This window comes from Streptomyces sp. 184 (assembly GCF_045781775.1).
Lineage (GTDB): Bacteria > Actinomycetota > Actinomycetes > Streptomycetales > Streptomycetaceae > Streptomyces.
Genome location: NZ_CP123230.1, coordinates 5,387,501 through 5,499,554, shown reverse-complemented (window position 1 = coordinate 5,499,554; position 112,054 = coordinate 5,387,501). Strand labels below are relative to the sequence as shown.

Below are 112,054 nucleotides of genomic sequence, written 5' to 3'. Positions count from 1 at the left end.
CCAGCAGCACGACGGCGAACTGGACGTCGTCCGCGGCGCGGACCTCGTCACGGTCTCCTGGAACGTCTTCGAGGAACACGCCAAGACGCTGATGATCGGCAACAGCGACGCGGCGGGCGGCACCGACCGCGGCCGGCTGCGGGTGACGCTGCACCACAACCTCTTCCGCGACGTGGGCGAACGGGCCCCGCGGGTGCGCTTCGGCCAGGTCGACACGTACAACAACCACTACGTGATCACCGAAGGGTCCTATTCGTACTCCTTCGGCATCGGCTTCGAGTCGAGGCTCGTGGCGGAGAAGAACTCCTTCCGGCTGCCGCCCGGGACCGGCCCGGACCGGATCCTGAAGAAGTGGAGCGAGGCCCCGCTGACGGCGGACCACAACACCGTCAACGGCACCGTGACCGACCTCGTCGCGGCCCACAACGCGGCGAACCCCGACACCCCCCTGCAACGCGACGCCGGCTGGACCCCGACGCTGCGCACCCGCGTCGACGACCCGCGGGCGGTACCGGGCGTCGTGGTCCCGCGCGCGGGCGCGGGCCGGCTGCGCTGACGATCCGTGGGTACGGCACGCATCTGTACGGCTCCGCCGCCGAGGCGTAACACAAGCTCAACCTGACCAGACGCCTCAGCAGGCACAATGCCACCTGCCGTGCCCACGGCAACCGTCCCCGTCGCCGCTCAGGAGCACCCCCGTGTCCGACCAGATTGCCGACAAGTCCCCTGCCCCCGCGCCGAGTTCGGCGCCGCCCCTGGAACGCTTCTTCCGGATCCGCGAACGCGGCTCGACCGTCGGCCGGGAGATACGCGGCGGACTCGCCACGTTCTTCACGATGGCGTACATCCTCGTCCTCAACCCCATCATCCTCAGCGGCGCCGAGGACAAATACGGCAACCAGCTCGACTTCGGTCAGCTCGTCACCGTCACCGCGCTCGTCGCCGCCGTGATGACCGTGCTCATGGGCATCACCGCCAACCTGCCGCTCGCGCTCGCCGCCGGCCTCGGCATCAACGCCGTCGTCGCGTACCAGATCGCCCCGCTGATGACCTGGGCCGACGCGATGGGGCTCATCGTGCTGGAGGGCATCATCGTCTGCCTGCTCGCCGCCACCGGCGTGCGCGAGGCCGTCATGAACGCCATCCCGCAGCCGCTGAAGGTGGCGATCAGCGTGGGCATCGGCATGTTCATCGCGCTCATCGGCTTCATCGACGCCGGCTTCGCCACCCGTATCCCGGACATCGCCGACACCACCGTCCCGCTCCAGCTCGGCAGCACCGGGACGCTGAGCGGCTGGCCCGTCGTCGTGTTCTGCGCCGGCGTGCTGCTCACCGTGTCGCTGCTCGCGCGGGGCGTGAAGGGCGCGATCCTCATCAGCATCCTGGCGATGACCGTGCTGGCCATCGTCATCAACTCGGTCGCGGACATCGCCGACGAGGCGTGGGGCCTGACCGTCCCGGACTGGCCCGGCGACGTGGTCGAGGCGCCGGACTTCGGACTGCTCGGGGAGTTCAGCTTCTTCGGGGCGTTCGACGAGGTCGGCGCGGTGACCGTGGTGCTGCTGGTCTTCACCCTCTTCCTCACCGACTTCTTCGACACCATGGGCACCGCCGTCGGCGTCACCAGCGAGGCCGGCCTCCTGGACGAACGCGGCCGCGTCCCGCGTCTGGGCCGCCTCCTGTTCGTCGACGGCCTCGCCACCGTCTTCGGCGGCGCCGCTTCCGGCTCCTCCAACACCAGCTACATCGAGTCCGCCGCCGGTGTCGGCGAAGGCGCCCGCACCGGCCTGGCCAACCTCGTCACCGGCGGACTCTTCGCCCTGGCCCTCCTCTTCACCCCGCTCGCCCTGGTCGTCCCCTCCCAGGCGGCGGCACCCGCGCTGATCGCGGTCGGCTTCCTGCTGATGACGCAGGTCCGCCACATCGACTGGACCAGCTACGAGATCGCCGTCCCGGCCTTCCTCACGATCGCCGTGATGCCCTTCACGTACTCCATCACCAACGGCCTGGGCGCGGGCTTCATCGCCTACGTGCTCCTCCAGGCGGTCATGGGCCGGGCCCGCAAGGTGCACCCGCTGATGTGGGCGGTGTCGGTGCTGTTCGTGATCTACTTCGCGATCGAGCCGATCGAGGACCTGCTCGGGGTGTGAGGGCCGTTGTCAGTGGCGCCCGCTAGCGTGCGGCGGCATGGACAGCGTCGGACTCAGCGATTTCGTCTCGGCCTTCGGGCCGGTCGTCGACCGGGTCGCAAAGACCGGGGAGCGAGTGCGGATCACGGACGGCGGCGAGCCGGCGCGCGTGCTGCTGGCGGCGGGAGAGCTGGCCGAGCTGGAGCACTTCGCGCAGCGGGCCCACGGCAGCAACGGCATACGGCCCCGGCCCACGGACGAGCGGTGGCGCACGCTCGGCCCCGAGGAGCAGGGCCCGTACACCCGGTTCATGCACGCCGACGGCGTGCGGATGACGTTCCTGCGGGACCGCGCGGTGGTGGCGGAGCTGAAGTCGGTGGCGGAGCTGGAGTGGATCGAGGGCACCGCGAGATTCGGCCGCCAGAGCCACATGCCGCCCGAGCAGGCGGCGGCGTTCGAGGAGTTCCTCGCCCGCCAGCCCCCGGTCGGCGACGGCATCGCGTGGATCGCGGACTCCTGGCTGGGGGACGAGCCCTTCCCCGTGCTCGACTTCGTCAAGGGCCGCAGGCCCGAGGACGTCGCCCTCGCCTACGGGGCCGACCCCCGGGACATCGCCGAAGGGCTGCTGCTGCACGAGGTGTGGGAGATGGACCGGCGCGACGGCACCGACGAGTTCATGCGTGTGATCGCGTTCGGGGAGGCGGGGGAGTGGACGTGGCTGGGGTACCTGTCCGACGACTACCGCGACCGGCTCTCCTCGACGCCCGCGGAGCAGATCAAGCTGGTCTCGTGCGCGGGCAGGGCCATGTACCACTTCGACTACGTCAGGGACGGGGAGCACCAGAACCCCTTCCCGACCGAGGACGGCATCGTGCCGCCGCGTGACGCGTACGAGATCAACTGGTACACGCCGGGTGAGATGCCCTTCGTCCCCGACGCGCCGCTCGGCTTCCTCAACGCGCACATCCGCCGCGCGGAAGAGGTGACCCTCTGGACCAACCGGTTCGAGCTGTTCTTCGCCGGACTGGAACGCGCCTTCGGCCTGGCGCTGCCCCGGGAGGGCATCACCGGGGGGCAGGTGCGCTGCGCCCGGCTCCGGTGTCCCGCCCGATGACGCGGTCGTCGTCATTCCCAGCCCCCGCATTCGTCCGGCCCGCCGCCTGAAGCACGGGCCATGTGTCGTGACGGGTGCCTCCCTCACGATATGCGCGCCTCCTCCAGCGGTCCTACCAGCCCTCCCGGCCTACAGCAAACAGCGTGCCGATGTTCGACACCTCTGGCGGCGTACGGAGCTTGCGTTCGAGTCTTGTCAACTGTCGTGACGCCTTCTATCGTCTCCACGACTGGGAGCGCTCCCAGTCACCCCCCACCTGAAGGAGCACCAAGGATGAGATCACGGAAGTCCCGTATACATACCCTCGGCGTGGCAGCGCTCGTCGCGATGGGATCCATGGCCGCCTTTCTGACGACCGCCGAGGCGTCCCCGGGCGCAGTGTCCTCGGCCCCCCAGGCGGAAATCTGCGAAAAGTACGGGACCACCACGATCCAGGACAAGTACGTGGTCCAGAACAACGCCTGGGGAACGGATCAGACTCAGTGCATCAGCACAACTGACAGCGGCTTCCGGATCACGCGCGCGGACGGCAGCGCCCCCACCAACGGCGCCCCGAAGTCGTATCCGTCGGTCTTCCTCGGCTGCCACTACACCAACTGCTCGCCGGGCACCAACCTGCCGCGGCAGATCGGGACGATCTCCAGCGCACCCAGCGAGATCTCGTACGCCTACGTCGACAATGCCGTCTACAACGCCTCGTTCGATATCTGGCTGGACCCGGAGCCGCAGACGGACGGGGTGAGTCAGACCGAGATCATGATCTGGCTCAACCGCGTCGGACCGATCCAGCCCATCGGCTCGCAGACCGGCACCGCCCAGGTCGCGGGCCGTACCTGGGAGGTGTGGACCGGCAGCAACGGTTCGAACGACGTGATCTCCTTCGTCGCTCCCTCCGCGCTGAACAGCCTCAGCTTCGACCTGACGGCCTTCATCGACCAGGCGATCGGCGCCGGGCTGGCCACGGACCAGTGGTACCTCACCAGCGTCCAAGCCGGCTTTGAGCCCTGGGAAGGCGGCACCGGACTCGGCGTGAACTCGTTCTCGGCGTCGGTGAACTGACAGCGCACGGCGATACGGCGCTGCGAAGTGCGTCGCGGCCGGCCCACGGCCAGGCGGGGCACCCGTACCGCTTGCCACACCGTGTCGAACACCGTGGAGTCGTTGACATTGCCCGGCGTCACGACAACGGCCAGAGGCAGGCCACGTCCGTCCGCCGCGAGGTGGACCTTGGTGGTCAGCCCACCGCGGGACCGGCCGAGCGCCTGGCCGGGCGCCTGATGTGGCGGATCTTCCAGTTCGTCCGCCGTCGGTGCCCCCTTTTACGGGCACCGGCGGCGTGCTGGTGGGCACGGTTGACGGTGGAGTCGACCGACACCGTCCACTCCACCGCGCCCACCGCGTCATCGCGGACCTGGACGTCCTCCAGCAGCCTCGCCCAGGTCCCATCCCGCTCCCAGCGGCCTGGGGCTCGTGCTCAACCTGGGGTGACGAAGCCCGACTCGTAGGCGGCGATCACCGCCTGGGTGCGGTCGCGGGCGCCCAGCTTGGCGAGCAGGGCGGCGACGTGCGACTTCACCGTCGCCGCGCCGATGTGCAGCCGGGCGGCGATCTCCGCGTTCGTCAGCCCCTCCGCCATCAGCCGCAGCACGTCCGCCTCGCGGTCGGTGAGCCGGGCGCGCAGCGCGGTGGTGCGGTGGGACCTGGCGTGCTCGGCGGCCAGGGCGCGGACCGCGGCGGGGTAGAGGAGGGAGTCGGTGCGGGCCACGAGGCGTACGGCCTGGACCAGGTCGGCGGCGGCCGAGCGCTTGAGCAGGAAGCCGGCGGCGCCGGCGCGGAGCGCGTCGTAGACGTACGAGTCGTTCTCGAAGGTCGTGACGACCAGGATGCGGGGCGGCGCGGGCATGGTGCGCAGCAGTTGCTCGGTGGCGCGGATGCCGTCGATGTCCGGCATCCGTACGTCCATCAGCACGACGTCCGGCTCCAGCCGGCGCACGACGGACACCGCCTCGGCGCCGTCGGCGGCCTCGCCGACGACGTCGAGGTCGTCCTCGGCGCCGAGGATGGCCCGCAGCGCGGTACGCACCATGCGCTCGTCGTCGGCGACGACGAGGCGGAGCGGCTGCGCCGGCCGCGGCAGGCCGGCGGGGTCGTGCGGCCCGCTCACAGCGGGAGCCTCGCCGTCAGCCGCCAGCCCTGCTCGTACGGGCCCGCCGCCGCGGAACCGCCGAGCAGCCGCGCCCGCTCCGCGACCCCGTGCAGCCCCCGGCCGCCGCCCGCACCTCGGTCCGTACCTCGGTCCGTGCCGCCGCCCGCACCGCCGTCCGTTCCGCGCGCCGTCTCCGCCACGTCGTTCTCCAGCACGATCCTCAACTCCCCGCTCTCGTCCGCCACCGTGATCCGCAGCCGCACCGGCACCGGTCCCGCGTGCCGCAGCACGTTCCCCAGCCCTTCCTGCACGATCCGGTACGCCTCCCGCGACACCGGCCCCGGCAGCGCCGCCGTGTCCGCCTCCACCCGTGCCCGCACCGCCGCCCCCGCCGCCCGGGTACGCGCCAGCAGCGCGTCCAGATCGCGGGCCAGGTCCGGCGCCGGCGCGTGGCCGGGGGCGTCGCCGTCCTCCTGCCGCAGCAGCCCCAGCACGGTGTCCAGTTCCGCGACCGCCGAGCGCGTCGTGCCCTCGATCGCCGCCAGCGCCTCCCGGACGAACTCCGGGTCCCGGTCGAAGACCCGCCGGGCCGCGCCCGCCTGGAGCGTGACCGCGCTCAGCGCGTGGCCGACCGAGTCGTGCAAATCCCGCGCCAGCCGGTTGCGGCGCGCCAGGTCGGCGGCGCGCTCCTCCGCGGCGGCAAGCCGGTCCGCCGGGGTGGGGCCGAGGAGCGCGGGGGCGGCACGGGCCAGCAGCAGGCCGGCCGCCGCCGCGGCGGCGGTGAGCGCGGCCAGCAGCGCGAGGCCGAGCGGCGGCGCGATCCACGCCGGCACCGCGAGCAGCCCCCGGTCCCGCTCGCGCAACGCGCTCCAGAACGGCGTCGCGAGCAGCACCACCGCCATCGGCGGCACCGCCAGCGTCGCACCGCTGACCAGCGCCCCCAGCCCCACGTGCAGCGTGAACCAACCGGCCGTCCGCCGCCGCGCCGGCCACGACCGGTCCCGCCCCGCGGGCGGCAGCCCGCCGGGCACCCGGCACAGCGCCTGCGCGGCCGACGTCTCCAGCGTCCGCACCATCGGGAACACCAGGGGCGTCACCGCCACCAGCGGCAGGGCCAGCAGGTACGCGGTCACCTGCCAGGCCGGGCTGCGGAACGTGTCGACGTCGTGGTCCACGACCTGGAGCGCCACGCTGACGAGGAGGAAGTACGGCATGAGCAGCGCCCCGCCGACCAGCAGATGGGCCCAGCGAAGCCGCACGACGGCCGCGGACATGCGGTTCAGCTCCGCCGGGGGGTGGGGGTCGCGAGTCGGCCGGGGGCTGCGAGTGGCGCGGGGGGCGCGGGCCGGGCAGGGGACGAGGGCCGGGTGGGGGACTGCGGCTGGGCAGGGGGCGCGGCCTGCGCCGGGTCAGCGGCCCGCGTCGCCCGTTCCGCGAGCAGGGTGGCGCCCACCGCGAGGACCAGCAGGCCGGTGATCATGCCGCCAGCGTAGGCGAGGTTCATCGGCTGCGTCGGCTGCCTGTCCCCGCGTACCGGGTTGTCCGTGACCAGCGAAGCGAGCAGCATCCAGCCGCTCCACGCCGCCAGCGCCGAGCCGCCGGTCCAGCCCAGCGCCACGGCGGTCGCCAGCCGGGTACGGGGGCGCGGGCGGTGGGCGAGCAGTACGACGCCCGCCGCGGCGGCGACGCCGAACGCCACCTGGATCGCCTCGTTGACGCGGAGGGTGGCGGAGCGCTGTGCGACGAGGTGGTCGGACAGGCCCGCCGTCGACCCCAGCGCCCAGCTCAGGTGCAGCGCCGCGACCGTCAGGGCGACGACCGCGGCCAGCACCGCGAGCAGGCGCTGCGCCGGTGCGGTGGGGGACGGGGGCAGGTCGCCGAGCCGGCCGCGCAGCAGGGGGCCCCAGCGGTCGCGTACGTACAGCGCGAAGAGCCCGCCGAGCGCCAGTGCCTGGATGCCGAAGCCGACGTACACGACGGTGAACACCCACTCGTGCAGGAACGGCTCGCTGTCGTCCGTCGCGGCACCGCCGCCGCCGAACAGCTTGATCACCACCTGCGTCGGGAAGCCGACCACGATCGGCGCGAGCAGCCCGGTGGCGGCCCACAGCGGCAGGACGACGAGCCAGGCCGGCATCCGGCGGCCCCACGGCCGGGTCAGCGCGAACGCCAGCACGACGGCGGCGGCGTCCATGAGGACCGTGAGGGAGTTGGCGGCGGCCATGGTGCCGCGCTGCTCCAGCAGTTCGCTGCCGGCCGGGATGCCGACGGTGCTGCCGGCGATCCAGGCGATCTTGAGCGACAGGTACGGGAGGCAGGCGACGGCGGCGACGAGGCGCAGCACGCGCGCGATCGGCGCGGGCCGTTCCGTGGCCGGCGACAGGTGCGCGGGGGGCATCGTGACGGTGAGGTCCATGCCTTCACGCTCCCGCCCGGGGCCCGTCCCGTACGTCGCCCCCGCCGACGATCCGCCTCCGCCGCACGGGGGAGACCGGCCCGCCTCAGGGCCGTACCCGCCGGGCGTGGCGGGACGCGGCGCCCGGCGGCGAGGTGATGTCCAACGCGGTAGTGGCGCCCGGCGGGGGCGCGGTGCTCAGAGGTGGCGCGTCGCCAGCGTCAGGCGGTCGCGGGCGTCGAGCAGCGCCTCCCGGATCCCCTGCTCGTGCGCCGGCGTCAGCCGCGCCACCGGCACCGAGCAACTGATCGCGTCCCGCGCCGGCGTCCGGTACGGGATCGCCACCCCCAGGCAGCGCAGCCCGAGCGTCGACTCCTCCCGGTCCAGCGCGTACCCGCGCTCGCGCACCCCGTGCAGCTCCTCGATCAGCCGCTCCCGGTCCGTGACCGTGTGCTCGGTCAGCGGCGCCAGCGACTCCGGCAGCAGCTTGCGGATCTCCTCGTCCGAGTACGTCGCGAGCAGCGCCTTGCCCAGGGCCGTCGCGTGCGCCGGGAGCCGGCGGCCGACGCGGGTGAACGGCCGCAGATAGTGCTGCGACTGGCGGGTGGCGAGGTAGACGATGTTCACGCCGTCCAGCCGCGCGAGGTGGATGGTCTCGGTGGTGTCGTCCGCGAGCCGGTCGAGGGTGGGGCGGGCGGCGGTGACGACCTCGTCGCCGTCGATGTACGACGTGCCGACGAGCAGCGCGCGGACCCCGATCCCGTACCGTGTGCCCGTCGCGTCGGTCTCCACCCAGCCCAGCTCCGTGAGCGTGCGCAGGAGCATGTAGAGGCTGGACTTGGGGTAGCCGACGGCCTGCTGGACGTCACCGAGACTGTGCATTCCGGGCCTGGCCGCGAAATACTCCAACAGTTCCACGGTGCGGACGGCAGACTTGACCTGACCACCCCCACCGGCGTCGGCGACCCCCATGACGCTTGACCCCTCTGCTGCCGCAGCGATAAAAGTGCAAGAAGATTCATGTATAGAGACGGCGTTCAGAATACCGAACCACGGGTATCGTCGGTCACCGTCAGCCGTCATTGCAAGAGGAACGGAGACATCTCAGTTGTCCGCACCAGTCTGGAGCGTCGATCCCCGCACCGGTAACCGCCGGGAGCAGGTCGCCACCGAGGCGACCGCCGCCGAGGTCGACGAGACCGTACGCGCCGCGCACGCCGCCGCCCCGGCGCTCGCCGAACGCGCGCAGCGCGCCCGGTTGTTGCGGGCCGCGGCCGACCTCTTCGACCAGCACGTCGACAAGGTCGTCGAGTGCGCCGACGCCGAGACCGCCCTCGGGCCCGGCCGGCTCAGCGGCGAACTCACCCGCACGACCTACCAGTTGCGCGCCTTCGCCGACATCGCCGAGGCCGGCGACTTCCTCGACGTGCGTATCGACCACGCCGACGCCTCCCTCGCCCCGCCGCGCCCCGACCTGCGCCGCTGGAAGGTGCCGCTCGGCGTCGTCGCCGTCTACTCCGCCTCGAACTTCCCGCTCGCCTTCTCCGTTCCCGGCGGCGACACCGCCAGCGCGCTCGCCGCCGGCTGCCCCGTCGTGGTCAAGGCCCACCCCGACCACCCGGGCACCTCCGAGCTGTCCGCGGCGCTGCTGCACCGGGCGGCCGAGGAGGCCGGGCTGCCGCAGGAGGTCGTCTCCGTCATCCACGGCTTCGACGCGGGCGTGGAGCTGGTCCGCCATCCGGTCGTCGCCGCCGCCGGGTTCACCGGCTCGGTCCGCGGCGGCCGGGCCCTGTTCGACGCCGCGGCGGCGCGGCCCCGGCCCATCCCGTTCCACGGCGAGCTGGGCAGCCTCAACCCCGTCGTCGTCAGCGCGGCGGCGGCCGGGGAGCGCGCCGAGGAGATCGGCGCGGGGCTCGCCGGGTCGATGACGCTGGGCGTCGGGCAGTTCTGCACGAAGCCGGGTCTGGTGCTGGTGCCGGCCGGCGAGGCCGGCGACCGGCTCGTCACGTCCCTCACGGCGGCCGTCAGCGACACGGAGCCGGGCGTGATGCTCGACCCGCGGATGCGCGAGGCGTTCATCGCGGGCGTACGGGAGCGGGCGGAGCTGGACGGCGTGGACAGCCCCGTGACGCCGGGCGCGAACGGCGAACACACCGTCAGCGGCGGCTTCCTCACCGTCGATGCCGACCGCCTCGCGGCCGGCGGGACGTACGACCTGCTGGTGGAGGAGTGCTTCGGGCCCGTGGCCGTCATCGTGCGGTACGAGGACGTGGAGCAGATCTCCGCGGTGCTGGCCCGCGTCCCGGGCAACCTCACGGCAACCGCGCACCTGGGCGCCGCGGAGGCGGCGGGCTCCGGGGACGCCGGGGACGCGGCGGACGGCGGCGCGGCGCGGCTGCTCGCCGAACTCACCCCGCTCGCCGGGCGGATCCTCGTCGACGGCTGGCCCACCGGCGTCGCCGTCGCCCCCGCCCAGCACCACGGCGGCCCGTACCCGGCGACGACGTCGACCTCGACGTCCGTCGGCGGCACGGCGATCGAGCGCTGGCTGCGCCCGGTGACGTACCAGAACGCGCCCCAGGCGCTGCTGCCCGCCGAGCTGCGCGAGGACAACCCCGCGGGCGTGCCCCGCACGGTGGACGGCACCCGGGAGAGCTGACGCGCGGGCGGGCGGCGGCGGTTCGAACGCCCCGCCCGCACTCGTCGCCCGTACGGGTGGCGGGACCCCGCGGACCCCGCCCGCTTCCCTCAGGATGGCTCCCCGGGAGAGCCGACGGTGCTCCCGGGGAGGAGCACCATGGTCCGGTCCAGGCGCGTGGCCGCGGCGTGCGCGATCGCCGCCGCGCTGGCGTTCGTCGCCGTGCCGAACGGCCGCACGGCGGGCACGCCGAGGGTCGACCTCGCCGTCCTCGTCATCGACGACGGCGGCGAGCCGGTCGCCGCGATCACCGAGCACCTGGCGGCGATCGGCACGCCCTTCACGGCCGTACGGCTGCGGGACGAGGGCCGGCGGCGGATCGACGACGGGTTCCTCGCCGGCAGGGACGACGGCCGGCCGCGAGCGCGGTACCAGGCGGTGGTCGTACCGGGGTCGGCGGCGGGGGAGCGCGCCGACTCCGGTGATGATGTCGGCGCCGACTCCGGCGGTGGCGCCGGTGCCGACTCCCGCGGCGCTGCTCGCGTACGCGCCGACGCCCCCGGCCTCGGCCCCGCCGAGACCGCCGCGCTCGCCGCGTACGAACGCCGCTTCGGCATCCGCCAGGTCGACGCCTACGCCGCCCCCGTCGCACCCGTCTGGTCCGGCAGCCTCGACGGCCGCACCGCCCGCGTCACCCCCGCCGGCCGGGCCGGGCCCTTCGGCTACCTCAGGGGCCCGGTCCCCTTCGCGGACCTCGATCCGCGGGCGGCCGAGACGCGCGGCCATCTCGTCCGGCCCGGCGGGGACTTCACCTCGTACGTGGACGCCGCCGTACCCGGAAGGCCGCGCGCACGCGGCGCGCTCGTCGGCGAGTACGCGGACGACGGACGGCGCCGGCTCGTCGTCACGTTCGGCCACCCCGGCGACCGGCTCGCGTACCGGCTGCTGGCACGCGGCATCGTCGACTGGGCCACCAAGGGCGTCCATCTGGGCGCCGCCCGCTACGGGTTCGCCGTCCAGGTCGACGGCGTCCTCGGCAGCGACGCCCGCTGGGACCGCGACGGCGACTGCACCTCCGGCGCCCCCGGCTGCGCCGAGCTGCCGCCGGTCCGGATGAGCCGCGCCGACGCCGCGTACGCCCGCGAGTGGTCCGCCGACCGGGACTTCACCCTCGACCTCGTCTACAGCGGCGGCGCGGCCGACCGCCACCGCCGCGAGCACGGCGGCGCCGACGCGACGGCCGACCGGCTGATCACGGACCGCGAGGCGTACCGCTGGATCAACGGCACGTACGACCGCGCCGCTCTCGGCTGCGTCGCTGATCCCGGCAGGGGCGGGGCCGGGGGCGGCGCGCCGCGCTGCGCGCCGGAGGAGCGCATCGCGCGGCAGATCGAGGACAACGTCGACTGGGGGCACGCCAGGAACCTGCCCGTGCACCGCGACGAGCTGGTCACCGCCGGCCACTCCGGGCTCGCCGCCCCGCCGCGGCAGCAGCTCGACAACCCGAACCTCGCCGCCGCGCTCGGCACCACCGGCGTCCGCTGGCTCGCCTCCGACCGGGCGCGGGATCCGTTGCAGCGGCGCGTCGGCACGGCGCTGACGGTTCCGAGGTACGCGCTGGGGCTGTTCGCGGGCGCCGGGCGGGAGGGGGAGCAGGCCGACGCGTACGAGCACCGGTACGGCGGGGGCGGCGGGGACCCTCAGGCCGGGGTCGGTGCTGCCGGGAGCCGCGACGGCGAGGACGGCCGCGCCGGTGGCGACCGCTGCGGTGACCGTCACGCCGGGTCCGGCTACCGCTCGTCCCTGGTGCCGCCCGCCGCCCGCACCGCCCTCGGCCACGTCCTCGCCCCCGACCCGAGCCCCCACTACCTCCACCAGTCGAACCTCGCCGAGGACCGCATCGCGTACCCCCTGCTGGACCGCGTGCTCGCCGACTACCGCCGCCTGTTCACCGCCGCCACCCCGCTCGACAACCCGCGCCCGCGCGCCATCGCCCGCGACCTGCGGCGCCGCGCGGTGTGGGCGAAGGCGGTACGGGACGGGGACGTCACCGCGTACCGCGTCGGCCGTACGGTGACGGTGCGGGCGCCGGCCCGCACCGAGGTGCCCGTCTCCGCGCCGGCCGGCACCCGGCAGCGGTTCGCCCGCGGCGGCGCGGAACCGGGGCGCCCGTACGCCGGCCGGGCCGTCGGCTGGACGTACGCCGACCCGGTCCGCGGGGCGGTGGTCCTCCGGCTGCCGTGACCGCCAGCGGTCCGGCTCCCGACCCGGCTCCCCGCCCGGGTCGATGCCCCGGCTACGGCAGCGCGCGGGCCAGCGCCTCGGCGAACCGGTCCGTCGTCCGCCGGTCCCGCACCGCGAGCCGCAGCCAGCCGGGGCCCAGGCCCGGGAAGGTGTCGCCGCGGCGGACGGCGAAGCCGAGGCGCCGCAGCCGTTCGCGTACGACGTCACCGACAGCGGGCCCTGCTGCGGTGCCGTCCGCCCCCGCGCCTCCCGCGACGTGCACCAGCACGAACGGCGCCTCCGCCGTCCCGGCCGTCGTGACCTCCGCGAACTCCCCGAGCCTGCCCAGCAGATACGCGCGGTCGGCGCCGACCGCCAGCGCCGCCGCCTCCGCCTCCGCGAGCGCCGGCGGCGCACACACCGCCTCGGCCGCCGCCAGCGCCGGCGTCGACACCGGCCACAGCGGCTGCGCCCGCGCCAGCGCGGCGACGGTCTCGGGGTCGCCGAGCACGTAGCCGACGCGCAGGCCCGCGAGGCCCCAGGTCTTGGTGAGGCTGCGCAGGACGACAAGACCGGCGACGTCCGTGCGCCCGGCCAGCGACTCGCGCTCGCCCGGCACCGCGTCCATGAACGCCTCGTCCACGACGAGGACGCGCCCCGGCCGTGCCAGCGCGGCGACGTCGGCGGCGGGGTGGAGGACGGACGTCGGGTTGGTGGGGTTGCCGACGACGACGAGGTCCGCGTCCTCCGGTACGGCCCCGGGCGGCAGCCGGAAGCCGTCCGCCGCGCGCAGCAGCACCCGCTCCACGTCGTACCCCGCGTCCCGCAGCGCCGCCTCCGGCTCCGTGAACTGCGGGTGGACGACGACCGCCCGGCGCACCGCCGGCCGCAGCGCCCTGGCCAGCAGCACGAACGCCTCGGCCGCACCGGCGGTGAGCAGCACCCGGTCGGCCGGCACGCCGTGGCGGGCGGCGACGGCGGCGCGGGCGGCGCGGTCGTCGGGGTAGGCGGCGAGCCGGTCGAGGGAGGCGGCGAGGCGGGCCTTCAGCCAGGCGGGGGGCGTGCCGGCGCGGACGTTGACGGCGAGGTCGGTGAGGCCGGGGGCGGCGTCGCGGAGTTCGGCGTCGCCGTGGTGGCGGAGGTCGTGCGGGGTGGGCGGGGCGGGTTCAGTGCGCATGGGCGTGGTCGCCGTGGTGGTGTCCCGGTCCGTGGCCGTGGCCGTTCCCGTGGCCGTGACCGTTCCCCTGGCCGCGGTCCGCGCCGTCTTCGCCGGGGTGGAAGTGGGGTTGCTGCGGGGCGCCGACCTTGTCCTCGAAGCCGGGGAGGGCGATGCGGTAGACGCAGGAGTCGCAGTTCATGCGCACGTCCCCGGCGACGGCCTCCTCGTACCGCTCCGTGACCAGCTCCACCAGCTCCTCGGCCGGGCCGATGACGTCCGCGGTGCGCACGCCGACCCCCGGGTGGGCCGCGGCCCACCGCCGTGCCTGCCGGGCGACGCGTTCGGGGAGCACGCCGGTGAAGAGGAAGTACGGCAGCACGACGACGTGTTCGGCGCCCAGCCGCCGGCACCGCTCCAGGCCGGCGGCCACGTCGGGCGCGGCGAGCGACACGAACGCCGTCTCCACGCCCGCGTAGCCGCGGCCCTCCCACAGCAGCCGGGCGGCCTTGTGCACCTCCGCGTTGGCGTCGGGATCGGTCGAGCCGCGGCCGACGAGCAGGACGGTGGTACGGGCCCGTGCGACGCCGCCCCGGGCCTCGTCCACGCGGCGCTCCAGCACGGAGAGCAGCTTCGGATGCGGGCCGAGGGGACGGCCGTAGGCGTACGTGAGGCCGGGGTGGCGCGCCTTCTCGCGCGCCAGGGCGGCGGGGATGTCGCCCTTGGCGTGCCCGGCGGAGACGAGCATGAGCGGTACGGCCGCGAAGTGGCGCGCGCCGCCCTCCACGAGCTGGGCGACGGCCTCGCCCAGCGGCGGCGGGGACAGCTCGATGAAACCCCCGGCTACGGGCAGCCCGGGGCTGCGGTCGGCGAGCACGCGCACGAACGCGCGGAACGCCTCGGCACCGGCGGCGTCGCGGGTGCCGTGACCGGCGATGAGCAGGGCGGGCTTGGTCACTTGCGTCTCCTCGGTGGTACGGGGCCCGGCGCGGCCGGGCGGTCGGGGCCGGAGGTGGCCGGGGGCGGGGCGGGATCCGGGTCCGGGGCCGGGTCCGGCGCGTAGAGGAGGGCGTTGAGGGCGGCGGCGGCCACCGCAGAACCGCCTTTCTCCGACACGTTGCTGACCGCCGGCAGCCCCGCGGCCCGTAGCGCCGCCTTGCTCTCCGCCGCCCCCACGAACCCCACGGGCAGCCCGATCACCAGCGCCGGCGCCGCGCTCAGCGCGATCAGCTCCTCCAGCGCGGTCGGCGCACAGCCGATCACCCACACGGCGCCGGTCCCCACCTCCTCGTACGCCATCCGCACCGCCGCCGCCGAGCGGGTCAGGCCCGGCGCGGCCACCGCGTCGCGCAGCCGGCAGACGGCCCTGCGGGCGGTGATCCCCGCGGCGACCATCTCGACGTCGGCGACGACCGGCGCGCCCGCGTGCAGCGCGCTGTGCGCGGCGCGCAGGGACGCCTCGTCGCACACGAGGTCGTCGGCGTAGGCGAGATCGGCGGATGAGTGGATGACGCGCTCGACGACGGCGCGGGTCAGCGGCGGCAGATGCGCGGTCTCGACCCGGGCGCGCAGCCGGCGGTACGACTCCTCCTCGATGGGGTGGACGGTCCTGGTCACGGGTGCTCCCCGGGGGCCTCGTCGATGGCGTCGGCCGGGCAGACCTCCACGCACTCCAGACAGCCGGTGCACAGGTCGGCGCGGACGAACAGGGCGCCGCCGCGGGGGCGGATGGCGTGTTCTGGGCAGGTGAGGAGGCAGGCGCCGCAGCCGGTGCAGCGCCCGTTGACGGCGGGGACGGCGGGCGGCGTGGCGGGCGCGGCGGGCGGCGCGGCGGGCGGGGCGGGCGGCGCGGCGGGCGGGGGGCCGGGCGTGGGGCGGCCGGCCGCGTCCGTACGCGCGCTCACGTCTGCCACCGGTAGCCACGTGGCGTGACCATCCGGCCCGCGATCTCGCGGGTCGCCGAGTTGCCGACCGTCACCACGGTCATCATGTCCACCGTCTCCGGGTCGAGTTCCGCGAGCGTCGTCAGCCGTACGTCCTCCTCCGGCCGGGACGCGGACCGTACGACCCCCACCGGCGTCGTCGGCGCGCGGTGCTTCGCCAGCAGCGCCAGCGCCTCCGGGAGCTGCCGGCGGCGGGCGCGGCTGCGCGGGTTGTAGAACGTGACCACGAGGTCCGACTCCGCCGCCGCCCGCACCCGGCGCTCGATGACCTCCCACGGGGTGTGCAGGTCGGACAGGCTGACGGCGACGTGGTCGTGCCCCAGCGGCGCACCCAGCAGCGCCGCCGCGGCCAGCGCCGCCGTCACGCCCGGCACGCCGGCGACGTCGATGTCCGCGCCCGCCTCCGCCAGCGCCGGGGAGGCCATCGCGTACACCCCGGCGTCGCCGCTGCCGACCAGCGCCACCGCGTGCCCCGCGCGGGCCTCGGCCACGGCGGTACGGGCCCGATCCTCCTCGGCGCCCAGGCCGGTTTCGAGGACCCGGGTGCCGGGGCGGAGCAGGTCGCGGATCTGCTCGACGTACTGGTCGAGGCCGACGACCACCGACGCCCGGCGCAGCTCCGCGCGGGCCCGCGGCGTCAGCAGGTCGCGGGCGCCGGGGCCGAGGCCGACGACCGCGAGCCGGCCGCGGGGGCGGCGGCGGGCGACGGCGCAGGTGGCCATGGCGGGCCGGTCGGCGGGGCCGTCGGCGGGCCGGTGGGCGGGGGCGGACTTCCGTTTCGGTACGAGGAGTTCGGCGCCGGGTCCCGCGGCGGTCAGCGCCGCCGCCTCCGCGACGCTGGGCGTACCGACCGCGGCCAGGGGCGCGGCGGACGGCGTGGGCACGTCCACGGCGGCCAACTCGGCGGCGGGGAACGTGCGCAGCGGAACCCCGAGGCGTTCGGCGGCGGCGAGCAGCCCCGGCTCGCCGGCCTTGGCGGCGACGGTGGCGAGCGCGGTCACGGACCGCGGGCTCAACTCCGCCTGTGCCAGGGCGTCCCCGACGAGTCCCAGCACCTCGTCCACCCCGACGCCGCGGCTGGCCCCCACCCCGACGACCAGGGACGGCGGGCGGAGCGCCGCTTCGCGGACGGCGAGCGGCAGGCGGCGGTCGGTGACGTAGAGGCGGACGTCCGTGGCCACGCCGCGGACCCCGACGTGCGGCGGCAGCGCGGGCAGCGGCCATGTCGCGTCGGCCCGCAGCGCCACGGGCGCGCCGTCCAGTACCGCCCGCGTCACGGCGGCGACCGCACCCTCGACGGGCCAGCCCACGGAGTCGAGGCCGGGGATGCCGACCGCGTCGGTGGCGGTGGTGACGACGGGGGTGCAGCCGTCGCCGAGCAGGTCGGCGACCTCGGCGGCCAGTTCGTTGGCGCCGCCGCCGTGGCCGCCGAGGAGCGCGACGGCGAAACGGCCCGCCTCGTCGACGCAGACGACGCCGGGATCGGCGGCCTTGTCGCGCAGCAGGGGGGCGAGGAGGCGGACGGTGGCGCCGGTGGCGAGAAAGCAGACGAGCTGGTCGCAGTCGGCGAAGGCGCGCGCGACGGCGGTACGGACCGGGCCTTCGTCGTAGCGGCGGGTCCGGTCCGGCCAGGCGTCGGCCAGCCGCCGCGCGGCGGCGGAGCCGGCGGCGGTGGCGGCGACGAGGCCGATCACGGGGCGGTCCGGCGGGGTGGGGCGGTCACGGTGTCCTCTCCGAGGGGGAGTTGTGGGGTGCGGGACGCGGGGTGCGCGGCGGTGGTGGGGCCGGGTAACCGCGCGGTCTGCTGCTGCCGTTCGGCGCCGGCGGAGGGCGCTGTCCCCGACTCCCGCAGGCCCCACAGGACGAACACCGGGTTCGTCGCCGCCAGCCGCGTGACCTCGCCGGGCAGCGGTGCCAGCCGGGAGGACTGGAGCAGCACGCCGTCCACCCCGAACCCGGCCGCCGCCAGCGCGGCCCGTACCGCCGGCACCCTTTCCACGGCGGCCAGCGTCACGACCACCGCCCGGCGCGCCCGCCGGGCGCATGCCGCGACGACCTCCGCCACGTCGGCGCCCCCGCCGCCGACGAACACCGCGTCGGGGCCGGGCAGTCCGGCCAGCGCGGTGGGGGCCGTGCCGTGCACCGCCTGTACGTCGACGCCGTGCGCCGCCGCGTTCGCCCGGATCCGCGCGACGCCCGCGGCGTCCCGCTCCACGGCCACGACGGCGGCCCCGAACCGCGCGCACTCCACCGCCACCGACCCGGACCCGGCACCCACGTCCCACACCAGGTCCCCGAGGCGCGGGCCGAGGCGGGCGAGGGCGAGGGCGCGGACCTCGTACTTGGTGACCATCCCGGCGCGGTGGTCGAAGTCCTCCTCGGGGAGCGCCCAGCCGTCGCCGGGGCGGCGCGTCAGGGGGTACGGGCCGGGGCCGGCGAGGGTGCGCTGCGCGGGCGCGACGCTGCGGCCGGGGCGTACGTCGAGGCAGAGCACGACGTTGACGGCGTCCGGCGGCCAGCGGCGTCCGGCGGCGTCGGCGGGGGAGAGGCGGACGACGTCCTCGTCGGCGGAGCCGAGGGCGGTGGCGACGAGGAGGATGCGGGGCAGTCCGGACGCGGCGAGTGCGGCGCCGAGTTCGGCGGGCCCGGCGCCGGGGCCGGTCAGGACGGCGGTCTTGGGGTGGGCGCGGCAGACGTTGACGGCGGTACGGAGGTCGCGGCCGTGGGCGCTGACGACGGCGGCGTCGTCCCAGGGGAGGCCGGCGCGGGCGAAGGCGACGGCGAGGGCGGGGGCGGCGGGGCGGACGTCGAGCCGGTCCGGCCCGAACCGGGCGGCGAGCACGCGGACCACCCCGAAGAACCCGGGGTCCCCGGAGGCCAGCACGACAACGCGACCGCGGACCCGCGGCCCGCCCCCCGCTCCTCCCCACCCCCCAGGGGCCCCGCCCCCGAACCCCTCGCGGGACTCCGCCCCGGACCCCCCGCCGGGTTCTGCCTCGGGTCCCTCATCGGGCTTGCCCTCGTGCCCCTCGCGGGACTCCGCCCCGGACCGCCCGCGGGGTTCTGCCTCGGGCCCCCCGCGGCTCTCCGCCCCGGGTCCCTCGCAGGGCTCCGCCCCGGTCTCCCTCTGCGGGGCCGCCGGGCGGGACTCGTGCGCCTCCGGTACCGCGTCCCCGTTCCCGTCCACGTACGCCGCGATTCGGTCCAGGGCCGGGCCCAGCGGCCCCAGCGTCACGCGCTCCGCGCGCTCCGGCAGCTCCGCTGCCGCCAGGTGCCGTGCCGCCCCCACCACCAGGTCCGCGTCCCCGATCCGCGCCGGAGGCGACCCCGTGCCGCAGCCTATGACCGTGATCACGACAGCAGCTCCCCGCCGCTCCGTGCCACCAGCACCCGCCCCGTGAAGTCCACCATCGCCGCCTCCGCCGCGACCCGGCGGTCCGTGAAGCGCTCCAGCACCTCCGCCACCCGGCCGCACAACTCCCCTCCCGCCGCCGCCAGCAGACCCGCCGCCTCCCACAGCTCGTACGCGTGCCGGCCCGTGTTCGCGACCGCCACCTCCGCCGCCAGGGCCTCCGTGCCGCCCGCCGCCCGGGTGATCTCCGCCAGCACCCCCGGGTCGACCTTCGAGCGCGTGTAGTGCGTCATCAGCACCCCCGCCGCCAGCTTCGTCAGCTTCCCGACCATGCCGACGAACACCACCCGCCGCACCCCCTGCGCCACCGCCCGCCGCAGCGCCGCCCCCGTGAAGTCCCCCACCTCCACGAAGCACACCGCCGGCAGCCCCGGCAGCAGCTCCATCGCCCCCCGCTCCGTCCGGCCGCCCGTGCACAGCACCACCGCCGTCTCGCCCTGCGCCGCCGCCACCGACACCGCCTGCTCGACGCTCGCCCGCCACGACGCCGTCGAGAACGGCCGCACGATGCCCGTCGTGCCGAGGATGGAGATGCCGCCCAGGATCCCGAGCCGCGCGTTCGTCGTCTTACGGGCCCGCCGCTCGCCGTCCGGCACGCTGATCGTGACGTCCAGGCCCCGCCGCCCCAGGTCCACGACCTCCGCCACCGCCTGCGTGATCATCTGCCGCGGTACGGGGTTGATGGCCGGCCCGCCCAGCTCCAGGCCCAGGCCCGGCTTCGTCACCACGCCCACCCCCACGCCGCCGTGCAGCTCCAGCCCCGGCGCGGCGCGCCAGCCGACGGTGGCCGTGAGGTGCGAGCCGTGCGTGACGTCCGGGTCGTCGCCCGCGTCCTTCACCACCACCGCCTCCGTACGTCCCGGCCGCAGCTCCACCGCCCGCTCCACCGCGAACGTCACCCGCCGCCCCGACGGCAGCGCCACCTCCACCCACCGCCGCGCCTCGCCGGTCGCCAGCAGCAGCGCCGCCGCGCGCGCGGCGGCCGAGGCGCAGGTGCCGGTGGTCCAGCCCGTACGCAGCGCCTTCTGCCGCACCTTCGCCGTACGCGGGAGGTCCGGCTCCCGCAGGTCCGGGCCCGCCGCGCTCTTCGCGCTCTCCGCGTCCTTCGCGCCCTCCGCGCCGTCCCCGCCTGTCGCGCCCTCCGCGTCGGCTCCCCGCTCGCCGGGCATCCGCTCTCCTCCTCCCGGTGGTCTCGGTCTCACGTCGTGCTGCGCCGGCCCGCCCGCTACGCCCCGCCGTCGCGCAGCGCCCGCCGCGCCCGCGGGTCCGCGCGGCGGAAGCCGTGGAAGTGCCCCGGGTGGTACAGATGCGACCGCGTGCCCGCCGCCGCCAGCGCCGGGCCGACGAGGAACAGCGTGTGCTTCCACAGCCGGTGCTCCTTGACCGCCGCCTCCAGCGTGCCGACGGTGCAGCGCACCACCAGTTCGTCCGGCCACGTCACCCGGTACGCCACGACCACCGGCGTCCCGGCCGCGTAGCCGCCCGCCAGCAGCTCCGCCGCCAGCCGGCCGGAGCGGGCGGCCGACAGGAACACCGCCATCGTGGTGCCGTGCCGCGCGAACTCCCGTACGTCCTCGCCGTCCGGCATCGGCGTCTTCCCGCCGCCCAGCCGCGTGAGGATCACCGACTGCGCCACCTCCGGGACCGTCAACTCCCGCCCCGCCGCTGCCGCCGCGGCCGAGAACGACGAGACGCCCGGCACGATCTCCACCTCCAGGCCCAGCTCCGCGCACCGCTCCACCTGCTCCTGCGTACCGCCCCACAGCGCCGGGTCGCCGGAGTGCACGCGCGCCACCCGCAGGCCCGCGCGGGCCGCCCGGGCGTAGACCGCGACGACCTCCTCCAGCGGCACCGCCGCCGAGTCGACGATCTCCGCGTCCGCGCGGGCGTGTTGCAGCACGTCCTCGTGGACGAGGCTCGCCGCCCAGATCACGACGTCCGCCTCCGCGATGGCGCGGGCGGCCCGGAACGTCAGCAGGTCCGCCGCCCCCGGCCCGGCCCCGACGATCGTGACCTTGCCGGTGGGCGCCGGTGCGGCGGCGGGTGGCCGCACCGCCTGGCCGGGCTCCGCCGCCGGCTGCCGTGCTGTCGCCGGCTGCCGTTCCGTGGACTGCTCCGGCACCCTGTTCCCCGTCACAGCTTCTCCCCCCGCCCCGTCCGCCGCGCCGGCGCGATCAGCGTCGACAGGTACGGCAACGGCTCCGCCCCCAGCTCCGCCGCCGGCCGCACCGACTCCTCCGCCAGACCCAGCGACGACCCCCACACCGCGCCCTCCAGCCGGCCCGTCTCCGCGAGCACCCCCGCCACCTCGCCCGCCAGCCGGCCGAACTTGTACGCCACCACCGTCCCCGGCCCGCGCAGCGCCTCCTTCAGCACCGCCGTCCCCGCCGTCACCGGCACCAGCGTCAGCGGCTCCGTACCCTCCGCGAGCACCGCGCCGCCGCGCGCCGCCAGGTCCTGCATCGCGGTGATGCCCGGCACGCTCTCCACCCGTACGTCCGGGAGCAGGGCGGTGACGGTCCCGGCGAGGTAGGTGAACGTCGAGTAGACGTTGGGGTCGCCGAGCGTGGCGAACGCCACCGAGCGGTGCTCGCGCAGCAGTTCCGCGACCCGGGCGCCCGCCGCGTCCCACGCCGCCTCGCGGCGCGCGGCGTCGCTGCGCTCGTTGAGCGCGAAGACGACGCGCACGACCTTCGCCCCGTCCACGTAGTGCAGGACCGTCGCCTCGGCGCGGCCCGTGCCGCCGCCCTCCATCACCGGGACGACGACCACCGCCGCCGCCCGCAGCGCGCCCGCGCCCTTGACCGTGACCAGCTCCGGGTCGCCGGGGCCCACCCCGACGCCGACGAGTCGCATGCTCATGCCGCTTCACACCCTTCGACGAGCCGGCGCGCCATGGCGGGGGCGGCGGCCCAGTGCACGTGCAGGTACGAGGCGTGGACTCCGCCCCGTACGAATCCTTCGACGCGCCGGGCCGGCCGCGTCATCCCCCATGCGGGCGTCTCGCCGGCCGGCGGGTCGAGCGCCGTGCGGTGGAACTCGTGGCCGCGTACGCGGGTGCCGGCGGCGGCGAGCGCGCTGTCGGCGACGGCCACGGCGTCGCGGTAGCCGAGGGTGAGCCGGCCGGTCATCCGGGCCCGGGCGTCCAGCACCCCGCACATGGGGGTGCCGTCGAGGTCGCGGGCGAGGTAGACCAGGCCCGCGCACTCGGCGGCCACCGGCGCGCCGGAGGCGGCGAGGCGGGCGACGTCGCGGCGCAGCGGCTCGTTGGCGGCCAGGTCGGCGCCGTACACCTCGGGGAAGCCGCCGCCGACGACGAGGGCCCGGGTGCCGGGCGGCAGGGCCTCGTCGTGCAGGGGGTCGAAGGGGACGACGTCGGCGCCCGCGGCGGCGAGGAGTTCGGCGTGCTCGGCGTACGAGAACGTGAACGCGGCCCCGCCGGCCACCGCCACGACGGGCCGCCGGGCCGGGCGGGAACCGTTCCCCGGTCCCGCCCCTTCCCCGAACCGGGGGCCGGCCCCCGCCGCCGGTCGAGCCCCGTGGACGTCCCGCGGACCGGTTTCTCCCGGCGTGCCCGCCACCGCCTCCGCCGCCGACCACGCCGCCGCCGTCAGCGGCGGCGCCGTACGGGCCAGCCGCAGCAACTCCGGTACGTCGCACGACTCCCGTACGCGCTCCGCCAGCGCCCGTACCGCCGCCAGCGCCGCGGGGCGGCGCTCCGCCGCCGGCACCAGCCCCAGGTGCCGCGACGGCGCCGCCAGCTCCGCGGTCCGGCGCAGCGCGCCCAGCACCGGCACGCCCGCGGCGTCCAGAGCCTCGCGCAGCAGGGACTCGTGGCGGTCGGAGGCGACCTTGTTGAGGACGACACCCCCGATCCGCACCTCCGGATCCCACGACGCGAACCCGTGCACCAGCGCCGCCGCCGACCGCGACTGCCCCGAGGCGTCGACCACCAGCACCACCGGCGCCCGCAGCAGCTTCGCCAGCTCCGCCGTCGAGCCCGACTCGCCGGCGCCGGAGGCGCCGTCGTACAGGCCCATCACGCCCTCCACGACGGCCACGTCCGCCCCCGCCGCGCCGTGCGCGAAGAGCGGGGCGACCAGGTCGGGGCCGCACATGTGCGCGTCCAGGTTCCGGCCCGGGCGCCCGCCGCCCGGGCCGTCCGCGACGGCGAGCGCGTGGTAGCCGGGGTCGATGTAGTCGGGGCCCGCCTTGTGCGGCGAGACGGTCAGGCCGGCGGCCGTGAACGCCGCCATCAGGCCGGTCGCGACCGTCGTCTTGCCGCTGCCGGAGGCCGGCGCGGCGATCACGAGCCGGGGGACGTCGCACACGGGGCTCACCATTCGATGCCCCGCTGGCCCTTCTGGCCCGCGTCCATGGGGTGCTTGACCTTGCCCATCTCCGTGACGAGGTCGGCGCACTCCAGCAGCGGCGCGGGTGCGTTGCGGCCGGTGATGACGACGTGCTGGCTGCCGGGCCGGTCCCGCAGCACCGCGACCACCTCGGCGGTGTCCACCCACCCCCAGTGCATCGGGTAGGCGAACTCGTCCAGCACGTACAGCCGGTACGTCTGCGCCGCCAGATCCCGCTTGACCTGCTCCCAGCCCTCCCGGGCCCGCGCCTCGTTGTCCGGTTCCGCGGCTGCGTCGCCGGCTGCGCCGGCGCGCGGCGGCCGCTGGATCCACGACCAGCCCTCGCCCATCTTGTGCCAGGCCACCGTGCCGCCCTCGCCGCTCGCGCCGAGGACCCGCAGCGCCCGCTCCTCGCCGACCCGCCACTTGGCGGACTTCACGAACTGGAACACCCCGATCGGCCACCCCTGGTTCCAGGCCCGCAGCGCAAGACCGAAGGCGGCCGTGGACTTCCCCTTGCCCGTGCCCGTGTGCACGACGACCAGCGGGCGGTTGCGGCGCTGCCGCGTCGTCAGGCCGTCGTCCGGTACGGCGGCGGGCTGTCCCTTCGGCATCAGGCGGCGCTCCTCGAACTCGTCGGCCCACGCCCGGTGCCGGGCCTCTCGCGTACGGCACGTGCGCGCCGGTCCTCGCGGACGTCCCGGACGAGCCCGCCGACCGCCTCCGCCCGCAGCTCGCCCAGCGACACCGCCGTGCCCCGCAGCTCGCGGGCCAGTTCGCCCGCGAGCCCCAGCCGCACCGGCCCCGACTCGCAGTCGACGACTACCGAAGCGACCCCCTCCGCCGCCAGCAGGCGCGCCGCGCGGGCCGCCCGGCCGACCGGCTCCCGGCCGCCCGTCGCCCGGCCGTCGGTGACGACGACCAGCAGCGGGCGGCGCGCCGGGTCCCGCAGCCCTTCGACGCGCAGCGTCTCGCGGGCCCGCAGCAGCCCCGCGGCCAGCGGGGTGCGGCCCCCGGTGGGCAGGCGCTCCAGGCGTGCCGCGGCGGTGTCCACCGACGAGGTCGGCGGCAGCGCCAACTCGGCGTCCCGGCCGCGGAAGGTGACCAGGCCGACCTTGTCGCGGCGCTGGTAGGCGTCCAGCAGCAGCGACAGCACCGCGCCCTTCACGGCGCCCATGCGCTGCCGCGCGCCCATCGAGCCGGAGGCGTCGACGGCGAAGAGCACGAGGTTCGACTCGCGGCCCTCGCGGACGGCCTCGCGCAGGTCGTCGCGGCGGACGACGAGACCGGGGCCGCGGCGTCCGCGCGAGCGCTGGTGCGGGGCGGCGGCCCGGACGGTGGCGGCGAGGTGCAGGGTGCCGAGGGCGCCGCGGGGGCGGCGGGCGCCGGTGGTGCGGCCGTGGGCGGTACGGGCGCGGGAGCGGCGGCCGGCGGCGCCCTCCCCGACGCCGGGTACGTCGAGGCGGCGGGTGCGGAACGGCTCGGCGGGGTCGGCGGGTTGCGCGTCGGGCGGGGGTGCGGCGGCCCCGGGCGGGCGGGGCTCGGCGCCGGGTTCCTCCGCCGGGGCGGGGGAGGCGGGGCCGGGGTCGGGGGGTGCGGGGGGTGCGGAGGGCTCGGCGGGGTCCGCAGGCGACGGCTCGCGCGGGGCGTCGCCGTTCCCGGGCTGATCCCGCGGCGACCCGCCCCCGCCGTCGCCGTCCCCGTCGCCGTCCGGCGGGCCGTCCGGGTCGGGGTCGGGCTCCGCCCCGCCGTCCGTACCGCCGCCGTCATCGTCGCCGTCGGGGCCCGCGTGTTCGCGCAGCGTGTCGTCCAGCTTCTCCTCGTCCAGCCCCGGCGCGTCGAACGGGTTGCGCCGCCGCCGGTGCGGCAGCGCCAGCAGCGCCGCCTGCCGTACGTCCTCCGCCGCCACCTCCGTACGCCCCGACCACGCCGCCAGCGCCGTCGCCGCACGGGCCATGACGATGTCCGCGCGCATCCCGTCCACCTCGAACGCCGCGCACGTCGCCGTGATCTGCCGCAGCGCCGCGTCCCCCAGTGCCACCGCCGGCAGCAGCGCCCGGGCCGCCGCGATCCGGGCCCGCAGCGCGTCCTCCTCCGCCGCCCAGCGCGCCGCGAAGCCGGCCGCGTCCGCGTCGTACGCCAGCCGCCGCCGCACCACCTCCGCCCGCTCGGCCGGCTCGCGGGACGCGGCGACCTCGACGGTCAGGCCGAACCGGTCGAGCAACTGCGGGCGCAGCTCGCCCTCCTCCGGATTCATGGTGCCCACCAGCAGGAAACGCGCCGCGTGCCGCACGGAGACGCCCTCGCGCTCCACGTAGTTGGCGCCCATCGCGGCGGCGTCCAGCAGCAGGTCGACGAGGTGGTCGTGAAGCAGGTTGACCTCGTCCACGTACAGGACGCCGCGGTGCGCCTGGGCCAGCAGCCCCGGCTCGAACGTCTTCCGGCCCTCGGCCAGCGCCCGTTCGATGTCCAGCGCGCCCGCAAGGCGGTCCTCCGACGCGCCCACGGGCAGCTCCACCATCCGCGCCGCCCGGCCGTCGGGCCCGTCGCCCCCGTCCGCCCCGTGCGGCCCGTCCGGGCAGCCGTCGTCCGGCGCGGCCGGGTCGCAGGAGAAGCGGCAGCCGGGGACGACGGCGACCTCGGGGAGCAGCGCGGCGAGGGCTCGTACGGCGGTCGATTTCGCCGTCCCCTTCTCGCCGCGCACGAGCACCCCTCCGACCGCCGGGGACACCGCGTTGAGCAGCAGCGCGAGCCGCAGCTCTGCCATGCCGACGACGGCGGTGAACGGATAGTGCGGCGCACCGGTGTTCATGCGCGGGCCCCTCCAACGGGTGATATGACGGTCAACTGCTGCGATACACGGAAGAAACGTGTCAGCGTGTACGTGCCGGACGTGGAGCGGACTTGCACGGTCCGCGTCCTGTGGGTCATTCCTCCCCCTCCAGATCGCCCTCGAGTTCGAGGTAGATCTCCCGGAGCCGGGCCAGGGTCCGCTGGTCCGGCTCCGCCCACAGACCACGCTCGGCTGCCTCCAGCAGCCGTTCGCCGATCCCGCGCAGCGCCCACGGGTTGGCGCGCCGCATGAACTCCTGGTTCTCCGCGTCGAAGACGTACTCGGCGGCGAGCTTCTCGTACATCCAGTCGTCCACGACGCCCGCGGTGGCGTCGTAGCCGAACAGGTAGTCGACGGTGGCGGCCATCTCGAACGCGCCCTTGTAGCCGTGCCGCCGCATCGCCGCCGTCCACCGCGGGTTCACCACCCGGGCGCGGAAGACGCGGTGCGTCTCCTCGCCGAGCGTGCGCGTCCTCACCTGCTCGGGCACGGCGCTGTCGCCGATGTACGCCTCCGGCGAACCGCCCGTCAGATGGCGGACCATGGCCACCATGCCGCCGTGGTACTGGAAGTAGTCGTCGGCGTCGGCGATGTCGTGCTCGCGCGTGTCGACGTTCTTCGCCGCCACCTGGATCCGCCGGAACGCCGCCTCCATGTCGCCGCGCGCCGCCCGCCCGTCGAGCCCGCGGCCGTAGGCGTAGCCGCCCCAGACCGCGTACACCTCCGCCAGGTCGGCGTCCGAGCGCCAGTTGCGCGCGTCGATCAGCGGCAGCAGGCCCGCGCCGTACGCGCCGGGTTTGGAGCCGAAGATACGGGCGGTGGCGCGGCGGCGGTCGCCGTGGGCGGCGGTGTCCTCGTCCGCGTGCGCCCGTACGAAGTTCTCCTCCGGCGGCTCGTCCAGCTCCGCGACCGCGCGCACCGCGTCGTCCAGCAGCCCGACGACGTGCGGGAAGGCGTCGCGGAAGAAGCCGGAGATGCGTACGGTCACGTCGATGCGCGGGCGGCCCAGATCCGCGAGCGGCACCACCTCGAAGCCCGTCACCCGCCTGGAGGCGTCGTCCCACACCGGGCGGCAGCCCAGCAGCGCCAGGATCTCCGCGATGTCGTCGCCCTGGGTGCGCATGCAGGAGGTGCCCCAGACCGTCAGCCCCACGGACTTCGGGTACGCGCCGTGGTCGGCGAGGTGGCGGGCGAGGAGGGAGTCGGCGAGGGCGCCGCCGACGTCCCAGGAGAGCCGGGAGGGGATGGCCTTGGGGTCGACGGAGTAGAAGTTGCGGCCCGTCGGCAGCACGTTGACGAGACCGCGGGTGGGGGAGCCGGACGGTCCCGCGGGGACGTAGCCGCCGTCGAGCGCGTGCAGGACGTTGCCGATCTCGTCGCCCGTACGGGCCAGCCGCGGCACGACCTCCGCGCAGGCGAACTCCAGCACCCGCACCACGTCCGCCGTGGCCGCGTCGTCGGCGGCCCCGGCGCCCAGCACCCCGGCCACGACCTCCGGCACCTCCGCGCGCGCCCACCCGCGCTCCTCCATCCCCTCCGCCAGCCGCCGCGCCAGCGACTCCAGCAGGTCGACCGCGTCCGACGCCGTACGCGCCGGCCCCGCCGCCCGCTCCGTGAGCGCCGCCGGCACCGCGATCCGCGCCCCCGGCTGTGCCAGCAGCTCCGCCTCGACCAGCCCGACCCGCGCCGCGAGCGCCGCCCGCAGCCCCGGCAGCGCCCCGCCGGCACCGCCCCACACCTGCGCGGAACGCAGCACCGCCAGCGCCAGGTTCACCCGCGCCTCGCCGACCGGACCGGCGCCGAGGACGTGCAGCCCGTCCCGTATCTGCACGTCCTTGATCTCGCACAGCCAGCCGTCCACGTGCAGCACGAACTCGTCGAAGTCGGCGTCCTGCGGCTGCTCCGCCACATGCAGGTCGTGGTGCAGCTCCGCGGCCCGCACCAGCGTCCAGATCTGGCTGCGCACCGCCGGCGCCTTCGCCGGGTCCAGGTCGGAGACGAGCGCGTACTCGTCGAGCAACTGCTCCAGCTTCGCCAGGTCGCCGTAGGAGTCGGCCCGGGCCATCGGCGGCACCAGGTGGTCGACCACCGTGGCGTGCCCGCGGCGCTTGGCCTGGGTGCCCTCGCCCGGGTCGTTGACGATGAACGGGTACACCAGCGGCAGGTCGCCCAGCACCGCGTCCGGCGCGCACCCCGCCGACAGGCCGAGCCCCTTGCCGGGCAGCCACTCCATCGTGCCGTGCTTGCCCATGTGCACGAGCGCGTCGGCGCCGAACGTGCGGTCCAGCCAGCGGTACGCGGCCAGGTAGTGGTGCGACGGCGGCATGTCCGGGTCGTGGTAGATGGCGATGGGGTTCTCGCCGAAGCCGCGCGGCGGCTGGATCATCACCACGGCGTTGCCGAAGCGCAGCGACGCCAGCACGATCGCGGGTCCGTCGCCGCCGTCGTCCACGTACAGCTCGCCGGGCGGCTCGCCCCAGTGCTCGACCACCGAGGCCCGCAGCTCCGGGTCGAGTTCGGCGAACCACCGCTCGTAGTCGGCCAGCGGCACCCGCGCGGGCGCCGTCGCCAACTGCTCCTCCGTCAGCCACTCCACGTCGTGCCCGCCGGCGGCGATCAGCCGGTGGATCAGCTCGTCGCCGTCGTCGGGGTGGCCCTCGACGCCGTACCCCGCGTCCCGTAGCGCGTCGAGCAGCCGCACCGCAGAGACGGGCGTGTCCAGGCCCACGGCGTTGCCGACGCGCGAGTGCTTGGTGGGGTACGCGGTGAAGACGAGCCCGATCCGCTTGCCGTGGTTCGGCGTGTGCCGCAGCCGCGCGTGCCGCACGGCGATCCCCGCGACGCGCCCCGCCCGCTCCTCGTCGGCCACGTAGACCGGCACCCCGCCGGGACCGTCCTCCTTGAACGAGAACGGCACCGTCACCAGCCGCCCGTCGAACTCCGGGATCGCCACCTGCATCGCCGCGTCCATCGGCGACAGCGCCGCGTCCGACGCCAGCCAGGCGGCGCGCCCCGACGTCAGGCAGAGCCCCTGGAGCACCGGCACGTCCAGCTCCGCGAGCGCCCCGACGTCCCACGTCTCGTCGTCCCCGCCGGCGGAGGCGTCGCTCGGCCGGGTGCCGCCGGCGGCGAGCACGGTGGTCACCAGGGCGTCGGCGCGGCCCAGCACCTCGAAGAGCCCCGGGTCCGCGCCGCGCAGCGAACCGCAGTACACGGGCAGGGCGTTGGCGCCCCGCGCCTCGACGGCGGCGCACAGGGTGTCCACGAAGGCGGTGTTCCCGGACAGCTCGTGGGCGCGGTAGAAGAGCACGCCCACCGTGGGGCGGTCGTCCTTCAGGACGTACGAACCGTGCACCCCGTACGCCGGCATCCGCCGCGGCGCGGCGAAGCCCTCGCCGGTCAGCAGCACCGTGTCGGAGAGGAACCGGGCCAGCTCGGCGAGGTTCGCGGGCCCGCCCTCGACCAGGTACCGCAACGCCTCGGCGACCACACCCGCCGGTACGGACGACTCGGCCATCAACTCGGCGTCCGGCACGGACTCGCCCCCGAGCAGCACGGTGGGCACCCCGGCCGTACGCAGGGCGTCGAGGCCGTCCTCCCAGGCCCGCTTGCCGCCGAGGAGCCGTACGACGACGACGCCGACGCCGTCGAGGAGCGCGGGCAGGTCGGCGGGGCCGGTGCGCGCGGGGTTGGCGATGCGGAAGTCCGCGCCGCAGGCGCGGGCGGCGAGGAGGTCGGTGTCGGCGGTGGACAGCAGGAGCACGGTCGTCATGCGGGACTCGCTTCGGTGGGGAGCAGGGCGGCGCCGGTCGTGGTGAGGAGAGCGAGCAGGCAGACGCGCCCGGAGAGCCGTACGGCCCGCTCGATGTCGCGTACCTCCGGGGGCCGTCCGGCCGGATTGAGCACGGCCCGGTGCTCGCTGCGCCCCCCGTACGACAACTCCCCGCCGAGCCGCAGCCCGAGCGCACCGGCGAACGCGGCTTCCACCGGGCCGGCGTTGGGGCTGGGGTGCCGGGGCCCGTCGGCGCGCCAGACGCGGCGGGCGGCGCGCGGGTCGGGCCCGGCGAACGTCGCGAGCGCGGCGGTGAGCCGGGCGCCGGGTCCGCCGACGAGATCGTCGAGCCGGGCGGCGGCCCAGCCGAAGCGCAGGTAGCGGGCGGACCTGTGCCCCACCATGGCGTCGAGGGTGTTGACGGCCCGGAACCCGACGAGCCCGGGAACCCCGCCGAGCGCCCCCCAGACCAGAGCGCCGACGACGGCGTCGGAGGTGTTCTCGGCGACGGACTCGACCACGGCCCGCGCGATGTCGGCCTCGCCGAGGGCCTGCGGATCGCGCCCGCAGAGCCGGGGGAGACGGCGGCGGGCGTCTTCGAGGTCGTGGCTGCGGAGGGCGTGGGCGATGCCGAGGGCCTCGCGGCGCAGCGAGGCGCCGCCGAGGACGGCCCAGGTGGCGAGGGCGGTGAGGACGATCCCGGGGGCCTGACCCCCGACCCCGCCCGTGCACCCCGCGGGACCCCGCCGCGACACCCTCGTGCGGGTCGCCGCCGTGGCCACGGCGGCGGCGGCCACCGTGGCGCCCACGCAGAGCGCCGTGTGCAGCACCCCCGCGCGTCGGGTGTCGCGCCAGAGCCGGGCTTCGAGCGCAGCCGCGGCACGGCCGAACCCCGCCACCGGGTGCCCGCGGCGGGGGTCGCCGAAGACGCGGTCGGCGGCGTATCCCAGGGTGGCGCCCAGTGCGTACGGGACGGAACGTGCCGCGGCGTCGGGGAGGAACCCCCTCATCCCGTCACAGGCGCCTTCCGCACCCGCCCCACCTCACCGCGCAGCAGCAACCTCTCCGCCAACTCCCCGAAGAGCAACCCGAACCCGATCCACAGCACCCCGTGCACCGCCACCGACGCCAGCCGGAACCGCCACAGCAGATCCCCGGGAAACCCCTCCGGCACCGCCACCGACGACTCCGGCAGCAGCGCCACCGCCACCCCCGCCGCCGCCACGAACAGAGCACCGCCCGCCACCGTCGCGTACCAGCCGCCCAGCCGCGGCACCAGCCGCCGCCCGACCACCGCCGCGCCGACCGCCAGCAGCACGCTCAGCAGCACCATCAGGAAGTACTGGGTCGTCCGTTCGCCGACCGTCTCCGGGTCGCCGACGCCCGGCGGGTTCGCCGGATACTTCAGGAACGGCACCGCGTAGACCGCGACCAGCCCGCCCAGCGCCAGCAGCAGCGCCGTCGCCCGCGGCCCGAAGCGGCCGACGCGGCCCAGCGCGTACGCGACGGCCAGGGCGGCGAGGCCGCCGAACGCGACGCCGTAGACGAGCATGCCCGTGGCGAGCCCGGCCGTGGACTGCAAGGAGCGGCTGACGAGTTCCTCGTCCGCACCGGCGCCGGAGTCGGCACCGGAACCGTGACCGTGGCCGTGGCCGCCCGCCGCGTGCGCCTCCTGGTCGATCGCCGCGTCCACCTGCGGCTCGCCCAGGACGTACGCGACGACCAGCGCCGGCACACCCGCACCGAGCCCCGCGAGCATGCCGCGCAGCAGCAGCCCGCGCACGGCGGCGGAGTTCACCGTAATCACCGAGATCACACCCCTGCTCAGTGGCAGGGGAAGCCGAGCAGGTGCCGGCCGTCGTGCAACCACTCGTGCACGCCTTCGCCGGACACCACGGACGTCGCACCCTGTTCGGCGCCGACGAAGTACAGCAGGACGAGCATCAGGATCCCGCCGAACAGCGCCCACGGGGCGAGGGTCTTCGGCGAGACGGGGGTGATGAGCGGGCCGGCCGGTCCGTCGGCGGCGGGTGTGGCGGGTGACACGGCTGACTGGGCCATGCGGAAGACCTCCCGGGGATCACGCGTCCCATACGGTGGAGCAGCTCACGACGGTGCGGGTCTGACTCACCGAACTCCGCCCCTGGCGGGCGTCGTCCGGCTCACAGTGGCGCGGCCGTGCCGGATTCTCACCGGGCTTCCGTTGCGCCGTCGTATTCGGTTGACGAGGTGACGATACCGTCGCCTGCGGGCCGGCGGCCATACGGCGTCCGCCGGTCGAGACACGGAAGGGGCAGGTGAGACGGCTGGTGACGGTCCGGGTGATACTCGTCACGCCGGCGGTCAACGCCGAGCTGCGGCACGCGGTGTTCGGCGCGGACGAGCCGCTGGACGCGGCGGGCCGACGTGCGGCGGAGCGCGCGGGCGCCCACGCGGCGGCTGCGCTGCGTACGCACACGCCGGCATACGCCGCACCGTCGGTCCGCTGCCGGCAGACCGCCGACGCGCTGGGGCTCGCGGCGGAGCCGGAGGCGGAGCTGGCGGACTGGGACGTCGGCCGCTGGCGCGGGCGGGGCCTGGAGGAGCTGGCGGCGGCGGAGGGCGAGGCGGTACGGGCCTGGCTGACGGATCCGGCGGCGGCCCCGCACGGCGGGGAGTCGCTGCTCCAGTTGCGGGGCCGGGTGGGCGTGTGGCTCGACGGCCTGGCCGGTGCGCCCGGCCCGGAGGGCCCGCACGTCGCCGGCGACGCGAACGGGGCCGAGCACGGCCGCCCACCTGAGAGCCGCCGCGTCGTCGCCGTCGCCGAGGCCGCCGCGGTACGGGCCGCGGTGGTGCACGCGCTCGACCTGCCCTCGGCGGCGTTCTGGCGGCTGGACGCGCCGCCCCTGAGCGGCACCGAGCTGACCGGCCGCGCCGGCCGCTGGAACCTGCGGGTCGGAGTCCCGCTGACCCCGGCCCCGGACGGAGCCCCCGGAGCGGACGCCGACGAGGACCCCGAAGAGGACCCCGCCGCGGACCCCGGCCGCTGAGCCCGGTCCGCGCGGGGAATACCGCCCACCGCCCCGCCCGTTTGCGCCCTCATGCGAGTAGAGATCTGGTCCGACGTCATCTGCCCCTGGTGCTACATCGGCAAGGCCCGGTTCGAGAAGGGCCTCGCGGCCTTCGCCGGCCGGGACGGCGTCGAAGTGGTGCACCGCTCGTTCGAGCTGTCCGCCGGGGCGCCGCGGGACGGCGGGAAGACCGTCGGTGCGGAGCTGAAGGCCAAGTACGGCTGGGACGACGCGCAGCTCAAGGCGATGGAGGACCGGGTCGGCGCCGCCGCCGCGAGCGAAGGGCTCGGCATGCGCCACGACCGGTTCGTCACCGGCACCTTCGACCTGCACCGCCTCCTGCACCTCGCCAAGGAGCGCGGCCTCCAGGACCGGCTGCTCGACGCTCTCTACGCGGCGACCTTCGCCGAAGCCCGCCCGATCGGCGAGGACGACACCCTCGTCGAGATCGCCACCGGCGCCGGCCTCGACGCCGACGAGGTGCGCCGGGTGCTCGCGGACGACACCGCCTACGCCGACGCCGTACGCGCCGACGAGAAGGAGGCCGCGGAGCTGGGCGCCACCGGCGTGCCGTTCTTCGTCATCGACCGCCGCTTCGCCGTCTCCGGCGGCCAGCCGGCGCCGGTCTTCACACAGGCCCTGGAGCAGGCCGCCGCCGCGGGCGGCCTCCAGACCGTCGCGGGCGCGGCCGACGACGGCGCCGCCTGCGCGGACGACGCCTGCGACGTCCCGTAGCGGACGGCCGCGGGACCCCTCGCCCCCGCTGCTCCGCGTGCGCGGCCTCGCCCCGACTCTCCGGCCGTCGCGTCCGCGGAACAATCCGTGGACCTACGCAATCAACTCCCCCCGCGGCCCGTATACCCGCGAAATAGCGCAGGACAGAACCGCGCAAAGATCCGTAGGGCTACGGACACTTATGCGGATTGTTTAGTACCGCATGCCTCTCGATCCTCTGGGGCACGGCCACGTTCCCGTGACGGTGGCCGCGCCACGCGAGGGAGAATGCATGAGAGGCAAGCGAAGACTGCGCTGCGGCGGCATCGCCGGGCTCGTCACCGGCCTGGTGCTGCTGGCGCTCGGCCCCGCGGTGTCGGCGGCGGTGGCCGTACCCCCTGACGACCCGTCGTTCGAGGCGGTCACCCCGAGGGACGCCGAGCCGCACGACGGCCCGACCACCCAGATCGTCGGCGGCGACCCGGCGTCCGTGCGCGACCACCCGTTCATCATCTCGATGCTGCGCGAGGGAGGCTCCAGGCCGCAGGGCCAGACCTGCACCGCGGCCGTGGTCGCCCCGCGGGTGATCGTCACCGCGGCGCACTGCAAGGACGGCCAGGGTACGAAGACCATGCTGTACGGCTCGGACGACCTGACCGGCCCGGGCGGCACGGAAATCGAGATCGAGCACTACTTCCAGCACCCGAACTACCGGCCGCCCAACGGCTGGCAGACGGGCTGGGACGTCGGCATCGTCGTCACCAGGACCGACATCCCGGTGCCGGACGGCTTCGAGTTCCCGAGGGTCGCCGACTCCGGCGACGCGAACCTCACCCGGCCCGGCGCTTCGTCGCTGCTCCTCGGCTACGGCCGCGTGCGGGACGGCGAGAACGAGTTCGGCCACCTGCGGAAGGTGGAGGGCTACCCGATCGTCGACGGCGGCAGCACCTGCGGCTCCTTCGGCTCGTTCAACGGCCAGTACATGGTGTGCGGCGGGTACGCCGACGGCCACGACGGCATCTGCCAGGGCGACAGCGGCGGGCCGATGCTGGTCGACGGAGTGATCGTCGGTGTCGCCTCGTGGGTGCGGGTCGGCTGCAACAGCTACGGCGCCTGGGGCCGGCTCACCAACGAGATGGGCGACTGGGCCAACGAGTTGATCGACGAATGGGGCGGCGGTCCCGGTCCGGGGGTGCCGACCGCGGCGTTCGAGGCGGGCTGCGCGGAGTCGCTGGAGTGCGCGTTCGACGCCTCCGGGTCGTCGGACGAGGGCGGTTCGATCGCCTCGTACGCCTGGGACTTCGGCGACGGCGGGACAGGGACGGGTGTTACTCCGTCCCACAGCTACGGGTCGGCGGGTTCCTACGACGTGACGCTGACGGTGACGGACGACGAGGGCAACTCCGACGAGGTCACGAAGTCGGTACGTGCGGGTCAGCCGCCTGCGGGCGAGGCGCCGTCTGCGTCGTTCACGGCGTTCTGCCAGTGGGCGAGCTGCACCTTCGACGCGAGCGGTTCCACCGATCCGGACGGTGACATCGCGTCGTACGCCTGGACGTTCGGTGACGGCAAGACCGGCACGGGGCGCTCCGCGACGCACGCCTACCCCAGCGCGCAGGGCAATTACACCGCCCAGCTCACGGTGACCGACAAGGCCGGCAACACCGACACCAGCAGCAAACCGATCACCTGCTGGAGCTTCGGCGCCCAAGCCTTCTGCTTCAGCCAGTGACCGACGCGGCCCTGTCCGGGCCCCGGTTTCCCTGCCACTCCTGTGAGGAGACGTCCATGTCCCACCCTGCAAAGAGAAACCGGCTCGCCGGCGCGTGTCTCGGCGTGGCCGCGACCATCGGCCTCGTACTGAGCGGCGTCGGTTCCGCCGGCGCCGCCGACACCCCCGGCGGGCAGATCGTCAACGCGGACGTGCCGGAGGCGATATCGGGCAGCTACATCGTCGCCCTGGAGGGCGCGCCCTCCACGTCCCCGCGCGTCCAGGCCACCGTGACGGCGAAGGCCGAAGCCCTGACGGACCGGTACGGCGGCGAGGTCGGCTACGTGTACTCGGCCGCGCTGCGCGGCTTCTCGGCGGAGATGAGCGAGGCGCAGGCGAAGCGCCTCGCGGCCGATCCGGCGGTGCGGTACGTCGAGCAGGACGCGAAGGTCGAGGCCACCGAGACCTGGGGCCTGGACCGCGTCGACCAGCGCGACCTGCCGCTGGACGACGGCTACACGCCGCCCAACGACGGCTCCGGCGTCACGGCGTACATCGTGGACACCGGGATGGATCTCGACCACCCCGGCTACGGCGGCCGGGCGAGCAGCGGCTACGACTTCATCGACGACGACGGCGACGCGAGCGACTGCCAGGGCCACGGGACCCACGTCGGCGGCACGGTCGGGAGCGGGACCTGGGGCGTGGCCAAGAACGTCGACCTGGTCGCGGTGCGGGTGCTCGACTGTAGCGGGAACGGCTCGTACGCGGCGGTCATCGGCGGCATCGACTACGTCACCGAGAACGCCCCGCAGGCCGCAGTCGGCAACATGAGCCTCGGGGGGCCCGAGGACGTCGCGGTGAACGAGGCCGTGACCAACTCGACCGAGGCGGGAGTCCCCTGGGCGGTCGCCGCGGGCAACTTCGACGAGGACGCGTGCAACACGAGCCCGGCGAGCACGCCGTCCGCGCTCACGGTCGCCGCGTCGGACACGCAGGACCGGCGCAGCATCTGGACCGGCGGCCAGGCGTCCAACTGGGGGCGCTGCGTCGACCTCTTCGCTCCCGGCACCAACATCACCTCCACCACCATGGGCGGCGGCAGCGGCGGAAGCAGCGGTACGTCCATGGCCAGCCCGCACGTGGCCGGCGCGCTGGCCCTCGCGGTGAGCGCCGACCCGAGCGCGTCGGTGGCGGACCTCAACGCCGAGATCGTGGACACCGCGACCCCCGGCGTGATCACCGACACCAAGGGCTCGCCGAACAAGCTGCTGTACGTCGGTGACCTCGGCGGCGGTCCCGTTCCGGGGGTGCCGACCGCGGCGTTCGAGGCGGACTGCGCGGAGTCGCTGGAGTGCGCTTTCGACGGCTCCGGTTCGTCGGACGAGGACGGTTCGATCGCTTCGTACGCCTGGGACTTCGGTGATGGCAAGAGCGGCGAGGGGGCAACCCCGTCCCACACCTACGGGTCGGCGGGTTCCTACGACGTGACGCTGACGGTGACGGACGACGAGGGCAACTCCGACGAGGTCACGAAGTCGGTACGTGCGGGTCAGCCGCCTGCGGGTGAGGCGCCGTCTGCGTCGTTCACGGCGTTCTGCCAGTGGGCGAGCTGCACCTTCGACGCGAGCGGTTCCACCGATCCGGACGGTGACATCACGTCGTACGCCTGGACGTTCGGTGACGGCAAGACCGGCACGGGGCGCTCCGCGACGCACGCCTACCCCAGCGCGCAGGGCAATTACACCGCCCAGCTCACGGTGACCGACAAGGCCGGCAACACCGACACCGCCACCAAACCCATCACCTGCTGGAGCTTCGGCGCCCAAGCCTTCTGCTTCAGCCAGTGACCCAGGCACCCGCGGCGCCTGTCCCGGCACCAACCGCCGCGGGTGCCCTCCGTAACGCCGCTGCCCGGGCGCGCGCGAACCTGCCCAACCGCGCGCCCGGGCAGCGGCTACCGGGACATCTCCTGCTGGAGCTTCGGCACCCGAGCCTTCCGCTTCTCCCTAACGGAGGAAGAACCCATGAACGTGAAGCACGAGCACCGACGGCGAGCCCTCGGGCTGCTGGTCGGCGCTGCCACGACCGCCGCGCTCCTGGCCGGCACCGGCCCGGCGCAGGCCACGGAGGGCACGGTGCTCAGCCTCGGCGCGCCCGACGCCATCCCGGGCCACTACATCGTCGGGCTGCACGGCGCCACGTCGCTCGCACCGGCCGCGTCCTCGACGGTGAGCACCCAGGCCGAATCGCTCACCGACCGGTACGGCGGTGAGGTCGGCCACGTGTACTCGGCCGCGCTGCGCGGCTTCTCGGCGGAGATGGGCGAGACGCAGGCGAAGCGCCTCGCCGCAGATCCGGCGGTCGACTTCGTGCAGCAGTCGCTGTGGGTCCGGTCCGCGGCCGTGCCGGCCGTCCCGGCGGACCTCGCGGCCCGGCCCGGTCCGGCGGAGGCCGCGGACGCCGCGGAAGCCGCGGACCCGGCGGCCACCGCGCGCTCCGCGGGCGAGCAGCCCGACCCGCCGTCCTGGGGGCTCGACCACGTCGACGGCGCCGTCGACGACACGTACCGCTATCCGAACACCGGCACCGGCGTCACCGTCTACAACACCGACACCGAGCTGAACCTGGACCACGTCTCCTTCGAGGGCCGGGCCGAGTCGGGCTACGACTTCGTGGACGACGACGGCAACGTCAACGACTGCAAGGGCCAGTTCGACGGGGGGCACGGCACCCACACCGGCGGCACCTCCTCCAGCGAGGGCTACGGCGTGGCCAAGGACGTCGCGGTCGTCGGCGTCAAGGTGCTCGACTGCGGCGGGAACGCACCCGACGCGGTGTCCATCGAGGGCATCGACTGGGTGACGCAGAACGCCCGAAAGCCCGCGGTCGCGAACGCCAGTTGGGTGTCCGGCGGCGCGGGCGCCGACCCCGAGGGCATCAACCGGGCTATCCGCAACTCCATCGCGTCCGGGATCACCTGGGTGGCCGCGGCGGGCAACGACAACCAGGACGCCTGCGGCTTCAGCCCCGGGCAGGTCCCCGAGGTGATCACCGTCGCCGGGACCAACAGCGGCAAGGGCGAGTACAGCCTGTCCAACCACGGAAGCTGCATCGACATCTACGCCCCCGCCGACGGCATCACCTCCGCCAGCAACTCCGACAACGACGGCAGCAAGGGCATGTCCGGCACGTCGATGGCCGCCCCGCACGTGAGCGGCGCCGCCGCGCTGTACCTGTCGGGGCATCCGGACGCCACGCCGCAGGAGGTACGGGACGCGCTGGTGGACGCCGCGGTGAGCGGCTGGGTGTCCAATCCCGGGCCGGGGTCGCCGAACAGGTTCCTCGACGTGACCGACCTGGGCGGCGGCGAGCCGCAGCCGGGCCGGCCGACCGCGGCGTTCGAGGCGGACTGCGCGGAGTCGCTGGAGTGCGCTTTCGACGGCTCCGGGTCGTCGGACGAGGGTGGTTCGATCGCTTCGTACGCCTGGGACTTCGGTGATGGCAAGAGCGGCGAGGGGGCAACCCCGTCCCACAGCTACGGGTCGGCGGGTTCCTACGACGTGACGCTGACGGTGACGGACGACGAGGGCAACTCCGACGAGGTCACGAAGTCGGTACGTGCGGGTCAGCCGCCTGCGGGTGAGGCGCCGTCTGCGTCGTTCACGGCGTTCTGCCAGTGGGCGAGCTGCACCTTCGACGCGAGCGGTTCCACCGATCCGGACGGTGACATCGCGTCGTACGCCTGGACGTTCGGTGACGGCAGGACCGGCACGGGGCGCTCCGCGACGCACGCCTACCCCAGCGCGCAGGGCAATTACACCGCCCAGCTCACGGTGACCGACAAGGCCGGCAACACCGACACCAGCAGCAAACCGATCACCTGCTGGAGCTTCGGCGCCCAAGCCTTCTGCTTCTCCCAGTAGGTCCCGCCCAGCGCGGCACAGGCGGGCGTCAGGGCAACCCGGCGATGTCGGACCGGGACCTGACGCCCAGCTTGCGCAGCACCTTGGCGACGTGCTGCTCGACGGTACGGGGGGAGAGGAACAGGACGTCGGCGATCTGCCGGTTGGTCAGTCCGCGCGACGCCAGCCGGGCGACGTCCTGTTCCCTCGGCGACAGCGCGCCGCCGTAACCGCGCCGGCCCCGCCGCGACGGGGTGCTGCCGCCGTGGCTGCGCAGGTCGTGCCGGCAGCGGGCGGCGTCGCGGGTCGCGGAGAGCGCTTCGAAGACGTCGGCGAGTGCGGCCAGCTCGTCGTTCGCGCCGGCGTCGCCGAGGGCGAGCCGGCCCAGCGTCACCCGCTCCGCCGCCAGCGCCGCCAGGTACGGTGCGGGGAGCTGCCCGTACGCCGCCTGCGCCGCGCCGAAGTGGCCGACCGCGGCGGTCAGGGCACCGTCCGCCTCCGCCAGCTCGCCCCGGCACACGAGCAGGGCGGCGTGCGCGAGGGGCGCGTCGCGATCGGCCATCCCGTCGGCCAGCTCCTCGACGAACGCGCGGGCCTCGTCCGTACGGCCGGCGGCGAGCAGCGTGCGGACCGCGACCGGCGCCAGGTCGGCCGACCAGGTCCACACCCCCTTGCGGCGCAGCACCGCGATGCCCTCTTCCGCCGCCTGGGCCGCACCGCCCGCGTCGTTCTGCGACAGCCGCATCCAGGCGAGTCCGGCGAAGCCGCCGATCACGATCGGCGAGATGGCGTCGTCCGGAGCCTCGATACCGGTGTGGGTGAAGTGCGTCTCGGCGGCGGGCCACTCGCCACGGGAGACCGCCAGGAGCCCCAGCACGAGGGACAGTTCGCTCGCCACCGGCAGCAGGTCCCGGTAGTCGGCGAGCAGCCGGTGCGCGCGGTCGGCGAGTCCGGACCAGGCGCCGGTGTACCAGTCGAGCCGTACCTGCGTCGACCGGGCCGTGCTGATGACGAACGGGCTGCCGGCCGACGCGGCGAGCTGCGTGCCGGTCGCCAGGAACTCGCGTGCCTGCGCGAAGTGGCCGACGGACGTGCAGGCGTCCGCGAGGTTGCAGCGGGCCCTGGCGAGCTGCCGCCGCTCGCCGGCGTCCTCGGCCGTCTGCGGCAGGGTGAGCAGTTCGGCCTGCACGGTCGGGTCGCCGACGTGCAGCCGCGAGCCGAGCAGGTTCGCCAGCAGGGAGATGCGCAGCTCCGGGTCCTCGCACCGCGCGAGCCGGCGCTCGGTCTCGGCCAGCAGCACCCGTTGCTCGGTGAACGGCGCGCTGCCGATGAACGGGGTGCCGAGCAGCGCGACGCCCTTCGCCGCCAGGTCGGGACGTTCGGACAGGTCCGCCACGGCGCGGCGTATCTCCGCGCGCGCCGCCTCGATGCCGCCCTTCTGCCGCACCAGCAGCAGGCCCAGGAGGAGGCGGACCTCGCCCCGCGCGGCCGTGGCCAGCCGCCGGTCGTTGAGCAGGCGCTCCAAGGTGGCCACCGGGTCGTGCTGGTCCAGTCCCGTGTACGCGACGTTGCCCAGCTTGACGGCGAGCCGGTCGACGTCGGGGCCCGTGAGGTCGGGCTCGGCCACCAGCCGTTGCAGCATGCCGGTGGCGGCGGACGGGTCGCCGACGGCCGTGGCGAGGTCGGCCGCCCGCTCGCCGTAGCGCAGCCAGTCGGCGGTGCGGCCGGCGTTGCGGCTGTGCTCGGCAAGCTGGACCAGCGGCGGCGGGTCGAGCCGTTCGAGCGCGCCGATCGCCGCCGCGTGCAGGTCCTGCCGGACGGGCCCGCTCAGCGTGTCGTACACGGCCTGCCGGGCGAGCGTGTGCCGGAAGCCGTACCGGGCGGGTTCGGTCTCGAACAGCACCCCGCTCTCCGCGGCCTGGGTGAGCGCGCCCCACGCGGTCGCGGAGTCGGTCCCGGCGACCGCGGTGAGCTGCTCGACCCGCGACGGCACGCCGAGGACGGCCGCCGCGTGCACCAGCCGCCGGGTCGGCGCGGGCAGTCCGGCCAGGCGATCGGCCATCGCGTCCCGCAGCAGGACCGGGACCCGGACGTCGTCGAAGGCCCGGTCGGTGCGGCGGTACGCGCCGGCCGCGGCCCCCGTGCGCCACGTGCGCAGCAGCTCCTCCACCACGAACGGGATGCCCGCGGTGCGTTCGTGCAGGCGGGCGGCGAGGTCGTCGGAGACCGAGTCCTCCGCCAGGATCGCCGCCGCCAGCTCGCCGACCCCGGCGACGTCGAGCGGTTCGAGCTGGAGCACCACGCTGGAAACCCGGTCGGGCGGGCGGTAGGCGGTGCCGAGCGGCGGCTGCCCGGCAAGGTCCTCGCGGCGGTAGGTGACCATCACGGACAGGTCGGGCGGCGGGTCGCCCATCACGAACCGCAGCATCTGCCGGGTGCTGTCGTCGGCCCACTGGAGGTCCTCCACGACGAGCAGCGCCGGCCCGATCGCACCCATCAGCTCCCGCGCGGCCCGCAGCGTCCGGTGCCGCTCGGCGTGCGGATCGCCGATGGGCACGGGTGGCGGCGGCAGCAGGTCGGCCAGTTCGGGCAGCAGCGGGCGCAACGCACCGGCGACCGGGCTCAGCTCGGGGACCGGCAGCCCCGCCAGCGACCGTAGCGCCTCGATCACCGCCCCGAACGGGAACGGCTCCCGGAGCTGCTGGCAGTGCCCCACCATCGGACGCAGGGACGCGAGGCGCGGCTGGGCGAGCAGTTCGTGCACGAGCCGCGTCTTGCCGACCCCCGCCTCACCCTCGATCAGCACCACGGTCGAGCCGTTCGTGACCGTCCTGAGCAGCACCTCCAGCTCCATGCCGCGTCCGACGAGCACCGGCGAGCTGGTACGCACCACGGTCACGCCGCGTCCGCTGGCCATCTCACTCCCTCGTGATGCCGACAGCCGGTTCGTACCCACTCAGCCTAGGCGCAGTTGGTCATGGACACGCCTGGTCGTAGCCATGCGCGTGGAGTCGGTCGAGCCGGGAGCGGCGGGGCAAGAGCCCTCGTCCGGGGTTGCGCGGGCCACCGCCACAAGCCGGAAGCCGAAGCCTCCGGAGTAACCGGAGGCTTCGGCTTCCCGGCCGGGCGGAGAACGCCCGCCGTCACATCACCGGCGTGAAGTCCCGCGCGCCGATGAAGTCCGGCCGCCGCACGGGTGCCGCGAACGGCTCCACCGCCGCGTTCTCCACGCTGTTGAAGACGAGGAAAACGTTGCTGCGCGGGTACGGGGTGATGTTGTCGCCCGAGCCGTGCATGCAGTTGCAGTCGAACCAGGTCGCCGCCCCGGCCCCGCCGGTGAACAGCTTGATGCCGTGCGCGTCGGCCATCTCCGCCAGCGCCCCGTCCGACGGCGTGCCGGCGTCCTGCATCTGGAGCGACTTCTTGTAGTTGTCCTTCGGCGTGGCGCCCGCGCAGCCGAGGAACGTCCGGTGCGACCCCGGCATGATCATGAGGCCGCCGTTGGTCTCGTAGTTCTCCGTCAGCGCGATCGAGACCGACACGGTCCGCATGTTCGGCAGGCCGTCCTCGGCGTGCCAGGTCTCGAAGTCCGAGTGCCAGTAGAAGCCCGAGGCCCCGAACCCGGGCTTGATGTTGATCCGGCTCTGGTGGATGTACACGTCGGAGCCGAGGATCTGCCGTGCGCGGTCGAGGACGCGCTCGTCGCGCACCAGCTTCCCGAAGACGTCGCTGATCTTGTGGATTTCGAAGATGGAGCGCACGGACTGCGTGCTGGCCTCGATGATCGAGCGCTCGTCGGCCCGGATCTGCGGGTCGGCGACGAGCCGGTCCAGCTCGGCCCGGTACGTCTCCACCTCATCCGCGGTGATCAGTTGGTCGACCGTCAGGAAGCCGTTGCGCTCGTAGCCCTCCAGCTCCCACGGCGGGATGGGCCCGTCGGCACCCGGTTCCGACCAGACCACCGGGTCCTGACGCGGCGTGCTCACTTCTTCGGCGCCGCGCGTCGGGTAGAGGTCGGTGACCGTCGGGGTGGCCATGGTTCTCAGTCCTCCTCAGTCAGCAGTGGGTACACGCCGTTGTCGTCGTGGTCTTCACGGCCGGTGACCGGCGGGTTGAAGACGCAGATGCAGCGGAAGTCCTGCTTGATCCGCATCGTGTGCTTCTCGTGCCCGTCCAGCAGGTACATCGTGCCCGGCGTGATGACGTGCTTCTCGCCGGTCTCGTCGTTGGTGAGTTCGGCCTCGCCCTCGACGCAGACGACGGCCTCGATGTGGTTGGCGTACCACATGGAGGTCTCGGTGCCCGCGTAGAGCACGGTCTCGTGGAGGGAGAAGCCGACGCGCTCCTTGGCGAGCACGATGCGCTTGCTCTCCCAGGTCCCCGACGCGGACTTGATGTGCCGGTCGGTGCCCTCGAGCTCCTTGAAGGATCGGACGATCACGGTGCTTCTGTGCCTCTCTTTCGGGGTTCGGGTCGGCGGTCGGTCGGCGTGTACGTTTCTGCGTGGACGAGGCGGGACGACGCCCGTCAGGCGGTCTCGCGGACCGCCCGGGCCAGCGTGCGCAGGCCCTCGTCCAGGTCGTCCGGCGTGGTCGTCAGCGCCGGCAGCAGCTTGACGACCTCGCTCTGCGGTCCCGAGGTCTCCAGGATGAGCCCCAGATCGAAAGCGCGCCTGCACACGCGGGCGGCCCGCGCCGGGTCGGGGAACTCCAGCCCCCACACCATGCCGCGGCCGCGGTACGTGGTGTCGGCGTCGGCGTGCTCCGCGCAGATCGCGACCAGCGCCTGCTCGATCTGCTCGCCGCGGGCCAGGGTCTGCTTCTCCATCTGGCCGTCGGCCCAGTACGTGTCGAGCGCGGCGGTGGCGGTGACGAACGCCGGGTTGTTGCCGCGGAACGTGCCGTTGTGCTCGCCCGGCTCCCAGATGTCCAGCTCCGGCTTGAACAGGGTGAGCGACATCGGCAGCCCGTAGCCGCTGAGGGACTTGGAGAGCGTGACGATGTCCGGCGTGATGCCCGCGTCCTCGAAGGAGAAGAAGCCGCCGGTGCGGCCGCAGCCCATCTGGATGTCGTCGACGATGAGCAGCATGTCGCGGCGTTTGCACAGCTCGGCGAGGCCGCGCAGCCACTCGGCGCGGGCCACGTTGATGCCGCCCTCGCCCTGGATGGTCTCGACGATGACGGCGGCGGGCTTGTTGAGCCCGGAGCCCTGGTCCTCCAGCAGCCGCTCGAACCACAGGAAGTCCGGGACCTGGCCGTCGAGGTAGTTGTCGAACGGCATCGGGGTGCCGTGCACCAGCGGGATGCCGGCGCCGGCGCGCTTGAAGGCGTTGCCGGTGACGGCGAGCGAGCCGAGCGACATGCCGTGGAAGGCGTTGGTGAACGAGACGATCGCCTCGCGGCCCTTGACCTTGCGGGCCAGCTTCAGCGCGGCCTCGACGGCGTTGGTGCCCGTCGGCCCCGGGAACATGACCTTGTACGGCAGGTCGCGGGGGCGCAGGACCACGTTCTGGAAGGTCTCCAGGAACGCGCGCTTGGCGGTGGTGGCCATGTCCAGGCCGTGGGTGATGCCGTCGCGCTCCAGGTAGTCGAGCAGGGCGCGCTTGAGCACGGCGTTGTTGTGGCCGTAGTTGAGGGATCCGGCGCCGGCGAAGAAGTCGAGGTAGGTGTGGCCGTCCTCGTCGTACAGATAGCTGCCCTGGGCCCGGTCGAAGACCGCGGGCCAGCCACGGCAGTAGCTGCGCACCTCCGACTCCAGGGTCTCGAAGACGCTCAGGGCGGGCGGTGTGATGGTCACGGCGTTCTCCTGGGAGATGATCCGGTGTGCGAGGGGTGCGGGGTGGGGGGTGCGAAGGTGCGGGACGCTCAGCCCGCGAGGGGGCCGATGCGGTACAGCAGCTCGGGCTCGTGCCCGTCCGGGAAGTGCTCTCCGCGGAACAGCACGTCGCGGTCGACGTCGGCGCCGTGGCGGCGCGCGTACGAGCGGAAGAGCTGGTCGGAGGCGGAGTTTTCCGGGGTGATGGTCGTTTCGAGGCGACGTATGCCGCGGTCCTGGAGCGCGCGTTCGGTCAGCCCGTCGAGCAGTGCGCCGGCGAGGCCGCGGCCGCGGAAGGCGGCGTCCACGGCGATCTGCCAGACGACGAGGGTCTCCGGCCGCGCGGGCCGGATGTAGCCGGTGACGAAGCCGACCGGGGCGCCGTCCGAGTCCCGCGCCACGACGGTGGTGTCGGCGAAGTCGCGACACCACAGCAGGTAGCTGTACGAGGAGTTGAGGTCCAGCGACCCGGAGTCGCGTGCGATGCGCCAGATTGCGGCGCCGTCCTCGATTCGCGGGGTGTCCAGACGGACCCCCGCCTCGTCTACAGCCGCGGTGCGGGGTTTATCGGGAGGGCCTGCTAGGTCTGCTTGTGCGGCAGTCATGCAGATTGAATTTACCTAGTGGAAATTGAAATCGCACGGCCAGTAGGGGTTACAAAAGGGACGTAGGTATGTTATCCGCGTGCACGCGCGAGCGCGCAAGCCCAAGGGGGTATGCCCGGTATCTCACGGAATTCCCGGGCGAACTTGGCACCCAAGGGGGAAATGTAACGGATTTATAACGACTCCGGCCGCTGTCCGGATTGAGAAGGTTGACTGGCCGAAAAACTACCTGGTTTACCCGGCCGGGAAGCGGGCAGAAGAAGACGGGAAAATCACTTCTGCGTGGCGACGATAAACTGTCGTTAAACATACGTCAATGCCTTACCCCCCGTGTTCGTTCCTTAGCGTGAAGACGTGCGCGGTATACCCGGAGATCGCCGGGGTCCGGCCCTTGGCTAGGGTGCCCCCATGAGCGAGAGCCCGGTGCTGCGCGTGCGGGGCCGGGTGCTGACCGGCCGCGAGGAGATCCGCGACGAGCTGTGGGTGGTGGGCGGGCGCGTCACGTTCACGCCACCCGCCGCCACGCGCGACGTCGTGGACATCGACGGCTGGGCGCTGCCCGGGCTCGTAGACGCCCACTGCCACGTCGGGCTCGACGAACACGGCGCCGTGGAGGACGCCACCAGCGAGAAGCAGGCCCGCACCGAACGCGATGCCGGCGCCCTGCTGCTGCGCGACGCGGGCTCCGCCGCCGACACCCGCTGGATCGACGACCGCGACGACCTGCCGCGGATCATCCGCGCCGGCCGCCACATCGCCCGTACCCGCCGGTACATCCGCAACTACGCCCACGAGATCGAACCGGCCGACCTCGTCGCGTACGTCGCCCGCGAGGCGCGCCGCGGCGACGGCTGGGTCAAGCTCGTCGGCGACTGGATCGACCGCGAGGCCGGCGACCTGCGCCCCTGCTGGCCGCGCGAGGCCCTGGCCCCCGCCATCGCCGAGGCCCACCGCCTCGGCGCCCGCGTGACCGCCCACTGCTTCGCCGAGGACTCGCTGCGCGACCTGGTCGAGGCGGGCATCGACTGCGTCGAGCACGCCACGGGGCTCACCGAGGAGACCGTCCCGCTCTTCGCCGAGCGCGGCGTCGCCATCGTGCCCACGCTGGTCAACATCGCGACGTTCCCGCAGCTCGCGGAGGGCGGCCAGGGCAGGTTCCCGCGCTGGGCCGACCACATGCGCCGGCTGCACGCCCGCCGCTACGACACCGTGCGCGCCGCCCACGACGCCGGGATCCCCGTCTACGCGGGCACCGACGCGGGCGGCTCGCTGGCCCACGGGCTGGTCGGGCAGGAGGTGGCCGAGCTGGCCGCCGCCGGGATCCCGGTGGCCGACGCCGTCTCGGCGGCGGTGTGGGGTGCGCGGGAGTGGCTCGGGCGGCCGGGCCTGACGGAGGGCGCGCCGGCGGACCTCGTCGTGTACGAAGCGGACCCGCTGGCCGACGTGCGGGTGCTGACGGCCCCGCGGCGGATCGTGCTGCGGGGCCGGGTCGTCGGCTGATAACCGGGAACCGGGGGGTGGGAGTCTACTTCCGGGGCGCGATTCGCCCGATGGAGTGAACGAGCGCAGAGTGTCCGTTGCGTCACCCTGAGTGCGTAAACATGGCGGGGCAGTTGACGATCCGACGACCGTTCACCCGTGGGGGGTTTGTTCCTTGTCCCGTTTGTCCTGCCTGTTTCGCATGCCCGCGGCCGCCGTCACGGCGGCCGCGCTGACCGCCGGCCCCGCCCTGCTCCTGGCCGCGCCCGCGCACGCCGACGGCACCGAGGGCGGCTCCCCGGGCCGTACCGGCTCGGCCGCCGCCGCCGTGCTCCGCGCCGACCTCGACGTCTCCCTGCTCGACAAGTCCGTGCAGGTGCCGGTGCTTTCTTCGCTCAACGAGGTCCGCGTGCCCACCGCGGGCCGCGACTCCGGCGCCGCGGACAAGACCGCGCTCGACGTACGCGTCGACGGCCTCGCCGCCGCCGAGGGCGCCGAACACCCCGGCGGGGTCGAGGCCGTGAACATCGCGCGCGCCGAAGTCGCCACCGCCGAGGCCACCGTCGAGGCGGACGGCGCCGAGGCGTCCGCGAACCTCGCCCGCGCCCAGGTGCACGTGCCCGGGCTGCCCGCGCTCTCCCTCATCGAGGTCGAGGAGGTGACGTCGAAGGCCGTCTGCACGGTGGGCGAGAAGCCGGCGGCCGAGTCGCAGACCCTCGGCTCCGTCACGGTGCTGGGCAAGCGCGTCACCGTCACCGTGGGCGGGGAGCCGACGGTGGTCGCCGTGCCGGGCGTGGGGGAGGTGTCGCTCGGCTTCTCGCAGACGCGGACCACGCGGTCGGCGGCGAGCGCCGCGGCGCTGCGGCTGACGGTGTCGGTGAACCCGCTCAAGCTCAACGTCGCCGAGGTCGAGGGCGAGGTGACCCTCGTCGAGGCGGCGTGCGAGACGCCGGCCGGCGGTACGGACACGGCGGAGGAGCCCGGCGAACGGCCGCAGGGGGACGCGGAGCCGGTGCAGGACGAGTCCGCTGACCCCGCCCCCGAGGGGCAACTCGCAAAGACGGGCGGCAGTTCGGCGACCCCGTACCTGGTGGGCGGCGCGGCGCTGCTCGTCGGCGCCGGGGTCGGCGGCGTGGTGCTGGCCCGCCTCCGCACGCGGGGCTGAGGCGCACGTACCGGTACGGGCGGGGCGGCGCGCGCGTACCGGTACGGCCGCCGGCCGGCGCCTAGGGCGTCGGCGCCCCGGGCGGCAGGAACGGCAGGCCGGCCGGGGCGCCCGACTCGATCAGCCGCAGCAGCGCCTTCGTGTCCGCATGCTCCTCGATCAGATCCCCCAGCCGCTCCAACTGCTCCTCCCGCAGCCCTTCGAACGACGTGTCCGGCGCCGGCACGAACGCCCGCCCCGCGTCCGCCGCCACCCGCCGCAGGAACGCCCGCCGGAAGCCGTCGTTCTCCAGCGCCCCGTGCCAGTGCGTCCCCCACACCTGCCCCACCCGGCACCCGTCGAGGAACGGCTCCCCGCCCAGCACCTCCGCGACCCCGTGGTGGATCTCGTACCCCGCCACCGGCTCGCCCAGAGCCGTGCCCGCCGGCCGGGCCAGCGTCTTGTCCGCCGCGAACGCCACCCGTACCGGCAACAGCCCCAGCCCGGCGACCGCCTCGGCCGGCCGCGCCTCCACGCCCTCCGCGTCGCTGATCCGCTCCGCCAGCATCTGGAACCCGCCGCATATGCCCAGCACCGGCCGCCCCTGCGCCGCGCGCCGCGCCACCGCCGCGTCGATGCCCCGCTCCCGCAGCCATGCGAGCGCCCGTACGGTGCCCCGCGTCCCCGGCAGCACCACCAGGTCCGCGTCGGCCAACTCCTCCGGCCGGTCGGTGAACTGGACGGCGACGCCCGGCTCCGCGGCCAGCGCGTCCACGTCCGTGAAGTTCGACATCAGCGGCACCGGCACCACCGCGACCCGCAGCACCTCGGCCCCGTACGGCCGCTCGGCCGCCGTCTCCCGGATCCGGCCGCGCAGCGACAGCCGCAGCCCGTCCTCCTCGTCGATGCCGAGCCCGTGCCGGTAGGGCAGCACCCCCAGCGTCTGCCGTCCCGTCAGCCCGCGGAGCATCGAGAGCCCCGGCTCCAGCAGCGTGACGTCGCCGCGGAACTTGTTGACCAGATAGCCCGCGACCAGGCCCTGGTCCGCTTCGCTCAGCAGCGCGGTGGTGCCGAAGAACGACGCGAAGACCCCGCCCCTGTCGATGTCCCCGACGACCACGACGGGCAGCCGCGCCGCCCGCGCCAGGCCCATGTTGACGATGTCGCTGTGCCGCAGGTTGATCTCCGCCGGGCTGCCCGCGCCCTCGCAGATCACCACGTCGTACGAGCGCCGCAACTGCTCCAGGCAGTCCGTGACCGTGTCGAACAGCGCCCGCTGCCGCTCGCCGTGGTAGCCCGCCGCGCTCAGCTCCGCCACCGGCCGGCCCAGCACCACTACCTGGCTGCTCGCCTCGCCGCCCGGCTTCAGCAGCACGGGGTTCATCAGCGCGCTGGGCTCGGTGCGGGCCGCCGCCGCCTGCATGGCCTGCGCCCGCCCGATCTCGGCGCCCTCGCGGGTCACGTACGAGTTGAGGGACATGTTCTGCGCCTTGAACGGCGCGACGGCGACCCCGCGCCGGGCCAGCCACCGGCAGATGCCGGCGGTGACGACGCTCTTGCCCGCGTCCGACGTCGTGCCGGCGACCAGCAGGCCGCCGGCCCGCGTCGTCACTTGACGATCAGATAGATCCCGTACGCCACCGCTGCTGCACACAGCGTGAAGCATACGTACGCACCTGTCCTGGCCAGGGCGGAGGGGGCCGTCTCCACGCCGGTGGCGCCGTCGGGGCCCTCGGGTTCCGTCTTCGGCGACAGGCCGACGATGCCGACCGTGAAGAGGCCCACGAGCGCCACGGTCATGACGAGGCTGACGCCGAAGACCTCGCCGAGTGCTGCCCAGTCGATGTCCATCCTGTTTCCTCAGTGCTCTCGGAGGGATCGGGCGGTCAGGCCGTGGCCCGCGAGGCGGGCCCGGAGGTGGTCCGCGGCGCCGGAATGCTCACCGGCTCCACGCCGACGTCGCCGGCGGGCTCGGTCGGGGGCACCTGGCCGGTCTCCGGGTCCACGTCGTTGACGTTGGAGTGGTCGACCCGGTCGCGGCGCGAGGCCGCCCAGATCGTCGCGCTGGCGGCGACGCCGAGGACCGCGACCGTCACCACACCCCAGTCGCCCCGGTCGGCGAGGAACGCCGACGCCCCGGCGATCAGCCCCGCGGCCGGCAGTGTGAGCCCCCACGCGGCGACCATCCGCCCGGCCGTGCTCCAGCGCACGACGCCGCCCTTCTTGCCCACGCCGGAGCCCATGATCGAGCCGGAGCAGACCTGGGTGGTGGACAGGGCGAAGCCCAGGTGCGAGGAGGCGAGGATCACCGTGGCCGAGCTGGTCTGGGCGGAGAAGCCCTGCGGCGGCTGGATGTCGGTGAGGCCCTTGCCCATGGTGCGGATGATGCGCCAGCCGCCGAGGTACGTGCCGAGCGCGATGGCGACGGCGGCGGAGACGATGACCCAGGTGGGCGGGTCGGAGTTGGGGGCCAGCGAGCCGCCGGTGATGAGCGCCAGGGTGATGACGCCCATCGTCTTCTGCGCGTCGTTGGTGCCGTGGGCGAGGGAGACCAGCGCGCCGGAGGTGATCTGACCGGCGCGGTAGCCCTTCGCAGTCTGGCCCGCCGAGCGGCGGCTCGCCAGCCGGTAGGTCAGCCGGGTCGCGGCCGCGGCGGCGATGCCCGCGACCAGCGGTGCGGCGATGGCGGGGATCAGGACCTTCATGACGATGGCGTCCATGTGCACCCCGCCCCAGCCGACGGAGACGAGCGTCGCGCCGATCAGACCGCCGAAGAGGGCGTGCGAGGAGCTGGAGGGCAGCCCGGCGAGCCAGGTCAGCAGGTTCCAGACGATCGCACCCACCAGCCCCGCGAAGATCACTTCGGGCTGGATGCCGGACCCTTCGTCGATGATGCCGCCGGAGATGGTCTTGGCGACTTCCACGGAGAGGAAGGCGCCGACGAGGTTGAGGACTGCGCTCATCGCCACCGCGGTCTTGGGCTTGAGCGCCCCGGTGGAGATGGTGGTGGCCATGGCGTTGGCGGTGTCGTGGAACCCGTTCGTGAAGTCGAACACCAGGGCGGTGACTACGACGACTCCGATGATGAGAGTGAAGTGTTCCATGTACCCAAGCAATCCGCTCGAAGGTCGGGGGCCGTGAGGAACGTAAATACTCCGAGTGAACACAAGGTGAACTGGGCCGGACGTGACGGTGACGAGGGCGAATGGGTGTCGCAATGTCTCCGGCCAGGCGCTTCATGCGCAGGTCATGGGGAGGGTACCGGTGCGTCACACGTGGCGTGAGTTGGTCGGGACGGCTCGGCGTATGTACTCCGAAGGACTGGTCGTCGGAACCTCGGGGAACGTCTCCGTACGGGTGGGCGATCGTGTGCTCATCACGCCGACTGGTGTTCCCTACGACGAGTTGGCGGACGACGACCTCACGGCCGTCGACCTGCGGGGCCGGCAGACGGACGGCACGCTCCGGCCGACGAGCGAGCTGCCCATGCACCTCGCGGTCTACGGGAACACCGACGCGCGCGCCGTGGTGCACACCCACGCCGTGCACGCGACGGCCGTCTCCACGCTGGTGCCCGAGCTGCCGACCGTCCACTACGCGACCGCGGCCCTCGGCGGCCCCGTGCGCGTCGCCCCGTACGCGCTGTACGGGACGGAGGAGCTGGCCGCGGGCATGCTGCGGGCGCTGGAGGGGCGGACGGCGTGCCTGCTCCAGAACCACGGCACGGTCGCCTACGGCGACGGTCTGGCGCAGGCGTACGACAGGACCGCGCAGCTCGAATGGATGTGCCGGGTGTGGCTGGCGGCCAGCTCGGTACCGGGGCTGAGCCCGTCGCTGCTGTCGGCGGGGCAGCTCGGGGAGGTGGTGGAGAAGCTGAAGGGCTACGGCCAGCGCTGAGCCCGGGCGCCGAGCCCCGGGTGCCGAGCCCTGCGTCCCGGGCCCCGGCTCGGGGCCGGGGCCCGGGGGACGTGACCCGGGCGGCTGCGCGCACTGGCAGGGGCGGGGCCGTACGCGGACAATGGCCGGGATGCGTATCAAACCGGCCGCCGCGGCCCTGACCAGCTTCCTCGCCGCCGGACTCGGCGCCGGGGCCGCCGCCGTGGCCGCCGGGCGGTACGGCTCCCGGGCCGCCCTGCGGCCCGCGCCCCCGGGCCCCGTCGGCTTCGACGGCATCCGGCTGCGCGTGATCGCCGCCGCCGGTGGAGAGGTCACCCTCGCCCCCGGCTCGCCGCCCGCCCTGCTCCCCGAGACGTACGGCCTGGCGGGCGACGGCGTGCACGCGGTCGTCGGCCCGCTGCTGCGCGCGGAGTCGTGGGAGGGCGGCCGGCTCGTCCGCAGCCTGGAGCGCGTCACGTACGGCAGCCTCGACGCGGGCACGCGGGTGCGGCTGACGCCGAAGGTGTACGCCGGCACGCCGCGCTCGGCCCTCGGCCTCGCCTACGAGGACGTCACCGTCGACGGCCCGCTGGGACCGCTGCCCGCCTGGTACGTGCCGGGCGCGCGCGGCACCTGGGTCATCGCCGTCCACGGCCTCGGCGACACCCGCGAACAGGCCCTCACCGCCCTGCCGCTGCTGCGCGAGCTGGGGCTGCCGGTCCTCGCCCCCGCCTACCGCGGCGACCCCGGCGCCCCGCCGCCCCCGGACGGCCGCGCCGCGCTCGGCCACGCCGAGTGGCCCGACCTCGACGCCGCGCTCCACTGGGCGCTGCGCCACGGCGCGCGGCGCGTGGTGCTGTACGGCTGGTCCGCCGGCGCCACCATGGCGCTGCGCACGGCCGCGGAGTCCGCGGCGGCCGACGGCGTCGCCGGGCTGGTGCTGGACTCACCGGTGCTCGACTGGCGCGCCGCCATACGGGCCCTGGCCGGCCGCTCCGGCGCCCCCGGGCGGCGCGCCCTGCCGGCGCGGCTGCGCGGTCTGGCGGTCCTGGCGGCAGGCGAGCACGCCGAGTTGGGCACCCCGCTGGCCGTGCCCGAGGCGCCGACGCTGGTCCTGGCGGGCCAGGCCGACGACGTCGCCCCGCTTGCCGCGGCGCATGCGTTCGCGGCCCGCGGCGGCGACCGGCTGCTGCTCCGCGAGGTCCCCGACGGCCGCCACGCGGCGCTGTGGAACGCCACCCCGCAGGCGTACGAGGAAACCGTGCGCCGCTTCCTGACCCCGCTGCTCTAGCCGGCGGCCGGCACCCGCTCCGGCCTGGTGCCGCCGCCGCTCCCGGGCCGCCGCGACCGGCCCGGCGCGGCCTCTCGCGAACCCCGGATTGGGCTTTCGCCGCCGCACCGGCGAGACTTGGAGCGTGATGGCGCACAGTTCGCACCACCCGCCGCTCCGCCTCGTCCCCAGGCAGCCCCGTCGCGAGATGGCCGCCGCCGCCCGCCGGGCCGTCGTCGACCGGGCCCTACGCCCCGCCCCGCGACCCCCGGAGGGCATCGCCGCGCCCCGGGTGCTCGCCGGCCACGCCCGGACCCTGCTCGCCGAGGCGGTACGGGTCGCCAGGTGGGCGGAGGGCCGCCCACAGCCCTGGACCGAGGCGCCGCAGGCCGAGTGGGACCGGGCCCGGCTCGCGGGCCTGGTCGAGGTGCAGGGCGCCTACGCCCGCCCCGCCTGGCGGCTGCGGGCCTGGGACCGCGACGAGCGCGCCGTGCTGCGCGGCTGGGTCGCGCTCTTCGACGCCTGGTCGCTGGCGCACCCCGCGCCCGAGCCGCTGGCCCACGACTCCGTCGCCCTCGGCGACGCGATCGAGGCCATGCCGCAGATGCTCGCCCTGCTCCACCTCACCGGCGGCCCCGTCCGCGTACCCGTCCTGCTCGACCTCCTCGGCCAGCGCGTCGAGGAACTGCGCACCGAGCGCTGCGAGGTGGCGTACGGCAGCGAGGGCGCCCCCGTGCCGGGCCGGGCCGCCGCGCCGCCGGCGGCGGAGGTGCCGGCCGCGGACCTGCCGGGGCTGCTGCCCGGGCTGCTGGACTGGGCGCTGGAGGCGTTCGCCTCCGTGGGGGCGCTGACGCGCGCGGGCGCCGAGGTGACGCTGACGCCGCTGGGCCACTGGGCCGTGTGGATGAAGATCGAGCAGATCTGCATCGCCGCCCAGGGCCCCGAGGGGCACATCGAGAAGCCCGCGGAGGCGATGCTGCGCAGTTGCGCGGGGCTGACCCCGGGCCCGGCCCGCGCCGAGTACCGCGCGTGGCTGGCCGCTCGCCCCTCGGGCAGCGCGGTCGCGGAGCTGCTGGAGGTGGCGCGCGGCGACGACGCGCTGCTGCGCGGGCTGGCGTTCGAGGCGCTGCGCGTGGTGGGCGCGGCGGCGGAGGGCGCGGTGCGCGAGGCGTGCGACGAGCCGATGCTGCGGCCGTACGCCCTGCTGTGGCTGGCGGAGCAGGAGGGCGGCGACGCGGACGAGGCGCTGGGCGCGCTGACCCGCGAGGAGGCGACGTGGCTGTGGGTCGACACCGCCGCCGCGGTCGCCGACCACGGCGAGGGCAGCCTGCTGGTACGGCATCTGGAGTCCGCGGTGCAGGGCAGCGTGCCGGCGCTGCTGGCGGAGGTGGGGGGCGCGGGGCATCCCCGTACGGTCCAGGTGCTGGTGGCGCTGGCCGCCGCGCACCCCGACCCGGCGGTGGCCAAGGCCGTACGCCGGGCCGCCTTCCGGGTGCACACCGGCGGCGCGTGAGCGGGGCGGGCGCGGCTCAGCCGGGGGTGGGCGCGTACGTGCCGAAGCTCCAGACGTTGCCCTCGTGGTCCCGCGCCATGTAGTCCCGCGACCCGTAGTCCTGGTCGGTCGGCGGCATCAGGATCTCCACGCCGTGCCCCACGGCGTGCCGGTGGTGCGCGTCCACGTCGTCCACGACGACGTACACCCCGGTGGGGCCGCCGGCGCCCACCGCCTCGTCGAACCTGCTGCCGGTGCCCTTCGAGCCGAGCATCACCAGCCCGTTGCCCTGGGCCAGCTCCGCGTGCGCCACCGTGCCGTCCTCGGTCTCGTACAGCGCGACTTCGCGGAAGCCCAGCCCTTCGGTGAGCAGTTGGACGGCGGCCTTGGCGTCGCGGTACAGCAGGGTGGGGAAGACGGTCGGGGCGTTGGCACTGCCGGGCATGCGATCACGTCCTCTCGATGGGTCTACGGGCAGTCTGGCACCGGCCACCGACACCGGCAGCCCGGCCGCCGCCCCACGCCGGCGGCCGGGGTCCGGCGGGCCAATCGGGTTGCGGGCCCCGATACACTTGCCGCATGGCAACTCTCCACGTGCGTTAGACGGCGTAGCGATCGTCCGCCCCGTCCCTGCCGTCCACCCTGCCCTGGAGAAATTCCGTGATCACCGCCACCGGCCTGGAGCTGCGCGCCGGCGCCCGCATCCTCCTCGAATCCGCCACCTTCCGTATCGCCAGGGGCGACCGCATCGGTCTCGTCGGCCGCAACGGCGCCGGCAAGACCACCCTCACGAAGGTCCTGGCCGGCGAGGGCCAGCCCGCCGCCGGCGCCGTCACCCGCGGCAGCACCGTCGGCTACCTGCCGCAGGACCCGCGCACCGGCGACCTCGACGTGCTCGCCCGCGACCGCATCCTCTCCGCCCGCGGCCTCGACACCGTCATCCGCAAGATGCGCGAGGACGAGCAGCGGATGGCCGGCGGCAAGGGCGCCACCCGCGAGAAGGCCATGCGGCGCTACGAGCGCCTGGAGACCGAGTTCCTCACCCAGGGCGGGTACGCCGCCGAGGCCGAGGCCGCCACCATCGCCGCCAGCCTCGGGCTGCCCGACCGGGTCATGGGCCAGCCGCTGCACACGCTCTCCGGCGGTCAGCGCCGCCGCGTGGAGCTGGCCAGGATCCTCTTCTCCGACTCCGAGATCCTGCTGCTCGACGAGCCGACGAACCACCTCGACGCCGACTCCGTGGTCTGGCTGCGGGACTATCTGAAGACGTACCACGGCGGCTTCGTCGTCATCTCCCACGACGCCCAGCTCGTCGAGAACGTCGTCAACAAGGTCTTCTACCTCGACGCCAACCGCGCCCGGATCGACGCGTACAACATGGGCTGGAAGCTCTACCTCGCCCAGCGCGAGGCGGACGAGAAGCGCCGCCGCCGCGAGCGCGCCAACGCCGAGAAGAAGGCCGCCGCGCTCAACGCCCAGGCCGACAAGATGCGCGCCAAGGCGACCAAGGCCACCGCCGCGCAGAACATGGCCCGCCGCGCCGAGCGGCTGCTCTCCGGGCTCGACGCGGAGCGGCAGGCCGACAAGGTCGCGCGGCTGCGCTTCCCCGACCCGGCCCCGTGCGGCAAGACCCCGCTGACCGCCGAGGGCCTGTCCAAGTCGTACGGGTCGCTGGAGGTCTTCACCGACGTCGACCTCGCCGTCGACAAGGGCTCCCGCGTCGTCATCCTCGGCCTCAACGGCGCCGGGAAGACCACGCTGCTGCGGCTGCTGGCCGGCGTCGAGAAGCCCGACACCGGCGGGGTCACCCCCGGCCACGGCCTCAAGCTCGGCTACTACGCCCAGGAGCACGAGACCCTCGACCCGGACCGCACGGTGCTTCAGAACATGGCCTCGGCCGCGCCCGACATGGACGCCGTCGAGATGCGCAAGGTGCTCGGCTCGTTCCTCTTCTCCGGCGACGACGTCGACAAGCCCGCCCGCGTGCTCTCCGGCGGCGAGAAGACCCGGCTCGCGCTGGCCACCCTCGTGGTCTCCTCCGCCAACGTGCTGCTGCTCGACGAGCCGACCAACAACCTCGACCCGGCCAGCCGCGAGGAGATCCTGGGCGCGCTGCGCACCTTCACGGGCGCCGTCGTCCTCGTCACCCACGACGAGGGGGCCGTGGACGCGCTGGAGCCGGAGCGGATCATCCTGCTGCCGGACGGCGTGGAGGACCTGTGGAACGCGGACTACGCAGACCTGGTAGCGCTTGCTTGATCACCCCCGTCTGGATCATTCGGCTCATGGGTGATCCATCATCTGAGTGAGTGGTGCTCGTACCACGGCGTGGCGCCTGGTCACCGGGCGTGTGGCGCCGGCTACGCGCGCCGTCGCCGCCGCCTCGCCACATGACCGCCCCTGACCTGCCTAATCACTCAGCGCAGCGGCCGTTTCCGGTGCGCGCACGGGCTCGGAATGTCTGGTTCCGACGGTCTCCCGAGGCAACTGGGGAGAAAACCTCGTGTCGCGGACCTTGCCGAACGGGTGGCCAGGAGGCCATAAAGGGGTGATCATGAGAGTCCAGAGCGCACTTCCGTACGAGGAGGCACGGGTGGCCGAGACTCTGAAGAAGGGCAGCCGGGTTACCGGCGCCGCGCGCGAAAAGCTCGCGGCTGACCTGAAGAAGAAGTACGACTCCGGTGCGAGTATCCGGGCGCTGGCCGAGGAAACCGGCCGCTCCTATGGATTCGTGCACCGGATGCTCAGCGAATCCGGCGTGACCCTGCGCGGTCGCGGCGGTGCGACGCGAGGCAAGAAAGCTTCGTCCTGACGGGACTGCCGCGGTTGCCGTGACCGGCGCCCCGGCCCCGCACGGGCACCCGGCCGGTCCGCCGGACCGGCCGGGTGGTTACTGTTCGGTATATGACAGAGCTGCTGAACAGAGACGGCGTACGGCTCGCCCTGGACGGCGAGGACGGCACGCTGGCCACGGTGACCCTCGACCACCCCGCCCGGCGCAACGCGCAGTCGCCCGCCATGTGGCGGGCGCTCGCCGCCGCGGGGCGGGAACTCCCCGGCAGCGTCCGCGTGGTGGTGCTCCGCGCCGAGGGCAAATCCTTCTCCGCCGGACTCGACCGGCAGGCATTCACCCCCGAAGGCTTTGCGGACGAGCCGTCATTCCTTGAGCTGGCCCGCTATTCCGACGGCGACCTCGACGCCGTCATCGCCGAATACCAGGAGGCGTTCACCTGGTGGCGGCGGAATGACATCGTTTCCCTCGCGGCGGTGCAGGGACATGCGATTGGCGCGGGTTTTCAGCTTGCCCTCGCCTGCGACCTGAGGGTGTGCGCGGACGACGCACAGTTCGCGATGCGGGAGACCTCCCTCGGGCTGGTGCCCGACCTCAGCGGAACCGGCCCGCTGGTGCAACTCGTCGGATATGCGCGGGCGTTGGAGATGTGCGTCACGGGACGCTTCGTGCACGCGGCGGAGGCCGAGCGGGTGGGCCTGGCGAACCTCGTCGTCCCGGAGGCGGAACTGCGCGCCGCGACCGCCGACCTGGCGGCGGCGCTGCTGGCGGCGCCGCGCGACGCGGTGATCGAGACGAAGGCGCTGCTGCGCGAGGCCGCGGGCCGGACGTACGACGAGCAGCGCACGGCCGAACGCGCCGCCCAGGCCCGCAGGCTGCGGGACCTCGCGGGGGTGGGGGAGTAGCGGGCGGTACGGCCGCGGGGCGGTGGGCGCCGCCGGGGGTGCGCGTCCGGCCGCGGGGCGGTTACCGGATGTCCGTGACCAGGACCGTGACGGTCGCGGCGGGGATCCGGGCGCGTACGGCCAGGGCGACGTCGAGCGCGCGGTGGCCGGCGTCGACGGCGGCGCGCACCTCGGCGTGGTCGCCGTCCCGGAGCACGTCGGCGCCGAGCAGCCCGGGCACGTGGGGCGCGTCGCCGTCCGGGCCTCCGGCGGGAGCGGCGGAGGCCGGGGCGCCGGGGTCCGGCCGGGCCCCTGGCGGGGCGGGGGCCGCGCCGGGGACGACGGCGGTCGTCCGGCCGCGGTCGGGCCGGGACGACTGCCCGTCGCGGGCCCGGGGCGCGTCGATGCCCGCTCCCGCGCCCGGGTCCGGCGCGCCGCGGCCGGCGGGCTTCTCCGGGACCTCCAGCAGCCCGGTGACGTGGATGTCCACCGCGGCCACACGCAGCCCCAGGTGCTCCTCCGCGCCCCGCAGCAGCGCCTCCCGCAGCACCTCCGCGGTGGCGGTCATCGGCCGGTCCGTCGCGGCGTCGCACTCCGCCGAGATCCGCAACTCCCCGTACGGCAGCGCACTCACCGGCGGAGGCCCCACCCCCGGCACCCCCCGCCCTTCGGCCCTGACCCGCTCGTCGGGATACCGCACATGCGCCCCCGTGCCTGCGGACTCCGGAACGTCCCCGCGCTCCGCGCCGCCCGCGGCCCTCGTGTCACCCCCGTCGCGCACCGGCCTCGCCCGGGAACCGGGCCCAGCGGCGTCCTCCGGTGCGCCGACGCCGACGCCGTCCCCGGGTGCTGTCTGCTCCGCGCGAAGCCCGGGGCCCCCGGAACCGCCCGGCGCCGCCGAACCCGTCTCGCCTCCGGCGTCCTCCGCGCTCTCCGCCGAGCCCACCCGCAGCGCCGTCACCCGGGCCCCGCGTACGCCCGCCGTTGCGCGCCGGAGCGCGTCCGCCGCGGCGCGCTCCGCGATCCACGCGCCGTCCGCCTCGGCCCCCAGGGGCAGCAGCCTGCCGAGCCCCACCTGCTCGCGCACCGCCCGCTCCCAGCTCGCCGTCATGCGTCCCATCCTCCCCCACCAGTGCCGTCCGCCACCCGATCGCCGACGCCCGGTGGGCCGGCTGTCGCATTCCCCTGGCCCACCCCGGGCAGGGGACGGATAGTGGGGGGCGAAACGAGCGCACGCCACGTTCGTCAGAAAGGATGGAGACGGTGAGCAGCGAGTCGACGGTCAGGGAGGTCACGCGGGAGTCGGCACCGGCCCCGCCGAAGGTGCTGGGCACACGGCGCGGCACCGGCGATCCGGCGACGCGGGGGCGGACGACCATCGCCGACGGCGTGGTCGAGAAGATCGCGGGCCTGGCCGCGCGCGACGTCGTCGGCGTGCACGCCATGGGCAGCGGGCTCTCGCGCACCGCCGGTGCCGTACGCGACCGCGCGCCCGGCTCCGCGAGGACGGGGGCCGGGGTGCGGGCCGAGGTCGGTGAGGTGCAGACGGCCCTCGACCTGGAGATCGTCGTCGACTACGGGGTCTCCATCACCGAACTCGCCCGTGCGGTACGGGAGAATGTGATCTCCGCCGTCGAGCGGATGACGGGCCTCGAAGTGGTCGAGGTCAACATCGCGGTGACGGACGTGAAGCTGCCCGACGACGAGGACGAGGGGGCCGAGCAGCCGCGGCTGCAATGACGGCGGGGCGGGTGGTCCGCCTCGGGGAGCTTCGGGAAGGTGCGTGCGATGAGCATGGCAGTGGTCGGCCTGCTGGCCGGCATGGCGTTGGGCTTCGCCGGGTACTTCGGCGGCTTCGGCGCCTTCCTGCTGGTGGCGGCGCTCGGTGCGATCGGCTTCGTCGTCGGCCGGGTGCTGGACGGGGACCTGGAGCCGGGGGACTTCTTCCGCCGGCCGAGCGAGCGCGACGACCGGCGGCGATGACCGGTGGGGTCGGTCGCGAGCGAGCGCGCGGAGGAGCACGCGGAAGCAGACCCTGAAGAGGAGGGCGAGGCGGGGCGGGCGGCCGAAGCGGAGCCCGCCGTGCCGGCGGGGGAGCGGGGCGCCACCCGGATCGAGGACCGCGTCATCGCGAAGATCGCCTCCCAGGCGGCCCGTGAGGCGCTGCTCGGCGCGCCCGGCACGGACGCCGCCCACGCGGCCGTCGTCGTGCGGGGCGGCACGGCCCGCGTCCGCGTCGGCGTCCACCTGGGCTTCCCGTCCGACCTCGGCGCCCAGTGCCGCGCCGTGAGTCGGGCCGTTGCCGAGCGGGTAAGGGACCTGGTCGGGCTTGAGGTGCCGGAGGTGGCCGTGGAGGTCGAGCGGCTGCATGCCACGGAGCGGCAGAACGCGCCGCGGGGGAGAGTGCGATGAGCGCGGACAGCACGAAGTCCCGGCCGGCCGGCGGCACGGCCGCCGGCGTGGCCGCGGAGCCGGACGAGTGGCGCCAGAGCACGTCGGCGTCCGGGTACGCGGGCGAGCCGGCCGCCGGCGGGATCGCCGACGCGGCGGCGGCCCGCTTCTGGTCCGTACGCCGCGTGCCCGCCGCGCTCACCGCCGCCGCGGTCACCGTGGGCGTCGGGCTGCTGCTCTACGACATCGTCTCCGTACGCACCGAGCACCCCGGGATGCGCTGGCGCCGCCGGATCGCCGACGAGCTGGCCGTCCGCCCCCTCGACGACGCCTGGGTGCTCACCGCCGCCGCCCTGGCCGTACTGCTCGGCGCGTGGCTGGTGTTCCTGGCCGTCACGCCGGGGCTGCGCGGCGTGCTGCCGATGCGGCAGGTCTCGCCGGACGTGCGGGCCGGGCTCGACCGGCGGGCGGCGTCCGTGGTGCTGCGCGACCGGGCGATGCAGATCTCCGGCGTGCGGGCGGTACGGGTCACGGTGGGCCGCCGCCGGATCAGCGCCCGCGCCGAGTCCCACTTCCGCGAGCTGGACGACGTACGCGCCGACCTCGCCGCGGTGCTGGGCGACGGCATCCGCGAACTCGGCCTCGCCCGCAGGCCGGAGCTGTCCGTCCACGTACGCCGGCCGCCGGCGAAGGGGTGAGCGCGATGCTGCGCGTGGTCAACCGGATCCTGCTCGCCCTCGCCGGCCTCCTGGTCGCCGGCGCCGGGACCGCCGTGCTCCTCGCCGGTCTCGACCTGCCGCGGCCGGGCTTCGCGCCGTACGCCGGCGGCGCCGACGACGTGCTGCTCAGCCGCGCCACCCGGCTGCGGTGGCGGGACGACGGCTGGTGGTGGCCGACGGTGATCGGTGGTCTTTCGCTGCTCGTGATCTGCTGCGGCTGGTGGCTGATGGCCCAGTTGCGCCGGGCCCGGCTCGGCGAGGTCGTCGTCGACACGGGCGCCGGCGGAGTGTCCGCACCGGCCGCGTCGGGCGCGGACGGGGGCCGGAAGGGGGACTGGGCCTCCGCCACCGACCCGGGCCGGGACCCGGACGGCGACGGGCCCGAAGGCCCCGCCACGCTCACGCTGCCGACCGCCCCGCTGGCCCTGCTGCGCGGCTCCGCGCTGGAGGAGGTGCTGGCGCAGGAGGCCGGTGCGCTGGAGGGCGTGGAGCGGGCCCGCGTGACCCTCACGGGCCGCCGTACGGCGCCGCGCGCCGGCTTCGGTGTGCTGCTGGGCCCCGGGGCCCGTCCGGCCGCGGCCGTGGACCACATCGAGGAGCGGGCGCTCGCCCCGGCCCGCGCGTCGGTGGGCCTGGCGCGGCTGCCCGCGGAGATCCGGTTCCGTTCGGCCAAGCACCGCCCGGAGCGCGTCTCCTGAAGAGCGCGGGCGGGCCCGGGCCCGTAGGTCTGTTACCGGCCGACCGCTGCGGTCGCGCGGTTCACCTGCCCGTACGGCTCACCCGGCTCGTACGGCTCACGCGCGACCGACCCCGGGACTCCGCGCCGCCCGTCCCGCTCCCGGGTAACCGGTGTCCGCGGCGGACGCCTGTGCTCGCACGTGCCTTCCGGTCGCTCATCGCGCTCAGATGCTCCGCCGCATGCCGCCGTCGATCGGCAGCATGATCCCGGTCAGGTACGAGGCCGCCGGCGACAGCAGGAACGCCGCCGTCCGGCCGAACTCCTCCGGGGTGCCGTAGCGGCCCAGCGGGATCTTCGCCTCCGTACGCGCCCGCGCCGCGACCGCGTCGCCGGACAGCGCGTCCAGCTCGCGGGCCCGGTCGGTGTCGATCCGCGCCGGCAGCAGCCCCACGACCCGCACGCCGCGGGGCCCGAGGTCGTCGGCGAGCGACTTGGCGTACCCGGCGAGGCCCGGGCGCAGCCCGTTGGAGATGGTGAGCCCGGGAATCGGCTCGTGGACGGAGCCGGAGAGCACGAAGCCGATGACCCCGCCCTCCTCCAGCTCGCCCGCGGCCGTCCTGGCCATCCGCATCGCACCGAGGAAGACGGAGCCGAACGCCGTCTCCCACTCGGCGTCGGTGTTGGCGGTGGCGTTGCCCGCCGGCGGGCCGCCGACGCTGATGAGCACGCCGTCGAAGCGGCCGAAGCGTTCCCGGGCGGCGGCGATGAGCCGGCCCGGGGTGGCCGGGTCCGCGTTGTCGGCGGCGACGCCGACGGCCGGCTCGCCGAGCGCGGCGGCGGCGCTCGTCACACGGTCCTTGTCGCGGCCGCTGAGCACCACCTTCGCGCCTTCGGCGAGCAGTTGCTCGGCGACGGCGAGACCGAGGCCGCGCGAGCCCCCGGTCACGACGTAGGCGCGGTCGTTGAGTCCAAGATCCATGGGGTCAGTCTGCCGCCATCTGCTCGGCGGGCGCCAGGGATGGGGCACGCTCGTCGTCCCCGACCGGCCGGACCGGGGCGTTCGCGGCCTTCTCCGCATCGTCCGCGGCGGGCCCGCCGGGCGCCGTACCGCCCGTCCCGGGACCGTCCTGCGCCTTGCCTTCTCCCGCTTCCCCGGCCCCGGCCCCGGCCCCGGCCGCGGCCTTGGCCGCCGCCGCCTCGCGGTCGCGGCGCTCACGGCGTACGAGCACCCACCAGCCGAACGGCACCGCCGCCGCGAAGATCCACCACTGGATCGCGTACGCGATGTGCACCCCGATGCTGCTGTGGTCCGGCTCCCCGACCGGCTCCGGCTGCCTGCCCTCCGGCCGCGGCGCGGTCTCGACCAGCTCGACGAACCCGCCGAGCACCGGCCCCGGCAGCCCTTCGGCGGCCTCGTCCGCGCTGTTGATCAGCATCACCTGGCGGTCGGGCAGCCCGGCCTTGTCGCGGATGCCGCTGCCGGTGGTCTCGTCGGGGCGCAGCCGGCCGGTGACGGTGACCTCGCCGGCGGGCGGGGGCGGCACGTCGGGGAAGGTGGTGAGATCGGCGCCCGCGGGCACCCAGCCGCGGTTGACGAGGACCGCGGAGCCGTCGGTGAGGCGGAGCGGGGTGACGACGAAGTAGCCCTGCTTGTCGTCGGCGCCGAGCCGCTGCCGTACGACGACCTCCCGCTTCGGCTCGTACGCACCCGTGGCGGTGACCGTGCGCCAGGTGTCCGCGCGCGGCACCGCGCGCCCCTCGCGCGCGAGCCGGTCCACCGGGACCGGCTCGGCCTTGAGGTTCCGGGCGACGAGGTCGTTGCGCGCGACGCGGTCCTGGTGGCGGTGCAACTGCCAGAAGCCGAGCTGGATCATCACGGGGATGAGCAGGACGGCCACCAGGGTGACGATCACCCACTGCCGGGACAACAGGAAGCGGTACACCCCTTGACCGTACTCCCCGGCACACCGCCGCCCGACGGGACCCCGGGCGGGCCCCGCTACCCCGCGCCGCCGCCCTCCTGCGGCGGGCCGTCCGCCGGCTCGACGTCCCGCATGAGGTGGAGGAAGGCCGCCTCGTCGATCACCGGGGTGCCGTGCGCCGCGGCCCGCGTGACCTTGCTCGTCGGGGCGCCCGGGTCGTTGGTGACGAGCAGGCTCGTGTAGCGCGAGACGCTGCCCGCGACGTGCAGACCGGCCTCGACCGCCCGGTCCTCCAGCAGGCTGCGGTCCACCGACGTGTCGCCGGAGAACGCCACGCGCATGCCCTGCTTGAGCCGGCCGCCGCGCACGTACCGCCCCGGGTTGGGGTACGGGGAGGAGGGCAGCCGGCGGTTCGGCCGCCAGGTGCGCCACTGGTACGCACCGTGCCCGCCCGGCGAGCGGGTGCCGGCCGCGCCGCCGGTGCCGCCGGACGGCGCCGGGTCCGACCACTCCGTCAGCGGCTGGCAGGCCAGCAGCGGCAGCCGGGCACCGGCCTCGGCGGCCTGCCGCAGGCTCGGGCGGAAGATCTCGGCGAGGACGCGGGCGTCGTCCTCGGCGTCGTGGGCCCTGCGCTGGGCGACGCCGAAGTGGGCGGCCAGCGACGCGAGCCGGGCGTTGGGCAGCGGCAGCCGCAACTGCCGGGCGAGCGCGATGGTGCACAGCCGCCGGCGCACGGGGGCCGCGAGGCCGGCGCGGGCGTACTCGCGGGCGATCATCATCCAGTCGAAGACCGCGTTGTGCGCGACGAGCACCCGGTCCTCCAACCGGGCCGCGAACTCCCCGGCGATCTCCGGGAAGAGCGGCGCGTCGGCGAGCATCTCGCGGGTCAGGCCGTGGATCCACACCGGGCCGGGGTCGCGCTGCGGGTTGACCAGCGTGTACCAACTGTCCTGCACCGTACCGCGGGCGTCGAGGCGGTAGACGGCGGCGGAGACGATGCGGTCATCGGACCGCAGGCCGGTGGTCTCGACGTCGACGACGGCGTACGCCTCGGGGTAGTCGGCGGGCCAGCGGTCGCCTGCGGCGCCCGGCGCGGGGATGCCGGGGCGCGGCTCCGCGGTCCCGGCCGCGGCGCCGTCGGCGGTCCCGGTCCCGTCGCCGGCGGGTCCCGTCCCGGTGGTACGCGCGGGGTCCTCGGCCTGGGCCGGGCCGGCGGGGGCGGGCAGCGGGAGAGGCGGCTGGAGCGCGACCGGGTCGGTGCCCGGAAGCGGCTGCTGCTGCGCGACTTGACGGGGACTCAGGGGCGCCGCGCGGTCTTCGAGCATGGAGTCAGAGCATAGAGCCTGCCACCGACACCGCCGCGCGCGCGGGTGGTGCCCGGGCGCCGTCGCGTGCGCCGTCGAAGGGCCCCTCCGCGGTCAGCCGGACGGCTGCCCCGCGGCCGGTCCGCGCGGGGTGACCAGGCCCGTCTCGTAGGCGATCACGACGAGTTGGGCCCGGTCGCGTGCGCCGAGCTTCGTCATCGACCGGCTGACGTGCGTCTTCGCGGTGATCGGGCTGATGTACAGCCGGGCGGCGATCTCCTCGTTGCTGAGGCCGCCGCCGACGAGGGTGACGACCTCGCGCTCACGCCGGGTCAGGTCGCGCAGCGCGTCGTCCGCGTCGGGTGCGCCGCCGGCGGGGCGGGACACGTACTCCTGGATCAGCTTGCGCGTCAGCGCGGGGGAGAGCAGCGCGTCGCCGCGGGCGGCGACCCGTACGCCGTGCAGCAGGTCCTCCGGCTCCATGTCCTTGACGAGGAACCCCGCCGCCCCGGCGCGCAGCGCGCCCCAGACGTACTCGTCCACGCCGTAGTTGGTGAGGATGACGACGTGCACGCCGGCCAGGTCGGGGTCCGCGGCGATCCTGCGGGTCGCCTCGATGCCGTCGAGCACCGGCATCTGCACGTCGACCAGCGCCACGTCCGGCCGGTGCCGGGCGGCGAGCCGGACGCCCTCGGCGCCGTCGGCGGCCTCGCCGACCACCTCGATGTCGTCCTCGGCGTCGAGCAGCGCCCGGAACCCGCCCCGGATGAGGGCCTGGTCGTCCACGAGCAGCACGCGGATCACGTGGCCGCCTCCGCGGCAGGCTCGCCGGCCGGCCGCAGCGGCAGCTCGGCCCGTACGCGGAAGCCGCCCTCCGGCCGCGGCGCGGCGTGCAGTTCGCCGCCGAGCGCGGCGACGCGCTCGCGCATCCCCGTCAGCCCGATGCCCGGCTCCGGCGGCGCCCCGGGGTCGGCGGCGCCGTCGTCGTCGACCTGGACGACGACCCTGTCCGGCGCGTACGACACGTGCACGCCGACCGCCGCCGCCGGTCCCGCGTGCCGCGCGACGTTCGTCAGCGACTCCTGCACGATGCGGTACGCCGCCCGGTCCACCTCCGCCGGCAGCACCGGCCGCTCGCCCGCGACGGCCACCGTCGCCGGCACCCCCGAGCCCCGGGCCCGCTCCACCAGCTCCGCCAGCTTCTCCAGGCCGACGCCCTCGGCGCCGTCGGCGTTGCGCAGGACGTGCAGCGTGGAGCGCAGCTCGCGCGCGGCGTCGCCGCTGGCCTCCTGGATGGCCAGCAGCGCCGGGGTGGGCTCCTCGCCGCGCTTCTTCGACAGGTGCACGGCGACCCCGGCCTGCACCTTGATCACGGAGATGCTGTGCGTGAGGGTGTCGTGCAGCTCGCGGGCGATACGCAGCCGCTCCTCGTCGGCGCTGCGCTGCGCGTTCTCCGCGGCCCGCTCCTCGGCCTGGGCGAGCATCGCCTCGTGCTGGATGCGCATCGCGGCGCCCATGGCGCACGCCACCACCCAGCCGAACGTCAGGAACCGCTTCTCCAGCGCCGCGCGCAGCGCGTCGTCACCCAGCGGCAGCAGGGGCAGCGAGCCGAGGCTCACCGTGAGGCTGAGGACGGCGGTGACGACGAAGAAGGCGCGGTGCCCGCCGCGGATGCAGCGGTAGACGGCGACCAGCATCGGCAGCACCGGGCTGCCGTCGGGGTAGCCGCGGAGCTGGTACACGACCATGGCCAGCGCCGCGACCACCAGCACCGCGCGCGGGAAGCGGTGCCGGGCCACCAGCGCCGCGCTGCCCGCCGTGCCGAGCACCCAGGCGAGCGCGTCGAAGCCGGTGCGCCCGTCCGGCGCCAGCAGCATCGTGCCCACGCAGGCGAGCGCCACGGCGGCGGCGAAGCCCGCGTCCCTGGCGTACGCGCGGGCGTCGCGCGCCGTCTCGCGCCCGTCCTCGATCGCGGTCGCGAGATAGCGGAGCACCGTGTGCTCGCTGTTCGCGTCCGTCTGTGCTGCCGCCGTCATGTCCTGCACCGTAACCAACCGGCGCCGGTCAGGCGTCCTCCGGTAGGCGCAGTGCGCGCTGCTGCCCAGGTTGCAGGCGGCGGGCCCGTACACCCCTGACCGCAGTGCGGGAGCCGCTCGGCGGACGATGACGCGCGGCGGTGCGGGGGCGGATCGTGGAGCGCGACGGCAGCCGGTCGGGAGACGGCCGGCATGCGCACGGCAGACGGAGGCCCACCATGCCCCTTTACGGAGCTGACGGAGACCAGCGTGTACGGATCCCGCAGCCCGCGGCGCCACGGGACGCCGTACGCGTCCCACGGCCCGGCGCCGGACCGTGGGACCCGGCGGCCCGGCACACCCGGCACCTGCGGCTGCGGCTGGCGGACCCGGCGCGCCGGGGCGAGGCGCGGCGGCTGCTCGCGCTCGTCCTCGACCTCCCCCCGCTGCCCGGCGCCGACCCGGCGGTGCTGATCGCCGAGGTGCCGGACGGCCGGCGGGCGGTGGACGTGCTGATCGAGCTGGCGTGGTCGGGGATCGAGGTGGACGAGTTCGCGCTCGAAGCGGGGGCGTGACGGCCCGCGCCGGGAGCGGCGACGAGGGAGCGCGCCCGGCGCCGGGCATCAACTCCCAGGTCCCCGGGGTCACTTGGCGGGGAGCGGGGGACGTATCGTGTGGCGCGTCCATGCAAAAAAGTGATGGCGCTGGCGACGAGGGCGGTGACACGATCCCACGGTGGACTCACGATATCTGCGCGCCTTCGTGACGGTGGCCGAGACCGGCGGGATATCGGCGGCGGCCGAGCGACTGGGGTACGCGCAGTCCAGCCTCAGCGCCCAACTGCGGCGCCTGGAGCAGGAACTGGGCGTCACGGTCGTGGTCCGCACCTCCACCGGCGCCTCCCTCACCGACGCCGGCCGCCGGCTGCTGCCGTACGCGCGCGAGGCGCTGGAGATCGACGCGCGCATGCGCAGCGCCGCCGCCGCCTCCCGGCCCCGGCTGCGCATCGGCGCGCCGGAGACGCTGGCGGGCGAGTGGCTGCCCGACATCGTCACCGCGCTCGACTACGGCGCCGGCGGCCCGGACGCGGACGCGGAGATCAGCGTCGTCGTCGGGCCCCGCGAACATCTGGCGGAGCAACTGGCCGCCGGCGAACTGGACCTCGCCTTCCACTTCGACGACGGCAGCAGCACCGCGGGACCCAGCGTGGTCGTCGGCCACGAGGAGGTCGTGGTCGTCGCCGGCCCGGCCCACCCGCTGGCGGACGCGGCGGAGGTCACGGAGGCGGACGTGCTGGCCGCCGACTTCCTCGTCGCCGAGCCGGGGTGCAGCTCCACCGTCCTCTACGACCGCCTCAGCCGCGACCTCCCCGCCCGCTCCCGCGCCGCCACCGCCGCCGGCTCCCTGCCCGCGCTGCGCCGCCTGGCGGCGCACGGCCGCGGCCTGGCGCTGCTGCCCAAGCTGGCCGTCGTACGGGACCTGGAGGACGGCGGCCTCGTCGACCTCCCGCTGGCCACCCGTCCCCTCCCGGTGGCCATCGAGGCCCGCTGGCGCCCGGACCCGGGCCAGGCGGAACCGACGCTGCGCGCGGTCCTCCGCCTCGCCCGCCGCCACACCGACCAGCTCCCCGCGCCCGCCGCCGCGGTACGCCCGGGCGCCACCCCCGGCCGCCCCCCGGCCACCGCCCGTACCGCCTGACCCACCGCCACCCGCCCCGCGGCAGCCCGCGGCGAACCGGTCGGTAACCCTGTCTGGCGGAGCCGCGGACTCCGCTCTATCGTGCGAGACATGCCCGATCTGCCGGACGTGGTGCTCTGGTCCATACCGGCGTTCCTGCTGCTCACCGCCGTCGAGGCGGTGAGCTACCGGCTGCACCCCGACGACGACGCGGCCGGCTACGAGTCCAGGGACGCCGCGACGAGCATGACCATGGGGCTCGGCAGCGTCTTCTTCGACCTGCTGTGGAAGATCCCGATCGTGGCGATCTACGCCGGTGTCCACGAGCTGACGCCGCTGCGGATCCCGGTCGAGTGGTGGACGCTGCTGCCGATGCTGCTCGCGCAGGACTTCTTCTACTACTGGTCCCACCGCGGCCACCACGTGATCCGGATCCTGTGGGCGTGCCACGTGGTGCACCACTCCAGCCGGAAGTTCAACCTCAGCACCGCGCTGCGGCAGCCGTGGACGGGCTTCACCTCGTGGGTGTTCTACCTGCCGCTGATCGTGGCCGGCGTGCACCCGGCGGCGCTGGCGTTCTGCTCCTCGACCAACCTCGTCTACCAGTTCTGGATCCACACCGAGCGCATCGGCACCCTCTGGCGCCCCTTCGAGTCCGTCTTCAACACCCCCTCCCACCACCGCGTGCACCACGCCGCCCAGGGCAACTACCTGGACCGCAACTTCGGCGGCATCCTCATCGTCTGGGACCGGCTGTTCGGCTCCTTCGAGCCCGAGGGGGAGGCATGCCTCTACGGGCTGACGAAGAACATCACGACGTACAACCCGCTGCGGGTCGCCACCCACGAGTACGCGGCCCTCGCCCGCGACATCCGCGCGGCCCGCGGCTGGCGCGAGGGCCTGTCCCACGCCCTCCGCCCGCCGGGCTGGCACCCGCCCCCTTCCCCGGCTCCCTCCTCGGCCGCCTCTCCTGCTCCCTCCCCGGCCCCGGTCTCGCTCACCAGGTCGTCCCGGCCCGCTCCCTGACGTGCCCTCCTCTCCGGTGAAGAGGTCCGTCCCGGGACGACGGGCGGCGGTCCGTGCGCCAGACTGAGCCCATGGCCGAAGCAGCCGCCCCCACCCACGGCCCCCGGCGGCGTCTCCGGATGCGCCGCGGGGCCGTCGCGCGGAGTGCCGTCGGGGTGTTCGCGGCGGCCTGCGCCGCGCAACTGGCCGGGCAACTCGCCGGGGCCGACTGGCTCGTTCACGCCTCCAAGCCGCTGCTGATGCCCGCCCTCGCCGCGTACGCCGCCGCCCGCGGGGCACCGCGGGCGCTGGTCGCCGGGCTGGTCCTCGGGTGGGCCGGGGACGTGCTGCTCCAGGTCGGCGGGGACGGGCCGTTTCTGGCCGGGATGGGGGCGTTCGCCGCCGGGCACGTCTGCTACCTGACGCTGTTCCGCCGCCAGGGCCGCCTGCCCCGCGTACGGGAACGGGGGCTCGTCGTCGCCTACGTGGCCGCCTGGGGCGCCGGCGTCGCCGCGCTGTGGCCGGGGCTCGACCCCGGCCTGCGCGGGCCTGTGGCGGCGTACAGCCTGCTGCTCGCCGCGATGGCGCTGGGCGCGGCCCGGTTCGGGCCGCGGGCGGGCGCGGGCGGTGCGCTGTTCCTGCTGTCCGACACCCTCATCGCCACCGACCTCGCCGACCGTCCGCAGCCGCCCGCCGCCGGGTTCTGGGTGATGGCGACGTACCTGGCGGCCCAGTACCTCATCGCGGACGGCGTCCTGCGCAGCCGCACGCCGCTGCCCGCAGGCGTCAGGAGCGGGCAGGGGGAAGGCGGCCACGGGGAAGGCGGGCACCACGAAGGCCGGGCGGCGGTGCCCTGAGGCACCGCCGCCCGGCCCGGTGGGGGCGGCCCTGCGGGCCGCCCCCGAGTGCCGCCGGTGGTTGCGTCACCGGCCGGCGCTCACCGCCGTACGGCGTCGTAGGCGTCCACGATCCCCGCCCCGTAGAAGGCGTTGTTCCGCTTGCTGCCGGTGCAGGTGGAGTCCTCCACGCCGTTGCCGTCCGGGTCGTAGAACTCCGGGCAGCCCGGGTTGTCCGCCTGCGCCTTCAGCATCAGGTGCAGCAGCGTCGGGGACAGCCGCGGGTGCTTGCTCTTGACGAGCGCGGCGACGCCCGCGGCGTGCGGCGTGGCCATCGACGTGCCCTGGAGCCAGCCGTACTTGTTCTCCGGCAGGGTGGACAGGATGCGGCCGTTCTTCGACGGCGTCTCCGGGATCTGGTAGCCGTCGCCGCCGGGTGCGGCGATGTCCACGACGTTCTTGCCGTAGCTGCTGTAGTACGACTTGTCGTCGTTCACGCCGGTCGCGGACACGGTCACGATGCCCGGCAACTGGGTCGGCACGTCCCAGCACTCGGACGGGTCGATCGTGCGCTCCACGGGCGTGCTGTCGTCGGGGCTGGAGGCGTCCACGATCTCGTCGGAGGCGAGGTCGTCGTTGGAGTTGCCGGCCGCGGCCAGGTGCAGGGTGCCCTTGCCCATGGCGTACAGCGAGGCGCGGTTGACCGCGTCGACGATCGCCCGCTGGTCGGGGTCGTCGAGGCAGTTGTACAGCCACGGGTCGACGTAGTAGCTGTTGTTGGTGATCTCGATGCCGTGGTCGCCCGCGAAGACGAAGGCGCAGACGACTGCCTCGGCGAAGAACAGCGCGGTGTCGGGCTCGCTCACCTTGAGCGAGGCGACCTGCACGCCGGGCGCGACACCGGCCACGCCGACGCCGTTGCGCGCGGCGGCGATCTCGCCCGCGACGTGGGTGCCGTGGTAGTCGCCCGCCGGGTCGAAGGGCCGCCAGGCGCCCTCGCTGGTGTCCGCGACGCCGCCGACGCAGTTGGCGGACTGCTCGGCGGAGAAGTTGGCCTTGAGGTCGGGGTGCCGGTCGTCCACGCCGGTGTCGATGACGCCGACGGTCACGTCACGGCTGCCGATCGAGACCTTGTGCGCCTTGTCGGCGCCGATCGCCGGCAGGTCCCACTGCTCGTTCTCCAGCGGCTCGACGTCCGGGTCCTGCGAGCGGGCCTTGGCCGCGCCCTCGTAGACCTCCGGTGCGCTGGTCTCCAGCGTCCCCGACGCCTCCAGCGGCGCGGTGCGGGTCGCGCCCGCGGAGTGCACGCCGCGCACGCCGCGCAGCTCGGCCGCGAAGTCCGGGTTGGCGGACCGGGCGACGAACACGCCGATCTTCTTGTGCGTGACGACCACCGAGCCGTCCGCGGCGGCGATCGCGTCCTTGACCCGGGCGATCGTCTTGCCGTCCGTCTTCGTGTTGACCACGTACGAAAAGTTCTCGCCGGCCGCGGCCCCGGCGCTGCCGCCGGGTTCCGGCGCCGACGCGGCGGAGGCCGCCCCCGGCAGGAGGCCGAGCGCCGCCGCGAGGGTGAGCCCTAGGGGCACCGCCAGCAGGCGCCGGCCGCGGGGTCGGAGATGAGTCATGGGATCTCCAGATCATCAGTCGGAATCCGCCGCGGACAGCTGCCGCGGTCAGGTACACGGCAAGCGAACGTAGCGCTGATCACCCGCGACCATCAATACATCGCCGTGCAGTGACTTTTGGCGTGTCGTGCACGCCAGGCGCTCGCGGCCCAGCCGTCACGTGCGTACGGCGGGAACCGTCCACCCGTAAACTCAACAAACTGTTGAATGTCGGAGCCCTGGCGTAGGGTGCGAGAGGTCAGGTTCCGCCGTGGGAGGGCCGGCACCATGCTGCGTGACACCTATGGACGAGTCGCCACCGACCTGCGCGTCTCACTCACCGACCGCTGCAACCTGCGGTGTACGTACTGCATGCCCGAGGAGGGGCTCCAGTGGCTCGGCAAACCCGAGCTGCTCACGGACGACGAGATCGTCCGCCTCGTGCGCCTCGCGGTCACCGAGCTGGGCGTGACCGACGTGCGCTTCACCGGCGGCGAGCCGCTGCTGCGCCCCGGGCTCACCGGCATCGTCGAGCGCTGCGCCGCGCTCACGCCCCGCCCGAAGCTCTCCCTGACCACCAACGGCATCGGCCTGGAGCGTACGGCCCCCGCCCTCAAGGCCGCCGGCCTGGACCGGGTGAACGTCTCGCTGGACACCCTGCGGGCCGACGTGTTCCACCGGCTGACCCGCCGCAAGCGCCACGGCGACGTGCTCCGCGGCCTCGCCGCCGCCCGGGCCGCCGGGATGGAGCCGGTGAAGGTCAACAGCGTGCTGATGTCCGGGTTCAACGAGGAAGAGGCCCCCGACCTGCTCGCCTGGGCCGTCGCGGAGGGGTACGAGCTGCGGTTCATCGAGCAGATGCCCCTCGACCCGCAGCACGGCTGGCAGCGCGACGGCATGATCACCGCCGGCGACATCCTCGCCTCCCTGCGCACCCGCTTCGAGCTGACCCCCGAGGGCGACGCGGCGCGCGGCTCCGCACCCGCCGAGCGCTGGCTCGTGGACGGCGGCCCGGCCCGCGTCGGCGTCATCGCCTCCGTCACCCGGCCCTTCTGCCGCGCCTGCGACCGCACCCGGCTGACCGCCGACGGGCAGGTGCGCAACTGCCTGTTCGCGCGCGAGGAGACCGATCTGCGGGGCGCGTTGCGCTCCGGTGCGCCGGACGCGGAGGTGGCGCGGCTCTGGCGCGAGGCGATGTGGGGCAAGAAGGCGGGCGCGGGCCTCGACGACCCGTCGTTCGTCCAGCCGGACCGGCCGATGTCCGCAATCGGCGGCTGACACGGGCCGGTTGCGCACGGTCCGGCAGCCGGCGGCGCCCGGCACCGGACTTCGAGTCCCGGCCCCCGGCCCCGCTTCTCGGTCCCGCCTCTCAGCCCGGGTTCTCAGCCCGGGTTCTCAGTCCGGGTTCTCAGCCCCGTTCCGGACCCGGCCCGCTTTCACCGCCGGCGTCCTTTTCCGCGCTCTTCGCCGCGCTTTTCTCCGCTTCCTGCCAGTCCGCCAGCGTGACGACCTCTTTGAGAAAGTCGCGTACGCCCAGAAAGCGGCTCAGGTATTCGCGGTGCTCCTCGCACGCGAGCCAGGTCTTGCGGCGCTCGGGCGTGTGCAGCTTGGGGTTGTTCCAGGCGAGCACCCACACCGCGGGCGTACGGCAGCCCTTGGCGGAGCAGATGAGAGAGGGGTCAGCGGTGTTCACGGGAACCCAGCCTACGTGCCGGAACAAGGGCGACGCCGGGCAGCCACGGGGGGAGCTGCCCGGCGTCGGTCCGTCGCTCCGACGGGGGATGCGGAGCGCGTACGAAGTATGTCACGCGAGGAGGGCCGCCCGGCACCGGATGGGCATATTTGATTTGAGCTTTTTCTGAGCTTGCACTCTTGGTGATCAAACGGTCGGCGGAGTGCTATCGCTGGTCGGCGACTCGTTCCCGGCGGGGGCCGGTTCACCTGGGACGTCGGTCTCGCGCGGGGTCCGCGGCGGCGGGGCGATCACCGTGCGCGGCGGGGCGACGGTGAAGGTGGAGGGCAGCGAACGGACGTTCTCCCGGCCCGCGTTCGCGATGATCACCGCGAAGTACGGGATGAACATGCCGAGGACGAGCGCGACGACCGCGATGTGCCGCTCGACGTTCCAGAGCAGCGCGGCGGCCACCACCGAGATCGCCCGGACCACCATGGAGATCACGTACCGCCGCTGCCGGCCGCGCACGTCGTCGTCCAGGCTCTGTCTGGCGCCGGTGATCCTGAACACGTCGGCATCGCCGCGGCGCTTCCGTTTCACACTCCACCCCCTGGCACTGGGTACCTCCCCAAGGTACGCCGCGAAAGCCCTTCCCTCGACGCCGGGGCGGTACAGACCGCCCCGCAACCCGAACGGCCCTGGCCGGAATGCATCCCCCGGGCCGCCGTCCGAAACTGGCACGGCAGGCGGACCCCGCTGCACTAGGAGGCGACATGAGCTGGCTGTGGGCCATCATCCTGGGCCTGATCCTGGGCGTCATCGCCCGGATCATCCTGCCCGGCAAGCAGGCCATCCCCCTGTGGCTGACCACGATCTTCGGCATCATCGGGGCCGTCCTCGGCAACGCCGTGGCCTCGGCGATCGGCGTGGACGACACCAAGGGAATCGACTGGATCCGGCACATCCTCCAGCTCGCCGGCGCCGTGGCCATCGTCGCCCTGGGCACCCCGCTGTACGAGAGCATGCGCGGCCACAAGAACCGCAGCCCCCGCTAGCGGCAGCCCGTCCCGCCGTCCCGCGTGCACCGGCGCGCGGAACGGCGGGACGGGCTCACCCGGCCTCGGGGGCCGCCAGCTCGACCGCCGCCAGGTTGCGCTTGCCGCGGCGCAGCACCAGCCAGCGGCCGTGCAGCAGATCCTCCGGGGCCGGCACCGCGTCCTCGCCCGTGACCTTCACGTTGTTCACGTACGCCCCGCCCTCCTTGACCGTCCTGCGGGCGGCCGACCGGCTCGGCGCCAGGCCCACCTCGGCGAGCAGCTCCACCACCGGACCCAGCTCGGTGACCCGTGCGTGCGGCACCTCGGCCAGCGCCGCCCGCAGCGTCGCCTCGTCCAGCTCGCCCAGCTCCCCCTGCCCGAACAGCGCCCGCGACGCGGCCACCACCGCGGCGCACTGCTCCGCGCCGTGCACCAGCGTCGTCAGCTCCTCCGCCAGCGCCCGCTGCGCGGCCCGCGCCTGCGGGCGCTCCTCGGTCTGCCGCTCCAGCTCGGTCAGCTCCGCGCGGCTGCGGAAGCTGAGGATCCGCAGGTAGCGGGAGACGTCCCGGTCGTCGACATTCAGCCAGAACTGGTAGAAGGCGTACGGCGTCGTCAGTTCCGGGTCGAGCCAGACCGCACCGCCCTCCGTCTTGCCGAACTTCGTGCCGTCGGCCTTCGTCATCAACGGCGTCGCCAGCGCGTGCACCGCGGCGTCCGGCTCGACCCGGTGGATCAGGTCGGTGCCCGCCGTCAGGTTGCCCCACTGGTCGCTGCCGCCGGTCTGGAGCGTGCAGCCGTGCCGCCGGTACAGCTCCAGGAAGTCCAGCCCCTGGAGGATCTGGTAGCTGAACTCGGTGTAGCCGATGCCGTGCTCGGACTCCAGCCGGCGGGCGACGGCCTCCTTGGCGATCATCTTGTTCACCCGGAAGTGCCGCCCGATGTCGCGCAGGAACTCGATCGCGGACAGGCCCGCGGTCCAGTCCAGGTTGTTGACCATCCGGGCGGCGTACGGGCCCTCGAAGTCGAGCAGCGGCTCGATCTGCGCGCGCACCCGCTCCACCCAGCCGGCGACGACCTCCGGGTCGTTCAGCGTGCGCTCCGCGTCCGGCTTCGGGTCGCCGATCTGGCCCGTCGCGCCGCCGACCAGCGCCAGCGGCAGGTGCCCGGCCGTCTGGAGCCGGCGCATGGTCAGCACCTGCACCAGGTGGCCGACGTGCAGGCTGGGCGCCGTCGGGTCGAAACCGCAATAGAACGTGACGGGACCGTCCGCGAGCGCCTTGCGCAGTGCGTCCTCGTCGGTGGACAGGGCCAGCAGCCCGCGCCACCGCAGCTCGTCGACGATGTCCGTCACGTCTCTCGCATCTCCTCGGTTCTGGTCCGCATCCCGGTCTCGTACGCAGCCGCACCCGCGGCTGCGTACGAGGGTAATGGCGCCTAGACGCCCTGGCTGACGGAGCTCATGTGGAAATCCGGGATCCGCACGGGCGGCATCGCCGCCCGGGTGAACCAGTCGCCCCACTCCCGCGGCAGCGTCCGCTCCGTGGCCCCGGCCTCGGCCGCCCGCGCCAGGAGGTCCACGGGCGACTCGTTGAAGCGGAAGTTGTTCACCGCCCCGGTCACCTCGCCGTTCTCCACCAGATACACGCCGTCCCTGGTCAGCCCGGTCAGCAGCAGCGTCGCCGGGTCCACCTCGCGGATGTACCACAGGCAGGTCAGCAGCAGCCCCGGCCCGTCGTGCCCCAGGTCCGCGACCATCTCGTCCAGCGACTTCGTGCCGCCCCCGTCCAGCACCAGGTTGTCCGCCTCGGGCGTGACGGGCAGCCCGGTGAGGTCACCGGTGAAGCGGTCGGTCAGCAGGTGCCGCAGCGTGCCCTCGCGCAGCCAGTCCGTGGGCTCGACCGGCAGCCCGTTGTCGAAGACCGACGAGTCGTTGCCGGAGGCGTGCGCGATCACGAACGGCGCGGACTCCAGGCCCGGTTCCGCCGGGTCGCTGCGCAGCGTCAGCGGCAGCCCGGCAAGCTTCTCGCCGACGCGCGTGCCGCCGCCCGGCTTGCTGAACACCGTGCGGCCCTCGTGGGCGTCGCGGCCGGAGGCGGACCAGAACATGTAGACCAGCAGGTCGGCCACCGCGCTCGGCGGCAGCAGCGTCTCGTACCGCCCGGCGGGCAGCTCCACCGCGCGCTCCGCCCACGCCAGCCGCTGCGCCAGCTCGGCGTCCAGCTCGGCCGGGTCGACGTCGGTGAAGTCCCGCGTCGAGCGGCCCGCCCAGGCGGACTTCGTCCGGTCCGGGGACTTGGCGTTCAGCTCCAGCGTGCCGGTCGGCTGGTCGTGGCGCAGCCGCAGCCCGGTGGAGGTGCCGAGGTAGGTGGAGGTCACCATGTGGTTCGCGAAGCCGTAGAGCTGCCGGCCGCCGGCCCGGGCGCGGGCGAAGGACTCGCCGAGCGCCGGCGCGAAGGCGGCGAACACGTCGGAGGAGGTCTCGGCGGGCGGCTCGGTGAAGTCGGCCGAGTGCGGCACGCCCGCCACCAGCGGGCGGGCGTCCTCCGCCGGCGCCCCCTCGCGGGCCGCCGCCTCCGCGGCCCGTACCAGCGACTCCAGGTCCTCGGCGGTGACCGCGGCGCGGGAGACGACGCCGGAGGCGGTGCCCTCCCGGCCGTCGACGGTGGCGATGACGGTGAGCGTACGGCCGCGCGTCTCGCCGTTCGTCGTCAGGGTGTTGCCCGCCCAGCGGAGGTTCGCGGTCGACTCCTCGTCGGCGATGACGACGCAGCCGTCGGCGCGCGACAGCTCCAGCGCCCGCTCGACGGTCTCGTGGGGCTCGGTCGTCCGGGTCGTCCGCGTCATCGGCCGGCCTCCTGGGTGGTGTTGAGGATGTTGACGTTCCGGAAGAGGGCCGACGGGCAGCCGTGCGAGACGGACGCGGCCTGGCCGGGCTGGGCCTTGCCGCAACTGAACGTGCCGCCCAGCACGTACGTCTCCGGGCCGCCGATCGCCGACATCGAGCCCCAGAAGTCGGTCGTCGTCGCCTGGTACGCCACCTCCCTGAGCTGGCCGGCGAGCCTGCCGTTCTCGATCCGGAAGAACCGCTGCCCGGTGAACTGGAAGTTCACCGGAGAAGCAGGGGGCATACCCGTGTACCGGGCGTAGGGGCAGGTCAGACGGCGTTTCATGGTTCACCCTCCATCCCTGTTCATGCCGGTTGAAACCGGACTGTACGGGGTCTGGTGATGACTTCGTGTCGACCTCCGGAGTCCGATTACGACGCTTTCAAGGAACCCGGTCACTGCTTGCTCACACAGTGCCTTCTTTGCAGGTCAGGCGCCTATCGGTGCTTCGCGCCGGTTCAGCCGGTGATCACTCTAGCCAACATCAGCACGGTCGGAACGGCTAGCCAAGGGCGCGGCTCGACACTGGGTGTCCGGCGAGGTCGAGCACGGCTCCTGCGGTAGCCGTCAGGTCAAACGATCAGTCTCGTGGCCGCTTCAAGAGCCAGGTGCCAGGGGTATTCGTCCGGCCGGCCCTTGCCCGGCTCGTTCGGTACGAATCCGCCTTCGCCGTAGAGGACGTGCACCCCCATGGAACGAAGGGTCTCGATGCTGCGCGTGAACTGCGTGTGCTGCACATAGGCTGCGTTCACGCACGGCATGGTCACCAGCGGGATGTTCTTGCCGATCCCCTCGGCGGCGAACCCGACGACGAACTTCTCAGTGATCCCCAGGGCCCACTGATTGATGGTGTTGAAGGTGGCAGGGGCGATGACGCCGACGTCGGCAGGCGGCCAGACGTCCGGCTCATGAGGCAGCTTGTACTGGCTGCGGACCGGATACCCGGTCAGTCCCTCCAGCCGGGGCACTTGGTCGTCCAGCCACCGGGCGGCGGTGGGGGTGAGCCCGAGACACACGCTCCATCCCCCCGCCTGTGCGCGTTTGATGACGTCCTCGACGCCGAGCACGGGCGGAGCGGCGCTGCCCAGCAGGTAAAGCACGCGGTTCCTGGCCATTCGCGCAGTTCATCGTGCGGGGACGGGCTGGTGCAACCGGGAAAAACCGTCTCAGACGACTCCCCGGCGGGTAGCTTCGGGGGAGGAGTGACGGAACGGAGCCCTATGCCCCTTCGCGACGAGGACCACACAGGGGCGCGCATCGCGCACCATCGCAAGCGTGCGGGACTGACTCAGCGCGCCCTGGCCGACAAGATCCCGTACTCGTACAGCCTGCTCACTCAGGTAGAGAGCGGGCACAAGCCCGCCAGCCCCGACCTGGTCGCCACCGTGGCGCGTACGTTGGCCATCGACGTGACCGCCCTCACGGGTCAGCCATATGTGACCGAACTCCAGCAGGACAGACTCGCCGGGCTGATCCGGCCGATCCGCGAAGCGCTCGATCTCTACGACCTGGGCGCCGACCCCGATATTGATCCGAGGCCGACCCTCCAACTCGTCGCCGCCGCGGAGAACCTGTGCCAGCAGGTGAGGGCCACGAAGCTCCATGACGCCGCGCTGGACCTTCCCGGGCTGATCGCCGAGATCACCACGGCCGCGCACCGCGCGCCGTCGTCGGAACTGTGGGCCGCACTGTCCAGCACCTTCCGCACGGCCCATGACATCTCGGTGAAGCTCGGCTTCTACGACCTGTCCACCGTGGCGCTGGACCGGATGGACTGGGCCGCCGCCCGCGCGGCGGACCCGCTCTTGGGCGCGGTGCGCCAGTACATGCGTGCGCTCGTGTACTTCCGCGAGGGTGAGTACACGATCGGCCGGCGGCTCGTCTCGTCCGGTCACGGACTGCTGAGCCAGGCCACCCCGTCGAGAGAGCGGGAGGTGGTTGCCGGACAACTCCACCTGGGCGCCTGCATCATCGCGGCTCGTGCCCGCGACAGGGGTTCGGTAGAGACGCACCTCACCGAGGCCCGTGCCCACGCGGAACGAGTCGGCGAGGCGTCAGACGTTCATTGGCTGTCCTTCGGTCCGACCAACGTCGCGGCGCACGCCGTGTCCGCGAACATCGAACTACGCGAGTACGGGGAGGCGCTGAAGGAAGCCTCAGGCGTGGTGATCCCGAAGGACTGGGCGGTCTCCCGTGCCGCGCACTTCTACGTGGACCAGGCGCGCGCACAGATGGAAGCGGGGCGCAGCGAAGCCGCCCTGAAGTCGATCACGCAGGCACGCCGGTTGGCGCCCCAGCAGACCCGCTACCACTCGGGGGCACGCGAGACGATCAGGGGACTCGTCCACGTGGCGCGGCGTACCCCGGACACGTTGGATCACTTGGCGGCTTGGGTCGGTCTCTAGCACTCACACTCCCTAGCCCCTACTTTCACTCAACTGTGAAAGCTGGGGGCTCTTCGCGTCCTCAGGATGGATCACGGGCCGATCGAGCGACTAGGACCCGATGGGCGGCCCGTGACCAACGTTTTGAGGCGATGAGTGATGCCGAGGACAACGGCCGATCGGACGGTCATCCGCGACCCGTCGGTGATGACGTGGCAGTGGCGGCGGCATCGCCGGTGTGTGGCGTTGGCGCGGGCGCAGGCGCGTAAGGCGGTGGCCAGGTGGGGGCTGGCCGGGATCGAAGAACCGGCCGCGCTGGTGGTCTCGGAGCTGGTGACGAACGCCGTGGTTCATGCCCGCGCATCGCCGGGTCGGGAGATTCTGACGCGGTTTATCCGGCTGGACAACGGGGTGCGCATCGAGGTTCATGACGCCTCCGATGAGCGCCCGGTGCCGCGTGTGCCGGGTGACGACGGTGGGTTCGGGTTGCTCCTGGTCGATGAGCTGACGGACCGGTGGGGCGTCGCGGAGCGCGGTGGGATCGGCAAGTGCGTATGGGCCGTGCTGACCACCGATGGGGGTGGCGAGTGACCTCGCGGGTGGGAGCGGCGCTTCGGACGGCAAGGACCGGTGGTCGTGATGTGGATCGCTGCGTGTGCGTCTTGGTAGCCCGGCTGTTGCGGGCAGGGCCTGCCCCGCGTCGGAGGTGGGATGGGCGGCTGCCGCTGGGCGCGGTTGTCCTGTGAGACCGGGCGGGGGCGCTGTGGAGCAAGGGGACCAGCGCTCCCGTCCTCACGACCCTCCTGGACGCTCCCTCCCTCGGGCGTCTGGGGGATGGTCGGCGGAGCTGCCTCTCTGCCGACGACCCGGCCCCGGGTCTTTCCCGATCCTCGGACCCGGGGCCGGGGCTATCGCAAGTTCTCCTGCGTGGTGAGGGAGGAGGTGATGGCTATGTGCCCGGCATGCGGTGGCGGCCTGGAAGGCAGTGGCAAGAGGACGAAGTACGCGAAGGAAGGTGAGACGCACGACACGTGATCGTGATCGGCGTCTTGCCGCAGCCACAGATCTGATGACCGGACCACCCCGAACCTTGGCGGGCGAGGGTGGCCCGGCTGGGAGCCGCGAGCGACCCCGGTGCCGAGGGTACCGGGGCGCTCGTCGTGCCATGGTCCAACTCGGCGGATCAGTTGCGGAGTTCTGCCAGAGACAACGGTCAAGGAGTGATCCGGCACATGGGCGACCCTTGGGACGCGGGGTTCGAAGAGGAGGAGGCATTCGACCTGGACGCGGTGGTGTGGCTGCCGGGGGTGGACTACCTGAGCGGCTGGCGGGAGGCACAGACAGCGGCGGAGGAGCTGGCCGGGGCGCTGAGGGCCGCGGGTGGGGACACGTCGGGGGTGCGGGCGCGGGCGGATACCGGGTGTGACGGTGTCGGGGTGGTGCGGCTCGCGCTTCCGGTGGCCACAGTGCGGGAGATCGCCCGGCTCGCCCGGGGCGCCACGGGGCGGCTGCGCAAGGCCAGTTGACCCCGGGTCTGCGACCCGGCCGGCATGTGCGGGCTCCTACGAGCGCGGGTGGCTGGAGAGGGTTGGGACGGGAGCTGCCATGGGGTGGGAGATCATGGGGCCTTAAGCTGACCGGCGATCGGGCTGGTTGTGGACCTGCCCGTAATGGGCCGATGTGGCCCCATGATCTTAGACAATGTCTCACGTGGTGAGTTTCGCGAGCTTCTTGTAGCAGGTCAGGGTTGCCGCGAGCCCGAGGAAGGCCAGGAAGTGGCTGCCTTCGCGCTCGTACCGGACGGTCAGGCGGCGGTAGCCGAAGAGCCAGGAGATTGACCGTTCGATCTTCCAGCGGTGTCGGCCCAGGCGCTCGCCGGACTCGACGCCGGGCCGGGCGATACGCGGAACGATGCCCCGCTCACGCAGCCACTTCAGCCTCTCAGCGGAGTAGTACGCCTTGTCGGCACGGAGTATGCCGGGGCGGCGTCTGCGGGGACCGCGCCGGGACCGGATGGCGGGTATGCCGGCGACCAGCGGCAGCAGCGCCTGGCTGTCGTGGACATTGGCGCCGGAGACGCCGAGGGCCATGGGTAAGCCCTGTGCGTCGGACAGGACGTGGAGTTTGCTGCCTTTCTTACCGCGGTCGACCGGATTGCGCCCGGTCAGCGATCCCCCCTTTTCGCGCGGACGGAGGCCGCATCCACAATCGCCGAGGACCAGTCCACCTCACCACGGGCGCCGAGTTCGTCCAGAACGGTCTGATGCAGGCGACGCCAGAGGCCGGCCTCAGTCCATGCGGCGAACCGGCGGTGTGCAGTCGCCGGCGAGACACCGAACGTCTCCGGCAGATGCCGCCAGGCGCATCCGCTGGTCAGCACGTACACGACGGCAGTGAACACCGCTCGCTCATCAACCGGGGCCGTGCCTCCGCCCTGCGGACGCGACGCAAACGGCGGCAGCAACGGAGCAACGAGGGACCACAGTTCGTCAGGAACCAGCCTCTGCGACAGACCAACACGCATGGCACGGCATCATGCCGCATCAACCCGACACCACATGAGACAACCTCTTAGGGCCCCGCCCCATGGTGGCTGTCTCAAGCCTCGGAGGCCACCCGCCCCAGCCAAAGAGCGCGGCGATTCCCTACCACGCTTGGCGTGATCACGGCGCTCGGCTCGAAATTGTCCCGAGCCGCTTCGGGGCACACACGACGTGCCAGATGCTTCTTCTCCATTGACATCCACTGATCGAGCACGAATGTAGAGTGACGGAAACCTGGGGTTACATGTCAGAGAAGTCGGGCACAATTATCCCATGGCTGATGAGAAAGTTCGAGAGGAAGACCATCTTCAACGCAGGCGGGTCCCAATTCGGTCACTTAGAGGTTGTCTCATGTGGTGTCGGGTTGATGCGGCATGATGCCGTGCCATGCGTGTTGGTCTGTCGCAGAGGCTGGTTCCTGACGAACTGTGGTCCCTCGTTGCTCCGTTGCTGCCGCCGTTTGCGTCGCGTCCGCAGGGCGGAGGCACGGCCCCGGTTGATGAGCGAGCGGTGTTCACTGCCGTCGTGTACGTGCTGACCAGCGGATGCGCCTGGCGGCATCTGCCGGAGACGTTCGGTGTCTCGCCGGCGACTGCACACCGCCGGTTCGCCGCATGGACTGAGGCCGGCCTCTGGCGTCGCCTGCATCAGACCGTTCTGGACGAACTCGGCGCCCGTGGTGAGGTGGACTGGTCCTCGGCGATTGTGGATGCGGCCTCCGTCCGCGCGAAAAGGGGGGATCGCTGACCGGGCGCAATCCGGTCGACCGCGGTAAGAAAGGCAGCAAACTCCACGTCCTGTCCGACGCACAGGGCTTACCCATGGCCCTCGGCGTCTCCGGCGCCAATGTCCACGACAGCCAGGCGCTGCTGCCGCTGGTCGCCGGCATACCCGCCATCCGGTCCCGGCGCGGTCCCCGCAGACGCCGCCCCGGCATACTCCGTGCCGACAAGGCGTACTACTCCGCTGAGAGGCTGAAGTGGCTGCGTGAGCGGGGCATCGTTCCGCGTATCGCCCGGCCCGGCGTCGAGTCCGGCGAGCGCCTGGGCCGACACCGCTGGAAGATCGAACGGTCAATCTCCTGGCTCTTCGGCTACCGCCGCCTGACCGTCCGGTACGAGCGCGAAGGCAGCCACTTCCTGGCCTTCCTCGGGCTCGCGGCAACCCTGACCTGCTACAAGAAGCTCGCGAAACTCACCACGTGAGACATTGTCTTAAGGGTTCGACGGAGGAATCGACCGAGGCGCTAAGAGACGGAATTTACCTTGACGAATTGGAGCGCCAGGCAGTCATCGTCAACAACCATATCGCTTTCGCATGGAAGCGAGCAATGCGGGATGATTGTCCGCCCAACGACCCCGAGGTATGGGCATCATTGCAGGCGGCACTATTCGCCGCAATCGTTGTTCAACGGATCCTACACCCAGGTAAGGTCCGTAAATATCCGCAACATCAGAGCCAGCGGAAGTCACAGGAATTCGCACAGTGTCGTGGTGAGCGTCTGCGAAACCTCCTGGGACAGGCAGCGGATGCATCGGTTTTGCAGCTGACAAAGAATGTCCGTGACCCATTCGAGCATGTGGATGAGCGACTTGACCAGATCATGGTGTCAGATCCCATCTCCTTGTCGGATTGGTACATCTCTACAGGAAAGGCACTTGTCACTCCCCGTCTTATGACAGAATCCAGCAAGCCAAAAGGTTACGGGTTGCGCGTCTTTTTCCCTGCTGGTGGTGTTCTCTATTTTGGCAGCGATGTGTTGGATCTGTACGAGTTGGACGTGTCAATGCTGGAACTTCGTGCCGCAATTGATGCGGCGCGGGAGAAGGTGCGCACAAAGATTAGCGGAAGATCCATGTTCGGAGGTTCGGTAGTGGTGGATCTCCTCACGGCAGAGGGTATCCAAAAGCGTGTGGAATCTTGGCTTATGGAACGTGAGGGGCGCGGTCATGACGTTGGGGTCCGCGTGGGAGTACAGTCAGAAACAGGAGAATAGCGACCGCAAAGTTCTTTTCCCTATACTTTGTTTCAGTCATGGCGGAACTTACTGATCGAAATTCCTTTGACCTCGCCCGTCTCTTTGTGCTGCTGACTCTGCGGTCCTGTAAGTTTTGCCACTGGGGTCAGAATTGTTCTGGCCTCCAGCCCGCTGCGTATTGGTCGAATGCAGAGATGGCTCTTTGTAGACGCTTACTTACTGGACGGTCAACGATGTGTTCCTTCAGCCGCTCAACTGCGGAAGTTAGTTGATCTTCACCGCCGAATACGGAAACTAGCGCCTCCCAAGCGATTCGGTCTTCGAAACTGACGACTACGCTTCCTAGCGTCTTTGTTCGGCTGGGAGAAAGGCTGGTTTCCAAGAGGCGAGCGGTTACTGCTGGGACTGTTGCCGATTCAATGACAGGTACGCCTGATTCCGCATTGCAGTCAATTGCTTGTACAACCGTGAGCAGCAGTTCCCTCTCCGAACTCAACCTATCCGCTGGAGCAGACTTCAGGTTTTCACGGAGGTGATCCCGAAGGGCCTCTTCCAACTCCGGACTGATTATCCGCTCTTCTGTTTCCCGGCGAGTCCCAACTAGAGTTAGGAACCTCAAGCGGGCGTACGGGCTCTCCACGCCGTTATAAACCGTACGTGCCACTAAATCGGCGTTCTCGGGATTGACGCGCTGCATCAGTTTCCGTACCGGCCGCAAGGCTGTGTAATCTCGACCTACGTCGATCATTCCGGCCGGTTCTTCGCTAAAGCGGGGCAGCAGCTTCAGGAGTGCGATTGCCGTTTTTGGAATTGCGCTAATATCGATTCCATCGACATGGGCAAGGAAGCGATCGAGTGCGTCTTCCAGGTAGTCGTCCGGTACGGCAGCAAGTGCTTCTGTGAACTCTTGCTCATCTTCAGCAGCGCTAACAATTGCGTAAACCTGGCTGCTCGGCGCGGTGCCTGACGGCAAATCCCGATGAAGGTAATATTTGAGGACGGTTGGGTGGGCGACCCTTCGGTCGCGTCGCCATCATTGGGACGATTCAGCCCCATGCCACAAATTCTCAGTGTGAAGTTGAGCCGCGGGGAAGATGTACCGGATGAGAGAATTACCCACCTCGCTCGGCAGGGCGCCTTGCACGGCGGCGACTTTTTCGGCGTCTGACGCGAGCATAGCTTGGTTACGGGTGCCGGTTTGCCAACTATGAACAGTCGTCAAGGCACCGACGTGTTCTGCGATCAGATCGTGCGCGGACGGCCGCATAACGCGAATAGCTTCCAGTGCTACGAGATCCGGCAAAGCGACTTCTTCTCCCGCAGACCGGACAGTTAGGCTTAGGGAGGACAGAAATCTCTTCACATCCCTAACTGTGCTGAAGAGTGGTCTGACTACTTGCCAGAATACGTCAGGGAAGCGTTCCTCACCGACATCGGGAATGATCATGTTGGCAAGAGCTTCTTGAATTCCTGTGCGAAGAGCTGAAGCCAAGGCTTCGTCCGCGGCTGGGGGCACCTCAACGGAGGTCTTCACAATCTTCTCTAGGTAGGCTGCGCCATTAAGCCCTTCCTCGCTCAATGCGCTTTCGACCATCTTCCTGTCGAAACAGAGGAGGTACACCACGTTAGGAAAGGAGCCATTCAGTCGGACTAGTCGAAACAAGTCACGGATCTCCTGGCGATTGAGACGATCAATATCGTCAATAAGTAAAATAATTCTCCCGTCGAGGCGGTTCAATGCCTCAGAGATTTCTATCCTCTGCTCATGGATGCTAGTGCTTAGAGCCTGGGAAATCCCCTCCGATGTTTTCTGTGCGGCATCAAGGAGGGTAGCTGCTCCCGGCATAAATTTAAGTGGTGAGAGAGATGCAGAGTACCTATTGAACTTATCCGCGATGATGGCGGTTGCGGTCTTGAGTCGTTCCTTGCGGTTTCGGCTGCCACTCAGTTGCATTGCCATCTCGTCGAAGAAGAATCGGATTAGATGGTCGGTTCCCGAGAAATACCACGGGTTGAACTCAACGACTTCCACCGAATCTTGTTCACGCAGGATATTGGCAGTCAGGTTGAGTAGAGATGTCTTGCCGGTCCCCCACTTACCGGTAATTGCAACCACCGCGCCACGTTTGGCATTGAGGGCCTGGGCTTCGTCAGCGATGGCAGTCGCCAAACGCGACCGATTCAGCAGATCGTCCTCTGCGGTGAGGATCGGATCATCTCCCGCAAAGAGTTCGGAGCGTCCGGGCGTGGCGTTGGGTTCAGTCATGGGATCACCTGGTTCAGGTTGTCTCGTTGAGTCATACCATAATTGATAAGAGTCGGTTTGTCTGGAAGTTGTAAATTATCGGTTGATGCAGCGCTGAACCCGGTCGGTGGAGAGGGTCTGAGCTGGAGTTATTCAGGGCGGAGGTATCGGAGAACTACGAGCCGGCTAGCGGTGGGACTGGGCTCCTGGCCTGTACAAATGAGGCCGGGGTGTCCTCGGATCGGAGGCTCGCCCCAGTGGACCAGAGCCTTAGGGCGGTCTACCCCGGCCACTGTCCGGTGCGGAAGCGCAGAGGGCGGTTGCTAGGGCGGCGACGGGTGCCCGGCGGGATCGGCCGCCAGGCCGCACGCCCGCCGGAAGCGCCCGGCCAGCCGGCGCGCCCTTGAGTAAGTAGAGACAGATTTCGACAGGTTGCCTGGCGGCCCCAAGTGATCAGTCTCGTACGGGACTGTAAAACGTTCGGTGTAACTCCCGATCATGGAAGTTGCATCGATGACCAGCAACAACATGGCCGAGGCCGAGTCCGTCGAGCCGTCTGAAGCGGCGCCGGCAAAGTCTGTGGACGACCAGCTGATCGACGAGCTGGTGGACCGGGCTCAGGCCGAGGGCCTTCAGTTGACCGGTGAGGGCGGGCTGCTCCAGCAGCTGACCAAGCGGCTCCTGGAGTCCACTCTCGAGGGCGAGATCACCGACCATCTCGGCTATGACAAGCACGATCCGGCCGGGAAGAACGGCGGCAACTCACGCAACGGCACCCGTGCCAAGACCGTGCTCACCGACGTCGGCCCGATCGAGATAGCCGTTCCTCGCGACCGGGAAGGCAGCTTCGAGCCGAAGATCGTCAAGAAGCGGCAGAAGCGCCTGACCGGCGTCGACGAGATGGTCATCTCGCTCGCTGCGAAGGGCCTGACCACCGGCGGGGTCCAGGCCCACCTGGCCGAGGTCTATGGCGCCGACGTGTCCCGCCAGACCATCTCCACCATCACCGACAAGGTCCTGGACGGCACGGCCGAATGGCAGAACCGGCCGTTCGACGCCGTCTATCCGGTGGTCTTCATCGACGCGATCCACGTGAAGATCCGCGACGGCGCCGTCGCTAACCGACCTATCTACGTGGCTCTGGCGGTCACCGTTGAGGGCCGGCGGGAGATCCTCGGGCTCTGGGCCGGCGACGGCGGCGAGGGTGCCAAGCACTGGATGCACATCCTCACCGAGATCAAGAACCGTGGCGTGAACGACGTGCTGATGCTGGTCTGCGACGGGCTCAAGGGCCTGCCCGAGGCGGTCGAGACGGTCTGGCCGAAGACGATCGTGCAGACCTGTGTGGTCCACCTGCTGCGGAACTCCTTCCGCTACGCCGCCCGCCAGGAGTGGGACAAGTTCGCCCGCCTCCTCAAGCCCGTCTACACGGCGCCGACCGAGGAGGCCGCCCTGGGGCGGTTCGCGGAGTTCGCCGACGCCTGGGGCCGGAAGTGTCCAGCGATCGTGAAGCTGTGGGAGGACGCGTGGGAGGAGTTCACCCCGTTCCTGCGGTTCGACACCGAGATCCGCCGCATCGTCTGCACCACCAACGCGATCGAGTCGGTGGACGCCCGTATCCGCCGGGCGGTCAAGGCCCGCGGCCACTTCCCGAACGAGCAGGCCGCCCTGAAATGCGTCTACATGGCCATCATGTCGCTCGATCCCACAGGCAAGGGCCAGGCCCGCTGGACCATGCGCTGGAAGACCGCGCTGAACGCCTTCGACATCGCCTTCGACATCGCCTTCGACGGCCGCCTGACAGCGGCCCGCCGGTAACCCCAACCACCCCCGTTACACCGCTCGTTTGACAGACCCGGCACACGAGAGACGTCGACGGCCGCGATTCGTCCGACGTCGTAACCGATGCCCACTGGCGGTACGCGGGCTCAGGGCACTCACCCGGCGCCGCGCTCATTGCGGCCGGCATCGCGGAAGACCTCACTACGAATCGCGAGCTGTCTCGCGAGGATTTGGATTCAGGCGGAGGTGAAATCCGTGAGGGGAGGTAGCAACCTGCTTATGACGCCCGATCAAGCCGCCGCCGAGTTGGGCGTGACGAAGAGAGTCCTCATGGACTCCTATCGGCGCTGGGGGATTCCGTACGTGAAGGTTGGCAAGCATGTTCGGTTCCGAACTCGCGATCTGCACAACTGGGTTGACGCCAGGGTGCAGGGTGGCTAGCTTCGTCCTAGATGCTGACCAATCAACATGCAGGAGGTGAACATGCATGGCGACGATCAAGAAGGTGGACTGCGCCTGCCCTCGACGCAAGAAGGCGACCTGCCATCACAAGCCGTACCGGGTGACCTACCGGGAGCCTGGAGGTAGGGCAGGCAAGCCCCGGCAGGTCTCCTTCAAGAAGCTCGAAGACGCAGAAGCCTTCGCTGTGAAAATCGAGCGGGACAAGGACCTGGGAACGTACCTCAACCCCAAAGCAAGTCAGCGGACATTCGCTGAAATCTGGAACGAATGGGTTGAGGCGGGAACACTCGAAGAATCCTCGAAGAGGAACTATCAGAGTGTGTACGACAACCACTACGGCCCGTTCTTCGGGAGCAAGGCCGTCGGCAGTATCACCCCGTCCACGGTCCAGGAGTGGGAGGCGGACCAGAAGCAGAGGGGTTACAAGGAAACGGGAATCAACGGACGCAAGAACGTCCTTTCCTCCGTCTTCAACTATGCGGTGGCTGCCGAGATTATCGGTCGCAATCCGTGTAAGAAGGCGAACCCCCGCAGGCGTTCGGGCCAGTCGCTCACCCCGGTCACAGACGAAGACATCCCCACCATGGAGGAAGTGTTGGGGATCATCGCGGAAGCTCCCAAGTTGATCCGTGCCGGCTTCTGGGCGATGGCGGGGTGCGGAACGCGGCCAGGGGAGTCCCTTGCCCTGGCTGACGAATCAATGGACTGGGAAGGGTCCGTCCTGACAGTGGATCATCAGGTCTCGGCCTACGGCTGTCAGGAGATCTCCGGCTACCGGCGCGGAGTGAAGCGGGGTACGAAACATCGCGCCTTCGACCAAGCACGGCAAACGCCGGTGCCCGAGTCGATCAACGAGATCTTCGGTGATCACGTCGACAGCTTCGGCACCTGGGGGGATCGGGGCTGGTTCTTCGAGTCACCCCGGCTGAACGACCGTCACCCGTCCTATGACTGGTTCCTGGATCAGTTCAAGGCGGCGGCCCGGACTGCGGGCACTCCCCGGTACACACCGAAGAGCTTCCGGCACTTCTTCGTCTCCGAAGCGATCCATGCCGACATCCCGCTCTTCGAGGTGGCGGCCTGGGTGGGACACCGCACCACCAGGACGACGGAGATGGTCTACGGGCACCTGGTGCGCCGCGCCATGACCCGAGGGGCCCGAACCATGCACAACCGCCTCGGGCTGAACCTGGCGCCGTTCAAGGGCCTCATCATCCCGCCCCAACTGACTCCCTCGGAGGATGACGTTGAGGACTGGGATGACGTGGCCTGAGCGGAGCTTCGTCGTGACGACGTGTCGACCTGGTGCAGACTTCCCCGTTGTCGGGATGGCTCGTCAGGAGGCGCCTGACTCGGCTTCGGTGTTGAGAATATTCACTCCTGTGAAGAGTGCTGACGGGCATCCGTGGGACACGGAGGCGGACTGCCCCGGCTGGGCCTTTCCGCAGCTAAAGGTGCCTCCCAGGACGTACGTCAGAGGACCGCCAATCGCCACCATCGAACCCCAGAAGTCCGTGGTGGTTCCCTGATAGGCAACGTTGCGTAGCTGGCCTTCGAGGCGGCCATTCCGAATCGTGTATGCCCTCTGCTGTGTGAACTGGAAGTTGTAGCGCTGCATGTCGATGGACCACGAGCGGTCGCCGACGACGTAGATGCCGCGCTCGACCTCGCCGATCAGCTCCTCCGTCGTCGGGCCCTCGGGCGCCGGCTGGAGCGAGACGTTCGCCATGCGCTGCACGGGCACGTGGGCGGGGGAGTCGGCGAAGGCGCAGCCGTTGGAGCGGTCGGCGCCGGTGAGCTTCGCGATCCGGCGGTCCGTCTGGTAGCCGACGAGCACGCCCTCGCGGACCAGGTCCCAGGACTGCGCCTGCACGCCCTCGTCGTCGTAGCCGATGCTGGCGAGGCCGTGCTCCGCGGTGCGGTCGCCGGTGACGTTCATCAGGCCGGAGCCGTAGCGCAAGGTGCCGAGCTGGTCGAACGTGGCGAAGGAGGTGCCGGCGTACGCGGCCTCGTAGCCGAGGGCGCGGTCCAGCTCCGTGGCGTGGCCGACCGACTCGTGGATCGTCAGCCACAGGTTCGACGGGTCGACCACCAGGTCGTACGAGCCCGCCTCGACGCTCGGCGCCGCCATCTTCTCGGCGAGCCAGCCGGGGATGCGCGCCAGCTCGGCGTCCCAGTCCCAGCCGGTGCCGGTCGCGTACTCCCAGCCGCGGCCGGCCGGGGGCGCGAGGGTGCGCATCGAGTCGAAGTCGCCGGAGTCGGTGACGGTCACGGCGGTCAGCTCGGGGTGGATCCGTACGCGCTGCTGGGTCGTCGAGGTGCCGGCGGTGTCGGCGTAGAACTTGTTCTCCTGCACCGCCAGCAGCGAGGCGTCCACGTGCGAGATGCCCGGGGCGCCGAGCAGCCGCTCGCTCCACTCGGTCAGCAGCCCGGTCTTCTCGGCGTCCGGTACGTCGAAGGGGTTGACCTCGTACGCCGAGATCCACGTCTTCTCCGCGTGCACCGGCTCCGGCGCCAGCGCCACCCGCTCGTCCGCCCCGGCCGCGGCGACGACCCGTGCCGACAGCTTCGCCATCGCCACCGCCCGGGCGGCGACCCGCGCCGCGGCGTCCATCGTCAGATCGACCCCGGCGGCGAAGCCCCACGCGCCGCCGTGCACCACGCGCACCGCGTACCCGAGGTCGGTGGTGTCCATGGAGCCCGCCAGCTTGGCGTCCTTCAGCCGCAGGGCGGCGCTGCGTACCCGCTCCAGGCGGAAGTCCGCGTGGTCGGCGCCGAGCGCCCGGGCCCGCGCGAGCGCGGCGTCCGCGAGGGCGCCGAGCGGCAGTGCGAGGAACCCGTCGTCGAGGGAATGGACCGACTTGCTCACGTTCTGCCCTCCGGTCGGTGGTGGGTGTGATGCCGAGGGGCCCGTCCGGGCCCCCGGCCGATCTTGCCCCGACCGGGCGTCCGGTGCCCAGCGGGTTTCTGTCGGAACCCGACAAGTGTCCGCCGCGGGCCTGTGTGGGGGGCGGAATGCCCGTGGCGCGTCCCGTACCGATAGCTTCTCGGGTGAGGAGTCCTGGAGACAGTCCGGGAAGCACCTGGGAGAAGGGATGGGTCCTTGAGCCGCTCGGTTCTGGTCACCGGAGGCAACCGCGGTATCGGCCTCGACATCACCCGCGCGTTCGCCGAGGCGGGGGACAAGGTCGCGTTCACGTACCGCTCCGGCGAGCCGCCCGCGGCGCTGGTGGAGCTGGGCTGCCTGCCGGTGAAGTGCGACATCACCGACACCGAGCAGGTCGAGCAGGCGTACAAGGAGGTGGAGGAGAAGCACGGCAACGTCGAGGTGCTGGTGGCCAACGCCGGTGTCACCAAGGACCAGTTGCTGATGCGGATGTCCGAGGAGGACTTCACCTCCGTCCTCGACACCAACCTCACCGGCACCTTCCGCGTCGTCAAGCGCGCCAACCGCGGCATGCTGCGGGCCCGCAAGGGGCGCGTCGTGCTCATCTCCTCCGTGGTGGGCCTCATGGGCTCCCCGGGCCAGGCCAACTACGCCGCCTCCAAGGCGGCGCTCGTCGGCTTCGCCCGCTCGCTGGCGCGCGAGCTGGGCTCGCGCAACATCACCTTCAACGTCGTCGCGCCCGGCTTCGTCGAGACCGACATGACGCGGGCGCTCTCCGAGGAGCGGCAGGCGGAGATCGTCGCGCAGGTGCCGCTCGGCCGGTACGCGCAGCCGGCGGACGTCGCCGCCGCCGTGCGCTTCCTCGCCTCCGACGACGCCTCGTACATCACCGGAGCCGTCATTCCCGTGGACGGCGGATTGGGCATGGGTCACTGAGCACCATGAGCGGAATCCTCGACGGCAAGCGCGTCCTCATCAGCGGCGTGCTGCTGGAGTCGTCCATCGCCTTCCACGCCGCGAAGCTGGCCCAGGAACAGGGCGCGGAGATCATCCTCACCGCGTTCCCGCGGCCCACCCTGACCGAGCGCATCGCGAAGAAGCTGCCCAGGCCGACGAAGGTCGTCGAGCTGGACGTCACCGACGACGAGCACCTGGCGCGCATCGAGGGCATCGTGCGCGAGGAACTGGGCGGGCTCGACGGCGTCGTGCACTCCGTCGGCTTCGCCCCGCCGGACGCGCTCGGCGGCAATTTCCTGCACACGCCCTTCGAGTCCGTCGCCACGGCCATGCACGTCTCGGCGTTCTCGCTGAAGTCGCTGACGATGGCCTGCCTGCCGCTGATGCAGGGCGGCGGTTCGGTGGTCGGCATGACCTTCGACGCGCAGTTCGCCTGGCCGCAGTACGACTGGATGGGCCCGGCCAAGGCCGCGCTGGAGGCCACCAGCCGCTATCTGGCCCGCGATCTCGGCAAGGAGAACGTCCGCTGCAACCTGGTCTCGGCCGGACCGGTCGGCTCCATGGCGGCGAAGTCCATCCCCGGCTTCACGGACCTGGCGGACGTGTGGAACACCCGCTCGCCGCTGGAGTGGGACATGGCGGACCCGGAGCCGGCGGGCCGCGGGATCGTGGCGCTGCTGTCGGACTGGTTCCCCAAGACGACGGGCGAGATCATCCACGTCGACGGCGGCGTGCACATCATGGGCGCGTAGCGGAGCGCACAGACGCATTCCTACGACCGGCACGGCAGACGGGCGGTCTCCCCGCGGGGGTCGCCCGTTCGGCGTATGCCGGTGGGCCGCGGGCGGGGCGGCGGCGCACGCTGGAGGGACAGTTACCGTCCCCTTGTGGTGCAGCAGCGACGCTCGTGCGCGACGTCGCCGTACGGCCGAGGAGGTTCCGTGGTGCGTGAGGGCCCGCGTCGTTCCGGCCGCCGCACCCCTGGTCCCGCACGCCGCCGTACGCCCCTGGGCGCGGCGGTCGCCGTCACCGCCGCCGCGCTGCTGCTGAGCGCCGCGCCCGCGCGCGCCGCGGACGGCTCCGGCGACGCCGACGGCCCCGGAGGGGCGACGAAGGCCGAGTGCCGCACCGCCGTCGCCGGGTCGACCGTCACCGCCCGCTGCTACAACGCCGGGCCCTACACCGACGCCGTGCAGTTGCACATCGAGTGCGCCCGGTGGTGGGACCCGGACGTGGACGGGATGCGGATGCGGCTGGACCCCGCGGAGAGCGGCGAGCTGAGCGACCGCTGCTGGTTCGGCGTCGCCCGGGCGTGGGTCAGCCACGAGCGGATACGGGACGTACCGGGCGGCTAGCCGGGGGTGCGCCGTCCGTCAGCCTCCGCTGAGCGTGGGCTCCGGCATGCAGCCGTACGCGTGCCGGCCCGCCTCCTCCGCCGCCGTCGCCGCGTCCCCGGCGCGGATCGCCGCGACCATCCGGGCGTGGTCCAGGTACTTCGCCGGCAGCAGTACGTCGCCCACCTTGGAGCGCAGCGTCGTGCGGACGACCTCGCCGAGGTCCGCGTAGATCGCCGTCAGCACCTCGTTGTGCGACGCCGTCGCCACCGACAGGTGCAGCGTGGCGTCCGCGTCCACGAACGCCGCCGCGTCCCCCGACTCCCACGCCTCCTCGCGCCGCCGCAGCAGCAGCTCCAACTGCGCCATCTCCGTCTCCGTCCGCCGCACCGCCGCCAGCCGCGCCGCCTGCGCCTCCAGCGCGCTGCGCAGCTCCGAGACATGCCGCGGCCGGGCCCCGGCGAACCGGCGCTGCATGACGCCCGCCAGCTCGCTCGTCGCCGCGACGTACGTGCCGGAGCCCTGCCGGATGTCGAGCAGGCCGTTGTTCGCGAGCGCCCGCACCGCCTCGCGGACGGTGTTCCGCGCGACGCCGAGCTGCTCCACCAGCTCCGGCTCGGTCGGGATGCGGCTGCCGACCGGCCACTCGCCCGCGGTGATCTGCGTGCGCAACTGGGCGATCACCTGGTCGGTGAGGCTCGATCGGCGCGGCGACGTCAGTCCCATGTCTCTCCCGTGCTCGGACAGCGGAGTGGACAACCATTCATCCAATGATTCTATGATGGTCTGCATGTCACGCCGCAGCATCCTCGCCAAACCCGTCGAGACACCGAGGGAGACGACCGGAGAAGCGCGGGCCACCGAGCCGGCCGAAGCCTCGCGGCGTTCCCCCTCGGCGCGGGTGGCGCCGTGGCTGCTGCGGCTCATGGTCCCCGCGCTGCTGCTCGCGGCGATCAACCTGCGGCCCGCGATAGCCTCGCTCGGCGCGCTCCTGGAGGACGTACGGACCGACATCGGCATGAGCGGCACGGTCGCCGGGCTCCTCACCTCCATGCCGCCGCTGTGCTTCGCCGTCTTCGGCAGCCTCGCCCCGCGCTTCGCCCGCCGCTTCGGCCCCGTGGCCGTCGTCGGCGGCGGGCTCGTCGCGATCACCGCCGGCCTGGCGCTGCGCCCGCTCTTCGGCAACACCCCCGCGTTCCTCGCCGCCAGCGCGCTGGCGCTCGGCGGCATCGCGGTGGGCAACGTTCTGATCCCCGTCATCGTCAAACGCTGGTTCCCGCACCGGGTCGGCTCGATGACCGGGCTCTACTCGATGGGCCTGGCCCTCGGCACCGCCTCCGCCGCCGGCGTCACCGTGCCGGTGAGCGAGGCGCTGGGCGGTGGCTGGCGCCTCGGCCTCGCCGTCTGGGCGGGCGTCGCGGCCCTCGCCGTGGTGCCGTGGGTGGTGCTGGCGCGCGGCTCCCGCCGCGCCGCGTCCGACGCGTCCGACCCGTCCGCCGGGGGCGGCGGCGCCGGTGGGCCGGCCGCGGAGCCGGCGCGCCCGGTCCGTATCACCGCCAGCCCCACCGCGTGGGCGCTCGCCGTCTTCTTCGGCCTCCAGGCCACGGCCGCGTACGTCATCCTCGGCTGGCTGCCGCAGATCTACCGCGACGCCGGCGTGCCCGCGTCCACCGCCGGGCTGCTGCTCGCCGTCGCCATGGGCATGGGCGTCCCGCTGGCCTTCGTGCTGCCGCGGATCGCGGCCCGGCTGAACCACCAGGGGCCGCTGGTCGTGGTCCTCGGCACGTGCGGCCTCGGCGGCTACGTCGGTCTGTGGCTGGCGCCCGCGGGCGGCGCCTGGGTGTGGGCACTGCTGCTGGCCGTGTCGAACTGCGCGTTCCCGCTGGTCCTCACCCTCATCGGGGTACGGGCCCGCAGCCACGCCGGCCTCGTCCGGCTCTCCGCCTTCGCGCAGAGCACCGGCTACCTGATCTCCATCCCCGGCCCGCTGGCCGTCGGCGCGCTCTACGGGGCCACGGACGGCTGGGACGTCCCGCTGGCGGTGCTCGCGTGCTTCATGCTCGCCCAGGTGGCGGTGGGGATCGCCGCCGGACGCAACCGCGTGGTCGAGGACGAGCTCTGAGGGCCGGGCGGCGGCACCGGGGCGCCACGCGGCACGACGGCGCGGGGCGCGGGCCTCAGGGGGAGGCGATCGTGGCGATGACGCCGATGACCACCGTGATGGCGAGCATCGCGCCGAGCACGTAGAGCAGCTTGCGCTGCCCGTTCTGGGGGTTCGGGTCGAGCACGGGCATACGGCCAGTCTCGCATCCCCGCCCCGCGGCCCCGCGCGGGGGCGGCGGGGCACCCTGGGTGGGGCTAGCACCACCCTCCCCTAGGGGGCCAGGGTCAGGGGGAACTGGGTGGGTCACCGGATGGGACGGGCGGCCCGGGGTCCGTAGGTTCGAAGCAGTACGAGGGACTCGGGACGTCAGGCAACCCCACGGAGGCGAAGATGTCAGCCGGTGCACACACCCAGCCCGCACCACCGGTGGCGCAGCGCTGGCTGCCGTGGTGGTCCGTCGCCCTGCCCGCCCTGGCGTTCACCGCGCTCTTCGCCCTCCGGCTCCTCTGAACCCCCGCCCGCGGGCGGCGTCGCGGCCCGTCACTCCTGGCGGGAGACCCTGCGAACTGCCCGGACCCCGCGGCCCGTTTCGTGCGAAGCTGAACTTATGAGCGCAGGAACGCCCCGCAGCATCGTGCTACTCCGACACGCCAAAGCCGAATGGGCCCAGGACTCCGACCACGAGCGTCCGCTCGCCGAGCGCGGTCGCGCCGACGCCCCCGCCGCCGGAGAGTTCCTCGCGGCCCACGACATCGACCCCGACCTGACCCTCTGCTCCAGCGCCAAGCGCACCCGCGAGACCTGGAAGCTCGTCGTGGGCAAGCTTCCCCGGCGGCCGCGGACCGTCTACGAGGAGCGGCTGTACGAGGCGTCCCTCGGCGAGCTGTTCCAGGTGCTGAACGAGGTCCCCGACGACGTCTCCACGGTCCTGGTCGTCGGCCACAACCCCGGCATGCACGGCCTCGCCGACGCGCTCGCGGGATCCGCCGAGGGCGATGCGCTGACCAGGCTGAGCCGCGGCTTCCCGACGTCGGGCGTGGCGGTGGTGGAGTTCACCGGCCCGTGGAAGTCCGTGGAGCACGGCGTGGGCCGGCTGACCGAGTTCTGGGCGCCGCACCAGCAGTGAGCCCCGTAGCGGCAGGCCGAAGGCGGTCGGAACGTGTCCGCCTTCCGGGGCATCATCGAGGCATGGGTGACACCTCCGCCCGGCTGCTGAAGCTGCTGTCCGTGCTCCAGAGCGGCCGTGAGCACAGCGGCCCGGAGCTGGCCGGGCGCCTCGGCGTCAGCGTGCGCACGGTACGCCGCGACGTCGACCGGCTGCGCGCGCTGGGCTACCCCGTGGACGCCACCGTCGGGGCCGTCGGCGGCTACCGGCTGGCCGCCGGCACCGCGATGCCGCCGCTGCTGCTCGACGACGACGAGGCCGTCGCCGTCGCGGCGGGGCTGCGCGTCGTGGCCGGAGGGGGCGTCGCGGGGATCGAGGAGACGTCGGTACGGGCCCTCGCCAAGCTGGAGCAGGTGCTCCCGGCGCGGCTGCGCCGCCGCGTCTCGGCGCTGAAGCGGGCCACGGTGCCGCTGACCGTGAGCCCGGCGGGCGCGGTGGCGGCGGACGGGGCGCCGGTGGCGGCGGAGGTGCTGGCGGTGCTGGCCGCGGCGAGCAGCAGGGGGGAGGGGCTGCGGTTCGGGTACCGGGGGAAGCGCGCGGGCGGGGGAGACGGGCCCGACGGTGACCGGCCGGGCGGCGACCGGCCCGGCGGTGAGCAGACGGGCGACGGCCGGCCCGGCGGTGAGCAGTCCCACGGTGGTGACCGGTCCGGTGGCGAGCAACCGGGTGCCGAGCGGTCCGGCGGTGACCCGCACGGCGGTGACCCGGCCCGTACGCGCCGGCACGTCGAGCCGTACCGCCTCGTCAGCACCGGCCGCCGCTGGTACCTCGTCGCCTACGACCGCGACCGCGCCGGCTGGCGCAGCTTCCGCGTCGACCGCGTCGACGACCCGCGGCCCACCGGCGTCCGCCACCCCCCGCGCGACCTGCCCGCCGCCGACGCCGCCGCCTTCGTCGCCGAGTCCATCGCCGGCCACCGGGGCCGCTACCGCGCCGTCGTCACCCTGCACGTACCCCTCGAAGAGGCCGTACGCCGCCTCCCGCGCGGCGCCGGACTGCTGGAGCCGGCCGGCGAGGACCGCTGCACGCTGGTCACCGGCGGCGACGCGCTCGACTGGCTGGCCGTGCGGATCGCGCTGCTCGGCGTGGACTTCGAGGTGCGCGAGCCGCCGGAGCTGGCGGACTTCCTGCGCGACCTCGGCGACCGCATCAGCCGGTCGTGTCCGCCGCCTCCACCTCGTCGCGCGTGATGCCCAGCAGGTAGAGCACCGTGTCGAGGAAGGGCACGTTCACCGCCGCGTGGGCGGCCTCCCGTACCAGCGGCTTGGCGTTGAACGCCACCCCGAGGCCCGCCGCGTTGAGCATGTCGAGGTCGTTCGCGCCGTCCCCGATCGCCACCGTCTGCGACAGCGGCACGCCCGCCTCGGCGGCGAAGCCGCTCAGCAGCCGGGCCTTGCCCGCCCGGTCCACGACGGGGCCGGTGATCCGGCCGGTGAGCCTGCCGTCGACGATCTCCAGGGTGTTCGCGGCGGCGAAGTCCAGCCCCAGGCGGTCCTGGAGGTCGTCGGTGATCTGCGTGAAGCCGCCGGAGACGACGCCGACCTGGTAGCCGAGGCGCTTGAGCGTACGGATCAGGGTGCGGGCGCCGGGCGTCAGGCGCACCTCCTCGCGCACCTTGTCCACCACCGAGTCCTCCAGCCCCGCCAGCAGCGCCACCCGGGCGTGCAGGGACTGCTCGAAGTCCAGCTCGCCGCGCATCGCGGCGGCGGTCACCTCCGCGACCTCGGCCTCGCAGCCGGCGTGCGCGGCGAACAGCTCGATGACCTCGTCCTGGATGAGGGTGGAGTCGACGTCCATCACCACGAGCCGCTGCGCCCGGCGCTGGAGCCCGGAGGCCACGACGGCGACGTCCACGCCGAGGCGGACGGCGGCGGTGGCCAGCGCGGTGCGCAGCGCGTCGGTGGCGGCGCCGGAGACCTCGAACTCGACGGCGGTGACGGGGTACTTCGCGAGCCGGAAGATGCGGTCGATGTTGCCGCCGCTGCCGGTGATCGCGGCGGCGATACCGGCGGTCGACTCGGCGGTCAGCGGCTGCCCGAGCACGGTCACGTGGGAGCGGCCGGGGGCGCGCGGCTCGTTGTCGCCGGTGCCGGAGATTATCTCCGCCTCCAGGCGCTTGGCGCCGGCCCACGAGTGGATCGTCGCGCGCAGCTCGCCCTCGGTGGCGCCGACGGGCGGGGTGACCAGGGCGCAGAGGGTGATACGGCCGCGGGTGACGATCTGCTCGATGTCGATGACCTCGACCCGGTAGGCGGCGAGGGTGTCGAAGAGGGCGGCGGTGAGTCCGGGGCGGTCGCGGCCGAAGATCTTGACGAGAAGCGTGCGCGCGGCGGTGGTCATGATGGCACCACGGTATCGCGGTGCGGCCCGTGGGCAGCCGGACGGGTCGGGGTTGCGGCGGGCATCGGCGGGGCCGCTGGGCTGGGAGGTTGCGGCGGGGGGTATGTGCGGTTGCGGGCGGCCGAACGGGCGGGGGCGGGGCGTCCGGGGCGGTCAGGGGCCGCGGCGGCAGGGGGAGCCGCGCGGCTCGCCGGGGCGCCAGGTGGCCGGGTAGCCCTCTGTCGGGAGGTACGGGCCCGGTGCGTACGCCGCGTACGCGACGGCGGCCATGCCGACGTAGGCGCCAGTGGATCACAGGGGTCCCGGTGCTTCCCGTGTCCATCCGGGCGCACCCCCGGATCTCCTCGCCCGCGTGTATGCGTCACCACTGTCCGTAGGTGATCAAGTACCGTCAACGGGCGCGAATCGCCCTGGCGCGAGGGGAAAATGGAATCTCTTACTCCGTCTCGCCCCCTGGCCCGCGTTTTCGTGAAGCGACTGTTACTGAAATAGTTCCTCAGGATGTTCGCCATCCCTAGACTCCTTACGGGCTTGTTGAAGTCAGGTGCCGTACAAGGGGCACCTCGGGGGACAACTTTGTGGGGCATGGAGTGCCTGAACTCGTACTTGAACTGAACGGACAGACATGGACTCTCGATCCGGCGCGTGCCTACCGCGTCGGCCGGGATCCGCAGGGGGACGTGGTGCTGGAGGACGCCAGGGTCTCCTGGCGGCACGCCAGCCTCAGATGGGGCGGCCGTAGCTGGCTCCTGGAGGACGTCGGCAGCACCAACGGCTCGTACGTGGAGGGCCAGCGGGTCCACCAGATCGAGGTCGGCCCCGGCTCGGTCGTGTACCTCGGCAACGCCACCGACGGGCCGCAGTTGCGGCTCTCCGCGCCGGTCGGCGCCGCCGCCCCCGACGTGTACAGCGCGCAGACCGCGATGGCCGAGCAGCCGCCCGGCGCCCAGCAGGTCGCGCCGCAGCACGCGCCCGCGCCCGCCGGCTGGGGCGGGCCGCCGCAGGGGCCTCCGCCCCAGGGACCCCCGTTCCAGGGGCCGCCGGCCGGCATGCCGCCCCAGCAGCAGCCGTACGTGCCGCAGCAGCAGCACTCGGCGCCGCAGCGCCCGCCCGCCGGCGCGGGACCGGGCGGCGGCCCCGGCGGTCCGTCGGTCTACGGCGACCGCAGCCCCACGACGTTCCACCAGCTCTCGCTGGGCCGCGTCACCCGCATCGGCCGTGCGCTGGAGAACGAGCTGGTCGTCTCCGACCTCCAGGTCTCGCGCCACCACGCGGAGTTCCGGTCCACGCCCGACGGCCGCTCCGAGATCGTCGACCTCGGCAGCCACAACGGCACGTACGTCAACGGTGAACAGCTCCCGCAGCGCGGCCGGCGGCCCATCGGCCCCGACGACATCATCGGCATCGGTCACTCCACCTTCCGGCTGGTCGGGGACCGGCTGGAGGAGTTCGTCGACACCGGTGAGGTCAGCTTCTCGGCCCGCCACCTGACCGTGAAGGTCGACGGCGGCAAGGTCATCCTGGACAACGTCTCCTTCGGCGTGCCCGAGAAGAGCCTGGTCGCGGTCATCGGCCCGTCCGGGTCCGGCAAGTCCACGCTGCTCAAGGCGCTGACGGGCTACCGCCCCGCGGACGTCGGCGAGGTTCTCTACGACAACCGGAACCTCTACAAGCAGTTCGCCGAGCTGCGCCACCGCATCGGCCTGGTGCCGCAGGACGACATCCTGCACACCCAGCTCACCGTCACCCGCGCCCTGCGCTACGCCGCCAAGCTCCGGTTCCCCGGCGACACCGCCGAGGCCGAGCGCGCCGCCCGCGTCGACGAGGTGCTGCGCGAGCTGAAGCTCGACATCCACAAGGAGAAGCGGATCAGCTCGCTCTCCGGCGGCCAGCGCAAGCGCGTCTCGGTGGCCCTGGAACTGCTCACCAAGCCGTCGCTGATCTTCCTGGACGAGCCCACCTCGGGCCTCGACCCGGGCATGGACCGCGACGTCATGCAGTTGCTGCGCGGCCTGGCCGACGACGGGCGTACGGTCCTCGTCGTCACCCACTCCGTCGCCGAGCTGGCGCTCTGCGACCGGCTGCTGGTCATGGCGCCGGGCGGCGGCGTGGCGTACTTCGGCCCGCCCGAGGAGGCGCTGAACTTCTTCGGCTACGAGAGCTGGGCCGACATATTCTCCGCCTTCGAGAACTACCGCGACTACGACTGGAAGGGCCGCTGGCAGGGCTCGCAGCACTACCAGATGTACGCCGCCGACATCGACGCCGTGGCCCCGCAGCCCGTCGCGATGCAGCCCCCGCAGATGCTCCGGCCCTCCAAGCCGCAGGCGTGGATGCCGCAGCTCTGGACGCTGATGAGACGGTACGTCTCCGTCCTGGCCTCCGACGGCTTCTTCATCGCGCTCACCATCGCGCTGCCGGTGGTCCTCGGCGTGGTCAGCATGGTCATCCCCGCCGAGTTCGGCCTCGGCTACGGCCCGGCGAAGCTCAACCTGATCAACAGGGATGCGGGCACGATCATGCTCATCCTCGCGATCGGCGCCTGCTTCTCCGGCGCCGCGAACTCCGTGCGCGAGCTGATCAAGGAACGGGTGATCTACGAGCGTGAGCGCGCGGTCGGCCTCTCGCGCTCCGCGTACGTGATGTCCAAGGTGCTCGTCCTCGGCATCATCACCGTCTTCCAGGGCGCCGTCATCAGCGCCATCGGCGTTCTCAGCCGCAGCAAGCTGCCGGAGGAGGGCGTGATCCTCTCCGACCTGCCGGCGGCGGAGCTGACGATCAGCGTCACCGCGCTGGGCCTGACCTCGATGATGTTCGGCCTGATCATCTCGTCGCTGGTGAAGACCTCCGAGATGACCATGCCGCTGCTGGTGATGTTCGCGATCGTGCAGGTGGTCTTCACCGGCGTGCTCTTCCAGCTCCACGGCACCCCGGGCGTGGAGCAGCTCGCCTGGCTGATGCCCTCGCGCTGGGCGGTGGCCGCGATGGGCTCCACGGCCGACCTGAACGTGCTGCTGCCCTGGGACAGCGGCGAGACGGACACGCTGTGGGAGCACACGGCGGGCACGTACGTGCTGAACATCGGGGTGCTGCTCGTCATGGGCGTGATCTGCGGCTTCGTCGTCGCCCGGCTGCTGCGCAAGCACGAGCCGGAGGTCATGCGCTGACCGCACCCCGCACGGCAGACGGGCGGCACCCCTCGCAAGGGGTGCCGCCCGCGGCCGTGTGTGCCCGGGGCTGCGCGTGGCAGCCGCTGCCTGCTCAGTACCAGTTGTTGGCCTGCCAGAAGGACCAGGCGTCACAGGCGCTGCCGTAGCGGTCCTTCATGTAGTCCAGGCCCCACTCGATCTGGGTCTTGGGGTTGGTCCGCCAGTCGGATCCGGCGGTCGCCATCTTGGTCGCGGGCAGGGCCTGGACCAGGCCGTACGCGCCCGAGGAGGCGTTCTGGGCGGTGTGGTCCCAGCTACTCTCCCGCTCCACGATGTTGGAGAAGCACTGGAACTGCGCGTCACTCTTGATCATCTTGTTGGCGATGGCCCGCGGCGACTGGGTCGGGCTGCCGGCGGGGGCAGCGGCGGTGGCGACGGGGGCGAAGGACAGGGCGGCCGTGGCGGCCGCGGAGCCCGCAAGGGCGGCGACGACGGCCTTGCGGCCACGTATTCGGTGCATGCTCTCTCGCATCGTTCTCTCCGACCTCTTCACACGACTTCTGGGGACCCGGACATTGTTAGAGGAACGGGAAATTCGATGCAATGACCCCTATTACGAACATGCCTCGTAGGTCCGGCAGGGCCTTTGGTCCCGCGCCCGACGACCCCGGACCGGGCGTATCCCGGTGCCCCGCCACTACTCCCCTTCGTAGGTGACGTGGCTCTCGTGGCGCAGCTCACACCCGGGGGGTCCGCGGGGTCGGCACAGCGGCCTAGGACCGGGGGCTGAGCAGGGCCCGGTCCGCGGCTGGATCACGCCGTCCGCCCCTGCGGGTAGCGTGATCCGCATGTCCACCCCCGCCGCCGGCCCGGCCGCCGGACTCGAAGCGGTCAGCCGCGCCCTGCTCGCCATGAGCAGGCAGGTGCAGGTCCGCGACGTGCTCCAGACGATCACGGCCTCCGCGCGCGAGCTGCTCCAGGCCGAGTACGCGGCCCTGGGCGTCCCGGACGACCACGGCGGCTTCGCCCAGTTCGTCGTCGACGGCGTCAGCGACGCGCAGTGGAAGGCCATCGGCCCGCTGCCCCGCCAGCACGGCATCCTCGCCGCGCTGCTGGAGGAAGCCGAGCCGGTGCGCCTCGGGGACGTACGCAAGGACCCCCGCTTCGGCGGCTGGCCCGCCGCCCACCCGCGGCTGCGGGACTTCGTCGGCGCCCCCATCGCCGACGGCGAGGAGGTCCTCGGCGCGCTCTTCCTCGCCAACAAGCAGTGCGAGCCGGACGACCCGCCCGGCCCCGACGGCTGCCGCTTCAGCGCCGAGGACGAGGCCCTGCTGCGCACCCTCGCCGACCACGCCGCCATCGCGCTGACCAACGCCCGCCTCTACGAGCGCAGCCGCGAGCTGACCATCGCGGGCGAGCGGGCCCGTATCGCGCACGAGCTGCACGACGCCGTCTCCCAGAAACTCTTCTCGCTGCGCCTGACCGCGCAGGCCGCCGCCGCCCTCGTCGACCGCGACCCCACGCGCGCCAAGGGCGAGCTCCAGCAGGTCGCGCGGCTCGCCGCCGACGCCGCCGACGAGCTGCGCGCCGCCGTCGTCGAGCTGCGGCCCGCGGCCCTGGACGACGACGGCCTGGTGGCCACCCTCGCCACCCAGGTGCAGGTGCTCGACCGGGCCCACCGCGCCCGCGTCACCTTCACCTCCGCGCAGGTACGCGCACTGCCCGCGGCGCAGGAGGAGGCGCTGCTACGGGTCGCGCAGGAGGCCCTGCACAACGCTCTGCGGCACGCCGACGCCGGGCTGGTCGAGGTCGCGCTCACCCGCGAGGGCCGCGGCGCGCGGCTGCGGGTGCGCGACGACGGCCGCGGATTCGACCAGGCCGACATCGGGGTCCGCTCCGCCGGCCGCCACCTGGGCCTGGTGTCCATGCGCGACCGCGCCGCCGGGGTCGGCGGCGGCCTGACCGTCCAGTCGGCGCCCGGGCAGGGCACCGTGATCGAGATGGAGGTGCCCGGTGGCTGAGGCGGGCGAGAAGCAGAGGACCGACGGCGCGGAGGGCCCGGCCGTGCCCGGCAAGATCCGGGTGCTGCTGGTCGACGACCACCAGGTCGTCCGGCGCGGGCTGCGCACCTTCCTGGAGGTACAGGACGACATCGAGGTCGTCGGCGAGGCCGCCGACGGCGACGAGGGCGTGGCCCGTACCGCGGAGCTGGTGCCGGACGTGGTGCTGATGGACGTGAAGATGCCCGGCACCGACGGCATCGAGGCGCTGCGCCGCATCCGCGAGTCCGGCAGCGCGGCGCGCGTGCTGGTCATCACCAGCTTCACCGAGCAGCGCACCGTCGTCCCCGCGCTGCGCGCGGGCGCCGCGGGCTACGTGTACAAGGACGTCGACCCCGAGGCGCTGGCCAAGGCGATCCGCTCGGTGCACGCCGGGCACGTCCTGCTCCAGCCGGACGTCGCCGGGGCGCTGCTCTCGCAGGAGGTCGGCGGCGGCCCTTCACAGGGGCGGGGGACCACCCTGACCGAGCGCGAGCGCGAGGTGCTGGCGCTGATCGCGGACGGCCGCTCGAACCGGGAGATCGCCCGCGCGCTCGTGGTCTCGGAGAAGACCGTCAAGACGCACGTGTCGAACATCCTGATGAAGCTGGACCTCGCCGACCGCACACAGGCCGCCCTCTGGGCCGTACGACACGGCCTGAGCGGCTGATACGACAACCCGCCGGCGGCGCGCCGGCCCCGGCGGAATGCCGGTCTTCCGATCCGAGATTCATACTGTCGTGTAGATGTCGCCCGCACGGCGCAACCGCGCCGCGCCCCCCGCGTTCTCCATGGCGTGCCACGGCACCCGCCGTGGCCGACGCGAGGAGGAAACCCATGAGGAACCTGAAGAGGGCGGCAGCCGTCACCATCGCCGCGAGCGGTCTGGCCATGGCCGGCGCGGGCATCGCCGCCGCGCACGGCGGCGCCGCCGCCGGGGGCCAGGCCGTCGGCTCGCCGGGCATCGGCTCCGGCAACCTGGTCCAGGTGCCGGTCCACGTGCCCGTGAACGCCTGCGGCAACACCGTCACCGTCATCGGTGCGCTGAACCCGGCGTTCGGCAACCTCTGCCTCAACCGCTGACGACCCCGGTCGACCGGCCCCGGAACCGGCCCCCGGGCACCGCCCGGCGGGCCGGTCCGGCGCGCCCGCGGCGTTCGTACGATCGCCGCCCATTGCGCCGAACGGTGGGCTCCGGCCGCCGCGGCGTGTCCCGCTGGACTCCTCAGCCGTTGCGCAGCATGCACCCCCGAGCCCGGGGTGTGCGCAGCCAACAGGAGGAACGACTTTCCATGCATGCAGTGAAGAAGGCGGCCTTCGTCCTCGCCACCGCGGGTCTCGCAGCCGGTGCCGGGGCGAGCGCGGCGGTCGCCGACGCCGGTGCCGGGGCCGCGGCCCAGGGCTCGCCTGGCATCGTGTCGGGCAACGTCGCCCAGGTCCCCCTGCACGTGCCGGTGAACCTCGTCGGCAACAACGTGTCCGTCGTCGGCCTGCTGAACGCGCCGTTCGGCAACACCGGCGTCAACGGCTGACGCAGCGCATCTTCCGTCGCGTACGCCCCCCACGGCACGACCGCGGGGGCGTACGCGCCACCGCGCGCCCCGCGCGCCCGCGCACGTCAACCGCGCTCCAACTCCTCCACGAACGCGTTGTACGCGGCCACCCGCGCCCGCCGCGCCGTCCGCTCCAGCGGCCGCAGCGCCTCCCCGCGGGCCGCCATCTGCCCCGCGCTGACCGCCGCCCCGTGCCCCTCGTCCCGCGCGATGTCCACCAGCGCCCCCACCCGCTGCGCCAGCTCCAGCACCCGCACCGCCCGCGGCGGATACCCCGGTGCCAGCACCTCGCGCCCGCGCTCCGCCCGCGCCCGGTACGCCGCCAGCGCCGCCTCCGCGACCGGCCCGGAACCCGCCACGTCCAGCCGCGCCAGCACCTCCGTGGCGTCCCGCATCGCCTCCGCCAGCTCCCGCTCCGCCTCGCCCAGCGACGGCACGTCCGCCGGCGGCGCCTCCCGCACCCGCCGGCACCGCCACCGCACCCGGACCACCTCGTCCCCCTCCGGGCCCACCGACCACACCTCCGGCACCAGCCCCAGCGCCGGCCCCCCGGTGACCAGCACCGCCTCGCCCGCGTCCAGCGCCAGCGAGTTGAACTCCGGCGGCCCGGACAGCCCCAGCGGATGCCCCGGCACCGGCAGCGCCACCCGCAGGCCCTTCGCCCCCAGCGCACGCAGCCGGCCCAGCGCCAGGGTCAGGCCCACACCCTCGGCGGACTCCTCTTCGGGCAGCCCCGCCACCCGGTGCCCGTCATCGTCGGCGACGATGCGCTCCGCCGCCTCGTCGGGCGAGATGTGCCCGGAAAGCAGGGCATTTCCCCAGGCCGCCAGCCGGCCTGAACGTGGTTCTTCGAGCATGGCACCAGCCTACGGACCGGGTCCGACATCGCGTGGCGTAGGTTTGCCCTGGGGCGGTGTCGCAGGCGCGCACCGCGTACGAAGGACCGACACTGCAAGGGGAGACGGCACGCTCATGAGCGATGTACTGGAGCTGGTGGACGTATCGGTGGTCCGCGACGGCAGGGCTCTGGTCGAACAGGTCTCCTGGTCGGTCGCGGAGGGCGAGCGGTGGATCATCCTCGGCCCCAACGGCGCGGGCAAGACCACCCTGTTGAACATCGCCTCCAGTTACCTCTTCCCCTCCACCGGCGCCGTCCAGATCCTCGGCGAGAAACTCGGCAGCGTCGACGTCTTCGAACTGCGCCCCCGCATCGGCATGGCCAGCGCCGCGCTCTCCGAGAAGCTGCCCAAGGCCCAGACCGTCCTCCAGACCGTCCTCACCGCCGCGTACGGCATGACCGCAACCTGGCAGGAGCGCTACGAGGCCGTCGACGAGAACCGCGCCAAGGCGTTCCTCGACCGCCTCGGCATGAGCGAGTACCTGGAGCGCAGATTCGGCACCCTCTCCGAGGGCGAGCGCAAGCGCACCCAGATCGCCCGCGCCATGATGACCGACCCCGAATTGCTCCTCCTCGACGAGCCGGCCGCCGGCCTCGACCTCGGCGGGCGCGAGGACCTGGTACGCCGCCTCGGCCGGCTGGCCCGCGACCCGTACGCGCCCTCGATGATCATGGTGACGCACCATGTCGAGGAGATCCCCCCCGGCTTCACCCACGTACTGATGATCCGGCAGGGCAAGGTGCTCGCCGCCGGACCCATCGAATCCGAGCTGACCTCCCGCAACCTCTCGCTCTGCTTCGGCCTGCCGCTCGTCCTCGACCGCGCCGGCGACCGCTGGACGGCCCAGGGCCTCCCGATGTCCAAGGCGTAGCCACCGCCTGGCCACCCGGCCCACCAGAGACGTAGCTTCACGGCCACAGCCCCCGGGCATCTGTCCCGAATCCCTTGCCCCGCAATAGCATTGGGCACGTGGATGCATGGGTGTGGTGGCTGATCGCCGCCGTGGGCATGGGCATTCCTCTGGTGCTGACCGCCATGCCGGAGTTCGGCATGTTCTCGGTCGGCGCGGTCGCCGCCGCCGTGACGGCCGGCCTGGGGGGCAGCCTGACCGTACAAGTGATCGTGTTCGCAGTCGTCTCGACGGCCCTCATCGCCGTCGTACGACCCGTGGCGCGCCGCCATCGCGGCCAGGGCGGGTCGGCGACGGGCATCGACGCCCTCAAGGGCAGACAGGCGGTGGTCCTGGAGCGCGTCGACGGCTCAGGGGGGCGCATCAAGCTCGCCGGCGAGGTGTGGAGTGCCCGGACGCTCGACTCGAGCGAGGTTTACGAGCCCGGTCGGACGGTCGATGTTGTGGACATCGACGGTGCGACCGCCGTCGTCATGTGACCGGAAGCGCCCTTACGGGCAGGGCCGTTCTGCCACACTCGGCGGCTGGGCAGCACAATTGGATCACTAACCGGGGAGCAGCATGCAGCCGATCATCATCGTCCTGATCATCCTGGTGGTGCTCGTCTTCATCGCACTCATCAAGACGATCCAGGTCATCCCGCAGGCCAGTGCGGCCATCGTCGAGCGCTTCGGCCGCTACACGCGCACCCTCAACGCCGGCCTCAACATCGTGGTGCCGTTCATCGACACCATCCGCAACCGCGTCGACCTGCGCGAACAAGTCGTGCCGTTCCCACCCCAACCCGTGATCACCCAGGACAACCTGGTGGTCAACATCGACACCGTCATCTACTACCAGGTCACCGACGCCCGGGCCGCCACCTACGAGGTCGCCAGCTACATCCAGGCCATCGAGCAGCTCACCGTCACCACCCTGCGCAACATCATCGGCGGCATGGACCTGGAGCGCACCCTGACCTCCCGCGAGGAGATCAACGCCGCGCTGCGCGGCGTCCTCGACGAGGCCACCGGCCGCTGGGGCATCCGCGTCAACCGCGTCGAGCTGAAGGCCATCGAGCCGCCCACCTCCATCCAGGACTCGATGGAGAAGCAGATGCGCGCCGACCGCGACAAGCGCGCCGCGATCCTCACCGCCGAGGGCGTCCGGCAGTCCGAGATCCTCACCGCAGAGGGCGAGAAGCAGGCCGCGATCCTGCGCGCCGAAGGCGAGGCCCGCTCCGCGGCGCTGCGCGCCGAGGGCGAGGCGCAGGCCATCCGCACGGTCTTCGAGTCCATCCACGCCGGCGACCCGGACCAGAAGCTGCTGTCGTACCAGTACCTCCAGATGCTGCCGAAGATCGCCGAGGGCGACGCGAACAAGCTCTGGATCGTGCCCAGCGAGATCGGCGACGCCCTCAAGGGACTCGGCGGCGCCCTGGGCAACTTCGGCCCGCCCTCGCCCACCGGCGGCGGCGACGGCGCCCCCAAGACGAACACCCGCAAGGCCCCCACCTACCGCGAGCAGCCGCCGCTGGAATAGGCCCCCGCGGCCCCCGCGTACGTCGTACGACACGAGCCCGCCCCCGGTCGCCGCTACGACCGGGGGCGGGCTCGACTCCGTACAGCACGGACGGGACAGCACGGACGGGACAGCACGACGGGCGCCGAGGCGCCGCCGCTCACGCGGCGACGCCCACCTCGCGGCCCTCCGGCAGCGCCAGCCACTCCGGCAACTGCTCCTGCTCGCGCACGCCCAGCGCCAGCAGCAGCGCGTCCGCCGGCGTCGGCTCGAACGGCCGCCGCAGCAGCCGCATCCCCGCCTCCTCCGGCGTCCGGTCGGCCTTGCGGTGGTTGTCCGCGGCGCAGGACGCCACCGTGTTCAGCCACGTGTCGCCGCCGCCCAGCGAGCGCGGCACGACGTGGTCCACGGTCGTCGCCCGCCGGCCGCAGTACGCGCACCGGTGCCGGTCGCGTACCAGCACACCCCGCCGCGACCACGGCGCCCGTCTTCGGAACGGCACCCGTACGTACCGGCACAGCCGGATCACCTGGGGCACCGGCAGGTCCACGCTCGCCGCCCGCAGCCGCATACCGGAGTGCGCCCGCTCGACGACGGCCTTGTCCTGGAGCACCAGCACCACCGCACGACGGAGCGACACCGTCGACAACGGCTCGAAGCTCGCGTTGAGCACCAGCGTCTCGCGCATCCCGGTCACACCTCCCCGACTTGCCTCACCGAGCGGCGAGGTGGCTCCACTGTGCCCGGGGAGACCGGCCGCGACAACGCAATTTCAGCCCGCCGCGGGCTCCTCGTGCGTGCCGATGAGCTGCGCCCTTGCGAGGGTGTGGAAGCGGAGGTTGAAGCCCACGACGGCCGGCGTCGCGGCGGCGTCGGGCCCCAGCTTCTCCTGGTCCACCGCGTACACCGTGAACACGTACCGGTGCTCGCCGTCACCGGGCGGCGGGGCCGCACCGGTGAAGTCGTGCGTGCCCGCGTCGTTGCGCACGGTCACCGCACCCGCCGGCAGCCCCGCCATGTCCCCCGTGCCCGCACCCGCGGGCAGCTCGGTGACGGACACCGGGATGTCGAACACCGACCAGTGCCAGAACCCGCTGCCGGTCGGCGCGTCCGGGTCGTAGCAGGTGACGGCGAAGCTCTTCGTCCCCTCCGGGAACCCGGACCAGCGCAACTGCGGCGAGGTGTTGCCCTTCGCCCCGATCTGCGCGTCCGGCAGGGGAGCGCCC

General features: G+C 73.2%; 103 protein-coding genes, 3 pseudogenes and 1 riboswitch (2 of these 107 cut by a window edge). Of the genes and pseudogenes, 52 read left to right on the top strand and 54 right to left on the bottom strand.

Annotated elements, in window-relative coordinates:
• The 4 genes and pseudogenes from QBL21_RS23305 to QBL21_RS23290 all read left to right on the top strand — a co-directional run.
• Positions 1-556: the 3' end of a polysaccharide lyase family 1 protein gene (locus QBL21_RS23305; protein ID WP_407564163.1), read on the top strand. It extends 758 nt beyond the left edge of the window; only the last 556 of its 1,314 coding nucleotides appear in the window; the start codon falls outside the window, past its left edge; the stop codon is at positions 554-556.
• A 142-nt stretch (positions 557-698) separates the two neighbouring features.
• Positions 699-2,150 (top strand): NCS2 family permease, encoded by a 1,452-nt coding sequence (locus QBL21_RS23300; protein ID WP_407564162.1) that lies wholly within the window; start codon positions 699-701, stop codon positions 2,148-2,150.
• A 37-nt stretch (positions 2,151-2,187) separates the two neighbouring features.
• Positions 2,188-3,243, top strand: a complete 1,056-nt coding sequence (locus QBL21_RS23295) for a type II toxin-antitoxin system Phd/YefM family antitoxin (RefSeq protein WP_407564161.1) — start codon at positions 2,188-2,190, stop codon at positions 3,241-3,243.
• Positions 3,244-3,516: 273 nt separating this feature from the next.
• Positions 3,517-4,299: pseudogene (locus QBL21_RS23290) on the top strand (GH12 family glycosyl hydrolase domain-containing protein); the annotation flags it as partial.
• 11 nt (positions 4,300-4,310) lie between these two features.
• Here the strand turns inward: QBL21_RS23290 and QBL21_RS23285 are convergent.
• From QBL21_RS23285 to QBL21_RS23265, 5 genes and pseudogenes are all read right to left on the bottom strand, one after another.
• A pseudogene (locus tag QBL21_RS23285) lies at positions 4,311-4,702 on the bottom strand (transposase); the annotation flags it as partial.
• Between the two features lie 15 nt (positions 4,703-4,717).
• The gene (locus QBL21_RS23280; RefSeq protein WP_407564160.1) at positions 4,718-5,407 is read right to left on the bottom strand and encodes a response regulator; all 690 of its coding nucleotides are present in this window, start codon (positions 5,405-5,407) and stop codon (positions 4,718-4,720) included.
• Positions 5,404-6,663: a sensor histidine kinase gene (locus QBL21_RS23275; protein ID WP_407564159.1), complete on the bottom strand. Its 1,260-nt coding sequence runs from the start codon at positions 6,661-6,663 to the stop codon at positions 5,404-5,406. The genes QBL21_RS23280 and QBL21_RS23275 overlap by 4 nt, the downstream gene beginning before the upstream one ends.
• 5 nt (positions 6,664-6,668) lie before the next feature.
• Positions 6,669-7,805: a hypothetical protein gene (locus QBL21_RS23270; RefSeq protein ID WP_407564158.1), complete on the bottom strand. Its 1,137-nt coding sequence runs from the start codon at positions 7,803-7,805 to the stop codon at positions 6,669-6,671.
• A gap of 177 nt (positions 7,806-7,982) precedes the next feature.
• Positions 7,983-8,756: an IclR family transcriptional regulator gene (locus QBL21_RS23265; RefSeq protein WP_407564157.1), complete on the bottom strand. Its 774-nt coding sequence runs from the start codon at positions 8,754-8,756 to the stop codon at positions 7,983-7,985.
• A 136-nt stretch (positions 8,757-8,892) separates the two neighbouring features.
• Here QBL21_RS23265 and QBL21_RS23260 point away from each other — a divergent pair, with 136 nt between their 5' ends.
• Both QBL21_RS23260 and QBL21_RS23255 read left to right on the top strand, forming a co-directional pair.
• A complete protein-coding gene (locus QBL21_RS23260) occupies positions 8,893-10,443 on the top strand; it encodes an aldehyde dehydrogenase (NADP(+)) (RefSeq protein ID WP_407564156.1) in 1,551 nt (516 codons plus the stop codon).
• Positions 10,444-10,581: 138 nt separating this feature from the next.
• Positions 10,582-12,666, top strand: coding sequence for a hypothetical protein (locus QBL21_RS23255; protein ID WP_407564155.1), 2,085 nt, complete (start codon positions 10,582-10,584; stop codon positions 12,664-12,666).
• A gap of 52 nt (positions 12,667-12,718) precedes the next feature.
• On the opposite strand, the gene cobC is transcribed toward QBL21_RS23255, so the two are convergent.
• The 16 genes from cobC to QBL21_RS23175 all read right to left on the bottom strand — a co-directional run bounded on the left by cobC (position 12,719) and on the right by QBL21_RS23175 (position 32,174).
• Positions 12,719-13,822 carry an Rv2231c family pyridoxal phosphate-dependent protein CobC gene (cobC, locus tag QBL21_RS23250; RefSeq protein ID WP_407564154.1) on the bottom strand — a complete coding sequence of 368 codons (1,104 nt, stop codon included), beginning with the start codon at positions 13,820-13,822 and terminating at the stop codon, positions 12,719-12,721.
• On the bottom strand, positions 13,812-14,759 hold the full coding sequence (locus QBL21_RS23245; protein ID WP_407564153.1) for a sirohydrochlorin chelatase: 948 nt from the start codon (positions 14,757-14,759) through the stop codon (positions 13,812-13,814). Before QBL21_RS23245 ends, cobC begins: the two co-directional genes overlap by 11 nt.
• Entirely contained in the window at positions 14,756-15,418 is a 663-nt protein-coding gene (locus QBL21_RS23240; protein ID WP_407564152.1) for a precorrin-8X methylmutase, read from the bottom strand. The genes QBL21_RS23245 and QBL21_RS23240 overlap by 4 nt, the downstream gene beginning before the upstream one ends.
• Complete coding sequence (locus QBL21_RS23235; protein WP_407564151.1) at positions 15,415-15,705, bottom strand: ATP-binding protein; 291 nt, start codon at positions 15,703-15,705, stop codon at positions 15,415-15,417. The genes QBL21_RS23240 and QBL21_RS23235 overlap by 4 nt, the downstream gene beginning before the upstream one ends.
• Positions 15,702-17,438, bottom strand: a complete 1,737-nt coding sequence (gene cobJ / locus QBL21_RS23230; protein WP_407564150.1) for a precorrin-3B C(17)-methyltransferase — start codon at positions 17,436-17,438, stop codon at positions 15,702-15,704. Before cobJ ends, QBL21_RS23235 begins: the two co-directional genes overlap by 4 nt.
• Positions 17,435-19,099, bottom strand: a complete 1,665-nt coding sequence (gene cbiE / locus QBL21_RS23225; RefSeq protein WP_407564149.1) for a precorrin-6y C5,15-methyltransferase (decarboxylating) subunit CbiE — start codon at positions 19,097-19,099, stop codon at positions 17,435-17,437. Before cbiE ends, cobJ begins: the two co-directional genes overlap by 4 nt.
• Complete coding sequence (locus tag QBL21_RS23220) at positions 19,096-20,325, bottom strand: cobalt-precorrin-5B (C(1))-methyltransferase (RefSeq protein ID WP_407564148.1); 1,230 nt, start codon at positions 20,323-20,325, stop codon at positions 19,096-19,098. Before QBL21_RS23220 ends, cbiE begins: the two co-directional genes overlap by 4 nt.
• Before the next feature lie 56 nt (positions 20,326-20,381).
• Complete coding sequence (gene cobM / locus QBL21_RS23215) at positions 20,382-21,209, bottom strand: precorrin-4 C(11)-methyltransferase (RefSeq protein ID WP_407566526.1); 828 nt, start codon at positions 21,207-21,209, stop codon at positions 20,382-20,384.
• Between the two features lie 80 nt (positions 21,210-21,289).
• A complete protein-coding gene (gene cobI / locus QBL21_RS23210; protein WP_407564147.1) occupies positions 21,290-22,018 on the bottom strand; it encodes a precorrin-2 C(20)-methyltransferase in 729 nt (242 codons plus the stop codon).
• Complete coding sequence (locus QBL21_RS23205; RefSeq protein ID WP_407564146.1) at positions 22,015-23,487, bottom strand: cobyrinate a,c-diamide synthase; 1,473 nt, start codon at positions 23,485-23,487, stop codon at positions 22,015-22,017. The genes cobI and QBL21_RS23205 overlap by 4 nt, the downstream gene beginning before the upstream one ends.
• Positions 23,488-23,492: 5 nt before the next feature.
• Positions 23,493-24,122, bottom strand: coding sequence for a cob(I)yrinic acid a,c-diamide adenosyltransferase (cobO, locus tag QBL21_RS23200; protein WP_407564145.1), 630 nt, complete (start codon positions 24,120-24,122; stop codon positions 23,493-23,495).
• Complete coding sequence (locus tag QBL21_RS23195) at positions 24,122-26,320, bottom strand: putative cobaltochelatase (RefSeq protein WP_407564144.1); 2,199 nt, start codon at positions 26,318-26,320, stop codon at positions 24,122-24,124. Before QBL21_RS23195 ends, cobO begins: the two co-directional genes overlap by 1 nt.
• Positions 26,321-26,435: 115 nt before the next feature.
• The gene (gene cobN, locus QBL21_RS23190) at positions 26,436-30,113 is read right to left on the bottom strand and encodes a cobaltochelatase subunit CobN (protein ID WP_407564143.1); all 3,678 of its coding nucleotides are present in this window, start codon (positions 30,111-30,113) and stop codon (positions 26,436-26,438) included.
• Positions 30,110-31,123, bottom strand: a complete 1,014-nt coding sequence (locus tag QBL21_RS23185; RefSeq protein WP_407564142.1) for a cobalamin biosynthesis protein — start codon at positions 31,121-31,123, stop codon at positions 30,110-30,112. Before QBL21_RS23185 ends, cobN begins: the two co-directional genes overlap by 4 nt.
• The gene (locus QBL21_RS23180; protein WP_407566525.1) at positions 31,120-31,911 is read right to left on the bottom strand and encodes a CbtA family protein; all 792 of its coding nucleotides are present in this window, start codon (positions 31,909-31,911) and stop codon (positions 31,120-31,122) included. The genes QBL21_RS23185 and QBL21_RS23180 overlap by 4 nt, the downstream gene beginning before the upstream one ends.
• Positions 31,912-31,937: 26 nt before the next feature.
• Positions 31,938-32,174 (bottom strand): CbtB domain-containing protein, encoded by a 237-nt coding sequence (locus QBL21_RS23175; RefSeq protein ID WP_407564141.1) that lies wholly within the window; start codon positions 32,172-32,174, stop codon positions 31,938-31,940.
• 59 nt (positions 32,175-32,233) lie between these two features.
• Positions 32,234-32,315, bottom strand: a riboswitch (cobalamin riboswitch).
• 95 nt (positions 32,316-32,410) lie between these two features.
• Between QBL21_RS23175 and QBL21_RS23170 the strand changes: the two genes are divergently transcribed.
• The 5 genes from QBL21_RS23170 (at position 32,411) to QBL21_RS23150 (ending at position 39,514) form a co-directional block, all read left to right on the top strand.
• Positions 32,411-33,142 carry a histidine phosphatase family protein gene (locus tag QBL21_RS23170; RefSeq protein WP_407564140.1) on the top strand — a complete coding sequence of 244 codons (732 nt, stop codon included), beginning with the start codon at positions 32,411-32,413 and terminating at the stop codon, positions 33,140-33,142.
• Between the two features lie 51 nt (positions 33,143-33,193).
• Positions 33,194-33,898, top strand: coding sequence for a DsbA family protein (locus tag QBL21_RS23165; RefSeq protein ID WP_407564139.1), 705 nt, complete (start codon positions 33,194-33,196; stop codon positions 33,896-33,898).
• 271 nt (positions 33,899-34,169) lie between these two features.
• Positions 34,170-35,609 (top strand): PKD domain-containing protein, encoded by a 1,440-nt coding sequence (locus tag QBL21_RS23160; protein WP_407564138.1) that lies wholly within the window; start codon positions 34,170-34,172, stop codon positions 35,607-35,609.
• Between the two features lie 56 nt (positions 35,610-35,665).
• Entirely contained in the window at positions 35,666-37,438 is a 1,773-nt protein-coding gene (locus tag QBL21_RS23155) for a PKD domain-containing protein (RefSeq protein WP_407564137.1), read from the top strand.
• A 177-nt stretch (positions 37,439-37,615) separates the two neighbouring features.
• A complete protein-coding gene (locus QBL21_RS23150) occupies positions 37,616-39,514 on the top strand; it encodes a PKD domain-containing protein (RefSeq protein ID WP_407564136.1) in 1,899 nt (632 codons plus the stop codon).
• Positions 39,515-39,542: 28 nt separating this feature from the next.
• Here the strand turns inward: QBL21_RS23150 and QBL21_RS23145 are convergent, their stop codons facing one another.
• The 5 genes from QBL21_RS23145 to ectA all read right to left on the bottom strand — a co-directional run bounded on the left by QBL21_RS23145 (position 39,543) and on the right by ectA (position 45,912).
• On the bottom strand, positions 39,543-42,410 hold the full coding sequence (locus QBL21_RS23145; protein WP_407564135.1) for an ATP-binding protein: 2,868 nt from the start codon (positions 42,408-42,410) through the stop codon (positions 39,543-39,545).
• 226 nt (positions 42,411-42,636) lie between these two features.
• Positions 42,637-43,530 carry an ectoine hydroxylase gene (thpD, locus tag QBL21_RS23140; protein ID WP_407564134.1) on the bottom strand — a complete coding sequence of 298 codons (894 nt, stop codon included), beginning with the start codon at positions 43,528-43,530 and terminating at the stop codon, positions 42,637-42,639.
• A gap of 5 nt (positions 43,531-43,535) precedes the next feature.
• Complete coding sequence (locus QBL21_RS23135) at positions 43,536-43,934, bottom strand: ectoine synthase (protein ID WP_281619085.1); 399 nt, start codon at positions 43,932-43,934, stop codon at positions 43,536-43,538.
• An 86-nt stretch (positions 43,935-44,020) separates the two neighbouring features.
• Positions 44,021-45,289, bottom strand: coding sequence for a diaminobutyrate--2-oxoglutarate transaminase (ectB, locus tag QBL21_RS23130; protein ID WP_407564133.1), 1,269 nt, complete (start codon positions 45,287-45,289; stop codon positions 44,021-44,023).
• Between the two features lie 68 nt (positions 45,290-45,357).
• Positions 45,358-45,912: a diaminobutyrate acetyltransferase gene (ectA, locus tag QBL21_RS23125; protein ID WP_407564132.1), complete on the bottom strand. Its 555-nt coding sequence runs from the start codon at positions 45,910-45,912 to the stop codon at positions 45,358-45,360.
• A gap of 408 nt (positions 45,913-46,320) precedes the next feature.
• Between ectA and QBL21_RS23120 the strand changes: the two genes are divergently transcribed.
• Both QBL21_RS23120 and QBL21_RS23115 read left to right on the top strand, forming a co-directional pair.
• A complete protein-coding gene (locus QBL21_RS23120) occupies positions 46,321-47,412 on the top strand; it encodes an amidohydrolase family protein (RefSeq protein WP_407564131.1) in 1,092 nt (363 codons plus the stop codon).
• 181 nt (positions 47,413-47,593) lie between these two features.
• The gene (locus QBL21_RS23115) at positions 47,594-48,556 is read left to right on the top strand and encodes an SCO1860 family LAETG-anchored protein (protein WP_407564130.1); all 963 of its coding nucleotides are present in this window, start codon (positions 47,594-47,596) and stop codon (positions 48,554-48,556) included.
• A 61-nt stretch (positions 48,557-48,617) separates the two neighbouring features.
• Here the strand turns inward: QBL21_RS23115 and QBL21_RS23110 are convergent, their stop codons facing one another.
• The 3 genes from QBL21_RS23110 to QBL21_RS23100 are packed head-to-tail and all read right to left on the bottom strand — an operon-like array spanning position 48,618 to position 51,639.
• Positions 48,618-50,147, bottom strand: a complete 1,530-nt coding sequence (locus QBL21_RS23110; protein ID WP_407564129.1) for a cobyric acid synthase — start codon at positions 50,145-50,147, stop codon at positions 48,618-48,620.
• Positions 50,144-50,386 (bottom strand): hypothetical protein, encoded by a 243-nt coding sequence (locus tag QBL21_RS23105; protein WP_407564128.1) that lies wholly within the window; start codon positions 50,384-50,386, stop codon positions 50,144-50,146. Before QBL21_RS23105 ends, QBL21_RS23110 begins: the two co-directional genes overlap by 4 nt.
• Positions 50,387-50,421: 35 nt before the next feature.
• Positions 50,422-51,639 (bottom strand): inorganic phosphate transporter, encoded by a 1,218-nt coding sequence (locus QBL21_RS23100; protein ID WP_407564127.1) that lies wholly within the window; start codon positions 51,637-51,639, stop codon positions 50,422-50,424.
• Between the two features lie 145 nt (positions 51,640-51,784).
• Between QBL21_RS23100 and QBL21_RS23095 the strand changes: the two genes are divergently transcribed.
• The 3 genes from QBL21_RS23095 (at position 51,785) to QBL21_RS23085 (ending at position 55,194) form a co-directional block, all read left to right on the top strand.
• The gene (locus tag QBL21_RS23095; protein WP_407564126.1) at positions 51,785-52,432 is read left to right on the top strand and encodes a class II aldolase/adducin family protein; all 648 of its coding nucleotides are present in this window, start codon (positions 51,785-51,787) and stop codon (positions 52,430-52,432) included.
• A gap of 130 nt (positions 52,433-52,562) precedes the next feature.
• On the top strand, positions 52,563-53,702 hold the full coding sequence (locus QBL21_RS23090; protein ID WP_407564125.1) for an alpha/beta hydrolase: 1,140 nt from the start codon (positions 52,563-52,565) through the stop codon (positions 53,700-53,702).
• A gap of 187 nt (positions 53,703-53,889) precedes the next feature.
• Positions 53,890-55,194, top strand: a complete 1,305-nt coding sequence (locus QBL21_RS23085) for a hypothetical protein (protein WP_407566524.1) — start codon at positions 53,890-53,892, stop codon at positions 55,192-55,194.
• Positions 55,195-55,210: 16 nt separating this feature from the next.
• On the opposite strand, the gene QBL21_RS23080 is transcribed toward QBL21_RS23085, so the two are convergent.
• A complete protein-coding gene (locus QBL21_RS23080) occupies positions 55,211-55,618 on the bottom strand; it encodes a VOC family protein (protein ID WP_407564124.1) in 408 nt (135 codons plus the stop codon).
• Between the two features lie 215 nt (positions 55,619-55,833).
• On the opposite strand from QBL21_RS23080, the gene QBL21_RS23075 reads away from it, so the two are divergent.
• The 3 genes from QBL21_RS23075 to QBL21_RS23065 all read left to right on the top strand — a co-directional run bounded on the left by QBL21_RS23075 (position 55,834) and on the right by QBL21_RS23065 (position 58,869).
• Positions 55,834-57,432 (top strand): ABC-F family ATP-binding cassette domain-containing protein, encoded by a 1,599-nt coding sequence (locus tag QBL21_RS23075; protein ID WP_407564123.1) that lies wholly within the window; start codon positions 55,834-55,836, stop codon positions 57,430-57,432.
• A gap of 334 nt (positions 57,433-57,766) precedes the next feature.
• Positions 57,767-57,985, top strand: coding sequence for a helix-turn-helix domain-containing protein (locus QBL21_RS23070; RefSeq protein ID WP_026276177.1), 219 nt, complete (start codon positions 57,767-57,769; stop codon positions 57,983-57,985).
• Positions 57,986-58,077: 92 nt separating this feature from the next.
• Positions 58,078-58,869, top strand: coding sequence for an enoyl-CoA hydratase/isomerase family protein (locus QBL21_RS23065; RefSeq protein ID WP_407564122.1), 792 nt, complete (start codon positions 58,078-58,080; stop codon positions 58,867-58,869).
• Between the two features lie 61 nt (positions 58,870-58,930).
• Here the strand turns inward: QBL21_RS23065 and QBL21_RS23060 are convergent, their stop codons facing one another.
• Positions 58,931-59,959, bottom strand: a complete 1,029-nt coding sequence (locus tag QBL21_RS23060; protein ID WP_407564121.1) for a hypothetical protein — start codon at positions 59,957-59,959, stop codon at positions 58,931-58,933.
• A gap of 143 nt (positions 59,960-60,102) precedes the next feature.
• Between QBL21_RS23060 and QBL21_RS23055 the strand changes: the two genes are divergently transcribed.
• Genes QBL21_RS23055 through QBL21_RS23035 form a run of 5 tightly spaced genes read left to right on the top strand, consistent with a single transcriptional unit; the run spans position 60,103 to position 62,656 of the window.
• Entirely contained in the window at positions 60,103-60,588 is a 486-nt protein-coding gene (locus QBL21_RS23055; RefSeq protein ID WP_407564120.1) for an Asp23/Gls24 family envelope stress response protein, read from the top strand.
• A gap of 48 nt (positions 60,589-60,636) precedes the next feature.
• Positions 60,637-60,831: a hypothetical protein gene (locus QBL21_RS23050; protein WP_344296173.1), complete on the top strand. Its 195-nt coding sequence runs from the start codon at positions 60,637-60,639 to the stop codon at positions 60,829-60,831.
• 3 nt (positions 60,832-60,834) lie between these two features.
• Positions 60,835-61,260: a hypothetical protein gene (locus QBL21_RS23045; protein WP_407564119.1), complete on the top strand. Its 426-nt coding sequence runs from the start codon at positions 60,835-60,837 to the stop codon at positions 61,258-61,260.
• On the top strand, positions 61,257-61,937 hold the full coding sequence (locus QBL21_RS23040; protein WP_407564118.1) for a DUF6286 domain-containing protein: 681 nt from the start codon (positions 61,257-61,259) through the stop codon (positions 61,935-61,937). Before QBL21_RS23045 ends, QBL21_RS23040 begins: the two co-directional genes overlap by 4 nt.
• Positions 61,938-61,942: 5 nt before the next feature.
• The gene (locus QBL21_RS23035; protein ID WP_407564117.1) at positions 61,943-62,656 is read left to right on the top strand and encodes a hypothetical protein; all 714 of its coding nucleotides are present in this window, start codon (positions 61,943-61,945) and stop codon (positions 62,654-62,656) included.
• A gap of 204 nt (positions 62,657-62,860) precedes the next feature.
• On the opposite strand, the gene QBL21_RS23030 is transcribed toward QBL21_RS23035, so the two are convergent.
• From QBL21_RS23030 to QBL21_RS23010, 5 genes are all read right to left on the bottom strand, one after another.
• On the bottom strand, positions 62,861-63,616 hold the full coding sequence (locus QBL21_RS23030; RefSeq protein WP_407564116.1) for an SDR family oxidoreductase: 756 nt from the start codon (positions 63,614-63,616) through the stop codon (positions 62,861-62,863).
• A 4-nt stretch (positions 63,617-63,620) separates the two neighbouring features.
• Positions 63,621-64,580 carry an SURF1 family protein gene (locus tag QBL21_RS23025; protein WP_407564115.1) on the bottom strand — a complete coding sequence of 320 codons (960 nt, stop codon included), beginning with the start codon at positions 64,578-64,580 and terminating at the stop codon, positions 63,621-63,623.
• Positions 64,581-64,636: 56 nt separating this feature from the next.
• Entirely contained in the window at positions 64,637-65,884 is a 1,248-nt protein-coding gene (locus QBL21_RS23020) for a DEDDh family exonuclease (protein ID WP_407564114.1), read from the bottom strand.
• Positions 65,885-65,977: 93 nt separating this feature from the next.
• Positions 65,978-66,667 carry a response regulator gene (locus tag QBL21_RS23015; RefSeq protein WP_407564113.1) on the bottom strand — a complete coding sequence of 230 codons (690 nt, stop codon included), beginning with the start codon at positions 66,665-66,667 and terminating at the stop codon, positions 65,978-65,980.
• Positions 66,664-67,899: a sensor histidine kinase gene (locus QBL21_RS23010; protein WP_407564112.1), complete on the bottom strand. Its 1,236-nt coding sequence runs from the start codon at positions 67,897-67,899 to the stop codon at positions 66,664-66,666. Before QBL21_RS23010 ends, QBL21_RS23015 begins: the two co-directional genes overlap by 4 nt.
• A 218-nt stretch (positions 67,900-68,117) precedes the next feature.
• Here QBL21_RS23010 and QBL21_RS23005 point away from each other — a divergent pair, with 218 nt between their 5' ends.
• The 4 genes from QBL21_RS23005 to QBL21_RS22990 all read left to right on the top strand — a co-directional run bounded on the left by QBL21_RS23005 (position 68,118) and on the right by QBL21_RS22990 (position 71,417).
• Positions 68,118-68,453: a hypothetical protein gene (locus tag QBL21_RS23005; protein ID WP_407564111.1), complete on the top strand. Its 336-nt coding sequence runs from the start codon at positions 68,118-68,120 to the stop codon at positions 68,451-68,453.
• A 160-nt stretch (positions 68,454-68,613) separates the two neighbouring features.
• Positions 68,614-69,576: a LysR family transcriptional regulator gene (locus tag QBL21_RS23000; protein ID WP_407564110.1), complete on the top strand. Its 963-nt coding sequence runs from the start codon at positions 68,614-68,616 to the stop codon at positions 69,574-69,576.
• 90 nt (positions 69,577-69,666) lie between these two features.
• Positions 69,667-70,581 (top strand): sterol desaturase family protein, encoded by a 915-nt coding sequence (locus QBL21_RS22995; RefSeq protein WP_407564109.1) that lies wholly within the window; start codon positions 69,667-69,669, stop codon positions 70,579-70,581.
• A gap of 71 nt (positions 70,582-70,652) precedes the next feature.
• Positions 70,653-71,417: a lysoplasmalogenase gene (locus QBL21_RS22990; RefSeq protein WP_407564108.1), complete on the top strand. Its 765-nt coding sequence runs from the start codon at positions 70,653-70,655 to the stop codon at positions 71,415-71,417.
• An 80-nt stretch (positions 71,418-71,497) separates the two neighbouring features.
• Here the strand turns inward: QBL21_RS22990 and QBL21_RS22985 are convergent, their stop codons facing one another.
• Positions 71,498-73,021, bottom strand: coding sequence for a S8 family peptidase (locus QBL21_RS22985; protein WP_407564107.1), 1,524 nt, complete (start codon positions 73,019-73,021; stop codon positions 71,498-71,500).
• Positions 73,022-73,288: 267 nt separating this feature from the next.
• On the opposite strand from QBL21_RS22985, the gene moaA reads away from it, so the two are divergent.
• Complete coding sequence (gene moaA, locus QBL21_RS22980) at positions 73,289-74,278, top strand: GTP 3',8-cyclase MoaA (protein ID WP_407564106.1); 990 nt, start codon at positions 73,289-73,291, stop codon at positions 74,276-74,278.
• Between the two features lie 130 nt (positions 74,279-74,408).
• On the opposite strand, the gene QBL21_RS22975 is transcribed toward moaA, so the two are convergent.
• Both QBL21_RS22975 and QBL21_RS22970 read right to left on the bottom strand, forming a co-directional pair.
• Entirely contained in the window at positions 74,409-74,693 is a 285-nt protein-coding gene (locus QBL21_RS22975; protein WP_407564105.1) for a hypothetical protein, read from the bottom strand.
• A 186-nt stretch (positions 74,694-74,879) separates the two neighbouring features.
• The gene (locus QBL21_RS22970; protein WP_407564104.1) at positions 74,880-75,275 is read right to left on the bottom strand and encodes a DUF3099 domain-containing protein; all 396 of its coding nucleotides are present in this window, start codon (positions 75,273-75,275) and stop codon (positions 74,880-74,882) included.
• 173 nt (positions 75,276-75,448) lie between these two features.
• Between QBL21_RS22970 and QBL21_RS22965 the strand changes: the two genes are divergently transcribed.
• Entirely contained in the window at positions 75,449-75,730 is a 282-nt protein-coding gene (locus QBL21_RS22965) for a GlsB/YeaQ/YmgE family stress response membrane protein (RefSeq protein WP_407564103.1), read from the top strand.
• A gap of 55 nt (positions 75,731-75,785) precedes the next feature.
• On the opposite strand, the gene tyrS is transcribed toward QBL21_RS22965, so the two are convergent.
• The 4 genes and pseudogenes from tyrS to QBL21_RS22945 form a co-directional block, all read right to left on the bottom strand.
• Positions 75,786-77,063 carry a tyrosine--tRNA ligase gene (gene tyrS / locus QBL21_RS22960; RefSeq protein WP_407564102.1) on the bottom strand — a complete coding sequence of 426 codons (1,278 nt, stop codon included), beginning with the start codon at positions 77,061-77,063 and terminating at the stop codon, positions 75,786-75,788.
• An 83-nt stretch (positions 77,064-77,146) separates the two neighbouring features.
• Positions 77,147-78,556, bottom strand: coding sequence for a metallopeptidase TldD-related protein (locus QBL21_RS22955; RefSeq protein ID WP_407564101.1), 1,410 nt, complete (start codon positions 78,554-78,556; stop codon positions 77,147-77,149).
• Positions 78,553-78,819, bottom strand: a pseudogene (locus tag QBL21_RS22950) (metallopeptidase TldD-related protein); the annotation flags it as partial. The gene QBL21_RS22955 and the pseudogene QBL21_RS22950, both read right to left, overlap by 4 nt.
• A 350-nt stretch (positions 78,820-79,169) precedes the next feature.
• Positions 79,170-79,712, bottom strand: a complete 543-nt coding sequence (locus QBL21_RS22945; RefSeq protein ID WP_407564100.1) for a flavoprotein — start codon at positions 79,710-79,712, stop codon at positions 79,170-79,172.
• A gap of 105 nt (positions 79,713-79,817) precedes the next feature.
• Here QBL21_RS22945 and QBL21_RS22940 point away from each other — a divergent pair, with 105 nt between their 5' ends.
• From QBL21_RS22940 to QBL21_RS22930, 3 genes are all read left to right on the top strand, one after another.
• Positions 79,818-81,002, top strand: a complete 1,185-nt coding sequence (locus QBL21_RS22940) for a helix-turn-helix domain-containing protein (protein ID WP_407564099.1) — start codon at positions 79,818-79,820, stop codon at positions 81,000-81,002.
• 138 nt (positions 81,003-81,140) lie between these two features.
• Positions 81,141-81,572, top strand: coding sequence for an ATP-binding protein (locus tag QBL21_RS22935; protein WP_407564098.1), 432 nt, complete (start codon positions 81,141-81,143; stop codon positions 81,570-81,572).
• 641 nt (positions 81,573-82,213) lie between these two features.
• Positions 82,214-82,507, top strand: coding sequence for a hypothetical protein (locus QBL21_RS22930; protein WP_407564097.1), 294 nt, complete (start codon positions 82,214-82,216; stop codon positions 82,505-82,507).
• A 180-nt stretch (positions 82,508-82,687) separates the two neighbouring features.
• On the opposite strand, the gene QBL21_RS22925 is transcribed toward QBL21_RS22930, so the two are convergent.
• Positions 82,688-83,505 (bottom strand): IS5 family transposase gene (locus QBL21_RS22925; protein WP_407560850.1). Its coding sequence is split into 2 segments (ribosomal slippage): positions 82,688-83,155 and positions 83,158-83,505, totalling 816 coding nucleotides; the frame shifts between segments, so codons are not numbered across the junction.
• Between the two features lie 406 nt (positions 83,506-83,911).
• On the opposite strand from QBL21_RS22925, the gene QBL21_RS22920 reads away from it, so the two are divergent.
• Positions 83,912-84,729 (top strand): IS5 family transposase gene (locus QBL21_RS22920; RefSeq protein ID WP_407560850.1). Its coding sequence is split into 2 segments (ribosomal slippage): positions 83,912-84,259 and positions 84,262-84,729, totalling 816 coding nucleotides; the frame shifts between segments, so codons are not numbered across the junction.
• A 68-nt stretch (positions 84,730-84,797) separates the two neighbouring features.
• Complete coding sequence (locus QBL21_RS22915) at positions 84,798-85,520, top strand: hypothetical protein (protein ID WP_407564096.1); 723 nt, start codon at positions 84,798-84,800, stop codon at positions 85,518-85,520.
• 127 nt (positions 85,521-85,647) lie between these two features.
• On the opposite strand, the gene QBL21_RS22910 is transcribed toward QBL21_RS22915, so the two are convergent.
• On the bottom strand, positions 85,648-86,475 hold the full coding sequence (locus QBL21_RS22910) for a hypothetical protein (protein ID WP_407564095.1): 828 nt from the start codon (positions 86,473-86,475) through the stop codon (positions 85,648-85,650).
• Positions 86,476-86,535: 60 nt separating this feature from the next.
• Positions 86,536-87,768: a P-loop NTPase fold protein gene (locus tag QBL21_RS22905; RefSeq protein WP_407564094.1), complete on the bottom strand. Its 1,233-nt coding sequence runs from the start codon at positions 87,766-87,768 to the stop codon at positions 86,536-86,538.
• 507 nt (positions 87,769-88,275) lie between these two features.
• Here QBL21_RS22905 and QBL21_RS22900 point away from each other — a divergent pair.
• From QBL21_RS22900 to QBL21_RS22890, 3 genes are all read left to right on the top strand, one after another.
• Positions 88,276-89,565: an IS256 family transposase gene (locus QBL21_RS22900; protein WP_407566523.1), complete on the top strand. Its 1,290-nt coding sequence runs from the start codon at positions 88,276-88,278 to the stop codon at positions 89,563-89,565.
• 87 nt (positions 89,566-89,652) lie between these two features.
• Positions 89,653-89,970 carry a helix-turn-helix domain-containing protein gene (locus QBL21_RS22895; protein WP_407564093.1) on the top strand — a complete coding sequence of 106 codons (318 nt, stop codon included), beginning with the start codon at positions 89,653-89,655 and terminating at the stop codon, positions 89,968-89,970.
• A gap of 46 nt (positions 89,971-90,016) precedes the next feature.
• On the top strand, positions 90,017-91,264 hold the full coding sequence (locus tag QBL21_RS22890; RefSeq protein ID WP_407564092.1) for a tyrosine-type recombinase/integrase: 1,248 nt from the start codon (positions 90,017-90,019) through the stop codon (positions 91,262-91,264).
• A gap of 63 nt (positions 91,265-91,327) precedes the next feature.
• On the opposite strand, the gene QBL21_RS22885 is transcribed toward QBL21_RS22890, so the two are convergent.
• The gene (locus QBL21_RS22885) at positions 91,328-92,860 is read right to left on the bottom strand and encodes a TldD/PmbA family protein (RefSeq protein ID WP_407564091.1); all 1,533 of its coding nucleotides are present in this window, start codon (positions 92,858-92,860) and stop codon (positions 91,328-91,330) included.
• 234 nt (positions 92,861-93,094) lie between these two features.
• On the opposite strand from QBL21_RS22885, the gene fabG reads away from it, so the two are divergent.
• The 3 genes from fabG to QBL21_RS22870 all read left to right on the top strand — a co-directional run bounded on the left by fabG (position 93,095) and on the right by QBL21_RS22870 (position 95,190).
• Entirely contained in the window at positions 93,095-93,814 is a 720-nt protein-coding gene (gene fabG, locus QBL21_RS22880; RefSeq protein ID WP_407564090.1) for a 3-oxoacyl-[acyl-carrier-protein] reductase, read from the top strand.
• A 5-nt stretch (positions 93,815-93,819) separates the two neighbouring features.
• A complete protein-coding gene (fabI, locus tag QBL21_RS22875; RefSeq protein WP_407564089.1) occupies positions 93,820-94,587 on the top strand; it encodes an enoyl-ACP reductase FabI in 768 nt (255 codons plus the stop codon).
• 189 nt (positions 94,588-94,776) lie between these two features.
• The gene (locus QBL21_RS22870) at positions 94,777-95,190 is read left to right on the top strand and encodes a hypothetical protein (RefSeq protein ID WP_407564088.1); all 414 of its coding nucleotides are present in this window, start codon (positions 94,777-94,779) and stop codon (positions 95,188-95,190) included.
• 18 nt (positions 95,191-95,208) lie between these two features.
• On the opposite strand, the gene QBL21_RS22865 is transcribed toward QBL21_RS22870, so the two are convergent.
• Entirely contained in the window at positions 95,209-95,895 is a 687-nt protein-coding gene (locus tag QBL21_RS22865) for a FadR/GntR family transcriptional regulator (protein WP_407564087.1), read from the bottom strand.
• Between the two features lie 52 nt (positions 95,896-95,947).
• On the opposite strand from QBL21_RS22865, the gene QBL21_RS22860 reads away from it, so the two are divergent.
• Positions 95,948-97,291, top strand: a complete 1,344-nt coding sequence (locus QBL21_RS22860) for a CynX/NimT family MFS transporter (protein WP_407564086.1) — start codon at positions 95,948-95,950, stop codon at positions 97,289-97,291.
• Between the two features lie 55 nt (positions 97,292-97,346).
• Here the strand turns inward: QBL21_RS22860 and QBL21_RS22855 are convergent, their stop codons facing one another.
• On the bottom strand, positions 97,347-97,463 hold the full coding sequence (locus tag QBL21_RS22855; RefSeq protein WP_018835810.1) for an SGM_5486 family transporter-associated protein: 117 nt from the start codon (positions 97,461-97,463) through the stop codon (positions 97,347-97,349).
• A 417-nt stretch (positions 97,464-97,880) separates the two neighbouring features.
• Here QBL21_RS22855 and QBL21_RS22850 point away from each other — a divergent pair, with 417 nt between their 5' ends.
• Both QBL21_RS22850 and QBL21_RS22845 read left to right on the top strand, forming a co-directional pair.
• Entirely contained in the window at positions 97,881-98,399 is a 519-nt protein-coding gene (locus tag QBL21_RS22850) for a SixA phosphatase family protein (RefSeq protein ID WP_407564085.1), read from the top strand.
• Positions 98,400-98,461: 62 nt separating this feature from the next.
• Positions 98,462-99,628, top strand: a complete 1,167-nt coding sequence (locus QBL21_RS22845) for a helix-turn-helix transcriptional regulator (protein WP_407564084.1) — start codon at positions 98,462-98,464, stop codon at positions 99,626-99,628.
• Here the strand turns inward: QBL21_RS22845 and serB are convergent.
• Positions 99,588-100,778: a phosphoserine phosphatase SerB gene (serB, locus tag QBL21_RS22840; protein ID WP_407564083.1), complete on the bottom strand. Its 1,191-nt coding sequence runs from the start codon at positions 100,776-100,778 to the stop codon at positions 99,588-99,590. The genes QBL21_RS22845 and serB overlap by 41 nt on opposite strands.
• 590 nt (positions 100,779-101,368) lie before the next feature.
• On the opposite strand from serB, the gene QBL21_RS22835 reads away from it, so the two are divergent.
• On the top strand, positions 101,369-103,945 hold the full coding sequence (locus QBL21_RS22835; protein WP_407564082.1) for an FHA domain-containing protein: 2,577 nt from the start codon (positions 101,369-101,371) through the stop codon (positions 103,943-103,945).
• Positions 103,946-104,039: 94 nt separating this feature from the next.
• On the opposite strand, the gene QBL21_RS22830 is transcribed toward QBL21_RS22835, so the two are convergent.
• Positions 104,040-104,447 (bottom strand): transglycosylase SLT domain-containing protein, encoded by a 408-nt coding sequence (locus QBL21_RS22830; protein ID WP_407564081.1) that lies wholly within the window; start codon positions 104,445-104,447, stop codon positions 104,040-104,042.
• 328 nt (positions 104,448-104,775) lie between these two features.
• On the opposite strand from QBL21_RS22830, the gene QBL21_RS22825 reads away from it, so the two are divergent.
• From QBL21_RS22825 to QBL21_RS22810, 4 genes are all read left to right on the top strand, one after another.
• Positions 104,776-105,948 carry a GAF domain-containing protein gene (locus QBL21_RS22825; protein ID WP_407564080.1) on the top strand — a complete coding sequence of 391 codons (1,173 nt, stop codon included), beginning with the start codon at positions 104,776-104,778 and terminating at the stop codon, positions 105,946-105,948.
• Entirely contained in the window at positions 105,941-106,636 is a 696-nt protein-coding gene (locus QBL21_RS22820) for a response regulator (protein WP_407564079.1), read from the top strand. The genes QBL21_RS22825 and QBL21_RS22820 overlap by 8 nt, the downstream gene beginning before the upstream one ends.
• Positions 106,637-106,803: 167 nt before the next feature.
• Positions 106,804-107,049 carry a chaplin gene (locus QBL21_RS22815; RefSeq protein WP_407564078.1) on the top strand — a complete coding sequence of 82 codons (246 nt, stop codon included), beginning with the start codon at positions 106,804-106,806 and terminating at the stop codon, positions 107,047-107,049.
• Positions 107,050-107,258: 209 nt separating this feature from the next.
• On the top strand, positions 107,259-107,498 hold the full coding sequence (locus QBL21_RS22810; protein ID WP_407564077.1) for a chaplin: 240 nt from the start codon (positions 107,259-107,261) through the stop codon (positions 107,496-107,498).
• 86 nt (positions 107,499-107,584) lie between these two features.
• Here QBL21_RS22810 and QBL21_RS22805 read toward each other — a convergent pair whose 3' ends face one another.
• Positions 107,585-108,376: a hypothetical protein gene (locus tag QBL21_RS22805; RefSeq protein ID WP_407564076.1), complete on the bottom strand. Its 792-nt coding sequence runs from the start codon at positions 108,374-108,376 to the stop codon at positions 107,585-107,587.
• A gap of 115 nt (positions 108,377-108,491) precedes the next feature.
• On the opposite strand from QBL21_RS22805, the gene QBL21_RS22800 reads away from it, so the two are divergent.
• From QBL21_RS22800 to QBL21_RS22790, 3 genes are all read left to right on the top strand, one after another.
• The gene (locus tag QBL21_RS22800; RefSeq protein WP_407564075.1) at positions 108,492-109,289 is read left to right on the top strand and encodes an ABC transporter ATP-binding protein; all 798 of its coding nucleotides are present in this window, start codon (positions 108,492-108,494) and stop codon (positions 109,287-109,289) included.
• A gap of 137 nt (positions 109,290-109,426) precedes the next feature.
• Positions 109,427-109,807 carry an NfeD family protein gene (locus QBL21_RS22795; RefSeq protein WP_407566522.1) on the top strand — a complete coding sequence of 127 codons (381 nt, stop codon included), beginning with the start codon at positions 109,427-109,429 and terminating at the stop codon, positions 109,805-109,807.
• 82 nt (positions 109,808-109,889) lie between these two features.
• Complete coding sequence (locus tag QBL21_RS22790; RefSeq protein WP_407564074.1) at positions 109,890-110,849, top strand: SPFH domain-containing protein; 960 nt, start codon at positions 109,890-109,892, stop codon at positions 110,847-110,849.
• A 139-nt stretch (positions 110,850-110,988) separates the two neighbouring features.
• Here QBL21_RS22790 and QBL21_RS22785 read toward each other — a convergent pair whose 3' ends face one another.
• Positions 110,989-111,516, bottom strand: coding sequence for an HNH endonuclease (locus tag QBL21_RS22785; RefSeq protein WP_407564073.1), 528 nt, complete (start codon positions 111,514-111,516; stop codon positions 110,989-110,991).
• An 84-nt stretch (positions 111,517-111,600) separates the two neighbouring features.
• Positions 111,601-112,054, bottom strand: the 3' portion of a protein-coding gene (locus QBL21_RS22780) for a YbhB/YbcL family Raf kinase inhibitor-like protein (RefSeq protein WP_407564072.1). The gene runs 86 nt beyond the window's last position; only the last 454 of its 540 coding nucleotides appear in the window; its start codon lies off the right edge, out of view; its stop codon occupies positions 111,601-111,603.

Excerpts from the sequence above, each read along its gene's own strand:
- QBL21_RS23085 (WP_407566524.1), top strand. The coding sequence starts at position 53,890 with ATGGCCGCCGCCGCCCGCCGGGCCGTCGTCGACCGGGCCCTACGCCCC.
- QBL21_RS22955 (WP_407564101.1), bottom strand. The coding sequence starts at position 78,556 with ATGACGCGGACGACCCGGACGACCGAGCCCCACGAGACCGTCGAGCGG.
- QBL21_RS23275 (WP_407564159.1), bottom strand. The coding sequence starts at position 6,663 with ATGTCCGCGGCCGTCGTGCGGCTTCGCTGGGCCCATCTGCTGGTCGGC.
- QBL21_RS23165 (WP_407564139.1), top strand. The coding sequence starts at position 33,194 with ATGCGAGTAGAGATCTGGTCCGACGTCATCTGCCCCTGGTGCTACATC.
- QBL21_RS23270 (WP_407564158.1), bottom strand. The coding sequence starts at position 7,805 with ATGGACCTCACCGTCACGATGCCCCCCGCGCACCTGTCGCCGGCCACG.
- thpD (WP_407564134.1), bottom strand. The coding sequence starts at position 43,530 with ATGGCCACCCCGACGGTCACCGACCTCTACCCGACGCGCGGCGCCGAA.
- QBL21_RS23050 (WP_344296173.1), top strand. The coding sequence starts at position 60,637 with ATGAGCATGGCAGTGGTCGGCCTGCTGGCCGGCATGGCGTTGGGCTTC.
- QBL21_RS22900 (WP_407566523.1), top strand. The coding sequence starts at position 88,276 with ATGGCCGAGGCCGAGTCCGTCGAGCCGTCTGAAGCGGCGCCGGCAAAG.
- QBL21_RS22890 (WP_407564092.1), top strand. The coding sequence starts at position 90,017 with ATGGCGACGATCAAGAAGGTGGACTGCGCCTGCCCTCGACGCAAGAAG.
- QBL21_RS22805 (WP_407564076.1), bottom strand. The coding sequence starts at position 108,376 with ATGCTCGAAGAACCACGTTCAGGCCGGCTGGCGGCCTGGGGAAATGCC.
- QBL21_RS23080 (WP_407564124.1), bottom strand. The coding sequence starts at position 55,618 with ATGCCCGGCAGTGCCAACGCCCCGACCGTCTTCCCCACCCTGCTGTAC.
- QBL21_RS23020 (WP_407564114.1), bottom strand. The coding sequence starts at position 65,884 with ATGCTCGAAGACCGCGCGGCGCCCCTGAGTCCCCGTCAAGTCGCGCAG.
- QBL21_RS23010 (WP_407564112.1), bottom strand. The coding sequence starts at position 67,899 with ATGACGGCGGCAGCACAGACGGACGCGAACAGCGAGCACACGGTGCTC.
- QBL21_RS22895 (WP_407564093.1), top strand. The coding sequence starts at position 89,653 with ATGCCCACTGGCGGTACGCGGGCTCAGGGCACTCACCCGGCGCCGCGC.
- QBL21_RS23155 (WP_407564137.1), top strand. The coding sequence starts at position 35,666 with ATGTCCCACCCTGCAAAGAGAAACCGGCTCGCCGGCGCGTGTCTCGGC.
- QBL21_RS23195 (WP_407564144.1), bottom strand. The coding sequence starts at position 26,320 with ATGAACACCGGTGCGCCGCACTATCCGTTCACCGCCGTCGTCGGCATG.
- QBL21_RS22830 (WP_407564081.1), bottom strand. The coding sequence starts at position 104,447 with ATGCACCGAATACGTGGCCGCAAGGCCGTCGTCGCCGCCCTTGCGGGC.
- QBL21_RS22905 (WP_407564094.1), bottom strand. The coding sequence starts at position 87,768 with ATGACTGAACCCAACGCCACGCCCGGACGCTCCGAACTCTTTGCGGGA.
- QBL21_RS22965 (WP_407564103.1), top strand. The coding sequence starts at position 75,449 with ATGAGCTGGCTGTGGGCCATCATCCTGGGCCTGATCCTGGGCGTCATC.
- QBL21_RS22785 (WP_407564073.1), bottom strand. The coding sequence starts at position 111,516 with ATGCGCGAGACGCTGGTGCTCAACGCGAGCTTCGAGCCGTTGTCGACG.
- QBL21_RS23105 (WP_407564128.1), bottom strand. The coding sequence starts at position 50,386 with ATGGACATCGACTGGGCAGCACTCGGCGAGGTCTTCGGCGTCAGCCTC.
- QBL21_RS22935 (WP_407564098.1), top strand. The coding sequence starts at position 81,141 with ATGCCGAGGACAACGGCCGATCGGACGGTCATCCGCGACCCGTCGGTG.
- cobO (WP_407564145.1), bottom strand. The coding sequence starts at position 24,122 with ATGCCGAAGGGACAGCCCGCCGCCGTACCGGACGACGGCCTGACGACG.
- QBL21_RS22990 (WP_407564108.1), top strand. The coding sequence starts at position 70,653 with ATGGCCGAAGCAGCCGCCCCCACCCACGGCCCCCGGCGGCGTCTCCGG.
- QBL21_RS23065 (WP_407564122.1), top strand. The coding sequence starts at position 58,078 with ATGACAGAGCTGCTGAACAGAGACGGCGTACGGCTCGCCCTGGACGGC.
- QBL21_RS23030 (WP_407564116.1), bottom strand. The coding sequence starts at position 63,616 with ATGGATCTTGGACTCAACGACCGCGCCTACGTCGTGACCGGGGGCTCG.
- QBL21_RS23175 (WP_407564141.1), bottom strand. The coding sequence starts at position 32,174 with ATGGCCCAGTCAGCCGTGTCACCCGCCACACCCGCCGCCGACGGACCG.
- QBL21_RS22790 (WP_407564074.1), top strand. The coding sequence starts at position 109,890 with ATGCAGCCGATCATCATCGTCCTGATCATCCTGGTGGTGCTCGTCTTC.
- QBL21_RS22940 (WP_407564099.1), top strand. The coding sequence starts at position 79,818 with ATGCCCCTTCGCGACGAGGACCACACAGGGGCGCGCATCGCGCACCAT.
- QBL21_RS22985 (WP_407564107.1), bottom strand. The coding sequence starts at position 73,021 with ATGACTCATCTCCGACCCCGCGGCCGGCGCCTGCTGGCGGTGCCCCTA.
- QBL21_RS23040 (WP_407564118.1), top strand. The coding sequence starts at position 61,257 with ATGAGCGCGGACAGCACGAAGTCCCGGCCGGCCGGCGGCACGGCCGCC.
- fabI (WP_407564089.1), top strand. The coding sequence starts at position 93,820 with ATGAGCGGAATCCTCGACGGCAAGCGCGTCCTCATCAGCGGCGTGCTG.
- QBL21_RS22995 (WP_407564109.1), top strand. The coding sequence starts at position 69,667 with ATGCCCGATCTGCCGGACGTGGTGCTCTGGTCCATACCGGCGTTCCTG.
- QBL21_RS23255 (WP_407564155.1), top strand. The coding sequence starts at position 10,582 with ATGGTCCGGTCCAGGCGCGTGGCCGCGGCGTGCGCGATCGCCGCCGCG.
- QBL21_RS22795 (WP_407566522.1), top strand. The coding sequence starts at position 109,427 with ATGGGCATTCCTCTGGTGCTGACCGCCATGCCGGAGTTCGGCATGTTC.
- QBL21_RS23265 (WP_407564157.1), bottom strand. The coding sequence starts at position 8,756 with ATGGGGGTCGCCGACGCCGGTGGGGGTGGTCAGGTCAAGTCTGCCGTC.
- QBL21_RS23160 (WP_407564138.1), top strand. The coding sequence starts at position 34,170 with ATGAGAGGCAAGCGAAGACTGCGCTGCGGCGGCATCGCCGGGCTCGTC.
- QBL21_RS22825 (WP_407564080.1), top strand. The coding sequence starts at position 104,776 with ATGTCCACCCCCGCCGCCGGCCCGGCCGCCGGACTCGAAGCGGTCAGC.
- QBL21_RS22945 (WP_407564100.1), bottom strand. The coding sequence starts at position 79,712 with ATGGCCAGGAACCGCGTGCTTTACCTGCTGGGCAGCGCCGCTCCGCCC.
- QBL21_RS23185 (WP_407564142.1), bottom strand. The coding sequence starts at position 31,123 with ATGAGGGGGTTCCTCCCCGACGCCGCGGCACGTTCCGTCCCGTACGCA.
- QBL21_RS23120 (WP_407564131.1), top strand. The coding sequence starts at position 46,321 with ATGAGCGAGAGCCCGGTGCTGCGCGTGCGGGGCCGGGTGCTGACCGGC.
- serB (WP_407564083.1), bottom strand. The coding sequence starts at position 100,778 with ATGACCACCGCCGCGCGCACGCTTCTCGTCAAGATCTTCGGCCGCGAC.
- QBL21_RS23090 (WP_407564125.1), top strand. The coding sequence starts at position 52,563 with ATGCGTATCAAACCGGCCGCCGCGGCCCTGACCAGCTTCCTCGCCGCC.
- QBL21_RS22815 (WP_407564078.1), top strand. The coding sequence starts at position 106,804 with ATGAGGAACCTGAAGAGGGCGGCAGCCGTCACCATCGCCGCGAGCGGT.
- QBL21_RS23100 (WP_407564127.1), bottom strand. The coding sequence starts at position 51,639 with ATGGAACACTTCACTCTCATCATCGGAGTCGTCGTAGTCACCGCCCTG.
- QBL21_RS23145 (WP_407564135.1), bottom strand. The coding sequence starts at position 42,410 with ATGGCCAGCGGACGCGGCGTGACCGTGGTGCGTACCAGCTCGCCGGTG.
- cobI (WP_407564147.1), bottom strand. The coding sequence starts at position 22,018 with ATGAGCATGCGACTCGTCGGCGTCGGGGTGGGCCCCGGCGACCCGGAG.
- QBL21_RS23220 (WP_407564148.1), bottom strand. The coding sequence starts at position 20,325 with ATGCCCGGCGAGCGGGGAGCCGACGCGGAGGGCGCGACAGGCGGGGAC.
- QBL21_RS22810 (WP_407564077.1), top strand. The coding sequence starts at position 107,259 with ATGCATGCAGTGAAGAAGGCGGCCTTCGTCCTCGCCACCGCGGGTCTC.
- QBL21_RS22845 (WP_407564084.1), top strand. The coding sequence starts at position 98,462 with ATGGGTGACACCTCCGCCCGGCTGCTGAAGCTGCTGTCCGTGCTCCAG.
- cobC (WP_407564154.1), bottom strand. The coding sequence starts at position 13,822 with ATGCGCACTGAACCCGCCCCGCCCACCCCGCACGACCTCCGCCACCAC.
- QBL21_RS23150 (WP_407564136.1), top strand. The coding sequence starts at position 37,616 with ATGAACGTGAAGCACGAGCACCGACGGCGAGCCCTCGGGCTGCTGGTC.
- QBL21_RS22855 (WP_018835810.1), bottom strand. The coding sequence starts at position 97,463 with ATGCCCGTGCTCGACCCGAACCCCCAGAACGGGCAGCGCAAGCTGCTC.
- QBL21_RS22800 (WP_407564075.1), top strand. The coding sequence starts at position 108,492 with ATGAGCGATGTACTGGAGCTGGTGGACGTATCGGTGGTCCGCGACGGC.
- ectA (WP_407564132.1), bottom strand. The coding sequence starts at position 45,912 with ATGACTGCCGCACAAGCAGACCTAGCAGGCCCTCCCGATAAACCCCGC.
- moaA (WP_407564106.1), top strand. The coding sequence starts at position 73,289 with ATGCTGCGTGACACCTATGGACGAGTCGCCACCGACCTGCGCGTCTCA.
- cobN (WP_407564143.1), bottom strand. The coding sequence starts at position 30,113 with ATGACGACCGTGCTCCTGCTGTCCACCGCCGACACCGACCTCCTCGCC.
- QBL21_RS23005 (WP_407564111.1), top strand. The coding sequence starts at position 68,118 with ATGCCCCTTTACGGAGCTGACGGAGACCAGCGTGTACGGATCCCGCAG.
- QBL21_RS23035 (WP_407564117.1), top strand. The coding sequence starts at position 61,943 with ATGCTGCGCGTGGTCAACCGGATCCTGCTCGCCCTCGCCGGCCTCCTG.
- QBL21_RS23115 (WP_407564130.1), top strand. The coding sequence starts at position 47,594 with ATGCCCGCGGCCGCCGTCACGGCGGCCGCGCTGACCGCCGGCCCCGCC.
- QBL21_RS22930 (WP_407564097.1), top strand. The coding sequence starts at position 82,214 with ATGGGCGACCCTTGGGACGCGGGGTTCGAAGAGGAGGAGGCATTCGAC.
- QBL21_RS23095 (WP_407564126.1), top strand. The coding sequence starts at position 51,785 with ATGGGGAGGGTACCGGTGCGTCACACGTGGCGTGAGTTGGTCGGGACG.
- QBL21_RS22850 (WP_407564085.1), top strand. The coding sequence starts at position 97,881 with ATGAGCGCAGGAACGCCCCGCAGCATCGTGCTACTCCGACACGCCAAA.
- QBL21_RS23055 (WP_407564120.1), top strand. The coding sequence starts at position 60,103 with ATGGAGACGGTGAGCAGCGAGTCGACGGTCAGGGAGGTCACGCGGGAG.
- QBL21_RS22865 (WP_407564087.1), bottom strand. The coding sequence starts at position 95,895 with ATGGGACTGACGTCGCCGCGCCGATCGAGCCTCACCGACCAGGTGATC.
- QBL21_RS23060 (WP_407564121.1), bottom strand. The coding sequence starts at position 59,959 with ATGACGGCGAGCTGGGAGCGGGCGGTGCGCGAGCAGGTGGGGCTCGGC.
- QBL21_RS22860 (WP_407564086.1), top strand. The coding sequence starts at position 95,948 with ATGATGGTCTGCATGTCACGCCGCAGCATCCTCGCCAAACCCGTCGAG.
- QBL21_RS23295 (WP_407564161.1), top strand. The coding sequence starts at position 2,188 with ATGGACAGCGTCGGACTCAGCGATTTCGTCTCGGCCTTCGGGCCGGTC.